General features: G+C 64.1%; 115 protein-coding genes, 1 tRNA gene, 1 other RNA gene and 2 pseudogenes (1 of these 119 only partly in view). 65 read left to right on the top strand and 54 right to left on the bottom strand.

The features are described 5' to 3' along the window. The 3 genes from B7G52_RS02050 to B7G52_RS02040 all read left to right on the top strand — a co-directional run. On the top strand, positions 1-327 hold the end of the coding sequence (locus B7G52_RS02050; protein WP_096695854.1) for an exodeoxyribonuclease V subunit beta. 2,910 nt of this gene lie to the left of the window's left edge; the window shows 327 of its 3,237 coding nt (coding positions 2,911-3,237); the start codon falls outside the window, past its left edge; it ends in the stop codon at positions 325-327. Positions 328-575: 248 nt separating this feature from the next. Further along, positions 576-1,883 carry a TIGR03862 family flavoprotein gene (locus tag B7G52_RS02045; protein ID WP_240523294.1) on the top strand — a complete coding sequence of 436 codons (1,308 nt, stop codon included), beginning with the start codon at positions 576-578 and terminating at the stop codon, positions 1,881-1,883. 73 nt (positions 1,884-1,956) lie between these two features. Beyond that, positions 1,957-2,241, top strand: a complete 285-nt coding sequence (locus B7G52_RS02040; protein ID WP_096695850.1) for a hypothetical protein — start codon at positions 1,957-1,959, stop codon at positions 2,239-2,241. 4 nt (positions 2,242-2,245) lie between these two features. On the opposite strand, the gene B7G52_RS02035 is transcribed toward B7G52_RS02040, so the two are convergent. The 6 genes from B7G52_RS02035 to ffs form a co-directional block, all read right to left on the bottom strand. After that, positions 2,246-2,452, bottom strand: coding sequence for a hypothetical protein (locus B7G52_RS02035; RefSeq protein WP_096695848.1), 207 nt, complete (start codon positions 2,450-2,452; stop codon positions 2,246-2,248). 168 nt (positions 2,453-2,620) lie between these two features. Beyond that, entirely contained in the window at positions 2,621-4,021 is a 1,401-nt protein-coding gene (locus tag B7G52_RS02030) for a glycosyltransferase family 2 protein (protein WP_096696059.1), read from the bottom strand. A 4-nt stretch (positions 4,022-4,025) separates the two neighbouring features. Further along, positions 4,026-5,096, bottom strand: coding sequence for a HEAT repeat domain-containing protein (locus tag B7G52_RS02025; RefSeq protein ID WP_141397370.1), 1,071 nt, complete (start codon positions 5,094-5,096; stop codon positions 4,026-4,028). Then, positions 5,077-5,853, bottom strand: a complete 777-nt coding sequence (locus tag B7G52_RS02020) for a YaiO family outer membrane beta-barrel protein (protein WP_096695844.1) — start codon at positions 5,851-5,853, stop codon at positions 5,077-5,079. The genes B7G52_RS02025 and B7G52_RS02020 overlap by 20 nt, the downstream gene beginning before the upstream one ends. Before the next feature lie 7 nt (positions 5,854-5,860). Continuing rightward, positions 5,861-6,256 (bottom strand): response regulator transcription factor, encoded by a 396-nt coding sequence (locus tag B7G52_RS02015; protein WP_096695843.1) that lies wholly within the window; start codon positions 6,254-6,256, stop codon positions 5,861-5,863. A 90-nt stretch (positions 6,257-6,346) separates the two neighbouring features. Beyond that, positions 6,347-6,443: signal recognition particle sRNA small type (gene ffs, locus B7G52_RS02010), an RNA gene on the bottom strand. Between the two features lie 87 nt (positions 6,444-6,530). On the opposite strand from ffs, the gene B7G52_RS02005 reads away from it, so the two are divergent. The 10 genes from B7G52_RS02005 (at position 6,531) to B7G52_RS01960 (ending at position 16,087) form a co-directional block, all read left to right on the top strand. Beyond that, on the top strand, positions 6,531-8,522 hold the full coding sequence (locus B7G52_RS02005; RefSeq protein WP_096695842.1) for a beta-propeller domain-containing protein: 1,992 nt from the start codon (positions 6,531-6,533) through the stop codon (positions 8,520-8,522). A gap of 30 nt (positions 8,523-8,552) precedes the next feature. After that, positions 8,553-10,454: a DNA polymerase III subunit gamma/tau gene (gene dnaX / locus B7G52_RS02000; RefSeq protein WP_096695840.1), complete on the top strand. Its 1,902-nt coding sequence runs from the start codon at positions 8,553-8,555 to the stop codon at positions 10,452-10,454. A gap of 29 nt (positions 10,455-10,483) precedes the next feature. Then, positions 10,484-10,816, top strand: coding sequence for a YbaB/EbfC family nucleoid-associated protein (locus B7G52_RS01995; protein ID WP_096662652.1), 333 nt, complete (start codon positions 10,484-10,486; stop codon positions 10,814-10,816). A gap of 120 nt (positions 10,817-10,936) precedes the next feature. Further along, entirely contained in the window at positions 10,937-11,563 is a 627-nt protein-coding gene (gene recR / locus B7G52_RS01990) for a recombination mediator RecR (protein ID WP_096695838.1), read from the top strand. An 88-nt stretch (positions 11,564-11,651) separates the two neighbouring features. Next, a complete protein-coding gene (locus B7G52_RS01985) occupies positions 11,652-12,065 on the top strand; it encodes an MAPEG family protein (protein WP_096695836.1) in 414 nt (137 codons plus the stop codon). Positions 12,066-12,183: 118 nt separating this feature from the next. After that, on the top strand, positions 12,184-13,230 hold the full coding sequence (locus B7G52_RS01980) for an ABC transporter substrate-binding protein (RefSeq protein ID WP_096695834.1): 1,047 nt from the start codon (positions 12,184-12,186) through the stop codon (positions 13,228-13,230). Between the two features lie 174 nt (positions 13,231-13,404). After that, a complete protein-coding gene (locus B7G52_RS01975) occupies positions 13,405-14,241 on the top strand; it encodes an ABC transporter ATP-binding protein (RefSeq protein ID WP_096695833.1) in 837 nt (278 codons plus the stop codon). 5 nt (positions 14,242-14,246) lie between these two features. Beyond that, positions 14,247-15,086: an ABC transporter permease gene (locus B7G52_RS01970; protein WP_096695831.1), complete on the top strand. Its 840-nt coding sequence runs from the start codon at positions 14,247-14,249 to the stop codon at positions 15,084-15,086. After that, positions 15,086-15,805 carry a glutathione S-transferase family protein gene (locus B7G52_RS01965; protein ID WP_096695829.1) on the top strand — a complete coding sequence of 240 codons (720 nt, stop codon included), beginning with the start codon at positions 15,086-15,088 and terminating at the stop codon, positions 15,803-15,805. Before B7G52_RS01970 ends, B7G52_RS01965 begins: the two co-directional genes overlap by 1 nt. Positions 15,806-15,934: 129 nt before the next feature. Beyond that, positions 15,935-16,087: a DUF3096 domain-containing protein gene (locus tag B7G52_RS01960; RefSeq protein ID WP_096662638.1), complete on the top strand. Its 153-nt coding sequence runs from the start codon at positions 15,935-15,937 to the stop codon at positions 16,085-16,087. A 31-nt stretch (positions 16,088-16,118) separates the two neighbouring features. On the opposite strand, the gene B7G52_RS01955 is transcribed toward B7G52_RS01960, so the two are convergent. From B7G52_RS01955 to gloB, 3 genes are all read right to left on the bottom strand, one after another. Further along, a complete protein-coding gene (locus B7G52_RS01955; protein WP_096695827.1) occupies positions 16,119-16,979 on the bottom strand; it encodes a restriction endonuclease in 861 nt (286 codons plus the stop codon). A gap of 83 nt (positions 16,980-17,062) precedes the next feature. Next, a complete protein-coding gene (locus B7G52_RS01950; protein WP_240523286.1) occupies positions 17,063-18,478 on the bottom strand; it encodes a transglycosylase SLT domain-containing protein in 1,416 nt (471 codons plus the stop codon). Between the two features lie 164 nt (positions 18,479-18,642). Continuing rightward, a complete protein-coding gene (gene gloB, locus B7G52_RS01945; protein ID WP_096695825.1) occupies positions 18,643-19,413 on the bottom strand; it encodes a hydroxyacylglutathione hydrolase in 771 nt (256 codons plus the stop codon). A 12-nt stretch (positions 19,414-19,425) separates the two neighbouring features. On the opposite strand from gloB, the gene B7G52_RS01940 reads away from it, so the two are divergent. The 4 genes from B7G52_RS01940 (at position 19,426) to B7G52_RS01925 (ending at position 25,474) form a co-directional block, all read left to right on the top strand. After that, positions 19,426-20,253 carry a class I SAM-dependent methyltransferase gene (locus B7G52_RS01940; protein WP_096695824.1) on the top strand — a complete coding sequence of 276 codons (828 nt, stop codon included), beginning with the start codon at positions 19,426-19,428 and terminating at the stop codon, positions 20,251-20,253. Between the two features lie 46 nt (positions 20,254-20,299). Then, the gene (rnhA, locus tag B7G52_RS01935) at positions 20,300-20,773 is read left to right on the top strand and encodes a ribonuclease HI (protein WP_096695822.1); all 474 of its coding nucleotides are present in this window, start codon (positions 20,300-20,302) and stop codon (positions 20,771-20,773) included. Between the two features lie 154 nt (positions 20,774-20,927). Then, a complete protein-coding gene (locus B7G52_RS01930; protein ID WP_096695820.1) occupies positions 20,928-22,271 on the top strand; it encodes an efflux RND transporter periplasmic adaptor subunit in 1,344 nt (447 codons plus the stop codon). A gap of 32 nt (positions 22,272-22,303) precedes the next feature. Then, positions 22,304-25,474, top strand: coding sequence for an efflux RND transporter permease subunit (locus B7G52_RS01925; RefSeq protein ID WP_096695818.1), 3,171 nt, complete (start codon positions 22,304-22,306; stop codon positions 25,472-25,474). Between the two features lie 146 nt (positions 25,475-25,620). On the opposite strand, the gene B7G52_RS01920 is transcribed toward B7G52_RS01925, so the two are convergent. After that, positions 25,621-26,067, bottom strand: coding sequence for a YeeE/YedE thiosulfate transporter family protein (locus tag B7G52_RS01920; RefSeq protein ID WP_256387711.1), 447 nt, complete (start codon positions 26,065-26,067; stop codon positions 25,621-25,623). Beyond that, positions 26,054-26,513 (bottom strand): annotated as a pseudogene (locus B7G52_RS01915) (IS5 family transposase); the annotation flags it as partial. The gene B7G52_RS01920 and the pseudogene B7G52_RS01915, both read right to left, overlap by 14 nt. 201 nt (positions 26,514-26,714) lie before the next feature. Here B7G52_RS01915 and B7G52_RS01910 point away from each other — a divergent pair. The 5 genes from B7G52_RS01910 to B7G52_RS01890 are packed head-to-tail and all read left to right on the top strand — an operon-like array spanning position 26,715 to position 29,831. Further along, a complete protein-coding gene (locus B7G52_RS01910; RefSeq protein ID WP_240523285.1) occupies positions 26,715-27,248 on the top strand; it encodes a YeeE/YedE thiosulfate transporter family protein in 534 nt (177 codons plus the stop codon). Then, a complete protein-coding gene (locus B7G52_RS01905; RefSeq protein WP_205853015.1) occupies positions 27,245-27,823 on the top strand; it encodes a YeeE/YedE thiosulfate transporter family protein in 579 nt (192 codons plus the stop codon). The genes B7G52_RS01910 and B7G52_RS01905 overlap by 4 nt, the downstream gene beginning before the upstream one ends. A gap of 36 nt (positions 27,824-27,859) precedes the next feature. Beyond that, a complete protein-coding gene (locus B7G52_RS01900; RefSeq protein ID WP_096695812.1) occupies positions 27,860-28,165 on the top strand; it encodes a hypothetical protein in 306 nt (101 codons plus the stop codon). A 14-nt stretch (positions 28,166-28,179) separates the two neighbouring features. Then, positions 28,180-28,833, top strand: a complete 654-nt coding sequence (locus tag B7G52_RS01895) for a hypothetical protein (protein ID WP_371328986.1) — start codon at positions 28,180-28,182, stop codon at positions 28,831-28,833. Positions 28,834-28,844: 11 nt separating this feature from the next. Next, entirely contained in the window at positions 28,845-29,831 is a 987-nt protein-coding gene (locus B7G52_RS01890; RefSeq protein ID WP_096695808.1) for a sulfurtransferase, read from the top strand. A gap of 79 nt (positions 29,832-29,910) precedes the next feature. Here the strand turns inward: B7G52_RS01890 and glp are convergent, their stop codons facing one another. The 3 genes from glp to moaA all read right to left on the bottom strand — a co-directional run bounded on the left by glp (position 29,911) and on the right by moaA (position 33,237). Further along, positions 29,911-31,245: a gephyrin-like molybdotransferase Glp gene (gene glp / locus B7G52_RS01885; protein WP_096695806.1), complete on the bottom strand. Its 1,335-nt coding sequence runs from the start codon at positions 31,243-31,245 to the stop codon at positions 29,911-29,913. Next, the gene (mobA, locus tag B7G52_RS01880; protein ID WP_096695805.1) at positions 31,242-31,874 is read right to left on the bottom strand and encodes a molybdenum cofactor guanylyltransferase MobA; all 633 of its coding nucleotides are present in this window, start codon (positions 31,872-31,874) and stop codon (positions 31,242-31,244) included. The genes glp and mobA overlap by 4 nt, the downstream gene beginning before the upstream one ends. A 232-nt stretch (positions 31,875-32,106) precedes the next feature. Further along, positions 32,107-33,237, bottom strand: a complete 1,131-nt coding sequence (gene moaA / locus B7G52_RS01875) for a GTP 3',8-cyclase MoaA (protein ID WP_096695804.1) — start codon at positions 33,235-33,237, stop codon at positions 32,107-32,109. Between the two features lie 187 nt (positions 33,238-33,424). Between moaA and B7G52_RS01870 the strand changes: the two genes are divergently transcribed. The 3 genes from B7G52_RS01870 to B7G52_RS01860 are packed head-to-tail and all read left to right on the top strand — an operon-like array spanning position 33,425 to position 35,930. Then, positions 33,425-34,135 carry a hypothetical protein gene (locus B7G52_RS01870; protein WP_096695803.1) on the top strand — a complete coding sequence of 237 codons (711 nt, stop codon included), beginning with the start codon at positions 33,425-33,427 and terminating at the stop codon, positions 34,133-34,135. Then, positions 34,132-35,340: a M48 family metallopeptidase gene (locus B7G52_RS01865; protein WP_205853014.1), complete on the top strand. Its 1,209-nt coding sequence runs from the start codon at positions 34,132-34,134 to the stop codon at positions 35,338-35,340. The genes B7G52_RS01870 and B7G52_RS01865 overlap by 4 nt, the downstream gene beginning before the upstream one ends. Further along, complete coding sequence (locus B7G52_RS01860; protein WP_096695801.1) at positions 35,337-35,930, top strand: hypothetical protein; 594 nt, start codon at positions 35,337-35,339, stop codon at positions 35,928-35,930. Before B7G52_RS01865 ends, B7G52_RS01860 begins: the two co-directional genes overlap by 4 nt. 45 nt (positions 35,931-35,975) lie before the next feature. On the opposite strand, the gene B7G52_RS01855 is transcribed toward B7G52_RS01860, so the two are convergent. The 3 genes from B7G52_RS01855 to B7G52_RS01845 all read right to left on the bottom strand — a co-directional run bounded on the left by B7G52_RS01855 (position 35,976) and on the right by B7G52_RS01845 (position 39,216). Then, on the bottom strand, positions 35,976-36,749 hold the full coding sequence (locus B7G52_RS01855) for an SDR family oxidoreductase (protein WP_096695799.1): 774 nt from the start codon (positions 36,747-36,749) through the stop codon (positions 35,976-35,978). Between the two features lie 92 nt (positions 36,750-36,841). Next, positions 36,842-38,275, bottom strand: coding sequence for an aldehyde dehydrogenase family protein (locus B7G52_RS01850; protein ID WP_096695797.1), 1,434 nt, complete (start codon positions 38,273-38,275; stop codon positions 36,842-36,844). A 122-nt stretch (positions 38,276-38,397) separates the two neighbouring features. Next, entirely contained in the window at positions 38,398-39,216 is an 819-nt protein-coding gene (locus B7G52_RS01845) for a metal-dependent hydrolase (protein WP_096695795.1), read from the bottom strand. Between the two features lie 120 nt (positions 39,217-39,336). Here B7G52_RS01845 and B7G52_RS01840 point away from each other — a divergent pair, with 120 nt between their 5' ends. Continuing rightward, positions 39,337-39,951: a TetR/AcrR family transcriptional regulator gene (locus tag B7G52_RS01840; RefSeq protein ID WP_205853013.1), complete on the top strand. Its 615-nt coding sequence runs from the start codon at positions 39,337-39,339 to the stop codon at positions 39,949-39,951. A gap of 62 nt (positions 39,952-40,013) precedes the next feature. On the opposite strand, the gene B7G52_RS01835 is transcribed toward B7G52_RS01840, so the two are convergent. Continuing rightward, positions 40,014-42,233 carry a sodium-translocating pyrophosphatase gene (locus tag B7G52_RS01835; protein ID WP_096695793.1) on the bottom strand — a complete coding sequence of 740 codons (2,220 nt, stop codon included), beginning with the start codon at positions 42,231-42,233 and terminating at the stop codon, positions 40,014-40,016. Positions 42,234-42,465: 232 nt separating this feature from the next. On the opposite strand from B7G52_RS01835, the gene ppa reads away from it, so the two are divergent. Continuing rightward, positions 42,466-43,011 carry an inorganic diphosphatase gene (gene ppa, locus B7G52_RS01830; RefSeq protein WP_096695791.1) on the top strand — a complete coding sequence of 182 codons (546 nt, stop codon included), beginning with the start codon at positions 42,466-42,468 and terminating at the stop codon, positions 43,009-43,011. A 110-nt stretch (positions 43,012-43,121) separates the two neighbouring features. Here ppa and B7G52_RS01825 read toward each other — a convergent pair whose 3' ends face one another. Beyond that, positions 43,122-43,970, bottom strand: coding sequence for an alpha/beta hydrolase (locus B7G52_RS01825; protein ID WP_371328985.1), 849 nt, complete (start codon positions 43,968-43,970; stop codon positions 43,122-43,124). A 280-nt stretch (positions 43,971-44,250) separates the two neighbouring features. On the opposite strand from B7G52_RS01825, the gene B7G52_RS01820 reads away from it, so the two are divergent. Next, positions 44,251-44,934, top strand: coding sequence for a hypothetical protein (locus B7G52_RS01820; RefSeq protein ID WP_096695789.1), 684 nt, complete (start codon positions 44,251-44,253; stop codon positions 44,932-44,934). A gap of 120 nt (positions 44,935-45,054) precedes the next feature. Then, positions 45,055-47,001 (top strand): MASE3 domain-containing protein, encoded by a 1,947-nt coding sequence (locus B7G52_RS01815; RefSeq protein ID WP_141397367.1) that lies wholly within the window; start codon positions 45,055-45,057, stop codon positions 46,999-47,001. Positions 47,002-47,014: 13 nt separating this feature from the next. Here the strand turns inward: B7G52_RS01815 and B7G52_RS01810 are convergent, their stop codons facing one another. Next, the gene (locus B7G52_RS01810; RefSeq protein WP_096695785.1) at positions 47,015-47,395 is read right to left on the bottom strand and encodes a hypothetical protein; all 381 of its coding nucleotides are present in this window, start codon (positions 47,393-47,395) and stop codon (positions 47,015-47,017) included. 273 nt (positions 47,396-47,668) lie between these two features. Here B7G52_RS01810 and B7G52_RS01805 point away from each other — a divergent pair, with 273 nt between their 5' ends. Continuing rightward, entirely contained in the window at positions 47,669-48,046 is a 378-nt protein-coding gene (locus tag B7G52_RS01805) for a DNA replication initiation control protein YabA (protein ID WP_141397366.1), read from the top strand. 11 nt (positions 48,047-48,057) lie between these two features. Here the strand turns inward: B7G52_RS01805 and B7G52_RS01800 are convergent, their stop codons facing one another. The 3 genes from B7G52_RS01800 to B7G52_RS01790 all read right to left on the bottom strand — a co-directional run bounded on the left by B7G52_RS01800 (position 48,058) and on the right by B7G52_RS01790 (position 50,658). Further along, positions 48,058-48,387 (bottom strand): hypothetical protein, encoded by a 330-nt coding sequence (locus tag B7G52_RS01800; RefSeq protein WP_096695782.1) that lies wholly within the window; start codon positions 48,385-48,387, stop codon positions 48,058-48,060. Further along, the gene (locus B7G52_RS01795) at positions 48,384-49,166 is read right to left on the bottom strand and encodes a hypothetical protein (RefSeq protein ID WP_096696049.1); all 783 of its coding nucleotides are present in this window, start codon (positions 49,164-49,166) and stop codon (positions 48,384-48,386) included. Before B7G52_RS01795 ends, B7G52_RS01800 begins: the two co-directional genes overlap by 4 nt. Positions 49,167-49,281: 115 nt before the next feature. Further along, positions 49,282-50,658: a GNAT family N-acetyltransferase gene (locus B7G52_RS01790; protein WP_096695781.1), complete on the bottom strand. Its 1,377-nt coding sequence runs from the start codon at positions 50,656-50,658 to the stop codon at positions 49,282-49,284. Here B7G52_RS01790 and B7G52_RS01785 point away from each other — a divergent pair. Beyond that, positions 50,657-52,345, top strand: a complete 1,689-nt coding sequence (locus B7G52_RS01785) for an NAD+ synthase (protein WP_096695780.1) — start codon at positions 50,657-50,659, stop codon at positions 52,343-52,345. The two genes, B7G52_RS01790 and B7G52_RS01785, sit on opposite strands and share 2 nt — an antisense overlap. A 157-nt stretch (positions 52,346-52,502) precedes the next feature. Continuing rightward, positions 52,503-52,841 carry a P-II family nitrogen regulator gene (locus B7G52_RS01780; protein WP_096665314.1) on the top strand — a complete coding sequence of 113 codons (339 nt, stop codon included), beginning with the start codon at positions 52,503-52,505 and terminating at the stop codon, positions 52,839-52,841. 136 nt (positions 52,842-52,977) lie between these two features. Here the strand turns inward: B7G52_RS01780 and B7G52_RS01775 are convergent, their stop codons facing one another. From B7G52_RS01775 to B7G52_RS23515, 7 genes are all read right to left on the bottom strand, one after another. Next, complete coding sequence (locus B7G52_RS01775; protein WP_096695779.1) at positions 52,978-53,565, bottom strand: TIGR00730 family Rossman fold protein; 588 nt, start codon at positions 53,563-53,565, stop codon at positions 52,978-52,980. Next, entirely contained in the window at positions 53,562-54,002 is a 441-nt protein-coding gene (locus B7G52_RS01770) for a diacylglycerol kinase (RefSeq protein WP_096696047.1), read from the bottom strand. The genes B7G52_RS01775 and B7G52_RS01770 overlap by 4 nt, the downstream gene beginning before the upstream one ends. A 68-nt stretch (positions 54,003-54,070) precedes the next feature. Next, entirely contained in the window at positions 54,071-54,541 is a 471-nt protein-coding gene (locus tag B7G52_RS01765) for an RDD family protein (RefSeq protein ID WP_096695778.1), read from the bottom strand. A 154-nt stretch (positions 54,542-54,695) separates the two neighbouring features. Then, positions 54,696-55,430 (bottom strand): DUF3106 domain-containing protein, encoded by a 735-nt coding sequence (locus tag B7G52_RS01760; RefSeq protein ID WP_096695777.1) that lies wholly within the window; start codon positions 55,428-55,430, stop codon positions 54,696-54,698. A gap of 39 nt (positions 55,431-55,469) precedes the next feature. Further along, on the bottom strand, positions 55,470-55,898 hold the full coding sequence (locus tag B7G52_RS01755) for a DUF3619 family protein (protein ID WP_096695775.1): 429 nt from the start codon (positions 55,896-55,898) through the stop codon (positions 55,470-55,472). Then, positions 55,895-56,461, bottom strand: coding sequence for an RNA polymerase sigma factor (locus B7G52_RS01750; RefSeq protein ID WP_096665297.1), 567 nt, complete (start codon positions 56,459-56,461; stop codon positions 55,895-55,897). Before B7G52_RS01750 ends, B7G52_RS01755 begins: the two co-directional genes overlap by 4 nt. Positions 56,462-56,491: 30 nt before the next feature. Further along, on the bottom strand, positions 56,492-56,644 hold the full coding sequence (locus B7G52_RS23515; RefSeq protein WP_170954655.1) for a hypothetical protein: 153 nt from the start codon (positions 56,642-56,644) through the stop codon (positions 56,492-56,494). 117 nt (positions 56,645-56,761) lie between these two features. Here B7G52_RS23515 and B7G52_RS01745 point away from each other — a divergent pair, with 117 nt between their 5' ends. The 6 genes from B7G52_RS01745 (at position 56,762) to pbpG (ending at position 64,299) form a co-directional block, all read left to right on the top strand. Continuing rightward, the gene (locus tag B7G52_RS01745) at positions 56,762-58,546 is read left to right on the top strand and encodes an acetolactate synthase 3 catalytic subunit (RefSeq protein WP_096695773.1); all 1,785 of its coding nucleotides are present in this window, start codon (positions 56,762-56,764) and stop codon (positions 58,544-58,546) included. Between the two features lie 104 nt (positions 58,547-58,650). After that, positions 58,651-59,142 carry an acetolactate synthase small subunit gene (ilvN, locus tag B7G52_RS01740; protein ID WP_096665291.1) on the top strand — a complete coding sequence of 164 codons (492 nt, stop codon included), beginning with the start codon at positions 58,651-58,653 and terminating at the stop codon, positions 59,140-59,142. A 140-nt stretch (positions 59,143-59,282) separates the two neighbouring features. Next, complete coding sequence (ilvC, locus tag B7G52_RS01735) at positions 59,283-60,299, top strand: ketol-acid reductoisomerase (RefSeq protein WP_096695771.1); 1,017 nt, start codon at positions 59,283-59,285, stop codon at positions 60,297-60,299. Positions 60,300-60,474: 175 nt separating this feature from the next. Further along, positions 60,475-61,287, top strand: a complete 813-nt coding sequence (pssA, locus tag B7G52_RS01730) for a CDP-diacylglycerol--serine O-phosphatidyltransferase (protein WP_096695769.1) — start codon at positions 60,475-60,477, stop codon at positions 61,285-61,287. 217 nt (positions 61,288-61,504) lie between these two features. Next, the gene (locus B7G52_RS01725) at positions 61,505-63,043 is read left to right on the top strand and encodes a 2-isopropylmalate synthase (protein ID WP_096695767.1); all 1,539 of its coding nucleotides are present in this window, start codon (positions 61,505-61,507) and stop codon (positions 63,041-63,043) included. 194 nt (positions 63,044-63,237) lie between these two features. Next, positions 63,238-64,299, top strand: coding sequence for a D-alanyl-D-alanine endopeptidase (pbpG, locus tag B7G52_RS01720; protein WP_096695765.1), 1,062 nt, complete (start codon positions 63,238-63,240; stop codon positions 64,297-64,299). A 97-nt stretch (positions 64,300-64,396) separates the two neighbouring features. Here the strand turns inward: pbpG and B7G52_RS01715 are convergent, their stop codons facing one another. The 4 genes from B7G52_RS01715 to B7G52_RS01700 all read right to left on the bottom strand — a co-directional run bounded on the left by B7G52_RS01715 (position 64,397) and on the right by B7G52_RS01700 (position 67,031). Beyond that, the gene (locus tag B7G52_RS01715) at positions 64,397-65,188 is read right to left on the bottom strand and encodes an IclR family transcriptional regulator (protein ID WP_096695763.1); all 792 of its coding nucleotides are present in this window, start codon (positions 65,186-65,188) and stop codon (positions 64,397-64,399) included. 102 nt (positions 65,189-65,290) lie between these two features. Next, positions 65,291-66,052: an arginyltransferase gene (locus B7G52_RS01710; protein ID WP_096695760.1), complete on the bottom strand. Its 762-nt coding sequence runs from the start codon at positions 66,050-66,052 to the stop codon at positions 65,291-65,293. Continuing rightward, the gene (aat, locus tag B7G52_RS01705) at positions 66,049-66,822 is read right to left on the bottom strand and encodes a leucyl/phenylalanyl-tRNA--protein transferase (RefSeq protein WP_096695758.1); all 774 of its coding nucleotides are present in this window, start codon (positions 66,820-66,822) and stop codon (positions 66,049-66,051) included. Before aat ends, B7G52_RS01710 begins: the two co-directional genes overlap by 4 nt. Positions 66,823-66,955: 133 nt before the next feature. After that, a tRNA-Asn gene (locus tag B7G52_RS01700) sits at positions 66,956-67,031 on the bottom strand. A 166-nt stretch (positions 67,032-67,197) separates the two neighbouring features. On the opposite strand from B7G52_RS01700, the gene thiD reads away from it, so the two are divergent. Then, positions 67,198-68,061: a bifunctional hydroxymethylpyrimidine kinase/phosphomethylpyrimidine kinase gene (gene thiD / locus B7G52_RS01695; protein WP_096695757.1), complete on the top strand. Its 864-nt coding sequence runs from the start codon at positions 67,198-67,200 to the stop codon at positions 68,059-68,061. Positions 68,062-68,143: 82 nt separating this feature from the next. Here the strand turns inward: thiD and B7G52_RS01690 are convergent, their stop codons facing one another. The 8 genes from B7G52_RS01690 to B7G52_RS01655 all read right to left on the bottom strand — a co-directional run bounded on the left by B7G52_RS01690 (position 68,144) and on the right by B7G52_RS01655 (position 76,002). After that, the gene (locus tag B7G52_RS01690; protein WP_096695756.1) at positions 68,144-69,244 is read right to left on the bottom strand and encodes an NAD(P)/FAD-dependent oxidoreductase; all 1,101 of its coding nucleotides are present in this window, start codon (positions 69,242-69,244) and stop codon (positions 68,144-68,146) included. A gap of 67 nt (positions 69,245-69,311) precedes the next feature. Next, a complete protein-coding gene (fdxA, locus tag B7G52_RS01685) occupies positions 69,312-69,641 on the bottom strand; it encodes a ferredoxin FdxA (protein WP_096695755.1) in 330 nt (109 codons plus the stop codon). Positions 69,642-69,731: 90 nt separating this feature from the next. Continuing rightward, positions 69,732-71,045, bottom strand: coding sequence for a sulfate adenylyltransferase subunit 1 (locus B7G52_RS01680; protein WP_096695754.1), 1,314 nt, complete (start codon positions 71,043-71,045; stop codon positions 69,732-69,734). Beyond that, complete coding sequence (gene cysD, locus B7G52_RS01675; protein ID WP_096695752.1) at positions 71,045-71,977, bottom strand: sulfate adenylyltransferase subunit CysD; 933 nt, start codon at positions 71,975-71,977, stop codon at positions 71,045-71,047. Before cysD ends, B7G52_RS01680 begins: the two co-directional genes overlap by 1 nt. Next, entirely contained in the window at positions 71,974-72,945 is a 972-nt protein-coding gene (locus B7G52_RS01670; protein WP_096695750.1) for a phosphoadenylyl-sulfate reductase, read from the bottom strand. Before B7G52_RS01670 ends, cysD begins: the two co-directional genes overlap by 4 nt. 2 nt (positions 72,946-72,947) lie before the next feature. Next, on the bottom strand, positions 72,948-73,343 hold the full coding sequence (locus tag B7G52_RS01665) for a DUF934 domain-containing protein (RefSeq protein ID WP_096695748.1): 396 nt from the start codon (positions 73,341-73,343) through the stop codon (positions 72,948-72,950). Between the two features lie 9 nt (positions 73,344-73,352). Next, positions 73,353-75,173 carry a nitrite/sulfite reductase gene (locus tag B7G52_RS01660; RefSeq protein ID WP_096695746.1) on the bottom strand — a complete coding sequence of 607 codons (1,821 nt, stop codon included), beginning with the start codon at positions 75,171-75,173 and terminating at the stop codon, positions 73,353-73,355. 37 nt (positions 75,174-75,210) lie between these two features. After that, positions 75,211-76,002, bottom strand: coding sequence for a sulfite exporter TauE/SafE family protein (locus B7G52_RS01655; RefSeq protein WP_096695744.1), 792 nt, complete (start codon positions 76,000-76,002; stop codon positions 75,211-75,213). Positions 76,003-76,203: 201 nt separating this feature from the next. Here B7G52_RS01655 and B7G52_RS01650 point away from each other — a divergent pair, with 201 nt between their 5' ends. Next, positions 76,204-77,025 carry a response regulator gene (locus B7G52_RS01650; RefSeq protein WP_096695742.1) on the top strand — a complete coding sequence of 274 codons (822 nt, stop codon included), beginning with the start codon at positions 76,204-76,206 and terminating at the stop codon, positions 77,023-77,025. Positions 77,026-77,067: 42 nt separating this feature from the next. Here B7G52_RS01650 and mnmC read toward each other — a convergent pair whose 3' ends face one another. Together mnmC and B7G52_RS01640 are read right to left on the bottom strand one after the other, a co-directional pair. Next, positions 77,068-78,963 carry an FAD-dependent 5-carboxymethylaminomethyl-2-thiouridine(34) oxidoreductase MnmC gene (gene mnmC / locus B7G52_RS01645; RefSeq protein WP_096695740.1) on the bottom strand — a complete coding sequence of 632 codons (1,896 nt, stop codon included), beginning with the start codon at positions 78,961-78,963 and terminating at the stop codon, positions 77,068-77,070. Between the two features lie 27 nt (positions 78,964-78,990). Next, a complete protein-coding gene (locus B7G52_RS01640) occupies positions 78,991-79,266 on the bottom strand; it encodes an oxidative damage protection protein (RefSeq protein WP_096695738.1) in 276 nt (91 codons plus the stop codon). A 144-nt stretch (positions 79,267-79,410) separates the two neighbouring features. On the opposite strand from B7G52_RS01640, the gene B7G52_RS01635 reads away from it, so the two are divergent. The 8 genes from B7G52_RS01635 (at position 79,411) to alkB (ending at position 84,592) form a co-directional block, all read left to right on the top strand. Continuing rightward, positions 79,411-80,451, top strand: a complete 1,041-nt coding sequence (locus B7G52_RS01635; RefSeq protein ID WP_170954654.1) for a sulfate ABC transporter substrate-binding protein — start codon at positions 79,411-79,413, stop codon at positions 80,449-80,451. 101 nt (positions 80,452-80,552) lie between these two features. Continuing rightward, on the top strand, positions 80,553-81,167 hold the full coding sequence (locus B7G52_RS01630; RefSeq protein WP_096695734.1) for a class I SAM-dependent methyltransferase: 615 nt from the start codon (positions 80,553-80,555) through the stop codon (positions 81,165-81,167). Between the two features lie 185 nt (positions 81,168-81,352). Beyond that, positions 81,353-81,706 (top strand): hypothetical protein, encoded by a 354-nt coding sequence (locus tag B7G52_RS01625; protein WP_096695732.1) that lies wholly within the window; start codon positions 81,353-81,355, stop codon positions 81,704-81,706. Further along, positions 81,693-81,926: a hypothetical protein gene (locus B7G52_RS01620; RefSeq protein WP_096665230.1), complete on the top strand. Its 234-nt coding sequence runs from the start codon at positions 81,693-81,695 to the stop codon at positions 81,924-81,926. The genes B7G52_RS01625 and B7G52_RS01620 overlap by 14 nt, the downstream gene beginning before the upstream one ends. Positions 81,927-81,949: 23 nt before the next feature. Then, a complete protein-coding gene (gene trxC, locus B7G52_RS01615; RefSeq protein ID WP_096695730.1) occupies positions 81,950-82,387 on the top strand; it encodes a thioredoxin TrxC in 438 nt (145 codons plus the stop codon). A gap of 193 nt (positions 82,388-82,580) precedes the next feature. Then, positions 82,581-83,045 carry a hypothetical protein gene (locus tag B7G52_RS01610; protein WP_096695728.1) on the top strand — a complete coding sequence of 155 codons (465 nt, stop codon included), beginning with the start codon at positions 82,581-82,583 and terminating at the stop codon, positions 83,043-83,045. Positions 83,046-83,202: 157 nt separating this feature from the next. Next, positions 83,203-83,916: a 2OG-Fe(II) oxygenase gene (locus B7G52_RS01605; protein WP_096695726.1), complete on the top strand. Its 714-nt coding sequence runs from the start codon at positions 83,203-83,205 to the stop codon at positions 83,914-83,916. Between the two features lie 25 nt (positions 83,917-83,941). Next, complete coding sequence (gene alkB / locus B7G52_RS01600) at positions 83,942-84,592, top strand: DNA oxidative demethylase AlkB (RefSeq protein WP_096695724.1); 651 nt, start codon at positions 83,942-83,944, stop codon at positions 84,590-84,592. 173 nt (positions 84,593-84,765) lie between these two features. Here the strand turns inward: alkB and B7G52_RS23195 are convergent, their stop codons facing one another. Next, positions 84,766-85,023 carry a hypothetical protein gene (locus B7G52_RS23195; RefSeq protein WP_141397365.1) on the bottom strand — a complete coding sequence of 86 codons (258 nt, stop codon included), beginning with the start codon at positions 85,021-85,023 and terminating at the stop codon, positions 84,766-84,768. Positions 85,024-85,213: 190 nt separating this feature from the next. Between B7G52_RS23195 and B7G52_RS01595 the strand changes: the two genes are divergently transcribed. After that, positions 85,214-85,747 carry a BON domain-containing protein gene (locus B7G52_RS01595; RefSeq protein WP_096695723.1) on the top strand — a complete coding sequence of 178 codons (534 nt, stop codon included), beginning with the start codon at positions 85,214-85,216 and terminating at the stop codon, positions 85,745-85,747. Here the strand turns inward: B7G52_RS01595 and B7G52_RS01590 are convergent. Both B7G52_RS01590 and B7G52_RS01585 read right to left on the bottom strand, forming a co-directional pair. Continuing rightward, positions 85,734-86,054 (bottom strand): antibiotic biosynthesis monooxygenase, encoded by a 321-nt coding sequence (locus tag B7G52_RS01590; RefSeq protein WP_096695722.1) that lies wholly within the window; start codon positions 86,052-86,054, stop codon positions 85,734-85,736. The two genes, B7G52_RS01595 and B7G52_RS01590, sit on opposite strands and share 14 nt — an antisense overlap. A 52-nt stretch (positions 86,055-86,106) precedes the next feature. Beyond that, on the bottom strand, positions 86,107-86,700 hold the full coding sequence (locus tag B7G52_RS01585; RefSeq protein ID WP_096695721.1) for a hypothetical protein: 594 nt from the start codon (positions 86,698-86,700) through the stop codon (positions 86,107-86,109). A gap of 192 nt (positions 86,701-86,892) precedes the next feature. On the opposite strand from B7G52_RS01585, the gene B7G52_RS01580 reads away from it, so the two are divergent. Further along, positions 86,893-87,447: an NADPH-dependent FMN reductase gene (locus tag B7G52_RS01580; RefSeq protein ID WP_096695720.1), complete on the top strand. Its 555-nt coding sequence runs from the start codon at positions 86,893-86,895 to the stop codon at positions 87,445-87,447. A 3-nt stretch (positions 87,448-87,450) separates the two neighbouring features. Next, on the top strand, positions 87,451-88,857 hold the full coding sequence (locus B7G52_RS01575) for an APC family permease (RefSeq protein ID WP_096695718.1): 1,407 nt from the start codon (positions 87,451-87,453) through the stop codon (positions 88,855-88,857). Positions 88,858-88,872: 15 nt separating this feature from the next. Here the strand turns inward: B7G52_RS01575 and B7G52_RS01570 are convergent, their stop codons facing one another. Next, positions 88,873-89,520: an FMN-dependent NADH-azoreductase gene (locus B7G52_RS01570; RefSeq protein WP_096695716.1), complete on the bottom strand. Its 648-nt coding sequence runs from the start codon at positions 89,518-89,520 to the stop codon at positions 88,873-88,875. A 230-nt stretch (positions 89,521-89,750) separates the two neighbouring features. Here B7G52_RS01570 and B7G52_RS01565 point away from each other — a divergent pair, with 230 nt between their 5' ends. From B7G52_RS01565 to B7G52_RS01525, 9 genes are all read left to right on the top strand, one after another. Next, on the top strand, positions 89,751-90,656 hold the full coding sequence (locus tag B7G52_RS01565; RefSeq protein ID WP_096695714.1) for a LysR family transcriptional regulator: 906 nt from the start codon (positions 89,751-89,753) through the stop codon (positions 90,654-90,656). Positions 90,657-90,970: 314 nt separating this feature from the next. Then, positions 90,971-91,579 carry an alpha/beta hydrolase gene (locus B7G52_RS01560; protein ID WP_096695712.1) on the top strand — a complete coding sequence of 203 codons (609 nt, stop codon included), beginning with the start codon at positions 90,971-90,973 and terminating at the stop codon, positions 91,577-91,579. Continuing rightward, positions 91,576-92,580 (top strand): sulfate ABC transporter substrate-binding protein, encoded by a 1,005-nt coding sequence (locus B7G52_RS01555; protein ID WP_096695710.1) that lies wholly within the window; start codon positions 91,576-91,578, stop codon positions 92,578-92,580. Before B7G52_RS01560 ends, B7G52_RS01555 begins: the two co-directional genes overlap by 4 nt. 3 nt (positions 92,581-92,583) lie before the next feature. Beyond that, positions 92,584-93,462 (top strand): sulfate ABC transporter permease subunit CysT, encoded by an 879-nt coding sequence (cysT, locus tag B7G52_RS01550; protein WP_096695708.1) that lies wholly within the window; start codon positions 92,584-92,586, stop codon positions 93,460-93,462. Next, entirely contained in the window at positions 93,459-94,448 is a 990-nt protein-coding gene (gene cysW, locus B7G52_RS01545; protein WP_240523283.1) for a sulfate ABC transporter permease subunit CysW, read from the top strand. The genes cysT and cysW overlap by 4 nt, the downstream gene beginning before the upstream one ends. A gap of 75 nt (positions 94,449-94,523) precedes the next feature. Then, a complete protein-coding gene (locus tag B7G52_RS01540; protein ID WP_096695706.1) occupies positions 94,524-95,609 on the top strand; it encodes a sulfate/molybdate ABC transporter ATP-binding protein in 1,086 nt (361 codons plus the stop codon). A gap of 49 nt (positions 95,610-95,658) precedes the next feature. After that, a complete protein-coding gene (locus B7G52_RS01535; RefSeq protein WP_096695704.1) occupies positions 95,659-95,937 on the top strand; it encodes a type II toxin-antitoxin system ParD family antitoxin in 279 nt (92 codons plus the stop codon). After that, entirely contained in the window at positions 95,937-96,251 is a 315-nt protein-coding gene (locus B7G52_RS01530; RefSeq protein ID WP_096695703.1) for a type II toxin-antitoxin system RelE/ParE family toxin, read from the top strand. Before B7G52_RS01535 ends, B7G52_RS01530 begins: the two co-directional genes overlap by 1 nt. A 170-nt stretch (positions 96,252-96,421) precedes the next feature. Next, on the top strand, positions 96,422-96,943 hold the full coding sequence (locus B7G52_RS01525; RefSeq protein ID WP_096695701.1) for a disulfide bond formation protein B: 522 nt from the start codon (positions 96,422-96,424) through the stop codon (positions 96,941-96,943). A gap of 9 nt (positions 96,944-96,952) precedes the next feature. On the opposite strand, the gene B7G52_RS01520 is transcribed toward B7G52_RS01525, so the two are convergent. Continuing rightward, positions 96,953-97,369 carry a hypothetical protein gene (locus B7G52_RS01520; protein ID WP_141397364.1) on the bottom strand — a complete coding sequence of 139 codons (417 nt, stop codon included), beginning with the start codon at positions 97,367-97,369 and terminating at the stop codon, positions 96,953-96,955. Positions 97,370-97,457: 88 nt separating this feature from the next. Between B7G52_RS01520 and imuA the strand changes: the two genes are divergently transcribed. The 3 genes from imuA to B7G52_RS01505 all read left to right on the top strand — a co-directional run bounded on the left by imuA (position 97,458) and on the right by B7G52_RS01505 (position 103,256). Beyond that, positions 97,458-98,306 (top strand): translesion DNA synthesis-associated protein ImuA, encoded by an 849-nt coding sequence (gene imuA, locus B7G52_RS01515; RefSeq protein WP_240523282.1) that lies wholly within the window; start codon positions 97,458-97,460, stop codon positions 98,304-98,306. Then, positions 98,260-99,702 (top strand): DNA polymerase Y family protein, encoded by a 1,443-nt coding sequence (locus tag B7G52_RS01510; protein WP_240523281.1) that lies wholly within the window; start codon positions 98,260-98,262, stop codon positions 99,700-99,702. The genes imuA and B7G52_RS01510 overlap by 47 nt, the downstream gene beginning before the upstream one ends. 272 nt (positions 99,703-99,974) lie before the next feature. Then, on the top strand, positions 99,975-103,256 hold the full coding sequence (locus B7G52_RS01505) for an error-prone DNA polymerase (RefSeq protein ID WP_096695697.1): 3,282 nt from the start codon (positions 99,975-99,977) through the stop codon (positions 103,254-103,256). Between the two features lie 18 nt (positions 103,257-103,274). Here B7G52_RS01505 and B7G52_RS01500 read toward each other — a convergent pair whose 3' ends face one another. The 4 genes and pseudogenes from B7G52_RS01500 to B7G52_RS23930 form a co-directional block, all read right to left on the bottom strand. Then, positions 103,275-104,630: an erythromycin esterase family protein gene (locus B7G52_RS01500; RefSeq protein ID WP_096695695.1), complete on the bottom strand. Its 1,356-nt coding sequence runs from the start codon at positions 104,628-104,630 to the stop codon at positions 103,275-103,277. Between the two features lie 20 nt (positions 104,631-104,650). After that, entirely contained in the window at positions 104,651-105,313 is a 663-nt protein-coding gene (locus tag B7G52_RS01495; protein WP_096695693.1) for a phosphoribosyltransferase, read from the bottom strand. After that, on the bottom strand, positions 105,288-106,004 hold the full coding sequence (locus B7G52_RS01490) for a dienelactone hydrolase family protein (protein ID WP_096696040.1): 717 nt from the start codon (positions 106,002-106,004) through the stop codon (positions 105,288-105,290). Before B7G52_RS01490 ends, B7G52_RS01495 begins: the two co-directional genes overlap by 26 nt. A gap of 290 nt (positions 106,005-106,294) precedes the next feature. After that, positions 106,295-106,525 (bottom strand): annotated as a pseudogene (locus B7G52_RS23930) (DUF1272 domain-containing protein); the annotation flags it as partial. A 167-nt stretch (positions 106,526-106,692) separates the two neighbouring features. Here B7G52_RS23930 and B7G52_RS01480 point away from each other — a divergent pair. Then, positions 106,693-107,358 (top strand): DsbA family oxidoreductase, encoded by a 666-nt coding sequence (locus tag B7G52_RS01480; RefSeq protein ID WP_096696038.1) that lies wholly within the window; start codon positions 106,693-106,695, stop codon positions 107,356-107,358. Between the two features lie 7 nt (positions 107,359-107,365). Here the strand turns inward: B7G52_RS01480 and B7G52_RS01475 are convergent, their stop codons facing one another. Continuing rightward, entirely contained in the window at positions 107,366-107,803 is a 438-nt protein-coding gene (locus B7G52_RS01475; protein WP_096695689.1) for an OsmC family protein, read from the bottom strand. A 661-nt stretch (positions 107,804-108,464) separates the two neighbouring features. Between B7G52_RS01475 and B7G52_RS01470 the strand changes: the two genes are divergently transcribed. Then, complete coding sequence (locus B7G52_RS01470) at positions 108,465-108,935, top strand: toll/interleukin-1 receptor domain-containing protein (RefSeq protein WP_240523280.1); 471 nt, start codon at positions 108,465-108,467, stop codon at positions 108,933-108,935. Positions 108,936-109,146 lie beyond the last annotated feature (211 nt).

Below are 109,146 nucleotides of genomic sequence, written 5' to 3'. Positions count from 1 at the left end.
ATGGCGCAGCGCATTCTGCAGGGCGAGGGCGCCTGGGCCTGGGATGCCGCGGTGGTGGCCTGGCAGGGCAACGAGGTCGAGCTGGTGTACCAGGGCCAGACCCTGAGGCTGGACCGGCTGGTGCAGCGCAGGGATGCCGGTCATGCCGGCCACTGGTGGGTGCTTGACTACAAGTCCCCCAGCGCGCCGCAGGAGCAGCCGGCGCTGCTGGCCCAGATGCAGACCTACCGCGCGGCGGTGCAGGCGATGTATGGCGGGCAGACGGTCAAGGCAGCTTTTCTGACGGCCCAAGGCCGCCTGGTGGCGCTTTCCGGCGAACTGCAATAATCAGGGCATCAGCGAATCGGCCTGGCGCCGGCACCTTTGCCGGGTTTCAGGTCTTTTTGCATTGCAGCCCTTGAGGGACGGGCGCTGCCAGCTATAAAAAACAAAGCAAACCGGCCGCGCCGGGAGGCCCTGCTTCCTGTGCCTTTTCACATTGCCATCACGTGCAGACGGACATTTCCTTGAACGATTCAACTTCTCCTGCCCAGCCACGGCGTGTGGCCATCATCGGCGGCGGCCCCGCCGGCCTCATGGCCGCCGAGGTGCTGGCCGGTGCCGGCGCGGCCCTGTCCGTGCAGGTGTACGACGCCATGCCTTCGGTGGGCCGCAAGTTTCTGCTGGCCGGCAAGGGCGGGCTGAACCTCACCCATTCCGAAGCCGCCGAACCTTTTCTCAGCCGTTACGGCGAGCGCAGCGCCCAGCTGCAGCCGCTGCTGGCCGCCTTCGGGCCTGCCGAGCTGCGCGCCTGGGCCCAGGCCCTGGGGGTGGAGACCTTTGTCGGCAGCTCGGGCCGCGTGTTTCCCCAGGACATGAAGGCCGCGCCGCTGCTGCGCGCCTGGCTGCAGCGCCTGCGCGCCGCGGGCGTGAAGTTTTCCATGCGGCACCGCTGGCTGGGCTGGACCGACGACGGTTCGCTGACGTTTTCAACACCCGGCGGCCCGGTGCAGGTGCAGGCCGACGCCGTGGTGCTGGCCCTGGGCGGCGGCAGCTGGGCGCGGCTCGGTTCGGACGGCGCCTGGGTGCCGCTGCTGGCCGCCCGCGGCGTGGCGGTGGTGCCGCTGCAGCCCTCGAACTGCGGCTTTGACGTGGCCGCGCGGCCCGACAGCCCGGCGCAGCTGGCCGAGGCCGTGGCGGATGCCGGCGAAACCCGGCGTGAGTTCTTCAAGGAGCTGATCGGCCAGAGCCCGGCGCGCCAGGCCGGCTGGACCGAACATTTCTCCAGCCGTTTTGCCGGCCAGCCCTTCAAGTCGGTCGCCATCCATTTGACCGATTCGCACGGCCGCAGCTTCCACCGCAAGGGCGAATTCGTGGCCACCGCCACTGGCGTCGAAGGCAGCCTGATCTACGCCGCCTCCCCTCTGCTGCGCGATGAAATTGCACTGAAGGGCAGCGCGACTTTCCTGCTGGACCTGCTGCCCGACAAGTCGCCCGAGCAGGTGCTGGTCGAAGTGCGGCATCCGCGCGGCTCGCGTTCGCTGTCCAGCCACCTCAAAAGCCGGCTGAATCTCGACGGCATCAAGGCCGCGATGTTGTACGAGCTGCTGGGCAAGGACGCCATCAGCGACCCGGTGCAACTGGCCCATGCGATCAAGGCCCTGCCGGTCAGGCTGGTGGCGGCCCGGCCCATCGACGAAGCGATCAGCAGCGCCGGCGGCGTGCGCTTTGACGCCATGGATGGCCAGCTGCACCTGCAGACGCTGCAGGGCGTGGCGCAGCCGGTGTTTTGCGCCGGTGAAATGCTCGACTGGGAAGCGCCTACCGGCGGCTACCTGCTGAGCGCCTGTTTTGCCAGCGGCCGCGTGGCCGGGCAGGGCGTTTTAAGCCATTTCGGGTTATAGCCCTTACCATGCGGACGAAGACAGCTATTGATTTGATAGCGTATCCAGTGTTTATTTTTGAAGAGGTGTTGCCATGATCGTGCGTTTCCACATTGACCTGATGGAACAGGACCAGTACGAATACCGCGTCAGCTACGAAGGCGAGGACCTCTACAGTGACGCCGGGCTGGACGGCATCGAGGCCTGCATCGTGGCCGCCACCGAAGGGCTGGGGCAGGACGCCATCGCTGCCGAAGTGGCCTACAAGGGCATCATCAGCGGCACTTACGCGCTGGCTTCCTTGGCGCTGGTGTCGGCGCAGATTGCCGAACATGCGCTGCAGACCACGGCGGCGATTGAAGAGGTTCTGGAGGGCTGATCGCCTAGATCACGCCCTCGCGCCGCTCGAAGTAGTTGCTCCAGGCGTTCAGCCGTTCCGACTCGACATGCAGCCGCAGGAAGTCGTCCGGCCCCACCTTCGACAACTCGTAGATGGCCTCCAGCCGTTGTGACTCCGCCTTGATCAGCCGGCCCAGTGCTTTCAGGTAGCGGGCCAGTTCCTCGTGGGTTGGTTTTTCAAATGTTTCCATGCAGAAAATTCTAGGGAAAAGTCTGCGATGGAGAAAGCCCAAAACGGCAGGCAGGCACCGCATCCGTTTGTAGGAATTTGGCTAGGCGTCTGATTTGTGTGAATTTTTTCCGCCAAACGAGGCGCTGCCCGGTATGGTTTTCGCGCCGCAGGCCCTGGTGCGTGCAGGTTATAGCGGTGTTTGTGGCTGGCCCAGGCCCTTGCGTTTCATCTCGCCCCATTTTGCTTCGCGTTGTGCCGCCCAACGGTACAACCCCAGCAGCCGCCACCACGAGTTGAGCTGGCGGTAACCGAAATTCTCAAGGACCACCACCAGCGCAAGCACGGCGAGCTGGCGGAATTTCGGGTACATGCGAAACGAAATTTCTTCCAGCAACAGTCCGGACACCGACAGCAGGATGCCCAGCCCGATGGCCATGAACAGGAACACGGAAAACGCCTGCCAGGAGACCAGCCCAAAGGCGTAGGCGTAGAGCATGAAGAGGTAGCCCCCCAGCTCGACCAGCGGGCCCAGCCATTCAAACAGGATCATGAAGGGAAAAGCCAGCCAGCCGGGCGTTCCGCCGTTGCGGCTGAACATCAGCCCCCAATTGCTGGTCAGGCTTTCGGACAGGCCGCGTTGCCAGCGTACCCGCTGGTTCTTCAATGTTTTCCGGTCTTCGGGGGCCTCGGTCCAGCACACCGGTTCGGGCACGAACTCGATCCGGTAGGGCTTTCCCTGCTGACGCAGCATGCGGTGCATGCGGACCACCAGTTCCATGTCTTCCCCAATGGTGTTCGCGCGGTAGCCGCCAACGGCAATCACGACATCGGTCCTGAAAAGCCCAAAAGCCCCCGAGATGATCAGCATCGCGTTGAGCCTGGACCAGCCCAGTCGGCCGAACAGAAAAGCCCGCAGATACTCCACCACCTGAAAAAGGGCCCAGATGTTGGTGGGCAAGCCGACCTTGGTCAGGAATCCGTCGATCACTTCGCAACCATTGGCCACCCGGACCGTTCCTCCGGTGGCCACCGTGTCAGGGTGCATCAAAAAGGGCTTGGCAACGCGCTGCAGGCTGTCCCGTGACAGGATGGAGTCGGCATCGACACCGCAGAACAGGGGGTGGTGCGCGGCGTTGATGCCGGCGTTCAGCGAGTCCGCCTTGCCGCCGTTTTCCTTGTCAATCACGCGCAGGTTGGGGTAGGTCATCGAACGGTAGATGCCGCGCACCGGCTTGGTGGCCAGACCGTCGCGCGGCGCCTCGGGGAAGGGGAGAAGCGAAAACTCCCGCTTGAGCACCTCTAGGGTGTTGTCCCGGGAGCCGTCGTTGATGACAACGACCTCGAAATCGGAATAGCTGAGCTGGAACATGGAACGAACCGAGGCGGTGATGGTCGCCTCTTCGTTGTAGGCGGGCACAAGAAGGCTGATGCCCGGCTCCAGACCGGTGAATACCTGGGGCAGTGCGTCCAACAACTTTTCCTGGTTGTTGCGATGGAGCGCAAAGACCGACAGGAGATTGAGTGCCAGGTAACTCCCGTTGAGCAGGATGAAGTAGCCAAGGATGAGCCAGGTGATCAATTCGGTCATGGTGTCACACCGCCCCGGGCTCTGCGCCGGCGCCATGCTCGGCCAGCACGTGGTCGAGCATGTCTCTCACCGGCGCCTCCGTGGCCTGGCTGCGCAGCTGGTTGAGTTTTTGGGTGCCATAAAAAGGCATGTCGGCCAGAGCCTGCGCTGCACGGTAGCGCACCCACCACTGCGTATCCTGCAGCAGTGATTGCAGGGGGACCAGGTCTTCGGCGTCGCCGAACTGGCCAAGAAACCGGGCTGACTCGACCCGCACCCTCCAGTCGGGGTGGTGCAGGAAACCACGCGCAGCCGGCAGCAGTGTCGGACCCGAGGCCATGTGCAGCGCAGCGACCAGCGTGTCTATCGAGGGGGCATGGGTCAGGATGTACTGCATGGACGGCAGGGGCAGTTGCAGGTGCAGCGCATCGGCCAGTTGAAGCGCTCGCGCCCAGTGCTGTGTGTCAATGGTGAGGATATTCTTGGAAAGATGGAGCCAGAATGCCTGGTTGGCCTCACCCAGGAAATTGGCGATTTGCGCGACATCCCAATCACGCCGCCTGAGGATCAGGGGCAGGAGAAGTTCGGTACCTCGCAAGGGGTCAATCTTGATCAGCGCCCCCGCCGCGTGGATGGACGCGAGGCTGTCCGCGCCTGTGGCCTGCTGGGCGAGCTCATCCCATGCGGAGGCCTCGCGAAGATGGCCCAGCGTCAACAGGGCCAGCAGGCGCTCCGCCCGATCGCCTTTCCTGAGCAGGGTACGCACGGCTTCATCGCAGTGGAGTTGACGCGCCAGTGCATTGAGCCGGTCGCCAGCCGGTCCCCTCAGGGATTCCTGCAGGTAGTTCCACAATTTCAGGAAATACAGAAGGTCACGTTTGTGCAGCGCGGCAGGAATGTGCGGGGTACCGTCGCTGACCACCTCCAGCAGGACAGGGCGCCAGACGGCAATGAATGCAGTTTCACGTTGCGCGCTTCTGCGCAGGCTCAGTCGCAGGCTCACGATCACCAGGACCAGCAGCGCCGTCAGTCCGATGGCGGAAATACCGACTCCGAAGGCAAACTTCAGGTAAGGGTCAGAAAGCGTATTCAGCACCAATGCGCACGCTGTTTCTGTTGTAGAAAGTCCCTTGTCGGGTGTGGGTCAGGGCATAGTTCACGGCCCATTGCCGGGTCAGCCAATGGCGGCCCCACCAGGCCGTTGACCTGACGTCGGCCAGCACCACCAGGCCGGGTGCCAGGGTAGTGGCCTCTTTCCCCTTGCTGAAGATCAAACCAGTGAAGCTGGCGTCGCCGTAATAGTAGGAGGTCCGCAACTCGGTGCTGCTGGAGCTGACGCCAGACGCCCGCACGGGCTTCCAGGCGAAAGAGGCGCTGAAAGAGGAAAAATAGTGCTCCAGCATCAGGGTGGCCTGATCCACATGGGTGGTGTCATAACGCCGGTTGCTCAGCCCGCCATGCATCAGCCAGGCGGGTGCAAACTCGTATTGCAGCGCACCTTCCAGGCCCTGCCTGGGCAGCACCCGATGCGTCGGGCTGAGACTGCCTCCCACGGTGGCCGTCAGCCGGTCCGACAAAGGCGTGGTCAGCTGGCCACTGATTTCGTGGTCGTCCAGCCCAAAGCGGCTGGTCTGCCTGAGGCCGAGGGATCTGACGCTGCGTTTTTCGGGCTGGCTGGTCAGGCGCAGCGATGTCTCGCGCCAGTCCGGGCTGCCGTTGCTCAGGCTGCTGGTTTCCGCACCCAGCTCAACCTGCATGGTGGGGCTGCCAGGGGCCGCTGCATCCGCCCATACCGGGCTGGCCAGGACGTGGGCCAGAACAACGCTGGAAATTCGGAGGGTTGTATTTCTCATCAACGGGTCATGCCCTGCGCGAGGAGAAGCGCTTGATGCGGGCGAGAAGTTCAGCGGGCTGGAACGGCTTGACAATATAGTCGCTGGCACCTGCGTCGAGTGCCCGGACGATATCCTTCTCCTGAGTCTTGGCCGTCAGCATGATGACCGGGACAATCTTCCAGGCGGGTTGGGCACGCAGGATGGTGACCAGTGCAAAGCCGTCGAAGAAGGGCAGCATGACATCCAGCAGGACAATGGCTGGCGGCGGGTTCTGCTCGATGAACGCCTTGGCCTCCCGCCCATCGCGCGCCAGATGCACCACGAAGCGCTCTCGCTCAAGGATGAATTTGAGCAACTGGGCGATGTGCTCGTCATCTTCTACCACCAGGGCAGACACGGTCGGGTGGTCGGGTGATGTCATGGCATTGATGCGAGTCGGTCCAGGCTGGATTCCATGGCGGCTATCGCGCAAGTCCTGATCCAGGCTCTCAGGCCACGTTGAGTTGAATAAGGTGACGAGCCTCGACCCCGGCACTGGCTCCGCAGTTAGGGCTGCTTGGTTCCCCATCTGACCCGGTTGGCCGCTTCACCATGCGGGAAGGCCCGTCACTCACTATTTTATGCGAGGCGCGGCGCCTCCGGCCCGAATATCATCGAATAGCTTAAAAATAGTCTGGCCTTTCAAGGAAAAATACATGTCCTGGTTGCTGAAGGCCCTCGCGGGTGTGGCGATGTGTGGTGCTGGGCTTGTTGCGCAGGCGCAGGGTGAGGCCTTCACCCCGGCCAAAAACCTCACAGCCTTTGCCGACGAGGCTGCGTTGCAGGCCTGGTTCGAACCCTTTGTGGCGGAGCGCCGGCGCCGCGAGGAAGAACGCCGCAGGCAGGAAGAGGAACGCCGGCTGCGCCAGGAAGAAGTCCGGAAAAAATGGGAGGCCGAGAACCCGGGCAAGACCTGGGCCTCCCGGCCGAACCCTCCCGCCCCGACCGCCATGGCCGCGCCCGCACCGGCGCCTGCCGCGGCCGCCGCCAGCGAGTCCATCACCAACAACCAGACGGCCGGCGTGGATGAGGGCGGTATTGTCAAGGTGCATGGCAAACACCTGGTCATCCTGCGCAGGGGGCGATTGTTCACGGTCGACGTGGAGCGCTACCAGCTGCTGCCGGTGTCGTCCATCAACGCCTACGCGCCGGATGTGAATCCGTCGGGCGCCTGGTATGACGAGATGATGGTGTCCGGCAACACGGTGGCCGTGATCGGCTACAGCTATGCGCGCGGCGGGACGGAGCTTGGCCTGTTCAACATCGATGACGCGGGCAAGCTCAGCTACCGCGCCACCTGGCATCTGCGCTCCAGCGACTATTACTCCTCGCGCAACTACGCCAGCCGCCTGATTGGCAGCGAGCTCATCCTGTACACCCCCATCCCTCTGAACGTCTGGCATGCCGATCCGGTGGCACGCCTGCCCGCTACGCGGCACTGGCAGCCGGGCGCGACACCCGCTGACTTCAAACGCATAGCCGACGCGACACGTATTTACCGCACGGACGAGCCGCTGAACCCGCAGGAAGGCATCACCCTGCACACCATCGTGCGCTGCGACCTGGCCCGGCCTGAACTGGATTGCCGGTCCAGCGCCGTGCTGGGACCGGCCGGTCGGGTGTTTTATGTCTCGAGCCGGGCGGTGTATGTGTGGACCACGCGCAACCAGCGCGACGCCGCCAGCGGGCGTGTCGCATCGCATTCGGCGGTGTTTCGCCTGCCGCTCGACGGCGCGGCGCCCAGCATGCTCAAAACGCAGGGCAGCCCGATCGACCAGATGTCGTTTCTGGAGGGCGACGACGGTTACCTGAACGTGCTGCTGCGCGCCAACGGCAACGGAGACGGCATGTGGCGCGGCGAAGGCAGCGGCGGCAACCTGTCCCTGCTGCGTGTGCCGGTGCGTGATTTTGGCGATGGCCAGACCCGTGCCGGCGAGCAGGCCTACACACGTTTGCCGGCCGCCGGGGACGGCAGCCTGCAGAACCGTTTTGTCGGCCAGCGCCTGCTGTACGGTGCGGGCAGTGGCTGGCGCCGGCCCGCGCCGGGCACGCTGGGCCAGTTGCAGGTGGTGCATGTGGCCGACCGCGCCAGAACCGAAACACTGACGCTGCCGCACGGCGTGGACCGCATCGAGGCGCTGGGCGCCGACGCGATTGCGGTGGGCACGGACGGGCAGGATCTGCATTTTTCCAGCGTGCAGCTGGCACCCCGGGCCCGCGTGGCCGGGCGTTATGTGCAGGCGCATGCCGCGCAGGGCGAGACGCGCAGCCACGGGTTTTTCTACAAGCCCGATGACGCCACCTCCGGGGTGGTGGGCCTGCCGGTGCGCGGTGCGGGGCAGGGCGGCTACCGCCAGCTGTGGGACGAGCCCGCCGGCATGCTGTACCTGCGCAACAGCAGCCTGAAGCTGTCCGGCATCGGCAGCCTCGCGTCGCGGCCGGGTGTCGGCAGGGACGACGGCTGCCGCGCCTCCTGCACCGACTGGTATGGCAATGCCCGCCCGATTTTTCTGCGCAACCGGGTCTTTGCCTTGCTGGGTTATGAACTGGTGGAAGGCCGGATATTGACGGCCCCCGGCAGCGCCGGGCGCCTGGTGGAGACGCGGCGCATCAGTTTTGCGCCGGGTTCGGCCGATTACCAGCGCTGAGGGGCTCTGGCGCAACCGTAGAATCAGGGAATGTCCTACCTCGTCCTTGCTCGCAAATACCGCCCCCGGAATTTTTCTGAAATGGTCGGGCAGTCGCATGTGGTGCAGGCGCTCAGCAACGCACTGGTCACGCAGCGGCTGCACCATGCCTACCTGTTCACCGGCACGCGCGGCGTGGGCAAGACCACGATCTCGCGCATCCTCGCCAAATCGCTCAATTGCCTGGGTGTGGACGGGCAGGGCGGCATCACCGCCACGCCGTGTGGCGTCTGCCAGGCCTGCACCGACATCGACAGCGGCCGTTTTGTCGATTACACCGAGCTCGACGCGGCCTCCAACCGCGGGGTTGACGAGATTGCCCAGTTGCTCGAACAGGCGGTCTACAAGCCGGTGGTGGGGCGCTTCAAGGTCTTCATGATCGACGAGGTGCACATGCTGACGAACACGGCCTTCAACGCCATGCTCAAGACGCTGGAAGAGCCGCCCGAGTACCTCAAGTTCGTGCTGGCCACGACGGACCCGCAGAAAGTGCCGGCCACGGTGCTGTCGCGCTGCCTGCAGTTCAACCTGCGGCCGATGGCGCCGGAAACCATTCTGGAGCACCTGGTGCAGGTGCTGCGGGCCGAAAACATCGAGTCGGAACCGCAGGCCCTGCGCCTGCTGGCACGCGCCGCACGCGGCTCCATGCGCGACGCGCTGTCGCTGACCGATCAGGCGATTGCCTTCGGCTCGGGCCAGCTGCAGGAAGCCAGCGTGCGCCAGATGCTGGGCAGCGTGGACCGCAGCTATGTGTTCCAGCTGCTCGATGCGCTGGCGCGCGGCGACGGCAAAAGTGTGGTCGAGACCTCCGAAGTGCTGCGCCTGAACGGCCTGAGCGCCGCCTCCACGCTCGAGGAAATGGCCACCGTGCTGCAGCGCATGGCGGTGCTGCAGGCGGTGCCCGGCATGGATGCGGGGGACGACGATGCCGACCCCGAGGTCGCCGCCACGGCGCGCCTGGCGCAAACCATGCCGGCCGACGAGACGCAGCTGCTGTACAGCCTGTGCCTGCATGGCCGCGCCGAGCTGGGGCTGGCACCCGACGACTACGCGGCGCTGACCATGGTGCTGCTGCGTCTGCTGGCCTTCAAACCCCCGGGTGCGACGACGAAGACGACGGCGGCCGCCGCACAGGGGGGCGCCGTCGAGCCCCCAAAAAAGCCGCAGCCTGAGAGTGTGCCGGCCACCGCCGTGGCCGCCCGTCCCGTCGCGGCGTCTGTCGCGCCCCCGGCGCCGGTTCGCCCCCCGGTGGCCGCACCGCCGGCTCGCCAAAACCTGGAGGAAAATCGGCCTTCTGCCCTTGTGCAGCGGGCGCCACCCGCTCCTGATTTTGTAGCATCGAGGGAGCCCTTGCCATGGGAAGACGCCTTGCCCATTCCGGCTTCGGCCTTGCCTGCGGCGCCGGCACCGGCCCCATCGCCTGCGCCAACTGCAGCCCCTGTGTTGCCCCCTGCCGCAGCCCTGGTCACGAACAGCCCGCTCGGCGACGTCTGGACGGCGCTGGTCAACCGCATGGTGGCTGCCGAAACGATAGGTGCGCTGGCGCGCGAACTGGCGCTGCAGTCCGAGCTGCGCACGCAGGCCGACGGGGTCTGGACCCTGCGCGTGGAGCGCGAGTCGCTGAACCAGGCCGCCGCGCGTGAAAAACTCCAGCTGGCCCTGCAGGCCGCGCTGCCCGACAGCGGCCAGGCGCCGACCCTCGTGGTCGAACTCGGCCCGGTCGGCGACTCGCCGGCCCGGCGCAATGCCGCCGCCGCGCAGGAGCGGCAACGCCTGGCCGAGGAAACCATTCACAACGACCCGTTTGTGCAGGACATGATGCGCGACTGGGGTGCCAGAATTGTGCCGGGCAGCATCAAACCGCTCGCCCCGGTGGCGGGCAAGCCGATATGATTGCTACCAAGTTTTAAAGGAAAAAAGACATGTTCAACAAAGGACAACTCGCCGGCCTGATGAAGCAGGCGCAGGCCATGCAGGACAACCTGAAAAAGGCCCAGGACGAGCTGGCGTTCATTGAAGTCACGGCGGAGTCCGGCAACGGCATGGTCAAGGTCACCATGACCTGCAAGCACGACGTCAAGCGTGTCGAGATCGACCCCAGCCTGCTGACCGACGACAAGGACATGCTCGAAGACCTGGTGGCGGCTGCCTTCAACGCCGCCGTGCGCAAGGCCGAAGACCTGAGCCAGGAAAAAATGGGCAAGCTCACAGCTGGGATGCCCGGTCTCCCTGGTGGGATGAAACTGCCCTTCTAGCTTTGGTCTTCGCATTCACAAGCAGGGGCCGCGGGTCCGGCTCTGCCGGCCCGCAGGCGCAGCGCCCCCTCGGGGGGCAGAGAGCTACACGCAGTGAGCGAACGTGGGGGCTCACAATACATGGCTGATTCCAACGCCCTCGAGGGCCTGACCCAGGCGCTTCGGCGCCTGCCGGGTGTGGGCGCGAAGTCGGCCGCGCGCATGGCGTTTCATCTGCTGCAGCATGACAAGCCCGGTGCCCTTCAGATTGCACGGGCGCTCGAACATGCGGTGCAAAGCGTCAAACACTGCGCGCTGTGCAACACGCTGACAGAGCTCGACATCTGCAGCACCTGCGCCAACCCGGCGCGCGACCGCGGCAAGCTGTGTGTGGTGGAAACCCCGGCCGACCAGGCGGCGCTGGAGCGCACGCTGGCCTACCGCGGCCTGTACTTTGTGCTGATGGGCAAGCTCAGCCCGCTCGACGGCATCGGCCCGCACGACATCGGCCTGCAAAAGCTGTTCGATCGCGTGTTGCCCAGAGACGCGCAGGGTGATCCTCCCGCTGCCGCGGAACGCGAGGTGCAGGAAGTCATCCTGGCCACCAACTTCACCGCCGAGGGCGAGGCCACCGCGCATGTGATTGCGCAGGCGCTCAAAAGCCGCGGCGTGCAGGTCACCCGCCTGGCGCGGGGGGTGCCGGTGGGCAGCGAGCTCGAGTACGTGGACCTCGGCACGATTGCCCATGCGCTGGTGGATCGCCGCTAGCGCGGCTGCGCCCCCTTTCAATCGCTACTGTTTTTATAGCTGACTGCGCCCACCCCTCCATGACTGCAAGCCAGAAAGGCACTTCACCATGACTTACGCACGTTTCACCGTGGCCTACTGGTGCCTGCTGGCCGCCGCCTTGTTGCCGATCGCCTGCGCGGCGCTGGCCAAGTGGGGCACGATGACGACCCCGGTGAACAGGGGCGGCTTCGACAACCACAACCCGCGTGCCTGGCTGGCGCGCCAGACCGACTGGCGCGCGCGTGCCAACCATGCACAAGCCAACACGTTCGAAGCCTTGCCTTTCTTCTTTGCCGCCGTGATCATTGCGCACCAGCTGCAGGCGTCGCAGGTGCGGCTCGACGTGTTTGCGTTCGTATTTGTCGTGCTGCGCATCGCCTACGTCATGATGTACGTGGCCGACATGGCCAAAAGCCGCAGCGTGATCTGGTTCCTCGCGCTGCTGGTCAACATCGGCATTCTTTTTCTGGGCTATCGGTAACGTCTGGTAACCAGAAACCGTTCCGTACAAACCCGCACGGGATGATACCGATGCGGTTTTTTTGCGCGCTGGCTAAGCTCTTTCCGAAGCCAAAAAAATCAGAGAGAGAACACGCCCCATGAACCATCTCACCGTCAACCGCAGGACTTTCGCCAGTGCGGCCGCACTCGGTGCCGCCTCCCTGGCCTTTCCGGTCCTGCGCGCGCAAGGCAAGCTGGAGAAAACAAAAATCGCGCTGGCTGTTGGCGGCAAGGCTGCGTTTTATTACCTGCCGCTGACCATCAGCGAGCAGCTGGGCTACTTCAAGGCTGAAGGCCTGGATGTGGAGATCAGCGACTTTGCCGGCGGTGCACGGGCGCTGCAGGCCGTGGTGGGCGGCTCGGCCGATGTGGTGTCGGGTGCCTACGAGCACACCATCAACCTGCAGTCGAAGAACCAGATGTTCCAGGCCTTTGTGCTGCAGGGCCGGGCGCCGCAGATTGCCTTTGGCGTGTCCACCAAAAACATGCCCAACTACAAGTCGGTGGCCGACCTCAGGGGTAAAAAAATAGGTGTGTCCGCACCGGGCTCGTCCACCAACATGATGGCCAACCTGGTGCTGTCGCGCGTCGGGCTCAAGGCCAGCGATGTGAGTTTCATCGGTGTCGGCACCGCGGCCGGTGCGCTGGCGGCCCTGCGTTCTGGCCAGATCGACGCCATGAGCAATACCGACCCGGTGATGACCATGCTGGAGCAAAAAGGCGAGGTAAAAATCATCTCGGACACGCGCACACTCAAAGGCACGATTGACGTGTTTGGCGGTCCCATGCCAGCGGCCTGCCTGTACGCGCCCCTGGACTTCATCCAGAAAAATCCCAACACCTGCCAGGCGCTGGCCAATGCCATCGTGCATGGCCTGAAGTGGCTGCAAACGGCCGGGCCCGGCGACATCATCAAGACCGTGCCCGACAACTACCTGCTCGGTGACCGCGGGCTGTATCTGGCGTCCTTCAACAAGGTGCGTGACGCGATCGCGCTGGACGGCATCATTCCTGAAGAAGGTGCCAGGACGGCGCTCAGGGCCCTGGCCAGTTTTGACCCCAGCATCAAGGCCGACAGGATTGTTCTGGACAAGACCTACACCAATGAGTTTGCCCGGCGCGCCAAGGACAAATTCAAGGCATAACCAGTAGGCCTCCACGCTTTTTATTTCATGTAATGCGCTGCCCCCGAGGGGGCCGCTGCGCCTGCGGCCCGGCGAAGCCGGTTCCGCGGCCCCGGCTGATATGGAACTCCCACAGCCACTTCACTTGTCGTTCGCCTCTGTCTAAGCAGCCCGGTTCGCGGCGACAATGCCTCCATGACGGACCCAGCCGAAAATCACGCCAGCAATTACGCGCTTGAGCTGCTTGACATCAGTTGCACCTTTCGCTCACCGGGTGACGCGGGGCCGGGATACACCGCTGTCGGCGAAACCACGCTGTGCATACGCGCCGGCGAGTTCGTCTCCGTGGTCGGCCCGACCGGCTGCGGCAAGTCCACCTTGCTCAACATCGGTGCGGGCCTGCTGCCGCCCACCTCCGGCACGGTGAAGGTTTTCGGCCAGCCCCTGGCGGGCATCAACACCCGCGCCGGCTACATGTTCCAGACCGAGGCGCTGATGCCCTGGCGCAGCGCGATCGACAACGTCATGGTCGGCCTGCAATACCGCGGCGTGCCCGATGCCGAGGCGCGTGCGCAGGCACAGGCCTGGCTGGAGCGGGTCGGCCTGAGCGGCTTCGGCGACCGTTATCCGCACCAGCTCTCGGGCGGCATGCGCAAGCGCACCGCGCTGGCGCAGGTGCTGGCGCTGGATCCCGACATCATCCTGATGGACGAGCCTTTTTCGGCGCTCGACATCCAGACCCGCCAGCTCATGGAAAACGAGGTGCTGGACTTGTGGGCGGCCAAAAAGAAGGCGGTGCTGTTCATCACCCACGACCTCGATGAAGCCATTGCCATGAGCGACCGCGTGGTGGTGCTGTCGGCCGGCCCGGCCACGGTTCCCATGGGCGAGTTCGTGATTGACCTGCCGCGCCCGCGCAACGTCGCCGAGGTGCGCACCCAGCCGCGTTTCATCGAGCTGCACACGCAGATCTGGGACGTGCTGCGCGACGAGGTGCTCAAGGGCTACGCTCAGCAGCTCCGCAAGGTCTGAACTGCATGTGGTCCGTTCTCAAACCCTCTCACAAAAACCTGCGTGTTTGGCAAATCGGCATGCTGGTTGTGTTCCTGGGCCTGTGGCAGCTTGCCTCACGTGACCAGCAGTTGGCCTTTTTCCTGGGCGAACCCGTCAAGGTGGCGGGCCGGGTCTGGTCCTGGTTTATGCCTTTTGGCTTCGGCCCCAGCCTGCTGTTCCCCGACGGCCTGCCGGGCAACGCCGATATTTACCTGCACCTGGGCACGACGCTTCTCGAGACCGTGCTGGCCTTCGGCATCGGCACCGTGCTGGGCCTGGCCTGCGGCCTGTGGCTGGCACTGGCGCCCATGGCCAGTGCGATCATGGATCCCTACATCAAGGCTGCCAACTCGATGCCGCGCGTGATCCTCGCGCCGATTTTTGCGATGTGGTTCGGCCTGGGCATCTGGAGCAAGGTGGCGCTGGCGGTCACGCTGGTGTTCTTCATTGTGTTTTTCAATGTCTACCAGGGCGTCAAGGAGGTCAGCCCGGTGGTGCTGGCCAATGCGAGGATGCTGGGCGCGAACCAGCGGCAACTGCTGCGCACCGTTTACCTGCCCAGCGCCACCAGCTGGGTGTTTTCCAGCCTGCACACCTCGGTTGGCCTGGCCTTTGTCGGTGCCGTGGTGGGCGAGTACCTGGGGTCGGCGCGCGGCGTCGGTTACCTGATCCTGCAGGCCGAAGGCACCTTCGACGTCAACACCGTGTTTGCCGGGATCGTGGTGCTGACGGCGTTTGCGCTGGTGCTCGACGGAATCGTCGGCCGCATTGAACGCAAGCTCATGAAGTGGCAACCGCGCACCGGAGAGACGGAGAAACTCTGATGGAACATTTTTCTGCGCCGATACGTCTGTACTCCGGGCCCCTGAGCATGTTCGGAGCCAAGGTGCAGATCGCCGCCCTGGAAAAAGGGCTGGACTTCGAACTGGTCATGGTGCCCTTTGACATGCAGCGCCTGTACCAGCCCAAACATCCCGAGGTGGTGCGCATCAACCCCAGGCAGCAGGTGCCGGTGCTGGTCCATGGGGCGCTGGAGTTGTTCGACTCGACCCAGATTTTTGAATACTTCGAAGAGCTGCAGCCCGAACCCGCACTGTGGCCGGCAGGGGCTGCGGCAAAAGCCCGGGCGCGCCTGTTCGAGCACCAGTCGGACGAGGTCTATTTCCCGCCCGTTGTCCGGCTGATGAGCCTGCAGGATCAGCTGCAGGACCCGGTGGCTGTTGCCGCGCGTGAGACGTCCGCACTTTTTTACCTGAAGATGGACAGCCTGCTGGCCGGCCGCGACTACCTGGCCGGCGCGTATTCCTTTGCAGATATTGCGTTTTACATGGCGCAGTTGTTCGGCGAACGCATGGGTGCCGCGATGGATGGACGCACGCCGCGCCTGCTGGCCTGGCGCGAGCGGCTTTCACGGCGGCCGGCCGTGCGCCAGGTGGCCGGCGCGATGGCGGCCTACCTGCAGTCGCAGGGCCGGCCGCTGCCGGGTTTTCTGGCGGCGATGCTGCCGTCGTCTCCACCAATGGCACCGGTCGAACGGGCCTGATGGTCCTGATTCTTCCATCTGGTCGTTTCGTCCTACATACACGCGGCAGGCCGGTGGCTACATTGGTGCCAGCCACGCCGCCGTGCCTTCAGGCTGGCGGCATCCATTCACTCCCGCAAGGAATCCCCCATGAATCTCCATCTCAGCATCGGCCCCGTCGTCTCCCTGGTTGCAGGCATCCTGATTCTGATCATGCCGCGCCTGCTCAACTTCATCGTTGCGATTTACCTGATCATCATTGGCCTGCTCGGTCTGTTCGGCACCGGTTCGCTCAAGCTCTAGGAGTCTGCGCGGCAGAAGGCGCTTCGGCTCTTCAGCGTTTACCCAGCGCCAGCGCCAGCAGGGCCTGTTGCTGGACCGGGGTACGTCCGGCAATCAGCGTCAGCAGACCGGTGCGGTCCAGCAGGTTGATGCCGTTGTCCTTCGCAAACTTGCGCGCATTCTCGCTGCAGACCGACGACGTCGCGCAGGTGCCGCGCTTGAGCTGGCGCGAGCGCATCAGATCGAGCAGGGGGTGCAGCTCGCGCACGCCGACCGGCTGGCCCGACCACTGCTTGCACCAGGCCACTGCCGCCGGGCTGTCCTTGCCCTGTTGCGCATGGCGCGAGTAAAGCCATAAGGTCACGCCGCCGGCGGTGCCATGCGACTGGCCCCGGATCTCAAAGCCGCCCTGCGCAAACAGCGCTTCACACACCGCGTCAAACTGCTGCGCCGACACCTGGTCAAACAGGGCCGGCGTCCATGAGGGCTGCGCCACAGGCGCCGGCGCTGGCACGCTGCGGGCTGGCTGCGTTGATGGGGCGGGTCTGCCGGCTGTTGCGGCGGCGGGGAAATCAATCAGCTTGTCGAGGGCAAAGGCCGTGCCGGGGGCGACGGCAAGCTTGCCGGGAGCGGGCAGCCGTGGCGGCCCCGCGCCCCTTGCCAGCTTGCTCCAGGGCGGCTCGAACGCCAGCGGGTCCACATACACTTCCGCATGGAGCCGGTCGGTCAGATAACTGCCCACCAGGACGACTCCGAGCAGCAGGGCCGCTGCTCCCGCAGGTAGCAAGGCCCGTTCCTTCAGGGACATCACCAGCAGCGTCATGCCGATGGCGACGGCCAGCAGTCCGATGCCGAAAAAAAAGCGAAAGACCGCGCTGGGCTTGACTGGCGTTCCGGGCTTGCTGACGGCCATGGCGCGTGTGATCCGAGGGGCTACTTGGCCAATGGCTGCAGGCACAGGCGGAAGTGGATCATGGCGCCATTTCCCGAGCGCTCCTAGCGCTTTTTGGTCTTGATCACCGTTTTGCCCGGCGCACGCCTGACCGCCTGGACCCCGGCCTTGCCCGCCTTGGGCCTGGCCGCACTGACGGCCTTGACCGGCAGGAACACCACCACCTGGTGCCCGAGCTTGAAAGCCGCTGAAGTACCGACCTTGTTCCAATCGGCAACGGCCTCCGCGCTCAGGCCGTAGCGCCTGGCAATGCTGGCCACGGTTTCGCCCTTGCGCGCCTTGACGGTGCTCCTGCGCGTGACGATTTCCGGCGCCAGCGTCATCTGCGCGGTGTCGGCGACATGGCTGGTCACGTCGTTGTCCATTTTGGCGCTGCGTGACACCATCAGGGTCGACCCCCCCTTGATCAGCATGCGTGGTGGAATGTTGTTGACACCGCGCAGGTCGGTCTCGCTCATGCCGACGCGCCTGGCGGCGTCGCTGACGCTCAGCGTCGCGGGGGCGGTCCAGGCCGTCCAGCTGGCGTATTGCCCCTGGGAGTAGGCCTCGAAATTGCGCTGGAAGATCTTGGCATTGTCCCAGGGTAGCAGGATGTGGGGCATACCGGCTGCCAGAATCACGGGGCGATGGGCCGATGGGTTGAGGGCCTTGAAGTTGCTGATTTCCACGTCGGCCAGCTTGGCAGCCAGCGCCACATCAATGTCACGGGTGATCTGGACCTGCTGGAAGTAGGGATGGTTTTCAATCAGTGGCAGCTCGGCGCGGAAGTTCTGCGGGTTGGCCACGATGTTCTTGACCGCCTGGAGCTTGGGCACATACAGGCGCGTCTCATCGGGCATGCGCAGGTCCAGGTAGCCGGTGCCCAGGCCATCCTTCTTGTTTCTGGCGATGGCGCGGCCCACACTGCCTTCGCCCCAGTTGTAGGCGGCCAGTGCCAGATGCCAGTCGCCAAACATGCCGTGAAGTTTCTGCAGGTAGTCGAGCGCGGCACGCGTCGAGGCCAACACATCGCGGCGGTCGTCGCGGAAGGCGTTCTGTTTCAGGTCGAAGTACTTGCCGGTGGCCGGCATGAACTGCCACATGCCGGCGGCCTTGGCGCTGGAGACGGCCTGTGGATTGAAGGCGCTTTCAATATAGGGCAGCAGCGCAAGCTCGGTCGGCATGTTGCGGCGCTCAAGCTCTTCGACGATGTGGAACAGGTATTTGCTCGAGCGCTCCGTCATGCGCTGGATGTAGTCCGGCCGGCTGGCATACCACTGCTCGCGGTCGGTCACCAGCTCGCTTTCGAGGTTGGGCATGGCGAAGCCGCGGCGGATGCGCTCCCACAAATCGGCCGGCGGCTGCAGGCTGGCCACGGCGCTGGAGGGGGTCTGCGCCGAATGGATGGGCGACAGGGGGCCGTTGGGGTAGACCGGCTGGGTCGAAGATGGGGAGGTGCTCAGGACCGGATCGCCGGGCATGCCGAGCTTGCTGTTGCTGCTGGCACAGCCGGCGAGCACGACCACGGCGAGGGAGACGGCGAAGGTTCTGAGGGGGGAAAGCAGCCGTGCAAGACGGTCAGGGAAAGCCGGGAAAGAAGCCGGGGAAACGGGGGAGGGTTTGAAAAACGCTGGCTGCGGCTCGGTCATTTGAATTGGTTCTTCCACTGCCTGATGGCGGCAAATACGGTGTTGTCGTCATGCGCCGCCGGATCAAAGCGCCGGGCGGCAGCCATGACCGTGGCCTGTCGGGTACGCAAAAAGGGGTTGATCAGCAACTCCTGGGCAATCGAGGTAGGCAAGGTGGGCTCACCGTCGTCTCTCAAAGCAGCACAGCGTGCATGGTAACCAATCAGCTCGCGGTTGTCAGGTTCCACCGCCAGCGCAAAACGCAGATTGCCCATCGTGTATTCATGCGTGCAGCAGACGCGGGTGTCGCCGGGGAGGGCGGCGAGACGGTCCAGCGAAGCCAGCATCTGCGCCGGTGTGCCCTCGAAAAGACGGCCGCAACCGCCGGAAAACAGCGTGTCGCCGCAAAACAGCAGGGGTCGTCCGTCCACAAGGGGACAGTAAAACGCAATATGGCCGGCGGTGTGGCCCGGCACGTCGATCACGTGGAAATCAAGGTCCAGTGCCCGCACCGTGTCGCCGTCCTGGAGGGGGGTGAAGGGCGGGGGGATGCGCTCGCGGGCCGGGCCGAACACCTTCGCGCCGGTGGCCTCGCGCAGCGCATCGACGCCCCCGGTGTGATCGGGGTGGTGGTGCGTGACTAAAATCGACTCTAATTGCAGTTGCCTGTCCTGCAACATGCAAAGCACCGGCTGCGCGTCGCCCGGATCGACCACGACTGCGCGCCGGCCGTCGTGCAGCAGCCAGAGGTAGTTGTCGTCAAAAGCAGGGATGGGAATCAGGTACATGCAGCGGTCTCGATGGGCTCTCAAATTATAGGTTTCACAAACTGGTTCAAAACCCCGCCCGGCGAGTATTTGCTGGCGTGGGAGCGTGAGCGATTCGACGAGGCCGTGGCCGACATGTTTGGCTACCACGCGTTGCAACTGGGCCTGCCCGAACTCGACGCGCTGCGCAGCAACCGCATGCCGCACAAATGGCTGGCACTGCAGGGCACCGAGTCAGAACTTCTTGCCGGACCCAGCGGAAGCAGTGACGGCAGTCCGATCCCCGCAACTGCGGCAAGTTCCCCGCGTGTGGCCCTGCTGACCCATCCGGCCGCCTTGCCCTTTCCCGAGAACAGCCTGGACCTGGTGCTGTTGCCGCACACGCTGGAACTCAGCAGCGACCCCCATGCCACCTTGCGCGAAGTCGAACGTGTGCTGGTGCCCGAGGGACGCGTGGTGATCAGCGGCCTGAACCCGGCCAGCCTGTGGGGCCTGCGCCAGCGGCGTGCGCACTTTTACCGGCGCCTCGGTTACGGCGAACTTTTTTTGCCCGAAGCCGGCGAGTTCATTGGCTACTGGCGCCTGCGCGACTGGCTGCGCCTGCTCAGTTTTGAGGTCGAGTCCGGCCGGTTCGGCTGCTACCGGCCCGCCGTGAGCCGGCTCGCATCGCTGGAGCGTTTTGCCTGGATGGACAAGGCCGGCGAACGCTGGTGGCCGATTTTCGGTGCGATGTATTTCCTGGTCGCCGTCAAGCGCGTGCGCGGCATGCGCCTGCTCGAACCCAACTGGAAAACGCAGAAGGCCACCGCCCAGGCCCCGGTGGTCATTGCCAACCAGGTGCGCCGCCCGGAATCCTTTTGAGCACTTCCTCTTTTCCCAGAACAACAACCATGGACTTCCCGAACGCATGACCGATCTTCCGCCAACCACAGCACAACATGTGGTGATTTATACCGACGGCGCCTGCAAGGGCAACCCTGGCCCCGGCGGCTGGGGCGCGATGCTGACCAGCGGTGACACGGTCAAGGAGCTGTTTGGCGGCGAGATGGGCACGACCAACAACCGTATGGAGATGACGGCGGTCATCGAAGCGCTGGCCGCGCTCAAGCGTCCCTGCCGCGTCACGCTGTACCTGGACAGTGAATACGTGCGCAAGGGCATCACCGAATGGATCAGCGGCTGGAAAGCACGCGGCTGGCGCACCGCCGCCAAACAGCCGGTGAAAAACATCGATCTCTGGCAAAAACTCGACAACCTGATCAGCAGCAGCGGCCACACCATCGAGTGGCGCTGGGTCAAGGGCCATGCCGGCGATCCGGGCAACGAACGCGCCGATGCCCTGGCCAACAAGGGTGTGGTTCTGGCGCTGTCCAGGGGCTGACCCTGCCGGCGGCGGCGGTTGGCGGTGTCAATGTAAAGCCGGCGTAAATCTGGCCCCGATTTTGCTCGGGATTTCACCCCGGTGACGCAGGTGGCGCAACCTGCTGTTACATTGATCCATTGTCAAAGTTTTGACCTCAATCAACCGTTCCCCCATGGCCTCAAAAGCAATTTATTCTGTCGTCGCGGTGCTCGGCATTGCCGGCCTGTCCGGTGCCGCATGGTGGTACCAGAACAAGGCCAGCGGCCCGGCCAAGGCTGCGTCGGCGGGGCCGTCTCAGCCGGCAGCCGGGGCGCGACCGACGGTTGAAGCCGCCAGGGTGAAAGTCGTGAAACTCGTGGATGACGCCCAGGCCGTCGGCAGCCTGCGTTCACGCCGCAGCGTGGTGCTCCGCCCCGAGGTCAGCGGCCGCATCACCCAGCTCAATTTCACCGACGGCCAGCGCGTGCGCAAGGGGCAGGTGCTGGTGCAGTTTGACGACCAGTTGCCGCTGGCGCAGGTGCAGCAAAGCCAGGCCGAGTTGTCGATCGCCCAGGCCAACCAGAAGCGCAACCAGGAACTGGTCGCGCAGAACTTTGTCAGCCAGCGCTCCCTCGATGAAAGCGCGGCCAATCTGCAGGTGGCGCAGGCCAGGCTGTCGCTGGCCAGGGCCACCGCGGCCAGGCTGAAAATCGTCGCACCCTTCGACGGCATTGCCGGCATCCGCCTGGTCAATCCCGGGGACTACCTCAAGGACGGGGCCGACATTGTCAATATTGAAGACATCGACGCCGTGTTTGTCGACTTCCGCCTGCCCGAGCGCTTTCAGAACAAGCTCAAGCGCGGCCAGACCGCCGTGGTGGACATGGATGCGCTGCCGGGCCGCAAATACACGGCGGTGGTGCAGGCGATCGATCCGCTGATCGACGCCAACGGGCGCTCGGTGGCGGTGCGGGCCTGCATTGACAACCGTCAGCTGCAGTTGCGCCCCGGCATGTTTGCCCGTGTCAACGCGGTGTTCGGCGAGCGGGACAACGCCAGGGTCATTCCGGAAGAGGCGCTGGTGCCGCAGGGGGACAGGCAGTTTGTCATCAAGCTCGTACCGGGGCCGGAAGCACAGACCTGGATTGCCCGGCGGGTGGCGGTGCAGGTGGGGATCCGGTGGCCTGGCCAGGCGGAAATCACCAGTGGGCTGGAGTCTGGCGACATGGTGGTCACCACCGGCCAGCAACGCCTTCAGCGCGACGGCATGACCGTGCGGGTGGTGGATCTGAGCCCGCCCGCTGCCGCACGGCCGGCCGATGGTGCGTCTGCCGCCGCGCCGGTGGCGGCGGCGCCCGAGGCTGCAAGTGCGCTGGCGGAAAAACCCATGGGTGGCGCCAATCCCTGCCTGGTAGGCATGCGTGAGGCGGGTCCCGCGCCTGCGGTGTCCGGAGCGACACGCGGCAGTGCTCCGGCACCGGCTCCGACCGAAGCCATGCCTGAAGCCCGGGCCCGGGCGACACGCAAGCCGGCCTGAGCACCAAGCCATCCCCTGACTGGACCCCTCTGATGCAACTGGCTGAAGTCTCGATACGCCGCCCGGTGTTTGCCACCGTGCTGTCCCTGCTGATCGTGCTGATCGGTGTGGTCAGTTTCCAGCGCCTGACGGTGCGCGAGTACCCGAAGATCGATGAGCCGGTGGTGACGGTCAGCGTGCGTTACCCCGGTGCCTCGGCCGAGGTGATCGAGTCTCAGGTGACCAAGCCGCTCGAGGACTCGATCGCCGGCATCGACGCGGTGGATGTGCTGACCTCGATCAGCCGCGCCGACCAGAGCCAGATTTCCGTGCGGTTCCGGCTCGAGAAAGACGCCGACGCCGCGGCCGCCGAGGTGCGCGACCGCACCTCGCGCGTGCGCAACAGGTTGCCGCAATCGATTGAGGAGCCGGTGATTGCCAAGGTCGAGGCCGATGCGTTTCCCGTGATCTGGCTGGCCTTCACCAGCGACAGCCTGACTCGGCTGCAGATCAACGACCTAGTCAACCGCATCGTCAAGCCGCGCCTGCAAACCGTGACCGGCGTGGCCGATGTGCGCATCTTCGGTGAACGCAAATACGCGATGCGTGTCTGGCTCGATCCCCGGAAAATGGCAGCCTACCGCCTCACGACGCAGGACATCGAGGACGCCATACGCCGCAGCAACCTGGAGGTTCCCGCCGGCCGCATTGAATCGCAGCAACGCGAGTTCAGCGTGACGTCCGAGACCGGCCTGGTGCGTCCCGAGCAGTTCGGGGAGGTGGTGATCCGCAGTGTCAACGGCTTCCCGGTCAAGGTGCGCGATGTGGCGCGTGTCGAGGAAGGGGCCGCCGATGAGCGCAGCGGCGTGCGTCTCAATGGCCGGGCGGCCATCGGGGCTGGCGTGATCCGCCAGGCCACGGCCAACCCGCTGGAGCTGTCGCAGGGCGTGCGCAACATGATTCCGCAGCTCAAGGCCGACCTGCCGCCGGAAGTCAACATCGACATCGCCAACGACAACTCGGTGTTCATCGACCGTTCGGTCAGGAACGTCTACCAGACCATTGCCGAAGCGGTGGCGCTGGTGGCGCTCGTGATTTTTGTGTTCCTGCGCACCTTCCGCGCGTCCATCATTCCCATCATCACCATCCCGGTGAGCCTGATCGGCACCTTTGCGCTGATGGCGTTGGCGGGCTTCACCATCAATACCCTGACCCTGCTGGCGCTGGTGCTGGCCATCGGGCTGGTGGTGGACGATGCCATCGTGATGCTGGAAAACATTTTCCGCCACATCGAAGAAGGGCTGGATCCGTTTTCGGCGGCCATCAAGGGCGCGCGGGAAATCGGTTTTGCCGTGATCACCATGACGGCGACGCTGGTGGCCGTTTACGCGCCTCTGGCCTTCACCCCGGGGCGGACCGGCCGGCTGTTTGTCGAGTTTGCGCTGGCGCTGGCCGGCGCGGTGGTCGTGTCGGGCTTTGTGGCGCTGACCCTGACGCCCATGCTGTGCGCCAAGCTGCTCAAACACAACCCGACACCGAATGTCTTTGATCGCGGCATGGAGCGCTTCCTCAACGCGGTCTCCGACCGCTACGCCAGTGCGCTGCGCTGGGTGCTCACCCGGCGTTACCAGCCGGTGCCCGGTCCGGCTGCAGCGGGCGGGAAGGTCAGGGCGTTGGTGCTGCAGGCGCGCTGGATCGTGGTGGGTGTCATGCTGGCCAGTGCGCTGGCCATCCTGCTGATCTTTCCAACCATGAAGCAGGAGCTGTCGCCGCTGGAAGACCGGGGCACCATCCTGGCCACTATCAATGCGCCCGACGGCGCCACGCTGGACTACACCAACCGTTATGCGCAGGCGCTGGAAAAAATGGGCCAGCCCTACAAGGAGTTCGACCGGATTTTTGCCAGCATCGGCAACCCCACCGTGTCGCAGGCCAGCGTCATCTACCGCACGGTGGACTGGGATGAGCGCAAGCGCAGCACGCTGGAGATGGCGCGCGAACTGCAGCCCAAGTTCGCCAGCCTGCCGGGCGTCACTGCGTTTCCGATCACGCCGCCCTCGCTGGGTCAGGGTTTTCGCGAGCGACCGCTCAATTTTGTGATCCAGACCTCGGACAGCTACGAAAACCTGGACCGGGTGGTGGAGCAGATACTCGCGGAGGTCGCCAAAAACCCGGGCATCCAGTCGCCGGTGTCGGACCTGCGCCTGAACAAGCCCGAGTTGCGCATCGACGTCAACCGCGACAAGGCCGCCGACCTGGGCGTCAGCGTGGAAGTGGTGGCCAAGGCGATTGAAACCATGCTGGGCGGGCGCAACGTGACGCGTTACAAACGCGACGCCGAGCAGTACGACGTGATCGTGCAGACCGAGGCCAGCGGCCGCAGCACGCCGGAAGACATCGAGGGCATTTATGTGCGCGGCCGCAGCGACGCGATGATTCCGCTGTCCAGCCTGGTCACGGTGCGCGAGGCGGTGTCGCCGCGCGAACTCAACCACTTCGGCCAGCGGCGGGCTGCCTCCATCACGGCCAACCTGGCCCCCGATTATTCGCTGGGCCAGGCGCTGACCTTCATGAACGAGACCTCGGCCAAGGTGCTCAAGCCCGGCTACAGCACCGACCTGAACGGCACTTCGCGCGAGTTCAGGAATTCCCAGGGTGCCTTGGCCATTGTGTTTGTGCTGGCGCTGGTCTTCATTTTCCTGGTGCTGGCCGCGCAGTTTGAAAGTTTCATCGACCCGCTGGTGATCATGCTGTCGGTGCCGCTGTCGATGATTGGTGCGCTGGTGGCGCTCAAGCTGTCAGGCGGCTCCCTCAACGTCTATTCGCAGATCGGGCTGATCACGCTGGTCGGTCTGATCACCAAACACGGCATCCTGATCGTCGAGTTCACGAACCAGCTGCGCGGGCAGGGCATGGACATGCTGGAGGCGCTGGTCAAGGCGTCCGCGCAGCGCCTGCGCCCCATCCTGATGACCACCGGCGCCATGGTGCTGGGTGCCTTGCCGCTGGCGCTGGCCACCGGTGCCGGCGCCGAAAGCCGCATCCAGATCGGCTGGGTGATTGTGGGTGGCATGTCGCTGGGCACGCTGCTCACCGTGTTCGTGGTGCCGACCATGTACGCGCTGTTCGCCCGCAAGAAAATCCCGGGCGCCAACAAGGCCGAGGCCAAAGAGGTGCCCGCGGGGACGCAAATTGCGGGTAAATCAAATCTGCATCAAGTTTGATGCCATGGCCTGCGGGTAAACACGCGCAGCTTGCTGTCGCTTCATGGCGCCGTCATGGCGGGGCGCGCCATGAGTTGCCCGACCGGTTTACCGTCAAGCAGGCGGTCCGTCAGGCCTGCTCCCGACCACATGCCGACCAACGCGAGTCAGGCCGTCAAGGCGAAGATGGCTCCGCCAGTGATTCCCGCACCTACGGCGCAGCCACCCGCCAGCATGGAGCCAAAGCCCATGAGAATGGCTCCTGCGATGTAGCGCGGCATGCCGTCGCCGTTGGCGAATCCTTCGAGCTTGAGGTCCTTGCCGATCCAGGCGCCGATGAATGAGCCCAGGAATACGCCGGGCAGCAGACCAAAGTCAAACCCGATGGCCGGGGCAGGCGAAGACAGCACCCGCATCAACCATTTCGCGGAAGGACCGCTGAAGGTCAGGCCCTGGACCTGAACCACCTGAAGAGAGTTGGCCGACACGAGGTGGGTATAGCCCCAGCCCACTGCAATCATCAGACCCGTGCCGATGCCGCCCACCCATTGCCATTGGCCGGCAGAATCAGCGGGCGACTGGCGCAGCCCCGGGTCATGATCCTGCCGGCGCATCATGCGCCTGGCCCAGCGACAGCGAGAACGTCAAACGTCACGGCCGTTCGAGCATCCGCGGCAACCATATGAACCTTGGTGGTCCAGCCGCCTCGGGACTTGCCAATGGATTGCGGACCTTTTTTTTAACGCACCCGTGCCATCCGGATGCACTTTCACGATGGTGCTGTCCCGCGACACGGCTTCGATCTTGATGCGCACGACATGGGCCTGTTGTAGCCCTGCGAACACCCGGTCCAGCACACCGCTTTTGGGCCAGCGGCTCATGCGCGTATAGATCGTGTGCCAGTAGCCGAAGCGCTTGGGCAATCCACGCCACTTGCCCCCATGCTTGGTGACATACAGGATTGCGTGTTTAACACATTCAGATTCGGCAAGCTGACGTTGCCCCGCTGAAGGGGCAGGCAATGCTCGGTCTGAGCGAATTGGGCTGGTGTGAACTCCATGCGTGACAGTGTTCCGCACCAGCAAGGCGAAATTATCAACACACCTTTGTTCGGTTTCACACCTTTATTCAGTTTTCACTTATATTAGCAATGAGTTTGAGCGTGTGAAGCTCAATTGAACTTGATCTTTCTCAAGCTTTGGCTACAGTGCAGCCAGCGCCTCAGATCGGTAATCAGGAATAAATATAGGAGGAATAATCAATGCAAATCATGAACGAATGTGAACTCCCCCAGCGGCCCTACTGGCCGGCCTGGGCCGCAGGGCTGGCACTCGGGGTTGTGCTGCTGATGACTTTTGTCCTGACCGGGCATGGCTTGGGGGCAACTGGTTTCACGACGCGGCTGAGCGCTTGGCTGGGCGATGCTGTCGTGCCTGGCTGGACGCAGGCCAACGATTACCTGGGCCCCATGCTGGAAGGAGGCCCGGTGCTGTCATCCTGGATCACATGGCAGATGCTGGGGGTGTTCATCGGCGCGCTGGTTTCCGCGGTTCTGGCCGGACGTGTGGCCTTGCGGATCGAGGGTGCCGGTTCTTCGGGACGAAGCGGACGCCTGTTCAAGGCACTGGCGGGCGGCATTCTCGCCGGTTTCGGTGCGCGCATTGCGGCCGGGTGCACCAGTGGGTTGGGCTTGTCCGGCTCGGCTGTGCTGGGGGTGGCAGGGTTTGTATTTCTTGGTGCATTTTTTGTGACCGGTCTGATTGTCTCGCGCCTGACCGGTGGAGGTGTGAAATGAATGCTCTGATGGCCGCAAGTGGTCCCCTGGTGGGCGTGTTGCTTGGCTTTGGTTTTGGGTTTGTGCTGGAGCGTGCCGGTTTTGGAAGCGGCTGCAAGCTGACGGCGCAATTTCGCCTGACCGACTGGTCCGTGTTCAAGGTCATGTTCACCGCCATTGTTTTTGCGGCGGTCGGCATTTACCTGCTCGAGCTGGCTGGCTGGGTAGAGGCTGCTTCCATCTATGTTCCGGCTCCCTACCTGTGGGCTGTTGCTGCAGGTGGCGCATTGATCGGCGCGGGTTTTGCCGTGGGCGGCTATTGCCCGGGCACCTCGGCGGTGGGGGTGATGACGGGCCGGATCGATGCCCTGGTGTTTTTTGGGGGAATTCTGATCGGCACGTTTGCGTTCGCCAGCCTGTTTCCATGGCTGGACCCGCTCACCACCGCCGGTGAATTGACCAAGGGCGATCGCCTGCCGGAGGCGCTGGGGGTTCCAGAATGGCTGGTGCTGGCGGTTCTGGTGGCTGCTGCGGTCGGCGTATTTTTTCTCGGTGGCTGGTTTGAGCGCCGGGCGCGGCAACGCGGCGCGGCCTGACCCCACGTCACGCCATTGTTTTTTTCAAGGAGTTTGATGATGAAAAGTTCTCGCGCCAATCTGGGCTCGCTGGTGTCGGCCCTGGCCATGACCCTGCTGACCGTGCCGGTGGCTCCGGCTGCACTGGCGGCGGCCGACGCGCCTGCCAGGGCGGCTTCCGCGCCCTGTGCCGCTGCCAATCCCTGTGCCGCCAAAAAGCGCGCAGGCAAGGCGGACAACCCCTGCGCCGGCAACCCGTGTGCGGCCAAGCGCAGGCGTGCCAACAAGGATGATGCCAACCCGTGCGCTGGCAGCAGCCGCAGGAAGAGCAGTGCCAACCCCTGCGCTGGAACAAGCAAATAATCAGCCAGGCCGGCATGCGAGCAGGGGACGTCAGGCGGGAAGCGGCCCGGTCCGCTTTGGTCCGCCAGTTGGATCTGGCACGCCGGGGTCGTTCCATCCTGCACCCTTTCATTGGGCGTAGCCAGCGCTTTGAAGCCTGGCGGCACTACCCTGTCAACGACGCCATGGATGACACCGGGCGCTGGCAGTTTTACTACCATGCGCATGACGACAGTCGGGAAGGTGGCGCCCGTCATCCCCAGGAGCATGGGCACATTCACCTGTTCCGGCGCGATCCGCAAGGGCAGCTTTCGCATCTGGCCGGACTGTCACTCGATGCCCGTGGCACGCCCCTGACCTGGTTTGCCACCAACCAGTGGGTCACCGGCGAGCGCTGGATGGCTGCGCGCCAGCTGGCGCAAGGCCTGAGCGACCTGCAGTTGCGTCTGCGCGGCCCGCTGGCCGGGGTGGCGCTTTGGCTGGCCGACATGGTGCGGGTCTATGCAGCCCCCTTGCACGACATGCTGCTGGCCCGTGATGAAGGCCTTGTCAGGCATTGCGCGCATCAGCAGGTCAGCCGAAAGGCTGCCTGGGATGACCGGCAGATCGCCGTATGGAGTTCGTTTCCCATTGACTGGCCGCAGGATGCAGTCGAGCTGCAAGGCCAGATTTCAAGTCAACACAACTGAAGGAGATCAAGATGAAAACGCAAATTCGTTACCTGGCGGGCCTGGCCCTGCTCGGGCTGGCCCCATGGAGCTGGGCCCTGCAGGTTCCCGGCCCGGTGGTCGATGGCGAGTGGCTGGCCAAGAACAAGGCGGAAGTCACGGTGCTCGATGTGCGTCCGAGCCAGAAATCCTTCACGCTCGCGCCGCAGTTCGAGACCGACAAGAAGACCGGCAAAAAATTCCTGGTCGAACTGGGCGGCCACATTGCGGATGCCACGCCGGTGGACAACAAGAAAGTGCGTGTGAATCGCGTGATCGGCGGCAACAAGCTCAGCGCCATGATTCCCGAGCGCGCCGATTTCGAGAAGCTGGCGCGCCAGTGGGGCGTGCAGGCCGGCCGGCCCATCGTCATCGTCGCCGCCGGCATGGAACCGGTGGACTTCAACGACGCCGCGCGCCTGTACTGGCAGTTCAAGGTCTACGGTGAAGACAACGTGGCTATCGCGAACGGCGGCATGGCCGCCTGGCTGGCCGAAGGCCGCGAGGTCAGCATTGCGCCGGCCAAGGTGAGTGAAGGCAACTGGGCCGCCAGGGCCGACCGTACGGCCGAACTCTCGGCCAGCTCCGAAGACGTCGAAAAAGCCATGAACACCAAGGCGACGCAATTGGTCGATGCGCGCAATGCGTCCATGTACCTGGGGTTGAGTAAAAGCAGCAGCGTCAGTGCCTATGGTCACGTTCCGGGCGCGAAGAATGTGTCGTTTGAGCTGCTGACCACCGAAGGTGGCGATGCCACTCGCGTGCTGGCCAGGGACACCTACCGGGATGTCTTCACGATGAGCGGCGTTGATCCGCAGGCGCCTGTCATTGCCTACTGCAATACCGGCAATCTGGCATCCAGTACCTGGTTCGTGCTGTCTGAAGTTCTGGGTAACAAGCAGGCCAGGCTGTATGACGGCTCCATGCACCAGTGGACCCTGGAAAAGCGGGCGTTGCAGTCGGTCGCACGGGCTCAGTAAAGACAAGAGGGACAGGGCGGGTCTCTCAAGCCCCGGGGCCGGATGCGAATGGCGCGTCCCCCGCTTGACGCCGTTCGGATTAGATCGCGCCCTCGAACATCATCACGTCGACGTCCTCACCCACGGCCACGCTGCCCTGCGCATGGTGCAGCACGATCAGGCCATTGGCCTGGGCCATGGAACTGAGCACACCCGAGCCCTGGTTGCCGGTCGTCTTGACCTGCAGGGAACCGTCGGCGGCGGTGGACACCCAGCCGCGCTGGTACTCGGTGCGGCCCGGTTTCTTGCGCATGGGCTCCAGGCTGCGGGCCCTGAGCAGCGGAGCGGCCGGGGCCGTGCTGCCCATCATCTGCAACAGGGCCGGACGCACAAAAGCCAGAAAGGTGACCATCACCGCGACCGGGTTGCCGGGTAGGCCAAACAGGATGGCGCCATTCGGATTGCTATTGTTTTGGGAGCTGCTTGCGCCCGCATCCATTGGGCTGGAGGCTGATTTTGCTTGAGAGATTCGGCCCACCGCCATGGGCCGCCCGGGGCGCATGGCAATTTTCCAGAAGGCCACGTCGCCGAGTTTTTTCATCATGGCCTTGGTGTAGTCGGCCTCGCCGACACTGACACCGCCGGAAGTGATGATGGCATCGGCCTGCGCCGCGGCGCGTGTGAAGGCCGCTTCCAGCAGGGCCGGGTCGTCGCGCACCACGCCCATGTCGATCACCTCGCAGCCCAGCCGCCTGAGCATGCCGAACACCGTGTAGCGGTTGCTGTCGTAGACCGCACCTTCGCGCGGCGCCTCGCCCAGCGACAGGATTTCATCGCCGGTGGAAAAGTAGGCCACGCGCAGGGCCCGCCGGGTGGCCACGGTTTTCAAGCCCAAAGAGGCCACCAGCCCAAGGCGGGCGGGTGTCAGAAGCTCACCTTTTGATAGCGCCGGCCGGCCCTGCATGAGGTCTTCGCCACGCAGGCGGCGGTTGTCGCCGGGGCTCAGCAGTTGCGCGGGCAGGGTGATGCTGTCGCCCTGAACGCTGGCAAATTCCTGCGGCACCACGGTGTCCAGCCCGGCCGGCATGATGGCACCGGTCATGATCTTCACGCACTCGCCGGCCCCGACCGTGCCCTGCCAGGCTTTGCCGGCCAGCGCCGTGCCCACGACTTTCAGGGGCAGTGCCGTTCCCGCTGCAAGCTGGGCGCCAGCGAAGGCATAGCCATCCATGGCCGAGTTGTCGTGGGGCGGCACGTCAAACGGCGACACCACGTCTGCCGCCAGCACGCGTCCCAGCGCCTCGAACAGCGGCAGTTCCACGACGTCCTGCACCGGTTCCACCAGCCGGGACAAAAACCGCAGCACATCCGCGGCGGACAGGGCCTGCGGATCGTAGCCCTGCAGTTCGGCGGCGATCTGGGCGATGGACTTCACGGGCGCAGGGCTTCGAGCTGGTGCAACTCGGCCAGCGTGTTGGCGTTGAAGAAAGCGCGCGGGTCGTCGCCCGGCAGGTTGAAGGGCACGAGCACGGTTTTGTGCTGCGCCGTCCACGCATCGATCTTGCGGCCGCCGCTGGTGGTGAACAGCATCAGGCTTTCCAGCAGGCGGGTGCGCAGCAGGCAGAAGACCGGCTGCGCGCGCAACTGGCCGTCTTCTTCGGGGGCGGCCACCACGGCGATATCGGCATCTTCGCGCACCATCGCCTCGGCAAGGCGGGCGACCAGCTCTTCGCTGAACAGCGGGGTGTCGCAGGGCACGGTCACCAGGTAGGGCGTCTCGCAGCGCTCCAGCCCGGTCAGAAAGCCGGCCAGCGGGCCCGAAAACTCGCCGAGCCCGGCCGCATCGGGCCAGACCGGCACGCCAAACGATTCGTAGGCCGCGAGGTTGCGGTTGGCATTGACCATCACCTCGCCGACCTGCGGCGACAGCCGCAGCAGGGTGTGCAGGGCCAGCGGCACGCCATTGAAGCTTTGCAGGCCCTTGTCGGCGCCGCCCATGCGTGAGCCGCGTCCGCCGGCAAGGATGATGCCGGTGATTTCTGCGCCGTCTATCGTGTCAATCATGTGGTTCCAATCTTCATAGCGAGCAGTTCAATAACCACGGATATCCCTTGCCAGCCGGGGCCGCGGAACCGGCTTTGCCGGGCCGCAGGCGCAGCGTCCCCGAGGGGCTGGAGCCTGCGGCTCCAAACCTGCCTGCGCAGGTTTGGACAGGCGACAGAGGCGAAGCGTCCCCGCGAGCCGCGGCCTGCAAGGCCTCGTGCAGTACACGAAGTGACAAACGTGGGGGCCATGTCTAGCCGCCTATGTAACTCATCTCAACGCGCTTGTTTCCGTCGGCGCCCGGCACGGCCACATCCGGCGGCAGCGCGGCGCGCAGTTCCGAATACCGGTCGTCGCGGCGCTGCCAGATGTGGGCGACGGCGCCAGAGATCTGCTCGTCCGAATAGTTGCTGTCGCGCAGCAGGGCGCGCAGGTCGTGGCCCTGGTGGGCGAACAGGCATAAAAACAGCTTGCCCTCCGTGGACAGGCGTGCCCGGTTGCAGTCGCCGCAAAAGGCCTTGGTCACGCTGCTGATCACGCCGATTTCGCCGCCGCCGTCGGCATAACGCCAGCGTTCGGCCGTTTCCCCCAGGTAGTTGGGATCGATGGCGTCGAGCGCAAACTCCTGCTGCAGGCGCTGGATGACCTCGGCCGAGGGCATCACCTCGTCCATGCGCCAGCCGTTGGTGGCGCCGACGTCCATGTATTCGATAAAGCGCAGCACCACGCCCGTGTTGCGGAAGTGCCTGGCCATGGGCAGGATCTCGGCATCGTTGGTGCCGCGTTTGACCACCATGTTGACCTTGATGGGCGCCAGGCCAACCTTGTGCGCGACCTCAATGCCCCTGAGCACGTCGGCGACCGGAAAATCCACGTCGTTCATGCGCCGGAACACCGCGTCGTCCAGCCCGTCCAGGCTCACGGTGACGCGCTGCAGGCCGGCGTCCTTCAGGGCCTGGGCCTTTTTGACCAGCAGCGAGCCGTTGGTCGTCAGGGTGATGTCCAGCGGCTTGCCCTGCGGCGTCTGGAGCCGGGCCAGCATCTCGATCAGCACTTCCAGGTGCTTGCGCAACAGGGGTTCGCCGCCGGTCAGCCGGATTTTTTCGACGCCGTGCGCGACGAAAATTTTCGTCAGGCGCGTGATCTCTTCAAAACTGAGCAGCGAAGTCTGCGGCAAAAACGCATAGTCCTTGTTGAAGACTTCGCTGGGCATGCAGTAGCTGCAGCGGAAGTTGCAGCGGTCGGTCACGCTGATGCGCAGGTCGTGCAAGGGCCGGGCCAGCGTGTCGGCCAGCAGGCCGGTGGGCGCCTGCAGCTGCGCAGGGATGTGCGGCACGCGCGCGGCGTAGCGGATGTCTGCGATGGGAATGATTTTGTCGGTCATGTGGGTGCCTTGGGGGAGAATTTACTCCATAGACCCTGAGGCAGGGTATCTCCCGGGACTTTGACCCTTGAAACAACCGGCTTGCCTGCCCCGGCACGGCGGGAACCATCGACGTCCAGGGGACGTAAGTAGAAAGTTGACGTAGATGCTTCTCCTATAATTTCGCAACAAAAAATGGAGGGGAACCATGATTGCTTCATCGGCCCGCACAGCGCTTCGCCTGCTGCTTGTTTTTTTCCTCGGGCTTGGCGCACTGGCCCATGCCCAGGACTCCAGAAACCTGGCGCCCGGATTCACCCAACGGACGGCAGCATCGAAGCTGCTGATCCTGCCGGTCGACATGGAGCTCTACTCCATCAGTGCCGGGGGCGTTCAGGAGCCCAAGGCCGACTGGACCGAGTCCGCCGTCAAAAACTTCAAGACCGGGCTCGACGGCCGCAAGACACTGCTGGGCGCGAACATTGTCCAGCTTGAAGAAAAAGACCTGGATGAACTGGCCGAAATCAATGCCCTGCACGGCGCGGTGGCGCAGTCTGTTTTTCTTCATCACATGCTGGGCGTTGCCAAGCTGCCGACCAAGGCGGGCGTGCTGGACTGGTCCATGGGCGACTCGGTGAAGCTGCTCAAGGACAAGACGGGGGCAGACTATGCGCTTTTCACCTGGATACGCGACAGCTACGCCAGCTCGGAGCGCAAGGCCGCCATCGTGATGATGGCCTTGCTCGGCGTTGGCATTGCCGGCGGCGCCCAGGTCGGTTATGCCTCGCTGGTGGACCTGAACAACGGGCGCATTGTCTGGTTCAACGATTTGCGGCGGGCCAGCGGGGACCTGCGCGAGCCGGAGTCGGCACAGGAAACCGTTGAAACCCTGCTCAAGGGATTTCCGGCGGCCAGATGACGGCGCCGCCCTTCACCCGACGTGGCCTGCTGCGCTCGGCTTGTCGGCACTGCCTGGGTTTTGCCGGGCTGGCCTCCAGCCTGCCTTTGCTTGCCCAGGACAAGGTCGCCGCAGCAACCCCCAGTGCCGGCCTGGCTGCCATGCCGCAGCGTTTGACGCGACCGGCGCTTGACAGCGAGGAGGGCGGGCTCTGGGGCCTGATGGACCGCGAAGAAGCCCGCTTGCGCCGAAGCCCTTTTGTGATGCGCGATGCCGCGCTGGGAAAATATGTCCAGGACGTGGTCTGCCGCCTGACCCAGGACCATTGCGCTGACATTCGTATCCACCTGGTGCGCACGCCGCTGTTCAATGCCAGCATGGCGCCCAACGGCATGATGCAGGTCTGGAGTGGCCTGTTGCTGCGCGTGGAAAACGAAGCGCAGCTCGCGGCTGTGCTGGGCCATGAGCTGGGTCACTACCTGGAGCGGCACACGCTGGAGCGCTTGCGCGACGCCAAGAGCAAGGCGGCCTTTGCCCAGTTCGTTGGCCTGTTCGGCCTGGTGGGCGCGATCGGCCAGCTCGGCGTGCTGGCCAGCATGTTTTCATTTTCACGCGAACAGGAAAGCAGCGCCGACCGCATCGGCATGCGACTGATGCAGGGCGCCGGGTACGACGGCAAACAGGCGGCGCAGGTGTGGGACAACCTGCTGGGAGAGCTCAGGATCAAGGGCGGCGACAGGGTCGGATTGCAAAGCCCCATGATGGCCACCCATCCGCCGGTTGAAACCCGGCGCGACGACCTGCTCAAGCTGGCAGGCAGCATGCCGGGCAACACCGGAGGCCCGGAATTCAGGCAGGCCATGGCGCCGCACCGCCTGGGCTGGATCCACGACGAAATCAAGCGCGGCCAGTTCGAGGAAAGCCTGGTGCTGTTTGATCGCCTGATCAACCAGGACAAGGCCGATGCGCAGCTGTTGTATGCGCGTGGCGAGGTCTACCGCCTGCGCGCCGGAAAAGACGACCAGCAGCATGCGCTGGAGAGCCTGACGGGGGCAACCACGCAGGCGAACCCGCCAGCCGAAGCATTTCGTGCCCTGGGCCTGGTGCACAAGCAGCGAGCCGACAACGATTCGGCTTTTCAATCCTTCGAAAAATACCTGGCGGCGGCGCCCGATGCGCCGGATGCCGGGCTGATCAGAAACTACATCGCGGAACTCAAACCATGAAAAAAATACTTGCCCTGTTGCTGGTCTCGCTGCTCGCTGCGTGTACCTCCATCGTCAAGGTCGAAGGTGACCAGGTCATCAACAACCGCATGGCCGTCAAGCTCACCGATGCCTGGAACAAGGTGGACCTGCCGGGCAACAAGCAACCCTTTGATGTGTGGACCCAGGAAGGCCTGACGATTGACCACCTGCGTTTCTGGGCAGCGGTTGGCAACAACCAGGAAATGATGAAGCGCCCGCCGGGTGCCAGCGTGCCGCAAGGCGGAAAGGCCGCCCGCTTGCCGACCTATGTGGCCGGCATGCAGTCCGACCAGCTGGTCAGCCTGTTCGAGAACCTGTATGCCGCTGACGGATCCATCGTCACGATGAACAAGGTCGAGCCGGCCGTGTTTGCCGGCGAGAAGGGTGTGCGTTTCGAGTTTGCCGTCACCCGCAAGAGCGATGATGTGCAACTGCGTGGCGTCGGCTGGGTGGCGGTGAAGAAAAACGAGCTGTTTGCCGCGACTTTTGTCGCGCCGCGGCTGTCCTTTTTCCCGCGCCTGCTGCCCAAGGCTGAAAGTGTCGTGAAAACGGCGCAGATCAAGGGCTGATCCGGCCGAACACCGGCAGCACCTGTCTGCCGGGCCATGGACGGGTCAGACGCAGCGCCCGCCGTCCACCTCGAGACACACACCGCTGATGAAAGCCGCTTCGTCGCTGGCCAGGTAGAGCGCGGCGTTGGCCACGTCGAGCGCTGTCGAAAAACGTCCGAGCGGAATGCTGGACAGGAATTTGGCGCGGCGCGCTTCGCCTTCGGGGCCGGTGACCGTGCCGCCGGCAAACTGGGTGGACAGCGCGGTGTCGGGGTTGAACACCGGGTTGATGCAGTTCACGCGGATGTTGTCCGGGCCGAGTTCGGCGGCCAGCGACTTCGAGGTCGTGATGACGGCACCCTTCGAGCCGTTGTACCAGGTCAGGCCGGGGCGCGGGCGCACGCCGGCGGTGGACGCGATGTTGATGAAGCTGCCGCTGCCCTGCGCGCGGAACACCGGCGTGGCGTGGATGGTCGAGAGGTAAATGCTTTTGACGTTGATCGCGTAGCAGCGGTCGAATTCTTCCTCGGTGGTTTCCAGCGCGGGCTGGTTGCGGTGCGTCCAGCCAGCGTTGTTGACCATCACGTCGAGCTTGCCGTAACGCTGCACGGCCGCAGCCACCAGCGCCTTGACCTCGGCGGTTTTGGTCACGTCGGCCGCAAAGAAGGAGGCGGTGCCGCCGGCTTTCACGATGTCGGCCACAACTTTTTCGCCAAGGACGGTGTTGATGTCGTTGACGATGACTTTCGCGCCTTCAGCGGCCAGGCGTTTGGCAATGCCTTCGCCGATGCCGCCGCCCGAGCCTGTGACGATGATGGATTTGTCCTGGAGTCGCATGGTGTTTCCTTGGGTGCTATAAAAGTTATAGCTGCTAGCGCCCGAATGGAAAGGGCTGCAGCCTGTTTTTTCTTGAAAAATGAAGGGCGGGTTCAGCCGTGCCGGATGGCGACGGTCTTCAGCGTGGTGAAGCCGTACAGCGCTTCAAAGCCTTTTTCGCGCCCGTAACCCGACGACTTGACGCCGCCGAAGGGCAACTCCACGCCGCCGCCGGCGCCGTAGTTGTTGATGAAGACCTGGCCGCTCTGGACACGTTTGGCCATGCGGAACTGGCGGCCGCCGTCGCGGGTCCAGATGCCGGCCACCAGGCCGAACTGCGTGGCGTTGGCGAGTTCGATCGCGTGGTCCTCGCCCTCGAAACTCATGGCGCAGAGCACCGGGCCGAACACTTCTTCCTGCGCCAGGCGGTGCATCACCGGCACGTCGCGCAGCAAGGTGGGCGCCTGGTAAAAGCCGGTGTCCGGCGCTTCGTCGACGATCTGGCCTTGCGCCACCATGGGGATGCCGGCGACCTGCGCATCGCTCAGAAAGTCCCAGACGCGCTGCTGCTGGGTCTGGCGGATCAGCGGTCCCACGTCCAGGTCCATCGTGGCGGGACCGACGCGCAGCTTCTCGAAGGCCTGGCCCAGGCGCTCCAGCAGCGGTTCATAAATCTGTTGATCCACCAGCAGGCGCGAGCCGGCCGAGCAGGTCTGGCCGGCGTTTTGCACGATGGCGTTGACGAGCGCCGGAATGGCTTGCTCCAGGTCGGCGTCGGCAAAAACGATTTGCGGGCTTTTGCCGCCCAGCTCCAGCGTCACCGGGCAATGGCGCTCGGCCGCCACCTGCTGGATCAGGGTGCCCACCGTCGGGCTGCCGGTGAAGCTGATGTGGTGGATGCCCTTGTGGCGGGCCAGGGCGTCGCCGACCTCGTGGCCGTAACCGGTCACGAGGTTGATGGCACCGGCCGGAAAACCGACCTCGGCGGCGAGCTGCGCCACGCGGATCAGCGACAGGCAGGCGTCTTCGGCGGGCTTGACCACGCAGACGTTGCCGGCGGCCAATGCGCCGCCGACGCTGCGGCCGAAAATCTGCATCGGGTAGTTCCACGGAATGATGTGGCCGGTCACGCCGTGCGGCTCGCGCCAGGTCATCACGCTGTAGCCGTCCAGGTAGGGCAGGGTCTCGCCGTGCAGCTTGTCGCAGGCGCCGGCGTAAAACTCGAAATAACGCACCAGCGCGGCCGCATCAGCCCTGGCCTGCTTGGTGGGTTTGCCGCAGTCGCGCTGCTCGATCAGGGCCAGCTCCTCGGCATGTTCGGCCACCTTGCGCGACAGCGCCATCAGCAGGCGACCACGCTCGGCGGCACTGACCTTGTGCCAGACGGTGTGCAGGCAGTCGTGCGCCGCCTGAACCGCCGTGTCAATGTCCTGCGCGTTGCTGCGCTGGATGTCTTCGAAAACCTGTCCGTCGGACGGGTCGATCACAGGAATGGTTTTACCCGAGGCGGAGCGGACCGGTGCGTTGGCGATGTAATTGAGTTGCATGCATATGATTTTCCGCGAAAACGCAGGGTTCGCAAAAAATCCGGCCGGATCGGGCCGCCGCCCCTTTTTCAGGAGGGGGATACGCTATGAAATGAATAGCAGCCGAGCCAGTCGGCTCGAGACTATGCCCCGACGGGGGTGTAGGCGCTGGTGTTGCTGGCCAGCCAGCGCGCCGACAGGTCGCTGCTCTGCTGGTTGGGGTGAAAGTCCGTACGCAGATACTCGCGCCAGGGTTTGAAGGTCTGGCGGATCAGTCCGCGCTGACCGAACAGGTAGCTGGCGGCGCTTTTCCAGGTGCGCCACTTCCACAAGGTACCGTCGTGATACAGGTTGTTGACGGTCTGGCGCAGGGTGTCGGTCAAAAACACAAAAGTGATGCGGCGGAACCACTTGATGCGCCATTCCTGGCTACCACCGAGCGCGACATACAGGTCAAAGGCGGTGTTCTTGTGCTCCGACTCTTCGGCACTGTGCCACAGCCACATGGTTTTCAGGCGCGGCTCGCAGCCGTCAAGCAGGTCATGGTTGCGCAGCATCCACTCCGCAAAAATCGCGGTGAAGTGTTCATTGGCCGCAGTAATGGCCAGCGCGTGGCGCGGGTTGGTGCCGGCCAGCAGCTGCATGTTTTTTTCAGCACGCGGCGCCCAGTCGTTGACCAGGCCCTGTTTTTCCAGATGGCTGTTGAAGAGGCTGTGAACGCGGCGATGCGTGGCCTCCTGCCCGATAAACCCCTGGACCTCGGCCTTGTACTGGTCCTGCAAGGGAGGCGGCAGGGCTTTCAGGCCGTTGCGCACCGAATCAATGAAGAACTGTTCGCCGACCGGAAAACTCATGGACAGTGCGTTGAAAAAAGCCGTGCGAAATGCATCGCCGGCACACCAGTGCCTCGGCAGGGGCGTCTCAAGGTCAATCAGCAGGCGGCGTACAACCAGTTCACTCATGTTTTCTCCCATGGAAATAATTTGGTACCCGCGGGTACCAGTAAGGGAAACTATAGGGTGACGCTGTGGTACTGTCAAGTACCGTCATGGTTTTAACTTTGCATTGAGGATGGCTGACCCATGTATTCCGAGGACATCTCCGCCGCCAGCATGGAAACGGCCAGGGCCTACCGTTCGCGCCTGCTCGAAGGCATGGCGCACAGCGTGGCGCTCAAGGGTTACGCCGACACGACGGTGGCCGATATCGTGCGCGAGGCGGGCGTGTCCAAACGCACGTTTTACGAGTGTTTTGCCACCAAGAAGGATTGCCTGATCGCGCTTTATGTGGCGGCCAGTCATGGCGGGCTCAAGGTGCTCAAAGGTGCCATTGACCCCGGCCGCGACTGGAAGACCCAGGTCGAGCACGCGATGGGCGCGTACCTGGCCTGTCTGGCCGGCAACCCGGCGCTGCTGCGCACGCTGTTCATCGACATCCTCAGCCTGGGCCCCGAGGGCCTGCAGGTGCGGCGCCAGATGAACCAGGAAATGGCCGACTTTGTGGTCCAGGTGGTCAACGCCGGCCATCCGCAAACGCCGCAGGACGATGCGCTGACCGCGACCCTGGCCATGGCCGTCATCGGTGGCATCAACGAATTGGTGTTGCAGGCCATCGAAAACAACCGAACGGCCGATTTGCAGGCGCTGACCGGCCCGTGCAGTGCGCTGGTGCGCGCTGTGCTGGCCGTACCGCGCTGAAGACACAAAAAAGCCCGCCGAAGCGGGCCGAAGTAAAGCGTGGCTTTTTCTTCTTTTTTCTTTTATTTCGCTGGCGTCGGCGTGGCCGCGGCACCCGGTGCCTGGGTAGGCGCGGGAGCGGGCATGCCGGGCGCGGTGGGCGTGACCGCCGGGGCGGCCGGCGCGCTCACTGCCGCTGGAGCGGCCACCGGGGTGGCCGGCGCTGCATTGGCGTTGCCGCCATGGAACTTCATCATCAGCGGCACAATCAGCAGCGCCACGATATTGATGATCTTGATCAGCGGGTTGATGGCCGGGCCGGCGGTGTCCTTGTAGGGGTCGCCCACGGTGTCGCCGGTCACGGCGGCCTTGTGGGTCTCGGAGCCCTTGCCGCCATGGTTGCCGTCTTCAATGTATTTCTTGGCGTTGTCCCAGGCACCGCCGCCGGTACACATGGAGATTGCCACGAACAGGCCGGTCACGATGGTGCCCATCAGCAGGCCGCCCAGCGCGGCGGGGCCCAGCAGCAGGCCGACCAGAATCGGCACCACCACCGGCAGCAGCGACGGGATCATCATTTCCTTGATGGCGGCCGTCGTCAGCATGTCCACCGCCTTGCCGTATTCGGGCTTGGCCGTGCCTTCCATGATGCCCTTGATCTCGCGGAACTGGCGGCGTACCTCGACCACCACCGCGCCGGCGGCGCGGCCCACGGCTTCCATGGCCATGGCACCGAACAGGTAGGGAATCAGCCCGCCGATGAACAAGCCGATGATCACCATCGGGTCGCTCAGGTCAAAGCTGATGGCCTTGCCGTAGGCTTCGAGTTTGTGCGTGTAGTCGGCAAACAGCACCAGTGCGGCCAGGCCGGCGGAGCCGATGGCGTAACCCTTGGTCACGGCCTTGGTGGTGTTGCCCACCGCGTCCAGCGGGTCGGTAACGGCTCGCACTTCGGGTGGCATGTCCGCCATTTCGGCAATGCCGCCGGCGTTGTCGGTGATCGGGCCGTAGGCGTCCAGTGCCACCACGATGCCGGCCATGCTCAGCATGGAGGTCGCGGCAATCGCAATGCCGTACAGGCCGGCCAGCTGGAACGAGACCCAGATCGCGATGCAGACACAGATCACGGGCCAGGCGGTCGAACGCATGGACACGCCGAGGCCGGCAATGATGTTGGTGCCGTGGCCGGTGGTGGAGGCTTGCGCAATATGGCGCACCGGGGCGTACTGCGTGCCGGTGTAGTACTCGGTGATCCAGACCAGCGCGCCGGTCAGCACCAGGCCCACGGCGCAGGCGCCGAACAGGGCCATCTGCGTGCCTGCTGCCTTGATGGCGTTGTCGGGCATCAGCCAGGTGGTCACAAAGTAGAAGGCGATCAGCGACAGGCCGCCGGCAACCGCCAGGCCCTTGTACAGCGCCGGCATCACGTTGGTCATGCCGGGCGAGGCCTTGACAAAGAAGCAGCCGATGATGGACGCGATGATGGACACCGCACCGAGCGCCAGCGGATAAACCACCGCGCTGGTACCGGCGTTGGTGACGAGCAGGGCGCCCAGCACCATGGTGGCGATCAGCGTCACCGCGTAGGTTTCAAACAGGTCGGCGGCCATGCCGGCGCAGTCGCCCACGTTGTCGCCGACGTTGTCGGCGATCACCGCCGGGTTGCGCGGATCGTCCTCCGGGATGCCGGCCTCGACCTTGCCCACCAAGTCGGCGCCGACGTCAGCGCCCTTGGTGAAAATGCCGCCGCCCAGGCGGGCGAAGATGGAAATCAGCGAGGAGCCAAAGGCAAAACCGATCAGCGGATTGAGCAGGTTGGCCAGGTTGGCACTGGGCGTGTAGTTGCCGTTGCCCACCAGAAACCAGTAGAAGGCCGTAACGCCCAGCAGGCCCAGGCCAACCACCAGCATGCCGGTGATCGCGCCGCCGCGGAAGGCGACATCAAGGGCGGGGCCAATGCCGCGGGTGGCCGCCTGTGCGGTGCGCACGTTGGCACGCACCGAGACGTTCATGCCGATGAAGCCGCAAGCGCCCGAAAGCACGGCGCCGACTACAAAACCGATGGCGCTGGGCACATCGAGAAAGATGCCAATCAGGATGGCCAGCACGACGCCGACGATGGCAATGGTTTTGTATTGGCGCGCCAGGTAGGCGGCGGCGCCGGTTTGAATCGCGGCTGCAATTTCCTGCATGCGCGCGTTGCCTGCGTCCTGGGAAAGAATCCAGCTGCGGGCCCAGAAGCCGTAAGCCACGGCGGCCAGTCCGCAGACGAGCGTAAGAATAAGCGCTGAGTTGCCTGTCATAGAGAGATCTCCTACGTTGTTTTTCGCTTGGAGGAGGCGCCACGCTAGCGGTGCCTCCGCTGCGTTGCTTCCTCGTTGCTCGTGTCCGACGTAGAGACAAGACGATTGGCCAACCTTTGAAATTTAACGCCAAAACGTGACAAGTTCGCGAAGCGTCAGGTCCGAATCAGTAAAATGAGGGTAAATACTGACTGAGCCATCCACCTTTTCATTACTTCAACACAAAGAGACCATGTCCCTCGATAAAGTTACCCCCGGTAAAAACGCTCCCGACGCTTTCAACGTGATCATCGAAATCCCGATGAATGCCGACCCGGTCAAGTACGAGGTGGACAAGGAGTCCGGTGCGATTTTTGTGGACCGCTTCATGAGCACGTCCATGCATTACCCGACCAACTACGGCTATGTGCCCAAGACCCTCAGCGGCGACGGCGATCCGGTCGATGTGCTGGTGATCACGCCGGTGCCCCTGATCCCCGGGGTGGTGGTGACCTGCCGCGCGATTGGCATCCTGAAAATGACCGACGAGGCCGGCGAAGACGGCAAGGTGCTGGCCGTGCCCGTGGACAAGAAGTGCTCGCTGTACACCCAGTGGCAAAAGCCCGAGGACATGAACCCGCTGCGCCTGAAAACCATCGCCCACTTCTTTGAGCACTACAAGGACCTCGAAGATGGCAAGTGGGTCAAGATCCAGGGCTGGGAAGGTCCGGACGCGGCACGCAAGGAAATCACCGACGGCATTGCCAACTACCAGAAAGAGCAATCCAGCGCCGCCTGATTTTCAAGCACTTTAGGCCTCCAGCCCTTGTCATTCAAGCGCGATTAGCTATCAAAAACAGAGCGCCTGCAGTTCACGCTGCAGGCGCTCTTTTTTTTTATGGGCAGCGTTCAGGCTGCGCGGGCCGGGTCCGGAAAAATCAGCCCGTGCCAGAACGTGCCCTTGCGCTCAAACGCTTGCCAGCCGCCTTCGGGTTGCGCCAGCCGGTCGGCCACGGCCCACCAGGCGCTCGGGTTCAGGCCCAGGCCGACGTGGCTGGCCACCACCTCGACGTTTTCTGTCTGCAGGTTGTCCGGCGACGGTTTCTGGATGCTGCCTTGCCAGGCCACGATGCCGTCGCTGCGTGAGTAAATGCTGGTGGTGGGCACTGGCGGCGCGGCGGGCAGGTCGTAGTTCTCGGTTTCACGCGCCACCTTGCGCCCGCTGGCCAGCTCGTAGATGCGCCAGGCGTTGGTGGAGCGGTGCGAGCCGGAAAACGGCGTGCCCAGCGTGATCACGCTGCGCACCATGTGCGGCAGCTCCTTGGCCAGTTCGCGCGCGTACACCCCGCCCAGGCTCCAGCCGATCAGGCTGACCTTGCCGCCGCTGCCTTCGAACGCGCGCCGCACCTGGGCGCGTGCCGCCTCCAGCACGCCGGCGCGCGGACCGAAGTTGAAGCCCTGTTCCCAGCCGCTGGTCTGGTAGCCCAGCGAATCGAGGTAGCGGCGCAGCGGCATGGTCGAACCGTCGCTGGCCGACAGGCCGGGAAACACCACCACGCTGTGCTGGTCGCCTTTGGGGGCGCGGGCCAGCAGGGGCCACGCGGGCAGCAGCGCGCCAAACTCCCAGAAGGCGCGAAACTCCAGCGCCAGCAGCCAGGCGCTGGGCGCAGGGCCGTCATGCGGGCTTTGCTGCGCTTGTTCGGGTTGGCTTTTTCGCACGGGAGACAGGGGTGAGTGTGGCGTCATGGGGCGGGTCATTGGTTTTGGAGGTGTTGTTCCTGACCGCTCCAGTATTGGGGCGGCGGGCTGGCTTCACAGAGGGAGACTTCCCTAAAGTCGTCTCCTGCGTGACAAGGGGGCAAAGGGAGACGGGGGCGGTGGGGCTGGGATTTTCACCGGCGCGGCAGCCTTGAAGCGACTCTTGAGCCTGCTTGAGCGTGCCCGTTATTGTCGGGTCCGGGAGCCCGGGGTGCCTGGCCTGCCGGATGCGGCCCATAATTGAATTTCATTCGCAGCGTCCGCAAGAAAGTCCGAAACCATGCCAACCCACATTCGCCTTCCCGGTGCCGCCTTGCTCATCGTGGTTGTGGCGGCGCTGATGGCCTGGGCCGGCTGGCACTTCTATCCTGCAACAACGACCCGCATCGAAACCACGGTGGTGGCGCCCGAGGTGCCGGTGGTCATCCGCACCGAGGGCGGTTTGCTGGAGGTGGCCACCGTGATCGCGCAGGAGCGTTTCACCCGGTCGGACACCCGGGAGTTCTGGGGCATTCACCTTGGTACGACGGTGTCGCACATCCAGGCACCCGTGCATTACCGTTACCACATCGCGCTCGCCAAAGAGTGGCATGTGGTGATCCGCGGCAAGACCTGTATTGTCCAGGCGCCCGCCATCAAGCCCAGCCTGCCCGTGGCCTTCGACACCTCGGCCATGCAGATGTACACCCACAACGGCTGGGCGCGCCTGAACAAGCAGGACAATCTGGCGGCACTGGCGCGGTCGATGACGCCCGAGCTGGAAAAACGTGCGCTGTCGGCAGGCTACCAGCAACTGGTGGTCGAGCCGGCGCGCCAGACGGTCCGGGAGTTTGTCATGCAGTGGCTGATCAAGGAGCAGAAGTGGTCACGCGAACCGGGCTACACCGTGGAGGTGTTGTTCCCCGGGGAAGTTCTGCGGGCAGGGCCGCCGGCCAGTTCGGCGGTGCAGAACAGCCCGCTGTGATGCCGGGAGCCGTGTCGTGCACGGTTTTCATTGCTTCGCCCGCAGCCCGAAAGATGGTCTGCCGTGCCTTAAACTGACGCTTCTTACTGTAAAAAGGCGTGGTTGCATGGAGTCTGGTTCTTGATCACTGTCCACGCTCAATACCGTCGGCCATTGATGCTGGTTTCCGGCGTGTGGCTGGTCAACGCCGCGGTGCATCTTGCATTTGTGCTGGTCCCCTCGCTGCATTTTGAGCTGCCGGCCGCAGTCCACACGAATTTGCACACCCTGTTCGAGACGGTGTCCATCATTGTCTCCATGCTGGTGTTTTCCGCTGGCTGGGTCACCTTTTCGCGGGAGGGCCGCAGCAATGTGGCGCTGCTTTGTACCGTCTTCTTCGGCGTGGCCATTCTTGATTTTGTCCACCTGCTGTCCTACGACGGCATGCCGGCGTTCCTCATCCCGGCCAAAGACGGCAAGGCAATCTCGTTTTTCCTGGCGGCCCGCCTGATGGTGGCCGGCGCCTTGCTGGCGATTGCGTTCCAGCCCTGGAACCGCCGCATCGAAAACAAGGAGCGTCACTGGCTGCTCGGCCTGAGCCTGATTTTTGCGCTGGGGGTCTCGGTCTACGGGCTGGTCGAGCCGGCCATCATGACCTGGTTTTTTGTGCCCGGTTCGGGGCTCACGCGTACCAAGATAGCGGTGGAATACCTGGTCATCGTTCTTAATCTCGCGGCGGCCGCCGGCTTCTACCTGCGCATGCGCGAGCCGCAGCCCTATCCGCTGGTTCCGCTTTTTGCCGCCGCCTGCCTGATGGCCCTGTCGGAGCTGTGTTTTACCCTGTATTCGACCTTCCACGACCAGTACTTGATCTTGGGCCATGTCATCAAGGTGGAGGCCTATCTCTTTATTTTCCGGGCCATCTTCGTCGAGTTCATGGAGGGGCCTTACCGGCAACTGGAAAGTGCACGTGCAGATCTGGTGGAAAGCGAGGAAAAGTACCGGCTGCTGTTTGAAAACAGCCCGGATGCCTACCTGATGGCCAACGCGGACGGCTCCTTCCACACCGCGAATCCGGCAGCCTCCGCCATGTTAGGCATCGCACTGCAGGACCTGTGGCGGATTGGGCGCAACGATGTGACCCGCGATCCCCGGCTGGCAGGCTTCCTGGAGGAGCGCGCCAGGACCGGCTTTGTCCGGGGGGAGCTGATTCTGCGGCGTGCAGACGGGAGCACTTTTCTGGCTGAGCTTTCTTCCACCACGTACACGGACAGCCGGCACCGGCAGATGAGCAGCACCTTTGTTCGCGACATCACCGAGAGAAAAAAGGCGGAAGAAGAAATCCTCAACCTCAACGCGACGCTGGAGCAGCGCGTGCGTGATCGCACGGCAGAACTTCAGGCGGCCAACGAGGACCTCGAACATTTCTCGCACGTGATGGCGCATGACCTGCGCTCTCCGCTGGTGGCGATCGAGGGCTTCGCCGATCTGCTCAAGCGCAATGGCGGCGCGTCCATGGACGACAAGCAGAAGCACTACCTGAACCGCATCCAGGCCGGCGTGGACCGCATGGCGGACATGATCGATGCACTCCTCGAACTCGCCCACGTGTCCCGTGCGCCCATGAAAATGCAGACCCTGGACCTGTCCGCGATCGCCGACAAGGCGTTGTCAGCCTGCCGGCAGCGCGACCCCCAGCGCAGGGTCCAGGCCGTGGTTGAAAGTTCGCTGGTCGGGCAAGGGGATGCGCGGCTGATTGCCACCGTCATGGCGAACCTGATTGGCAGCGCATGGAAACACACCGTCCGTAATCCGGAGGCTGAAATCGTCGTCGGCATGGCGCCATCGGCACAAGGGCAGGCGGTTTACTTTGTCAGGGACAACGGCTCCGGAGTTAAATCCAGGGCTGCCGGGACGGTGCCGGACGAGTGCGAGACGCCGCAGGGGCCGACAGAGCTGCCACGTGCGGACGTTGTGCTGGCCAGTGTGCGCCGGATCATCGGCCGCCACGGAGGCACGGTGTGGGCTGAGTCGGCGCCCGGACAGGGCGTGATTTTCCGCTTTACGCTGGAGCCGGCGCCAGTGTGAGTGTGAGTGTGTTCTAGTCTTCGAACAGGTACTCGACCTCGCCCAGCCAGCGTTTTTCAATGAGGGCTAGGCTGGCCCGCTTGCCGGCCTGCACCTTGCGACCCACGGAACTGCGAAAGGCGGCGCCCGGGGTTTCTTCCAGCCACCGGTCGGCCGTGTCGTCCGGAAATTCCAGCCTGAGCTTTTCTCCGACCTCGATGCCGCTGTCGCAGCCGTGCCTGAATGCCAGCAGCAGAGACATGGCCAGGCGATGGCGGCCAGCTGCACAGTGAAACACGCCAATCATCCTGTCGTACACGAAAGGCAGGCTGAGGTCGGCAAGGTGCAGTGGCTGGGGCTCCTGGGCGCTGGCCTCGACCAGCATCTGCCATTGTTGCGGCGTGAAATGGATCATGTCTATTTTCTTGGGCAGAGGTATCGCGGCTTCGCAGGAACAGGCCTCACTTGGATGACGATGTCTCAGTGTAGGGGGTGCCAGGTTTTGTCCCGGGCGAACAGGCCTTATGGCGACTTGTACGTGGGGCGTTATTGACATGGACCCTCGGTGGCGTTTCCCGCCATGTTAGGGTGAACGCCTGATGTTCGCACGCTGCCGCTTCCCGGTGCCGGCGGTCAGTGTGAAAAATTCCCGAAAGGTGGCTTTATGGCGATAGGTTGGTGGACTGTGTTGCAAAGTGTCCCGTGGGCCGAGGTGGTGAGCAACGCCCCCAAGGTTGCTGCGGGCGCGAAAAAATTGTGGAATGCGGTGGGCAGGAAACCTTCGGCCGGCGCGCAGGTCGCCGATGCCACTCAGGCGGCGCTGTCGCCAGAGGCGCGGGCCATCACCGCCCTGACTGCGCATGTCAGTGAGCTGGAAACGGCGACCAAAGAACTGCAGGAACAGATGCTCGCGTCTTCGGAGCTGATCAAGGCGCTGGCCGAGCAGAACACGCAACTCATTTTGCGCATCGAGACGCAGCGGCGCCGCATGGCATGGTTGGCGGCCGCGCTGGTGCTGGTCGGCGTGGCGGCGCTGGCCAGCCTGGTCCTGCTGCTTGTGCGCTGAAGGCGGTGGACCTACAGCGGAACGATTTCAAAGCGGGCATCGCCCATGTCCCGGCTCAAAGGGCGAAATGCCGCGAGGATCGCGTCTGCCTCGGCGTTCTCCCACAGCGCGATGACCTGCTCCTCGGCTTCCGACGCCCGCTCGTCCAGCGGCAAGTCTTCGTTGAGCGATTGCACCAGCATGTAGGCCTGCAGGGACGGCAACACCTGGTCGGGGCCGCCCAGGGAAAATTCAAGCGACATGCGAAAACGCAGCTCCGCCGCAGCGCGTTCGTCGGGGCCGAGGCTGGGGCACTCGACGAGCTTGACCTGGTAATGGCCGGTGCCGGCTTGCTTTTTCATGCGGGTTCTTTCTCTGGAGGGTGGGTGTCGGCATCGCCCAGCAGGCCCTGTTCGTCATCGCGCAGACCGGCGACGGGCGTGGCCTTGGCCAGCGCGACCCACACGCCGAAAGGCAGGGTCTGGCGGGGCCGCCGCGGCGCGGCGCGGGCCACCACCAGCCGTTGTCCTTCGACCTGCATCACGCCGCATTCCGGCGGAACTTCGTCGGGGGCGGCGATGGGCCGGCCTTTGGCGTCGCAGCCCAGCACGTACCAGCACTCACCGCCCAAATCGAGGTAGGCGCCGCGTTTTTCGGGCCGACGCAGGTCACCCAGCAGGTCGGAGCGCTTCACCTTGATCTCGTGAACAACGGGTTCGACATAGGCTTCTACCGAGGTATTGCGGATTGAAAACACGTCGGGCCGCACCATGCACCAGCGTGCGGCGGCGCCGTCGGCCAGTGGCGGCAGCTGCGCGCGCAGGCTCAACGCCCGCCAGGTGATGCGGCCCGCGCGCACCATGTCGCAGGCCACGCGTTCGACCAGCGCCTCGTGTGCCGACAGGGCCTCGCGGTTGCGCACCAGCGTTGCGGCCAGGCAGCTGACGCCGGCATCGGTGACACGCAGGGTTTCATGGCCTGACGGGCCGGCGACACGTTGCAGCAGGCCAGCGGCGAGCAACTCGATTTCCAGCAGGTCTTGGCAGGGCCAGCCGATGGAGCGGTAGATCTCGCGCAGGCGGCGCGCATGGGCGCGGCCCAGCGTGGCGGGGCCGGGGGCATCGGTGGTGGCATCAAGCATGAAAAAAAAGGGGTGAAGCAGGGTTTCAGAAAAAGCTTGAATCAACTGTCCTTATACGCCAAATTGGCCTCCAGCCCAATCGGGACGAGCGCAGATAGCTATGAATACTGTAGCGTCACAAGGGGGCATGGCCGCCGGGCTCCGCCTGCCGGAACGGGTTGCGCCGCTCCAGTTCTTCCATGTAGCCGGCCATGCCTTCGCCCTCGCGTTCCAGGAAGCGCTCCACCGCATCGGCAAAGGCCGGGTGTGCCAGCCAGTGGGCACTGGTGGTCTTGACCGGCAGCAGGGCGCGCGCCATTTTGTGCTCGCCCTGGGCGCCGCCTTCGAAGCGCTGGTAGCCGTGTTCCATGCACCATTGCAGCGGCTGGTAATAACAGGCCTCGAAGTGCAGGCAGTCGACGCGTTCCAGCGCACCCCAGTAGCGGCCATACGCAACCCGGGACGGTGTGATGGAACCAAATTGGCCTTCGGCCTTTGTACCACCTGCGCTGACAGCTATCAAACTAGTAGCGATGGGGCGGCCGTCCCGCTCTGCCACAAACAGCAGCCAGTTCTCCGGCATGGTGCCCTGCATGCGCTGGAAAAAGTCGCGGCTCAGGTAGGGTGCGTTGCCGTGCTCGTAGTAGGTGCGCTCGTAGCAGCGGTAGAAAAAGTCCCAGTCGGCAGCGCTGATGTCTTTGCCCAGCGACCAGCGGAAGCGCACGCCGGCGTCAAGCACCTTGCGCCGCTCCTGGCGGATTTTCTTGCGCTTTTCCTGGCTCAGCGACATCAGGAAGTCGTCGAAGTCGCGAAAGGGGCGGGTGTTGCCGAGGCGAGGTGCACCGTCTTCACCAACCGGGGCCGCGGAACCGGCTTTGCCGGGCCGCAGGCGCAGCGCCCCCTCGGGGGGCAGCGCAGTACACGAAGTGACAAGCGTGGGGGCACTATTCGTCCAATGGAATTGCACGTTGTGGCGGAGCATCAGCCCGGCTTCCTCGCAGGCGGCGACGTCCGCGTCACTGGCAAACAGCAGGTGCAGCGAGGACAACCCTTCTTCGGCGCACCAGGCCAGTAGCGCCTTCACCAGCAACGTGCGGGTGACGGCATCATGCGCCAGCAACCGCGGGCCGGGTACGGGCGTGAAGGGCGGCGCCACCAGGGCCTTGGGGTAGTAGGGCAAGCCATGCTGGTGATAGGCATTGGCCCAGGCGTGGTCGAACACGTATTCGCCGTAGGAGTGGTCTTTCAGGTACAGCGGGCAGGCGCCGACCAGCTGCGTGCCCCGGGACAGCGTGACAAAACGCGCGGTCCAGCCGGTTTGCGCGGTGGCGCTGCCGCTTTCCAGCATGGCGGCGAGGTACTCGTGGCGCATGAAGGGGTTCAGGCTGCCGTCACCCGGCTGGGCCGCGAGCAGGGCGTTCCAGTCGGCGGCCGGGACCTGCAGCGGCGAATCCAGCACGCGGATGACATAATCGTTTTCAGTCACAGCATCAACCGGTTTTTCTTTTTTCATGACTCTCAAAATCTGCGTTGCCCAATTGAACTACTGCGTTGGCGACATGCCGGGCAACGCGCAAAAAATCATTGACGCCGCCCGTCTGGCCTATGCCGACGGTGTGCGCCTGCTGCTCACACCCGAGATGGCGATATGCGGCTACGCCGCCGAAGACCTGTTTTTGCGCCGCTCTTTCATCCAGGCCTGTGATGATGCCGTGAATCTGGTGGCCCGGGAACTGGCCGGGTTAAAAGGGCTGACGGTGGTGGTGGGCACGCCGACCCATGGGGACAGTGGCCGCGGCCTGCGCACCAAAAGTGTATCGGTGCACCAGCGCCACAACGCGGCCCGGGTGCTGCGCGAAGGCGTGGTGATCCACACCTATGCCAAGCGCGAGCTGCCCAACTACCAGGTGTTCGACGAGCGCCGGTATTTCACGCCGGGGCAGGGCGTCTGCGTGTTCGAAGCCGGCGAGGGCGCCGACGCGGTCCGGGTCGGCCTGCTGATCTGCGAGGACGCCTGGTTCGAGGAGCCCGCGCGGCTGGCCAAAGAGGCGGGCGCCGAGCTGCTGGCCGTCATCAACGCCTCGCCTTTCCATGTGGGCAAGGGCGGCGAACGCGAACGCATGATGCGTGAGCGCGTGCTGGCCACCGGCCTGCCCATGGTGTACGCCCACCTGGTGGGCGGGCAGGACGAAATTGTTTTCGAGGGGCACTCCTTTGCCCTGCAGGCCGACGGCGCGCTGGCCGGCCGGGCCGAAAGTTTCAGGGAAAATCTGTTCCCGGTCCAGGCGGAACGTGCGCCAGGCGCTATTTATTTGATAGCGAGCGAGGTGCCGCTACGCAGCGCCGAAGCGGATTTGTGGGACGCGCTGGTGCTGGGTGTGCGCGATTACCTCGGTAAAAACGGCTTTCCCGGCGCCATCCTGGGCCTGTCCGGCGGCATCGACTCGGCGCTGGTGCTGGCGATTGCGGTGGACGCGCTGGGCGCTGACAAGGTGCGCACGGTGATGATGCCGTCGCCCTACACGGCCGACATCTCCTGGATAGACGCACGCGACATGGCCGCGCGTTTGAAGGTGCGTTACGACGAGATTTCCATCATCCCCGAGTTTGAAGCCTTCAAGGCCTCGCTGGCAGGTGAATTCAGGGGCCTGCCCGAAGACACCACCGAGGAAAACATCCAGGCGCGCATCCGCGGCGTGTTCCTGATGGCGTTGTCCAACAAGTTCGGCGCGATCGTGCTGACCACCGGCAACAAGAGCGAAATGGCGACCGGTTACTGCACGCTGTACGGCGACATGGCCGGTGGCTTTGCCGTCATCAAGGACCTGCTGAAAACCACGGTGTTCCGGCTGGCGCAGTGGCGCAACGAGAACGACCCCTACGGCACCGGCAGCAACCCGATTCCCGAGCGCATCATCACGCGCCCGCCCAGCGCCGAACTGCGCGCCGACCAGACCGACCAGGACAGCCTGCCGCCTTACGAGGTGCTCGACGCGATCCTGCAGCGCTACATGGAAAACGACGAGAGCATAGCGGCCATTGTGGCGGAAGGTTTTGACCGTGTCGTGGTCGAACGTGTGACCCGGCTCATCAAAATCAATGAGTACAAGCGCCGCCAGGCGCCGATAGGCATCCGGGTTACCCACCGGAGCTTCGGCAAGGATTGGCGCTATCCTGTCACCAATAAATTTCATGCATGAAGACACGGCCCCCACGCTTGTCGCTTCGCGTACTGCGCTGCCCCCCGGGGGGGCGCTGCGCCTGCGGCCCGGCGGAGCCGGTTCCGCGGCCCCGGCTGGTATGGAGTCGCCGGCCTTCCAAAAGCTTTTGCCAATTTAAAACCAACGGAGATATTCAGTGAAACAAATTACCGCCGTCCTCAAACCCTTCAAGCTCGAAGAAGTCCGTGAAGCCCTGGCTGAATGCGGTGTGACCGGTCTGACCGTCACGGAAGTCAAGGGTTTCGGCCGGCAGAAAGGCCACACCGAGCTGTACCGTGGCGCCGAGTACGTGGTCGACTTCCTGCCCAAGGTCAAGGTCGAGGTGGTGGTGAAAACGGAGGATGTGGATCGTTGCGTGGACGCCATCGTGCGCGCCGCCCGCACCGGCAAGATCGGTGACGGCAAGATTTTCATCACCAGCGTCGAGCGTGTGGTGCGCATCCGTACCGGCGAAGAGGACGAAGCGGCGGTCTGATGCGCCCCCACGCTTTTCACTTCGTGTAATACGCTGCCCCCGAGGGGGCCGCTGCGCCTGCGGGCCGGCGAAGCCGGACCCGCGGCCCCGGCTGGTAAAGAGATAGCCTCTCCCACGGAGGCCTGAGGCGAGAGCCTTAAATCTGGTCCAGGCGCAGCACGTCGGGCGCCACGCCCGCTGACTGCACCAGCTGCTGCAGCAACTGTTCAGCATCACTGGCGACATGAATCAGGTCCATTTGCCAGTCGTTCATGAAACCGCTGGTCACCGAGGTGGCCAAAAACGCCAGCAGGTGGTCGTAATAACCGTTCAGGTTCAGCAGGCCGACCGGTTTGGCATGGTAGCCGAGCTGGCGCCAGGTCCACACTTCAAAAAACTCTTCCAGCGTGCCGATGCCGCCGGGCAATGACAGGAAGGCGTCGGCGTGTTCGGCCATGATGCGCTTGCGTTCGTGCATGGTGTCCACGATGTGCAGCTCGGTGCAGCCCGTGTGCGCCCATTCCTTCTCCACCAGCGCCTTCGGGATGACGCCGACGACGCGGCCGCCGGCGGCCAGGGTGGCGTCAGCGACGATGCCCATCAGCCCGTTGCGCCCGCCGCCATACACCAGCTGGCCGCCATGTTGGCCGATCCACTGGCCAACCTGGCGCGCGGTTTCGGAAAATCCGGGCTCTGCGCCCGGTCGTGAGCCGCAATAAACGCAGACGGAAAAAGCCGGCTTCATGCGAGAAACCTGTGGAACAGCGCCATGACCCAGATGCCCGCGCACAGCAGCAGGCTCAGCAGCACGGCGGCACTGCCCATGTCCTTGGCACGTTTGGACAGGTCGTGCCACTCCGGGCCGATGCGGTCGATCGCGGTTTCTATGCCGGTGTTGAGCAGTTCGATGATCATCACCAGGATCACCGAACCGGCCAGCAAGGCGGTTTCAACCCAGCTGCGGCCCAGCCAGACGGCGGCGGGAAGCAACACCAGTGCGGCGATGGCTTCCTGGCGAAACGCCGTTTCCTGCCATCCGGCCCGCAAGCCCGCCACCGAATAGCCGAACGCATGCCACACGCGGTTCAGGCCTTTGCGGTCTTTCTGGGGATTGGCGGGCGGGGTGGCCGCCGGGTAGCCCTGAAGCGCAGGGGGAGAGACGGTGGAAACGTGTTCAGGCATGGGCTGATTGTCGCGCAGCTCTGTGACGGTGTGGTGCGGCCCTGGCATGGCGAAGACGCCGCGAGGCTTCAGGCGGCCTGGGCAGGCGCGCCGGCGGGGAGGCTGGATACCAGCCGGGTGCCGGCCAGCGCATCGTGCCAGAACTGCCGATCCGGATGAAAGCGCGACAGGATCGCCCAGATGGCGATCCATCCGCCCGCCAGCACGAGCGCCTGCCGCACGTCCAGCCCGAGCAGCCAGCTCACGGCCAGCGGCGGCAAAAACCAGAGCCAGCTCAGGGTGTAGCGCAGGAAGGCGCGCTTCTGGCTGACGGCTTGGCCCTGCAGGTCGGTCAGGCGGATGTTCCAGGTCTTCATGGCCAGGGTCTGGCCTTTGGCCCAGAACCAGACGAAGTAGATGCCGAACACGACAAACAGGAAGGCCTGCTGGGCGTTGCGGTTGTCCATGGCGTTGCGCGTCTGGCTCAGGGTGCTGAACAGGTAGTCGGCAATGAAGACCACGCCGAACATCAGCATGCCCTCATACAGCCAGCAGGCCATGCGCCGGCGCAGGGAGGGGGTGGGAAGGCGGTTGGCTTGTAGGGCTGTCAATTTGGTCGCGTTCAGGTCAGATCGGTTAAATGCGCCCGGAGGAACCGCAGCCAGACCCGCATGCGGATCGTGTCAGGCCGGCACGGGGACCGCGCCTTGCTGCCTACGGTTTTGCCGGTGCCGCGCCGGGCGTGGCAACCGGCGCGGTGGCTGACCGCACGTCCGGCTGTCCGGCCGGGGGCGGCGTCACCGCGATTTTAGTCGCTGGTTTGCCCTTTGGCTTGTCGGCACGCGAAGGCACCGTCGCCAGCTTTTGCGCCGCAACTGGTTTGGCTGCAGGGGCCGCGCCCACCGGTTTGGGGGGGGCCTTGGCGGCCAGTTTGCGCTTTTCCTCGTCGCTGAGGGCCTGGTAGGCCTGCCACTTGGCTTGTTTCTCTTCGGCCGTGAGCTCTTTGGACAGCTCTTTGGTTTTTGCAAAATTCAGCCGCGCCTGGGCGCGTTGCTGCGGGCTGAGTGCCACCCACTCCTTCATGCGCCCCTGCATCTTGACCTGCTCTTCGGTGGAAAGTGCCGGATAACTTTTGGTCATTTGCAGCCATTTGCGCTTATGCGTCTGGCTCAGCGTGTTCCAGGTGGGCGCCAGCGGCTTGAGGATCTCGCGTTCCACCGGACTCAATTCGGCCCAGAGCGGACTGGAAAAAGCGGCCTGGGCGACCACAGTTTTGGCCGGCAAGGCTGGCGCTGCTGCGGGGACGGGCGTCTGGGCGCGGGCGCCGGTCGCCCAAACACCCAGGAACAGGCAGAGCAGCCCCACCCATACCGGCAACGCCTGGGCAGGGATCGACGTGCCGTGGACGGAGTGCAGGCGCGCAGGATGGCGGGACAGGGTCACAGGCATCGATGTAAACGTATTTCTGCGCAAGGGCCAACCCGGCCCCTAGCGGCTGACCTTGAGGAACTGCACAAATCCGGGGTCGGAAAAGGCGTCGGGCGGCAGGTCGTCGGTCAGCAAGGCGGAGTCGACCTCGGCCAGTTCCTGGACGAAGCTGTCGGTTTGCAGGGAGTTGATCGCCAGCAGGCCGACGACCAGGGCGATCAGGGGCAAAACCGATCCGATCCGGTACCACAGGCCGAACCTCTCGCCGGATCCCCAGGTCAGCACCGAACCTGTGCCGCTTGCTGCGGTGACGGAGGCGGTTTGAACCCTGGCCACCTTGCGGGCAGCCACGGCCTGCGCACGGGCGGCCCGCAGGCGCTCGGAAATGTCGTATGGCAGGTCCGCCGCGCCTGCGGACAGGTGGGAAGAGGTTTTCAGGCCATAACGGTCCTGCAGGATCTCGGTGCGGTTTTGCAGTGAATGGTTCATAGTTTTATTCCCTTGGCGGCCAAAGCCTTGCTGAGTGCGTGGACGGCCCTCGAGCAATGCGTTTTCACACTGCCCTCGGAGCAACCCATGGCGGCAGCTGTTTCAGCAACATCCATTTCCTCCCAATAACGCATCAGAAAGGCTTCTCGTTGACGGCCCGGCAGTTCCTTGATCTCGACCTCGATTTGTCGCAAGATTTGCGCCCGTTCGGTCGCATCCTGGGCGCTTTCTGTTCCCTCAGAGTTGGTTGAGGTCTCTAAAGTTTCAAGCAGATCGAAATCGCCATCGTCCCCGGCAGATTCAAAGTCGCTCATGTTGGAAAACAGGGCGTTGCGCGTCTTGCGGCGTCGGAACCAGTCCAGCGTGGTGTTGGACAGGATGCGCTGGAACAGCATGGGCAATTCGGCCGCGGGCTTGTCACCGTAATGCTGGGCCAGCTTCATCATGCTGTCCTGAACGATGTCGAGCGCCGCCTCGTCGTCGCGGACATGGTAGACGCTGCGCTTGAAAGCGCGCTTTTCAACGTTTTTCAGGAAATCGGAGAGTTCTTGTTCAGTTGCCAAGGGGATGCATCCCGATTTGTCCCAGCGTCATCATTGTTGTGTTTTTCGGACGCGGCGAAGCGTCCAAAGCTGCAAAATTATCGCATCAGGCATGGCGCCGGCCGGACTTTTTTGCATTCCCTGTTGGCCACGCGCCGCCTGATGCCATAATATGAACTGCAATTCAAACAGCAAACGGGTCATGACCCGGCGGGATATGTTTCCGCCCATGGTTTTGGCCTCAAGTCTCGACGCTACTCCACAAGAGTGGGCGAAGAGGCACCCAAGGTATTTCGTTAGAGAAATTCACAAAGGTTCATCATGGAAATCTCAAAGGCCGAACTCGCGTCGGCATCAGCGGCGGCAGCTTCTGCCCCCTCAACTCCGCAAGAACTCCGCGGCGCGGAAATCCTCATCAAGGCCCTGCAGGCCGAAGGCGTCAAGCATGTCTGGGGTTATCCCGGCGGCGCTGTCCTGCATATCTACGACGCTTTTTACAAGCAGGACACCATCCAGCACGTCCTAGTGCGCCACGAGCAGGCGGCTGTTCATGCGGCCGACGGTTATGCCCGCGCCACCGGCGAAGTGGGCGTGGCACTGGTCACTTCCGGCCCCGGTGTGACCAATGCCGTCACCGGCATTGCGACGGCCTACATGGACAGCATCCCGATGGTGATCATCACCGGCCAGGTGCCCACACACGCCATTGGCCTGGATGCCTTCCAGGAGTGCGACACGGTCGGCATCACGCGGCCCATCGTCAAGCACAACTTCCTGGTCAAGGACGTGCGGCAGATGGCCGAGACCCTGAAAAAGGCTTTCCACATCGCACGCAGCGGCCGGCCTGGTCCGGTGGTGGTGGACATCCCCAAGGACGTTTCGTTCAACAAGACGCCCTACACCGGTTACCCGCAGACGGTCGAAATGCGTTCCTACAACCCGGTGCGCAAGGGCCACGGCGGGCAGATCCGCAAGGCGCTGCAGTTGCTGATGGCGGCCAAGCGCCCTTACATCTACACCGGCGGCGGCGTGTTGCTGAGCAATGCCTCGCAGGAGCTGCGCACGCTGGTGGACATGCTGGGTTATCCCTGCACCAACACGCTGATGGGTCTGGGCGCCTACCCGGCCAGCGACAAGAAATTTCTCGGCATGCTGGGCATGCACGGCACCATCGAAGCCAACAACGCGATGCAGCACTGCGATGTGCTGCTGGCCGTCGGCGCGCGTTTTGACGACCGCGTTATCGGCAACCCGAAACACTTTGCGCAGAACGAACGCAAGATCATCCACATCGACATCGACCCGTCGAGTATTTCCAAACGTGTCAAGGTGGACATCCCCATCGTCGGCGACGTCAAGGATGTGCTGACCGAACTGATCGCGATGATCAGGGAATCCGGTCTCAAGCCCGACGACAACGCCCTGGGCGGCTGGTGGGAAACCATTGAAGGCTGGCGCAAGCGCGACTGCATGAAATACAGCCTGGGCAAGGGCGATGTGATCAAGCCGCAGTACGTGGTTGAAACCCTGTGGAACATGACCAAGGACGCCGACACCTACATCACGTCCGATGTCGGCCAGCACCAGATGTGGGCGGCGCAGTACTACAAGTTCGACGAGCCGCGCCGCTGGATCAACTCCGGCGGTCTGGGCACCATGGGTGTGGGCATACCTTACGCCATGGGCATCAAGCTGGCACGGCCCGACAGCGAGGTCTATTGCATCACCGGCGAAGGCTCGGTGCAGATGTGCATCCAGGAGCTGTCGACCTGCCTGCAGTACAACACGCCGATCAAGATCGTCTCGCTGAACAACCGCTACCTGGGCATGGTGCGCCAGTGGCAGGAAGTGGAGTACGCCGGCCGCTACAGCAGCAGCTACATGGACGCGCTGCCCAATTTCGTGAAGCTGGCCGAGGCCTATGGCCACGTCGGCATGCTGATCGAAAAACCGCAGGACGTCGAGCCCGCGCTGCGCGAGGCGCGCAAGCTCAAGGACCGCACCGTGTTCATGGACTTCCGCACCGATCCCACCGAGAACGTGTTCCCGATGGTGCAGGCTGGCAAGGGCATCACTGAAATGCTGCTCGGGTCCGAGGACCTGTAAGCGGGCGTACACCATTTTTTCAACCGTCACCTGACGAATCTATTGCCTGCCGAGCCCGCGCATTACCGTGCGCGGGGGAGGGCAGCGAAAAGAGGAATCTTCACATGAAACACATCATTGCAGTTTTGCTGGAAAACGAGCCGGGCGCTCTTTCCCGCGTGGTCGGCCTTTTCTCGGCACGCGGCTACAACATCGAAAGCCTGACGGTGGCGCCGACCGAAGACGCCAGCCTGTCGCGCATGACCATCCAGACCACCGGTTCCGACGACGTGATCGAGCAGATCACCAAGCACCTGAACCGGCTCATTGAGGTCGTCAAGGTGGTGGACCTGACCGAGGGTTCCTACACCGAGCGCGAGCTCATGATGGTCAAGGTGCGTGCCGTCGGCAAGGAGCGCGAAGAGATGAAGCGCATGGCTGATATATTCCGCGGTCGGATCATCGATGTCACCGAAAAGAGCTACACGATCGAGCTGACCGGTGACCAGTCCAAGAACGACGCCTTCCTGGAGGCGATTGACCGCAGCGCGATCCTGGAAACCGTACGTACCGGTTCCAGCGGAATTGGCCGCGGCGAGAGAATTCTGAGAGTCTGATTTTCAGTGGTCCGTGCGCGCGTTTCGACAGGCTCAACGCGAACGGATTTTGACAGTGGCGATATGCGTTGACCGTTCGCCCTGAGCCTGTCGATGGGCATTTTCGCCAGAACCTGCAGACAATTTCTTCGGAGAGAAAAATGAAAGTTTATTACGACAAAGACTGCGACCTGAGCCTGATCAAGGGCAAGACCGTCGCCATCATCGGTTACGGCAGCCAGGGCCATGCCCACGCGCAGAACCTGAACGACAGCGGCGTCAAGGTCGTGGTCGGCCTGCGCAAGGGCGGCGCTTCGTGGCCCAAGGTCGAAAAGGCCGGTCTCAAGGTCGCTGAAGTGGCCGATGCCGTCAAGGCGGCCGATGTCGTGATGATTCTGCTGCCTGATGAGCAGATCGGCTCGGTCTACGCCAACGACGTGGCCCCCAACATCAAGCAGGGCGCCTCGCTGGTGTTTGCCCACGGCTTCAACGTGCACTACGGTGCCGTGATTCCGCGCGCCGACCTCGACGTCTGGATGGTGGCGCCCAAGGCCCCCGGCCACACCGTGCGCAACACCTACACCCAGGGTGGCGGCGTGCCCCACCTGGTGGCCGTCCACCAGGACAAGAGCGGCAAGGCCCGTGACCTGGCCCTGAGCTACGCCATGGCCAACGGCGGCGGCAAGGCCGGCATCATCGAAACCAACTTCCGCGAAGAAACCGAGACCGACCTGTTCGGCGAGCAGGCCGTGTTGTGCGGCGGCACCGTCGAGCTGATCAAGGCTGGTTTTGAGACGCTGGTGGAAGCCGGCTACGCGCCGGAAATGGCCTACTTCGAGTGCCTGCACGAGCTCAAGCTGATTGTTGACCTGATTTATGAAGGCGGCATCGCCAACATGAACTACTCGATCTCCAACAACGCCGAATACGGTGAGTACGTGACCGGCCCGAACATCGTGACCTCGGCCACGAAAGACGCCATGCGCAAGTGCCTGAAGGACATCCAGACCGGTGAATACGCAAAAAGCTTCCTGCTCGAGAACCGTGTGGGTGCGCCCACGCTGCTGAGCCGCCGCCGCCTGAACGCCGAGCACCAGATCGAAATCGTGGGCGAGAAACTGCGCGCCATGATGCCCTGGATCGCGAAGAACAAGCTGGTCGACCAGACCCGCAACTGATACCCGGCGGGGCTTACCGGCCCCGTTAGGTCCAGTCCTCAAGCCGCGCAAGACATTTGCGCGGCTTTTTTTTCATTTGTGGTGGTCTCTGTTTGGTATCCTCGGAGCATGAATCATTCACTATCGGCGCAGCACGGTTGGCGCGAAAACGGTCCTGACACCAGGAGTACCCAGCATGCATGACGGTCACGATGCCGTGCAGGAGTCCGATGAGCTCGTTCCGCGCAAGCGGCGCAAGGGCATTTACATCCTGCCCAACCTGTTCACGCTGGCAGCGCTGTTTGGCGGTTTTTACGCCATCGTGATGGCCATGAATGGCCGCTTCGATCAAGCGGCGATTGGCGTCTTCTGCGCGATGGTGCTCGACAGCCTGGACGGCCGCGTGGCGCGCATGACCAACACCCAGAGCGCATTTGGCGAGCAGATGGACTCGCTGTCCGACATGGTGTCCTTTGGCGCAGCACCTGCGCTGATCGCCTATGTGTGGGCCTTGACCAGCCTGGGCCGCTGGGGCTGGATTGCGGCTTTTGTGTACTGCGCCTGCGCCGCGCTGCGGCTGGCCCGCTTCAATGTCAACACGGCGGTGGTCGACAAGCGTTTCTTCCAGGGCCTGCCTTCACCGGCGGCGGCCGCGCTGGTAGCGGGCTTCATCTGGCTGATGACCGAAGCCGGCGTGCGCGGCGAAGAGGTTCGCTGGCTCATGTTTGGGTTGACGCTTTATTCTGGCCTGACCATGGTCACCAACGTGCCGTTTTACAGTTTCAAGGACGTGAGTCTCAAGCGCAGCGTTCCCTTTGTGGTCATTGTGCTGATTGCCCTGGGCATTGCCGTGATCAACATCGATCCGCCCACCGTCATGTTCGGCCTGTTTGTCATCTACGGCTTTTCCGGCTACGTGCTGTACGGCTGGCGCAAGGCCAAGGGGCAGCAGACCAGCGTGATCTCGACCTCGACCGACGAGCCGGATGAACGCGGTCTGCACAAGTAGGCGCCGTTCCATTCCCTCCGGCCAGGACCCGGCCACAATTTGTGGTACATTGATTTCCATGAAACGAATTTCGCTTGCACTATCGCTACTGCGCCGACACGGGCACAGACGATAGCGCACGCGCGCGATTCCAAACGGCCCGTATGCAAACGCAGCGGGCCGTTTTGTTTTGGGCTGCGTTTTTTGATTATCAGATCGACCTCTCAGGAGAACAAGCATGGCAGATAAATTGATCATTTTCGACACCACCTTGCGTGATGGTGAGCAGTCGCCCGGTGCCTCGATGACGCGCGATGAAAAGCTGCGCATTGCCCGCCAGCTCGAACGCCTGCGGGTCGATGTGATCGAGGCCGGCTTTGCCGCCAGCTCCAATGGCGATTTCGAGGCGGTGCAGGCGATTGCCAACGCCATCAAGGACTCCACCATCTGTTCGCTCTCGCGCGCCAACGACCGGGACATTTCCCGCGCGGCCGAGGCGCTCAAGGGGGCCAACAACGCCCGCATCCACACCTTCATTGCCACCAGTGCCCTGCACATGGAAAAGAAGCTGCGCATGAGTCCGGAGCAGGTGCTGGAGCAGGCCAAACTCTCGGTGCGTTTTGCGCGCAACCTGGTGGCCGATGTCGAGTTCAGCCCGGAAGACGGCTACCGCAGCGATGTCGACTTCCTGTGCCGCGTCATCGAGGCCGTGATCGCCGAAGGTGCAACCACGATCAACGTGCCCGACACGGTCGGCTACGCCGTCCCAGAGCTCTATGGCAACTTCATCAAGACCCTGCGCGAACGCATCCCCAACAGTGACAAGGCCATCTGGTCGGTGCATTGCCACAACGACCTCGGCATGGCGGTGGCCAATTCGCTGGCGGGCGTGAAGATTGGCGGTGCGCGCCAGGTCGAGTGCACGATCAACGGCCTGGGCGAGCGTGCCGGCAACTGCTCGCTCGAAGAGATCGTCATGGCCGTGCGTACACGCAAGGACTACTTCAACCTGGAGATGAACATTGATCCGGTGCATATCGTGGCGGCCAGCCGCATGGTGAGCCAGACCACCGGCTTTGTGGTGCAGCCCAACAAGGCCGTGGTCGGGGCCAATGCCTTTGCCCATGCTTCCGGCATCCATCAGGACGGCATGCTCAAGGCACGCGAGACCTACGAGATCATGCGTGCCGAAGACGTGGGCTGGAGCTCCAACAAGATGGTGTTGGGCAAGCTCAGCGGGCGCAATGCCTTCAAGCAGCGCCTGCAGGACCTGGGCATCCAGATGGAAAGTGAAGCCGATACCAACGCCGCCTTTGCGCGGTTCAAGGAACTGGCCGACGGCAAAAGCGAGATTTTTGACGAGGACATCCTGGCGCTGGTCAGCGACGAAAGCGTGACCCACGAGAAAGAGCAATACGGTTTTGTTTCACTGTCCCAGCACAGCGAAACCGGCGAGCGCCCGCAGGCGACGGTGGTTTTCACCGTTGACGGCAAGGAAGTCCGCGGCGAATCGGACGGCAACGGCCCCGTGGACGCCTCCCTCAAAGCCATTGAAACCCACGTCAAAAGCGGGGCAGAGATGGTGCTTTATTCCGTGAACGCGATCAGCGGATCCACCGAGAGCCAGGGCGAAGTCACGGTGCGCCTGCAAAACAGCGGCCGTGTCGTCAACGGTGTCGGGGCCGATCCGGACATCGTGGTCGCTTCGGCCAAGGCTTATTTGAGCGCCTTGAGCAAGTTACAAAGTAAAGCTGACCGGGTCGCCGCCCAAGGTTGAAGCCTGAAGGTTTGAAAAAACCTTTTACATTCAACAGTTTAGTAAGTTTTTGTGGTTTTTGGCAGGTTCAAAAGCCGTATTGAGGATGTCTTCACTGTTGCGTTTAGGAAAGTCACGCAAGCTTTTGATATTGCGTGACTTTTTCTATTTGTATACACTGCGGTTTCGTATTAATCGCATCTGGAGACGAATCAATGTCCATCACGCTGAATTCGATTTTCAAACAGACCTTACAGGTCGTTGGAATTCTTACCTTTTCGGCGGCCTTGATTTCGCCTGCGGCAGACGCCGCGACGGCGAAGCGCCAGATCGTTAAAAAGTCACACGCTGCCAAGACAGTGTCGAAAACGGTGATTTCCAGCCGGAAAAGCGCCCGTTTTGTCTCCAAATCCCCGCGCAAGTCCGTGGTGATCGTGGCCTCGCCGCCCCGGCTGTCCTTTGGCCAGCTGGCCGGCCTGCACGGTGCACAAGACCCGCTTGACCTGAAGTCCAGCGTGGCCCTGGTGATCGACCAGGACACCCGGGAAGTGCTGTTCAGCAAAAACGACCATGCGGTGCTCCCGATTGCCTCGCTGACCAAGCTGATGACGGGCGTGATCATCAGCGGCGCGCACTTGCCGATGGACGAAACCATCACCATCACCCAGGACGATGTCGACACCGAAAAGGGCAGCAGCTCCCGCCTGCGCGTGGGTGCCAGCCTGACACGTGGCGAACTGCTGCATCTGGCACTGATGTCCAGCGAAAACCGCGCCGCGCATGCGCTTGGCCGCACTTACCCGGGTGGCATGCCCACTTTCGTCGGCCTGATGAACGCCAAGGCCAAGATGCTCGGCATGAAAGACACCCGTTATGTGGAGCCCACAGGTTTGTCCAGCCAGAACCAGTCCAGCGCTCAGGACCTGGCGACGCTGGTCAACGCGGCCCATGGCGATCCTGTCCTGCGCGAGTTGTCTACCTCGACCGGCCACCAGGTCGCCGTCGGCCGCCAGACCCTGCAGTACAACAACACCAACCGTCTCGTGAAAAATCCGGAGTGGGAAATCGGCCTGCAAAAAACCGGCTACATCTCCGAAGCCGGTCAGTGCCTCGTCATGCAGACAAAAATCGCAGGGCGCAAGCTGATCATGGTTTTTCTTGATTCGGCCGGCAAATTGAGCCGCCTCGGTGACGCAGAGCGGGTCCGCCGCTGGGTGGAGTCGCAACCGGTCGGCGCCCCGAAAATCAGCGCAAGCACCCAGCCCAACAACGGCTGAGGCTTGCATTCCCACTGGCCGTAAACCGGCCGGTCGGCTGGATTGCTATTAAAAAAGTAGCTGCCAGCGCAACAGGGACAGGGGCTAAAGCCCGTTTTTACTTGAAATTGTTGGTCTTGTAACCCAGCGCCTTCGAGATCTCGCTCGCGGTGGATTGCAGCTTGGGCAGCCAGTTTTCATCCAGCCGGTCGGCCGGTGCAGAGATCGACAGTCCCGCCACCAGCTTGCTCTGGTCGTCGTAAATGCCGGCGGCCATGCAGCGCACCCCCAGCTCGAGTTCCTCGTTGTCACGGGCAATGCCGTACTGGCGTGCCTTGGACAGTTCGCGCTCCAGAACGGGAAGCTGGGTGATGCTGTTTTTGGTCTGGCCCGGCAAGCCGGTGCGGGTGGCATAACTGCGCAAGCGCTGGGGATCGTCAAACGCCAGAAACAGCTTGCCCACCGAAGTCAGGTGCAGCGGTGCGCGCCCGCCGATGGCGCGTACCACCTGCATGCCGGAGCGTTCGCTGTAGGCGCGTTCGACGTAAATGATTTCATCGCCCTGGCGCATGCTCAGGTTGACGGGTTGCTGGATCAGCCGGTGGAGTTCACGCATGGGGGTCAGTGCCGCGTCCCGCACACTCAGGCGCGCCTTCACCAGGTTGCCGAGTTCCAGCAGGCGCATGCCAAGCCGGTAGCTGCCCGCCACTGGCCGGTCCACAAACCGGCCGGTAGCCAGGTCGTTCAGGATGCGGTGCGCTGTCGAGGGGTGCAGGCCGGATTTCTCGCTGATCTCCTTGAGCGAGACGGCTTCCTCCCGGCCCGCCAGAATCTCCAGCAGGGTGAACATGCGTTCAATGACCTGAACCGTGGGTTTGGCGGGCGGGGCGAGGGAATCTTGCTTTTTCATGGGGGCGACCTTCACCAGATTTTAGCTGGTGAAATCAACGCGCTATGGTTGCCGTCATTTCGTCTTGACCTGCCTCACAGGCGGTGCACTCAGATGGCGCCCTCAGGCGGCGCTGGCCGGCACCGGGGCAGCGGAGTCCACCCAGTGCCCATCGACCAGGATCTGGTTCGGCAGAAACCGGGCCTTGTAACTCATCTTCGGGCTTTCGGCGATCCAGTAGCCGAGGTACACATGGGGCAAGCCCAGTTGCCGCGCCTGTTCAATCTGCCAGAGCACGCTGTAGGTGCCGTAACTTGCGTGCGCGTCGGGCTCGTAAAACGTGTACACCGCCGACACGCCGTCTTCCAGCACGTCGAGGATGGACACCATTTTCAGCGCCCCGGCCTCGCCGTTGGGCAGGGTGTCGCGAAACTCCACCAGGCGCGAGTTGACGCGGCTTTGCAGCAGGAATTGCGTGTACTGGTCGATGCTGTCGTGGTCCATGCCGCCGCCCGCGTGGCGGCCGTTCTGGTAGCGCAGGTAGAGCTGGTAGTGCTCAGGCATGAAGCACAGCTTGAGCACGCGAACCTGCAGCGCCAGGTGCTGCTTGCGGGCACGGCGCTGGCTGCGGTCTGGCAGGAAAGTTGCCATCGGCACGCGCAGGGGCACGCAAGCCTGGCAGCCGTCGCAATAGGGGCGGTAAGTGAACATGCCACTGCGGCGAAAGCCGTTGGTCACCAGCTCCGAGTAGGCGGCGTTGTGAATCAGATGGCTGGGGGTGGCGACCTGCGAGCGGGCCTGCCTGCCTGGCAGATAGCTGCAGGGGTAGGGCGCTGTCGCATAAAACTGCAGCGTCTGGAGGGGCAGGTCTTTGAGGTGCGTCACGTCATCAGGTCGTTCTGCGGTCTGGCCGTCAATAGCTGCTGCCAGTATAGGGCGTCAAATTCCCAGCGGGGCGAAGCCTGGGTTACGAGGGTGGCCACCTGCGCGACAAATTCCGCGCGGGAAATTTCCGCCGCGCCAAGCGAGGCCAGGTGCCGCGTGTTTTGCTGGCAGTCAATCAGGGGCAGGCCCTTGACCCGGCAGAACGCCACCAGCGCCGCCAGGGCCGTCTTGGACGCATCGGTCTGGTGGGCAAACATCGACTCGCCAAACACCATGCCGCCCAGGTTGACGCAATACAGCCCGCCGACGAGCCGGCCGTTCACCCAGGTTTCCACACTGTGCGCGTGGCCGGCGCGGTGCAGGGCGGTGTAGGCCTTAACCATCTCCGGCACGATCCAGGTGCCCGGCTGGCCGTCACGCGGCGTGCTGGCACAGGCGTGGATCACCTGCGCAAAAGCCGTGTCAAAACGGATCTCATGGCCGGCTGCGCCGATGAAATGCAGCAGGCTTTTGCGCAGCGAGCGGTGCAGCTTGAAATTGTCGGTACGCAACACCATGCGCGGGTCGGGGCTCCACCACAGGATGGGCTGGCCGACCCCGAACCACGGAAAGATGCCCAGCGCATAGGCTTGCCGCAAGGTCTCCACATCGAGCGACCGTCCCGCGGCCAGCAGGCCAGGTGCCGGATCGCCCTCCGCCCACGCCGTTTCCACCGGCGGAAAGGGTTCGTCCGCATCCAGCCAGGGCAGGGGGTGGGGTGACTTGCGCATGGCAGGTGGGTGAGGCAAGGGTGTGGTTTTTGCGTGCTGAGCGCATGGGCCGGCGGCGCATGGACAGCACCTGCAAATGGTAACCCCGTCAACGAAAAAAGCCTGGACGTGTGCACGTCCAAGCTTCAAATTATGGCTCCTCAACCTGGGCTCGAACCAGGGACCTACGGATTAACAGTCCGGCGCTCTACCAACTGAGCTATTGAGGAATACAGCCTTAAATTATAGCCTGACTTTTTCGGACTTCCGGCTCAGGATTGAACTTAGGGCCAAGAATTCAGGCGCTGATCCCCGGCGCGCAAGGCGCCAAGCGGCTTCCCCGATAATCCGGCATCGCCTTCGCAGGGCCTGAACCACCGGGAAACACTTTTCTCCATGAACAACGACACTTTTGAATTCGAGTACCCGCGCGTGTTGTCCATTGCGGGTTCGGACAGCGGCGGCGGGGCGGGCATCCAGGCGGACCTGAAGACTTTTGCCGCGCTCGGCTGTTACGGCATGACGGCCATCACCGCGCTGACGGCGCAGAACACCCAGGGCGTGCGGGCCATTCATGGCGTGCCGCCGGCCATGCTGCGCGACCAGATCGATGCGGTGGTCGAGGATATCGGCGTGGATGCCGTGAAGATCGGCATGCTGCATTCCCCCGAGATTGTGCTGGCCGTGGCCGAGGCCATTGACCGCCATGGGCTCGACAAAATCGTGCTCGATCCGGTGATGGTGGCCACCAGCGGCGCGGTGCTGATTGACAATCCGGCCATTGAGGTCCTGGTGCGTGAGCTGTTTCCGCGCGCGGTGCTGGTCACGCCCAACCTGGACGAAGCTGCCCTGCTGGTCGGGCGGCCGCTGAACAATGCAGATGACATGGAAGCGGCGGCTCACGAACTGCTGGGCAAGGGCGCACGCGCGGTGCTGCTCAAGGGCGGGCATTTGCCGGGCGACACGGTGATGGACCTGCTGCTGACGGCAGCGGGCGACAGACACTGGATGTATGCACCGCGCATTCACAGTGCCAACACGCACGGGACGGGCTGCACGCTTTCGTCCGCCATTGCGGCTGGACTGGCATTGGAGCAGCCCTTGCTGCAGGCCGTGGAAATGGCCCGGGCCTATGTGCGTGCGGCACTGCTGGCCGGCGCCAAGGTGAAAACCGGCGCCGGCAGCGGGCCGCTGAACCACGGGCATGCGCCCCTGGCGATGCGGCTCAAGCCCTTGAAGCCGCTCAAGCCGAGGGGCTGAACGACGGCGATGGAACTGCGGTGGGCCCCAGAGAAAAGGCCCGCACATGGCGGGCCTGACGGGGGCGGGTGTTGCCGGGTGTTCAGTCGAAGACGGGCGTCTCCACCCCGAGCACCTTGTGCAGTTTCGGGCTGGTGGTGGTGTATTGCAGGTGAATTTTCTTGTCCGGAAAGATGAAGGGCGCCGCGCCGAAAGCGGCCAGCGCGCATTCATGAAAACCGCTGAGGATCAGCTTTTTCTTGCCGGGGTAGGTGTTGATGTCGCCGACTGCAAAAATGCCGGGCACATTGGTCGAGAATTTTTCGGTGTCGACCTTGAGCTGCTTGCGCTCGATGTCCAGGCCCCACTCGGCAATCGGCCCGAGCTTGGGCGACAGGCCGAAGAAGACCAGCATCACGTCGAGCGGGACCACGCGGGTGATGCCGTCGGAGCCGGTGACCTTGGCACCGGTGAGCTTGCCGCCCTTTTCCTCGTAGCCGGTGACCTGGCCGACAATGAACTGCATCTCGTAGTTGTCGCACAACTCCCTCATCTTCGCCACGCTCGCCGGTGCGGCCTTGAAACCGTCGCGGCGGTGGATCAGGATCACGCTTTCGGCCTTGTTCGGGCCTTCCTTGGCGAAGTTGAGCGCCCAGTCGAGCGCGGAGTCGCCGCCACCGACGATCACCAGGTTTTTACCGGCGAAGTCAGCCGGTGACTTGACGCGGTAAAACAGCTGCGTGTTGTCAAACTTCTCGAGGCCGTCGACTTTCAGCAGGCGCGGCTGGAAAGCCCCCACGCCCGCCGCAATAAAGATGGTTTTCGTCAGGAACTGCGTGCCTTTGGAAGTCTGCACAAAAAAGCGGCCGTCGTCTTGCCTTTCGACAGTGCTGACTTCCTGGCCAAAGTGAAAAGTCGCGCCAAAGGGCTCGATCTGCTTGAGCAGGGAGTCGGTCAGTTCCTTGCCGGTGCACATGGGCACGGCGGGAATGTCGTAAATCGGCTTGTCCGGGTACAGCTCGATGCACTGGCCGCCGGGGTAGGCCAGCGAGTCGATGACATGGGCCTTGATCTCCAGCAGGCCGAGTTCAAACACCTGGAACAGCCCGACCGGGCCCGCGCCGACGATGACTGCATCGGTCTCTATCGGGCCGTCGTGCGCGGCAGCCGTGTTGATCACTTCCTGGTTCAGTTGAGGTTCCATGGGGCTTTTTTCGGGGTTGCAATTTGAAGAGGGCGGGCAGACGCAAAGCCCTGCGATTGGAAGCGCCTCAGCGAATGAGCTGGTCCAGTTTGCTGGTGACGTCTTTCCACTCTTCGGCATCGGGCAAGGCTTCCTTGCGCTTGGTGATGCTTTTCCAGCCCGGCGCGTTGCTCAGCTCGACATTGATCTTGATGAAGTTGACCTGATCGGCCGGCACGTCTTCTTCGGCATAAATGGCATTGACCGGGCACTCCGGGATGCAGACCGCGCAATCGATGCACTCGTCCGGGTCGATCACCAGCATGTTGGGGCCTTCGCGGAAGCAGTCCACGGGACAGACGTCCACACAGTCGGTGTATTTGCAGCGGATGCAGGATTCGGTAACGATGTGAGTCATGTTGTTCTTGCGGGATCGGTGGAAACCCTCAATTTTAAGAGGATTCCGTGAGCAGGGTTAAGTCGGGTGCCAGATCGGGGCTGATCCTGATCAAAGGATCAGCGCGGCGCCCGAGGTCTTGTTCGATGCCGTGTCCACCAGCACCAGCGAGCCCAGGACCCGCGAGCGGGCGTAAGGCAGGGTGGCCAGCGGGGCCTGCAGGCTCAGCTCGATGTGGCCGATGGCGTTGGGCGGCAACTCACTGGCGTCTTCCTCGGCCAGGGTATTGACGTCGAGCTTGTGCACGATGCGTTTGACCTTGGCCTTGACCCAGCGGTGGCCGTGCAGCGCCCAGTAGACACGCCCGGCAACCAGCGGTTCGTCGTCCATCCAGGCGATGGTGACCGACAGCTCGCGCGTGGGCTCAAAGGTGTCGGCAGCCAGCAGCCAGTCGCCGCGCGACACGTCGACTTCCCGGTCCAGCACGATGCCGGCGCTGTGGCCGGCCAGAATGGACTTGGGCTGGCGGGTGTGGTCGAGCACCTGGGCCACCACGGCGGTTTGTCCGCTGGGCAGCACGGTGACGGTCTGGCCCGGCTGCACGCCGCCGGTGGCGACACGGCCCCAGAAGACGCGGCGGCCCTGGGAGGTGTCCGACGAGGACGAGAATTTTTCCACCCACTGCACCGGGAAGGCAAAAGCCTCGGTGCTTTCGGCCGGGGTGGTCGGCAGGTGCTCCAGCAACTGCAGCAGCGACAGGCCTTCGTAGCTGCACCAGCCGGGCATGGCGTCCACCACGTTGTGGCCCTTGAGCGCGGAAATCGGCACGATGGCCCGGACCGGGATCTGCGCAGCCTGAGCGAAGGTCGTCAGCGCCGCGCTGATGTTTTTGAAGGCCAGTGTGGGATCTTCCACGGCGTCGAGCTTGTTGACCGTGAACACAATGGACGGCACACGCAGCAGGTTGACCAGCAGCGCGTGGCGCCGCGTTTGCGGCAGCAGTTCCATGGACGGGGTTGTCCAGTCCAGCTTGGTGGCATCGACCAGCACCACGGCGGCGTCGGCGCTCGACGCGGCGGTGACCATGTTGCGGGTGTACTGCTCGTGGCCGGGCGCGTCGCCGATGATGAACTTGCGGTTTTCGGTAGCGAAGTAGCGGTAGGCCACGTCGATGGTGATGCCCTGCTCGCGTTCGGCGGACAGGCCGTCGGTCAGCAGGGCCAGGTCGGTCTCGCCGCCGCGCTGCACACCGGCCAGGTGGTCCTGCAACACGGCCTTGCTGTCCACCAGCAGGCGGCCGATCAGCGTGCTCTTGCCGTCATCGACCGAACCGCAGGTGATGAACTTCAGCGCGGATTTCAGGTCATTTTGGCCTGTAGCGCCCGTCAGCTCTGCGCTGTCAGCTATCAAATCAGTAGTGCTCATCAGAAGTACCCGTCTTTCTTGCGCTTTTCCATCGAAGCGTCGGAGGTTTTGTCGTCCATGCGTGTGGCGCCGCGCTCGCTCACGTCGGCGGCCAGGGTCTCGATGACGATCTCGGCGGCGGTGGCGGCCGGACTGTCCACCGGGCAGGTGCAGGTGATGTCGCCCACGGTGCGGAAACGCACGGTTTTCTCGACCACTTCCTCGCCCTCGCGCGCCGGTGTGAGTTCGGTCACTGGCACCAGGAGGCCCTTGCGTTCGACGACCTTGCGCTGGTGCGCGTAGTACAGCGAGGGCAGGGCAATGGCTTCACGCTCGATGTATTGCCAGACGTCGAGTTCGGTCCAGTTGGAGATCGGGAACACACGGAAGTGTTCACCGGGCTGCAGCCGGGTGTTGAACAAGGTCCAGAGCTCGGGCCGCTGGGCCTTGGGCTGCCACTGGCCGAAGCTGTCGCGGTGCGAGAAGATGCGCTCCTTGGCGCGGGCTTTTTCTTCGTCGCGGCGCGCACCGCCAATCAGCGCGTCAAAGCGGAATTCGTCAATCGCTTCCAGCAAGGTCACCGACTGGTGCACATTGCGCGACTCGCCGGGATGCGCCAGACGCACCGTGCCGCGTTTCATCGAGTCCTCGACGTTGCGCACGATCAGCTCGGCGCCCAGTTCTTTCGCGCGCAGGTCGCGGAAGTCGGTCACCTCGTGGAAATTGTGGCCCGTGTCTATCATCAGCAGCGGGTAGGGGATGCGGCCCACGCCAAAGGCTTTCTCGGCGCACTTGAGCATGACCAGCGAGTCCTTGCCGCCCGAAAACAGCAGGGCCGGGCGCTCGAAGGCGGCGGCCACTTCGCGCAGGATGAAGATGGTTTCTTCCTCGAGCGCGTCGAGGTGGGAATTGCTCAGTTTGCTGAGCAGTTGGGGTTCGGCGCGTGCGTTCATGCGGGGATCTCTCGAATGGGGATGATGCTGGAAGTACGACCGGAAAGCGGTCTGGACAGCGGTTCAAACGCGGCCGGTTCCTCGGCTTCGTGCGTGCCGTCGGCCGTCACATGCAAGCCACATTCCTTCGCGCTTTCCTGTTGGCTTCGGCCGGGCTCTTTTGAGCCCTTCACGCCGGCGGAGCCGGCATGAGCCTGCGCCGAAACTTCAGCGCTTTCCCTCTCGCTGCGCAAGAGGGACGACGCTGGCGCGTCGTTGGAATGCGGCTCGACATGCAAGCCGCATTCCTTCGCGCTTTCGTTTTCCCACCACCAGCGGCCGGAGCGGAAGTCTTCGCCCAGGGTCACGGCGCGGGTGCAGGGCGCGCAGCCTATGCTGGGGAAAAACTGGTCGTGCAGCGGGTTGAAAGGAATGTTGTGCAGCGCGATGTAGTGCCAGACGTCGCCCCAGGTCCAGTCGGCCAGCGGGTTGATCTTGGCGCGGCCTTCCTGTTCCTCGACGTCATGCACCTCGGCACGGGCGCTGGACTGCTCGCGGCGCAGGCCGGTGATCCAGCCTTTTTTGCCGGCCAGGGCACGCTCCAGCGGCTCCATCTTGCGGATGTGGCAGCAGGCCTTGCGCAATTCCAGGCTCTTGTACATCGCGTCGTTTCCGTTGGCCTGCACAAAGGCGCTTGCCGCCTCCAGGTCAGGACGGTACACATCGACATGGCGCAGGTAGCGTTCCTCGATGCGCGGGATCAGCGCGACGGTTTCGGCATGCAGCATGCCGGTCTCCAGCACAAAGATGCGGCTGTCGATGCCGGCTTCCTCGAGCAGCTGCGTGACCACCATGTCCTCGGCGCCCAAGCTGGAGGCCTGGGTCAGCGGGGAATGTTTTTGCGCCGACGATTGCAGCAGCGCGATGCTGCGCGCGAGTTTCTGCGCGAAGTCGGGCGAGGCCTTGGCGTAGAGCGATATGGCACCCATGGTCAGGCCGCCTCTGCAAAGTGGGGGACGACATGCACCGCGTCGCCCTGGTAGCGGCCCACACCGTAGCCGGGGTAGCTGGCCAGCACGCGTTGGGCCGTGGCCATGTCCTGGTCGGCGCGCAGCACGGCGACGTCAAAGCCGCTGCGCTCCATCTGCGCGAGCTGGTCGGCCAGCACGTCGCCCGTGGCGCGGATCTCGCCCTCAAAGCCGCGCCGGCGGCGCAGTAAAAAGGCCTGGCTGAAGGCGCGGCCGTCGGTGAACTTCGGGAAGTGCAGGTCGATGCGTGTCACGCCCTCCAGCGGTGCCTGCAACGGGTCGGCATCGTTGGCCAGCGCAAGCACCGTGCGGTCTTCGGCGCCTGCCGGGGTGTGGTCGGTCAATGGCAAAAGTTTCATGGGTTCTCCTCAGGCAACCGCAGCGGCGGCGGGTGTGGCTGCAAAACGTGCGCTGTTGGCAGCCAGCTTGAACGGGTCGATGCCGACACGGCGCAAGGTGGCGATAAAGGTTTCGCCGGCTTCGCGCTCGCGCCGGTAGGTGTCGAGCACGGCTTCAATCACTTCAGGCACTTCGGCGGCGGAAAACGAGGGGCCGACGACCTTGCCGGGCACCGGCGCGCCGCTCAGCGTGGAGCCGTCCGAGCCGCCCAGCGTCACCTGGTACCACTCCTTGCCGTCCTTGTCCACGCCCAGGATGCCGATGTGGCCGCTGTGGTGGTGGCCGCAGGAGTTGATGCAGCCGCTGATGTGCAGGTCGATCTCGCCGAGGTCGTGCAGCTCGTCCATGTCCTGGTAGCGCTCGGTGATCGCCTCGGCGATCGGGATCGAGCGTGCATTGGCCAGTGAGCAGAAATCGCCGCCGGGGCAGGCGATCATGTCGGTCAGCAGCCGGATGTTGGGGCGGGCAAAACCGGACTTGCGCGCAGCGCGCCAGAGTTCGGGCAACTCGTCGCAGCGCACCCAGGGCAGCAGCAGGTTCTGGTCGTGCGTGACGCGCACCTCGCCGGCGCTGAAACGGTCGGCCAGGTCGGCCGCCACGTCGAGCTGGTCGGCGGTGGCGTCGCCAGGCGCCTGACCCAGGCGCTTGAAGGACAGGGTCACGGCGCGCAGGTCGGGGTTCTGGTGCGGCGCCACGTTCTGCTTGAGCCAGCGGCCGAACTCGATGTCGTCCTCGGCGGCGGCGCGCAGGATGTTGGCAATCTTCGCATCGGCACTCTTGCGGTCGCACTGGAGCGTGGGTGGCACAAAGGAGGCCGTCACGCGGTCCAGCTCGGCCTGCGTGATGGTGTGCGGGCCGCCGTCGTGCTCCATGATCTGCAGGTACTCGGCTTCCACGTCGTCGATGTACTTCTGGCCCTCGGCTTTCACCAGGATCTTGATGCGCGCCTTGTACATGTTGTCGCGCCGGCCATAACGGTTGTACACGCGCACGATGGCCTCGATGTAATTCATGATCTGGTGCCACGGCAGGAACTCGCGGATCACGCTGGCAATGATGGGCGTGCGACCCATGCCGCCGCCGACCAGCACCTTGAAGCCCAGCTCGCCTTCGGCATTGCGGATCAGGTGCAGGCCCACGTCGTGCCAGGCGGTGGCCGCGCGGTCTTCTTTGGCGCCGCTGATAGCGATCTTGAACTTGCGCGGCAGGAAGGCGAACTCGGGGTGCAGCGTGCTCCACTGGCGCAGGATTTCACCAAAGGGCCGCGGGTCGGCGATCTCGTCGACCGCAATGCCGGCACGTTCGTCGCTGGTGATGTTGCGTATGCAGTTGCCGCTGGTCTGGATGCCGTGCATGCTGACGCTGGCCAGCAGGTCCATCACGTCGGCCGACTTGTCCAGTGGAATCCAGTTGTACTGGATGTTCTGGCGCGTCGTGAAGTGGGCATAACCGGCGGTCAGCTTGGAGGCCACCGACAGGCCGCTTTTGAGGTTGACCGGACCGAGCTTGTCCTGGGCCGCCTGCGCGTCATTGAACAGCGCGGCATTCGGCTGATCATATTCACGGGCGATTTTTGCCAGCACACGCACCTGCGCACTAGAGAGTTCGCCATAAGGCACGGCGACGCGCAGCATGGGCGCATAACGCTGGACATACCAGCCGTTTTGCAGGCGAAGCGGGCGGAAGTCGTCTTCGGCCAGCTGGCCGGACTGCCAGCGGGTCAGCTGGTCGCGGTACTGGCTGGCGCGGGCTTTCACAAACTGGCGGTCAAATTCGGTGTATTGGTACATGGCGGTCAGGGATCAGGTGATTCAGGGGGTCAGATGGTCAGATGGCGATGAGTTTGGCGCCGGCATAAGCCAGCAGCACGGAAAGCAGGGAGCGTATCCAGCGGTCGGGCGTGCTGTTGACCAGGCGCGAGCCGAGCCAGATGCCAGGCAGCGAGCCGGCCAGCAGTTTGGCCAGCAGCAGCCAGTCGACCGAGCCGATGGACGCGTGGCCGAAGCCGGCCACCAGCGTCAGTGGAACCGCATGGGCGATGTCGGCGGCCACGATGCGCGGCAGCGGCAGGGCCGGGTAAAGCAGCATCAGCACAATCACCCCGATGGCGCCGGCGCCCACCGAGGTCAGTGTCACCAGCACACCGATCACGGCGCCAAACAGCACCGGCAGGGCCCAGTGGCGCGGCTGCGTGGCCGCGGCCAGGGCATCCGGGGCGATCTGGCGCGGGGCGGCTTTGCCATAAACGGCCTTGTAGAACGTGGCGCTCGCCGTGAGCAACAGCGCCACACCCAGCGTGGTGGTCATCGCGGCCTGGGCCGCCGGGCTGGCCGGCCCGACGAGATGCAGCACATACAGCGTGGCCAGCGAGGCCGGAATGCTGCCGGCCGCCGTCTGGCCGACAATTTTCCAGTCCACCAGCCGGGCTCGCGCCAGGCCAACCGTGCCGCCCAGCTTGGTGAAGGCGGCAAACAGCAGGTCGGTGCCGATCGCCAGATGCGGCTTGACGCCGAAAAAGAAAATCAGCAAAGGTGTCATGAGCGAGCCCCCGCCCACACCGGTCAGTCCCACCACGAGACCGACGGCAAAACCCGCAAAAACAAAAGCAAAATCATGCATAAGCAGCCGACTTTAGGGTGAGGGCTTATGAAAACAAACTACAGATTTGTTGTTCGCTTATGCGAATAAGCTTATTCGCCAGTGTTCATGCGGCTTTGGGGGTCTGATCACTGAATTCCGTGTCATCGGGACAACGCCATCAGCAAAATTTGGACACAAGCCCCGTATCATCCACGGCAATAACAATGAGGGGGCGGGGCAGTGAAACGGATATTCGTCAAGTTTTTCGGTTTCAGCGGCACCGAGCGCCAGGCACTGGATCTGGTGTTTCGCCTGTCCGAGTCGCGCGATGTGGTGTATTCGGCCTGGACAGCGCAAACCGCGGAGGCGATAGAAGCGCCCGATGTGCTGATCATCGACGGCGACAGCTGGGAGGCGGTGCTGGCATTGGCCAACCCCGCCCACGACGGCATCAAACTCATCTGGATTGGCGATGAGGCGCCCGCCCAGGCCTGGCGCGTGTTTCCGGCGCCGGTCAAATGGTCGGCCGTGCTGGAGGCGATGGACGAGGCCTTCGGGCTCCTGCCGCTGCTTTCTTTACCTGAACCCCAGGCCTCGCTGCCGATGGATCTCGACCTCGCGCACGATGAGGACCTCGATGTGGTGTTCGATGAAGTCGACGCTACCGAACCCCTGCCGCTGGAGCCGGGCGTGTTGCCCTTGGCCGGGCGGCGGGTGCTGGTGGTGGACCCCGGGCGCGATGACCGCCTGTACCTGCGCGCCAAGCTGGCCGCCGCTGGCCTGCACGAGGTGGACGAAGCGGCTACCGGCACCGAGGCCCTGATTCTGCTGAACACCCATGCCTACCTGCTGGCGACGGTGGACCTCGGGCTGACCGACATGGACCCCTGGCAGCTGATCAAGGCGGTGGACAACACCCGGCCGGCCATTGCCCATATGTTTGTCACCGGCACGGCGCCGGCCTGGCAGCAGGGGCTGCGGGCCCGTTTTTCCGGTGCGCAGGTCTACCTGAAAAAACCCTTGCACCCCGGGCAGCTCAAGAAATTGCTACGAAATATATAGCTGCCTGCATATATCTATCAGGGGCTGGGGCCCGAAAAGGCTTCAGATCACGGGGTCCACGGGCGCCACCCGTTGTTTGAGCAGGCTGGCGCGCTGCGGCGCCAGTGCCTGCAACATGCGCTGGTCCACCGGCAAGGGTTCGTCATGCAACCGGGCAGCGAGCAGTTCGCCGCCGAGCACGGCAAACGTCAACCCGCGGGAACCCATGGCCGTGTTCAGCCAGAGCCCGGGTTGCCGCAAGGGATGGACCGGGCCCACCAGCGGCAACCGGTCCGGTGACGCGCATCGCACGCCGGCCCAGGCCCGGGCGCTGCCGTCCTGAAAATCTGCTGCCAGTTGGCGCGCCGTGTGCGGCAGCAGGGTCTGCAGGCGCGCCAGGTTGGCCTGCTGGTCGGCCGGGTCGGGCCGGCTGTCATGGCGGTCGCGCTGAAAACCGGCGCCGGCCATCCACGCCACGCCATCATCGACCGGCACGGCGGGGAGCAAGCTGCCATGGCCGTTGACCGGGAAGGCGGGAAACACGCTGTCGTCGGCAGTGCGCCGCAGGCCCCAGGAGACCTGGCCGCGAATCGCCTGCAGCGGCAGCCCGCCGTCCACCAGCAGCCCGCTGGCATGGGCCGCGGCCAGCACCACAAGATCGGCCCGCGCGATGACCTGCGCCTGGGCGTCGAACACCTGCCATTGGCCGGTGGCGTCGCGTTCCAGCCGCGCTGCCCGCACGCCGCCGCGCCAGGTGATGCCGGGCTGCGCGAGCAGGGCCTGCACCAGCCGGACCGGCTTGATCCAGCCGGCCCGGTGGTGCCAGGTGGCCGCCGAGGCCGGAGCCAGCCCGGCCTGTTCGAGTTGCGCCGCGCTGGCCGGCTCGCTCCAGTCGCGGCCGGCGTCGGGCCAGTCGGCAGGCAGGCCGCCGCTGTCGTCCAGGCGCCGCTCCAGCACGCCGCTGGCCTGCCAGTCGCAGCCTTCCTGCAGCAGCGCCCGGGCCTGTTGCAGCGTGGCGCGCACGCCGCAGCGCGACAGGCGCGACAGCAGGCTGTCGTCGGGCGAGACATGCGGCACCAGCACGCCGGCCGGCAGGCCGGAGGCGCCGCCGGCCGGCGCGTCATGCGCGTCCAGCACCAGGACCTGCCAGCCGCGCCGCGCCAGGCTGGCCGCCGTGGCCGCACCGGCCAGGCCGGCGCCGATGACGACACAGCTCGAGGGCAGCACCGGCGCCACGGGCGCACTGCCGGCCACCTTGCGCGGCACCCAGCGCGGGGCGAACTCGCCCTGCAGGTTGTCGCGTTTGGGCGGCAGGCCCGGGGTTTTGTGCACGACGAAGCCGCACTGGGCCAGACCGTCGAGCACGCTGCGCGCCACCGTCCAGCTGGCGATGCGGGTGCCGCGGCGGCAGCAGCGCGCCACCGCCTTGAGCGTGTGGAGGTCCCAGATACCGGGGTTTTTCGCGGGGCTGAAGCCGTCCAGGTACACCGCGTCGGCGGCCAAAGCCTGCTCGCGCAGCACGGCCTTGGTGTCGCCGATACACAGGGTGAGCAGCACATGGCCGCCCTCGAACACCAGCCGGTGTGCACCGGACAGCAGGCCCCAGCACTGGGCCTGCAGTTGCTCGGCCAAAGGCAGCAGTTCAGGGTGGGCCGCGGCGGCACGCAGGATGTCGGCGGCGCCGGCCGGGTGCGCCTCGGTGGCCACAAAATGCAGCAGCCGCGGGCGCGCGGGGTCGGCCTTCCAGGCCTGCCAGGTCACCAGGAAGTTCAGCCCGAGGCCGAAGCCGGTTTCCAGGATGCACCACTGCGGCTGGCCGGCCCAGGCGGCAGGCAGGCCGCAGCCGTGCAAAAACACCTCGCGCGACTGCGCCAGCCCGCCGAGTTCGCTGCGGTAGCGGTCGCCAAAACGCGGACTGTAAGGCGTGCCGTCGGCCAGCCACTCAATCACTTCAGCCATGGCTGGCGAAGAAAAAACCAGTCAGGTTCAGGATTCCGTGGGTGGAACGTAGCCCTGCACCTTGTCGGCGCCACTGCCGAAAAAGTGGTTTTCCATTTGCCGCGCCAGGTACTGGCGGGCGCGGGCGTCGGCGAGGTTCAGGCGGTTTTCATTGACCAGCATGGTCTGCTGCTTCATCCACTCTGCCCAGGCTTCCTTGCTGACTTCTTCCCACAGGCGTTTGCCCAAGGGACCGGGGTAGGGGGGGAAGTCCAGACCTTCGGCTTCCCGGCCCAGTTTGATGCATTTGACGGTACGTGCCATGGGGATTTCTTTCGTGGAATCTGGTTATAGATGATTTGGATATTAAGAACTAAATTTTTATTCATTCCTGTTTTGGTCTGCCGCTTCCAGAATCCAGCTTCTTACTCAAACCCGCATGCAAATGCACCGGACCAGAAAGCAGACATGACCTTACGCCGTCATTTTATGAATGTTTCCACCCGCCTGGCAGTAGCCGTTGCACTGGCAGGGTCGGCGGGGGCTGCGCTGGCGCAAGCGCCAGCCGCCAAACCCCCCGTGACCCTGCTCAACGTGTCCTACGATCCGACCCGCGAGTTCTACGTGGAATACAACGCCGCCTTCGCCAAATACTGGAAGGCCAGGGCCGGCCAGGACGTGACCATCAAGCAGTCGCACGGCGGTTCGGGCAAGCAGGCGCGCTCCATCATCGACGGGCTGGATGCCGACGTGGCCACGCTGGCGCTGGCCGGCGACACCGATGCGCTGGTCAAGAACGGTGCATGGCTCGCCCCCGACTGGCAGCAGAAGCTGCCGCACAACTCGTCGCCCTACACCTCGACCATCGTGCTGGCCGTGCGCCAGGGCAACCCCAAGGGCATCAAGGACTGGGATGACCTGATCAAGCCCGGCATCAGCGTGATCACGCCCAACCCCAAAACCTCGGGCGGTGCCCGCTGGAACTACCTCGCGGCCTGGGAGTTCGCCAAGCGCAAATACGGCAGCGATGCCAAGGCCAAGGAGTTTGTCGCCAAGCTCTACGGCAACGTGCCGGTGCTCGACACCGGCGCGCGCGGCTCCACCATCACTTTTGCCCAGCGCGCCCAGGGCGATGTGCTGATCGCCTGGGAAAACGAGGCCTACCTGCTTGAAAAAGAATTCGGTGCCAGGTTCGACGTGGTGGCGCCTTCGATCAGCATCCTGGCCGAACCAGCGGTGGCCGTGGTGGACAAAAACGTCGACAGGAAAGGCACACGCGTCGTGGCCGAGGCGTACCTGAAGTACCTGTATTCCGAAGAAGGCCAGGACATCGCCGGCAAGAACTTCTACCGCCCTGCGGTTTCGCAAAAAGCCATCGCCAAATATGCCAAACACTTTCCCAGGCTGAACCTGTTCACCATCGACCAGGCCTTCGGCGGCTGGGCCAAGGCCGACAAGGAACACTTTTCGGACGGGGGGTCCTTTGACCAGATCTACGTCCGCAAGTAAGCATCAACAGTCCCGGGCACTGCCAGGTTTGATGCATGTCAGCCCGCGTTGCTCCGACGTGACTATCATGAACAGATCAGATGCTCACCCGGAGACGTTTCATGGAACCCAAATCGCATTGGGAGCAGGTCTATACCGCCCATGCCGCCGAAGCCGTGAGCTGGTACCAGCCGCACGCCACCTTGTCGCTCGAGCTGATCCTGCGTGTCGCGCCCGACAAGTCGGCGCGCATTGTCGATGTGGGGGGCGGGGCTTCCCGCCTGGTGGACGACCTGCTGAACCACGGCATGACGGATGTGAGCGTGCTGGATATTTCCGGTGCGGCGCTTGATGTGGCGCGCCGCCGGCTCGGTGAGCGGGCAGGGCGGGTGCGCTGGATCGAGGGCGACATCACGACCGTGCCGCTGGAGAAGGCCAGCATCGATGTCTGGCATGACCGGGCTGTTTTCCATTTCCTCACCGATCCGGCGGACCGCGCCGCTTATGTCGCCCAGGTGCGCCGTGCCGTGCGCCCGGGCGGGCATGTCATCGTGGCGGCCTTTGCCCCGGATGGGCCCCTGCAATGCAGCGGCCTGCCCGTGGTGCGGTACGCGCCCGATGCGCTGCATGCCGAGTTTGGCGGCGCTTTTGAACTGCTGGAGCATTTGCAGGAAGACCATCGAACGCCTTCCGGTGCCCTGCAGCATTTCGTTTATTGCCATTGCGTCCTGCATTGACGGGGCCCCAAAAGACGGCCCGGCACGCAACCCGCTGCAGGCATCCTGACGGGAGCAGTTTTTTGAAGCGAAACAAGCCTTCAGCCCTTGTTGGACGGTCGCTGTCAGCTATCAAAAGAATAGTAAGCCGCGGGGTCGGTGCATTCCGGCTTGTTTTTCGGCCAAAAGCCCCCAGTTTTGAAGGCATGAACACGACCCAAACCCCTTCTTTCAGTGCCGACCTGACCGTGACGCACGTGCTGGCTGAGCTGCTTGAGCGGCTGGAGCACAGTACCGTTCCGGTCGGTCCGGAGCAATACCGCTCGGTGGTGACCCATCTGGTGCAGGCGCTGGGCGGCGTAGAGCCCGGTCGCGAATTGGGTGCTTTGCTCGACACCCACCCGGCCGCGGCCGAATTGTACGAAAATGTCTTCTACCAGCATGCGGGCCTGTGCCGCTCGCCGCTGGATCCGGCGCTGGCTGCCGAACGGCAGGCCAGGCAAGCCATAGAGCGCGCAATGCGCCAACCCAACCAAGGAAACACCCATGGCCAGAGCTGATGCCAAAACCACCGTCCTTGCCGACGGACTGCGTTACAAATCCAAGGTGTCGGGCTCCCCGTTTGTCGCGTCCGCTTCTTTCGGTGCTGCCACGATGTCGTGCTTCATGTGCGGCAAACACCGTCCCCGCTCGCAGATGGGCACTCGCAAGGTGCTGGGCAAGTCCCACGCCGTATGCGCACCGTCGTGCAAGGCGCTGGACGAAGCCAACAACAGCTGATTCAGGCCGCCGACGGGGTACAGATGACGGATTCCCTGCACATCGTGTGTCCACACTGCCACACGACCAACCGCGTCAAAAGCGCGGACCTGGCCAAGGCGCCGGACTGCGGCAGCTGCCACAAGGCGCTGTTCACCGGGCAGCCGGTCAACCTCGACGAAGCGGCATTTGACCGCCACATCACGCGCAACCAGATCCCGGTACTGGTCGATTTCTGGGCGCCCTGGTGCGGCCCCTGCCTGCAGATGGCGCCGGCCTATCAACAGGCCGCCGCGCAGCTGGAGCCCGCGGTTCGCGTGGCCAAGGTGGACACCGAGGCCGCCCGCAGTCTGGGCGCACGCTTCAACATCCGTAGCATTCCCACGCTGGCGCTGTTCGTGAACGGCCGCGAGGTTGCGCGCCAGCCCGGTGCCATGGGCGCCGCCGACATCGTGCGCTGGACGCGGTCGCACACCGGCTGAAGCCTGTGCTGCGTGGCCGGGCCTGCGCCTGGCCCTCAACTTGTCCGGCAGCCTGCCGTTAAGCAGGTATGGCTCTGCTGCTTGTCCTTCAAAAAATCACGCTTGTTGTCCCGGCGCATGTCCGCCGGTACGGATGCAGGCGGGGGCACGGGTTGACAGGCCTGCCGCTGGCTGATTTTTCCGGAGAACCGTCATGATTCGCACCAACACCATTGGCCTCAAAGAGGTTTGTCTCACCGCTGTTTCTGCGCTGGACGAGCTGGTGTTTGAGCTCATCTGCGGCAGCCCGCAGAGCTTGTCGCCCATGTTCCTGGACTGGGTGGCCGACGAAGCCACGCCTTTTGTCGAGCGGCAGGTCGCCAGGTCCTTCGCCACGCCGCATTTTGCGGCCAGCCTGCGCATGGGTGACCAGCGCGTGGCCATGGCGCGCTGGGTGCGGCTGTGGGTCGGCCCGCGCATCGTGGCCGGTTTTGAGGAACTGGCTGGCTGCCTGCCGGAGTTTGCGGATAGCCGGCCCGCTGGCCGGCTGCCTGTGCCGGTGGATGCCGCGAGATCCGGCGCCAGCAGGTTCGGCCATCGTTTCCTCGCCATGCTGGGGCTGGCCGGCGCCGGCACCGCCGGCTTGCAGGGCGCCCCCGCCACGCTATCAGTAAAGTAGCTGCTGGCGCCCGTGTTCATTGGGCTGGAAGCCGATTTCATGCATAAAATCGGGGCATCCCCGCCCCCTGTGCTGAATCGGCGCGATGTCCGGTTCCGGCGAGCCTGACGGCGGCCCTTGGCCTACGCTTGGGTTTTCTCCAGGACACTCACCCGCCATGAACACCTTGTTGACGTACCGGCCGGCCGGAACCGGCTGGCCGGCACTGACCGAAGAACTGCAGACGCGCGGCAGCGCCGTGTTGCCGCAGCTGCTGACCCCTGCCCAGTGTGCGGCAACCGCCGGGCTTTACCGGCAAGGCGCGCTGTTTCGCAGCCGCGTCGTGATGGCGCGGCACGGCTTTGGCCAGGGCGAATACCAGTACTTCAGCTACCCGCTGCCGGAGCTGGTTCAGCAATTGCGTAGCGCGCTGTACCCGCGGCTGGTGGACGTGGCCAACCGCTGGAACGAAGCCATGGGCATCGCCGTGCGTTATCCGCCCGACCATGCGCAGTTTCTGGCGCGCTGCCATGCGGCCGGCCAGACGCGGCCGACACCCTTGTTGCTGCAGTACGCAGAAGGCGACTACAACTGCCTGCACCAGGATTTGTATGGTGAACATGTGTTTCCGCTGCAGGTGGCGGTGCTGCTGTCGCGGCCGGGGGATGACTTCACCGGCGGCGAGTTTGTGCTGACCGAGCAGCGCCCGCGCATGCAGTCCCGCCCCGAGGTGGTGCCGCTCAGCCAGGGCGACGCCGTGGTGTTTGCCGTGCACCACCGGCCGGTGCAGGGCTGCAGGGGTTTTTACAGGGTCAACATGCGCCACGGCGTCAGCACGGTACGCTCGGGCCATCGCCACACGCTGGGTGTGATTTTTCATGACGCACAGTAGCGCCTGAATTTACGCAGGAGAACGCTTGACCGCCGATCTTTTTGACGAGTTGCCCGTGGCGGTGTCGCGTGAAACGCTGGCACCCGGTGCCGCGTTGCTGCACGGTTTCGCAGGCGAGGAGGGCGCAGCCCTGCAACAAGCCATCGCCGAGGTCACCCGCCAGTCGCCGTTTCGCCATCTGGTCACGCCGGGGGGCTATACCATGTCGGTGGCCATGAGCAATTGCGGCGCGCTGGGCTGGGTGTCGGACCGCAGCGGCTACCGCTACGACGCGCTGGACCCGCTGTCGGGCCGGCCCTGGCCCGCCATGCCCGCGACTTTGCGGAACCTGGCCGCGCGCGCGGCAGCGCAGGCCGGGTTTCCCCACTTCGAGCCCGACGCCTGCCTTGTCAACCGTTACGAGCCGGGCGCTCGGCTCTCGCTCCACCAGGACCGGGACGAGCAGGATTTCTCCGCCCCCATCGTCTCGGTGTCGCTGGGCCTGCCCGCCGTGTTCCTGTTCGGCACGGCCAGTCGCAAGGACAAGCCGCAGCGCCATCGGCTGCAGCATGGTGATGTGGTGGTCTGGGGCGGGCCGGCGCGGCTGGCCTTTCATGGCGTGGCACCACTGGCCGATGGCGAACACGCGCTGCTGGGCCGCCAGCGCATCAACCTGACGTTTCGCCGCGCGGGTTGAGTTTTACAGGAAAAATCGGGCGCTAGCCCTTATCAAACGGGCGTAATTTGCTATAAAAAACGGAGCAAAGAACGAAGTGTTCAGAGCCTCACCGGCGCATGCGGTAGCCGCGGGCTTTCAGGTGAAAGTGGTCACTGCGTCGGCAAGTGCCCTGTGTTCCGGGAACCGCGAGACTAGAAGTGTTCGCTCCCCAGCACCAGTGGATGGTCCGGCGTGTAGCTGGCGCCCGCCACGATGTGGTCGGCAGCACGGGCGTGAATCATCTCGGCGTCGAGCGCATAGGCTTTTTTCAGCGAGTCCGACCCTTGGGTCGCGTCGAAGTGCTCCTCCATCGCTGCCCGGGAAATTTTGACAGGAATGACTCTGCCAGCGTGTGATATCCCGAAGCTGAGCCAGTCGCCGTGGTCTTCGACTTTTAAAGACGATTCCATGCATCCCTCCTTAAAAAATTCGAGAATAGCGGAGCATCTGCGGGACGTACAGACTGGGAGAAACCACTAAGCCCCCGATTTTTTGACAAGATGTGCAACGGTATTCCGGTTTCCTGGTTTGCCGGACTTGCCGGCCTTTGGCAGGGTCGGATGAAGCACCGGTGCGGTGCGATTTTGACGGGAGGGCAGCATGCACCATCACCATGACCATCAACGTTTCCGATGCATCGTGCTGTGCTGGCCGCTGCATCTGGCGCTGCTTCTGGGGCCGATGCCTTGTCTGGCCCAAGACGCGGCGGAGCGCCGCAACTGGTTCAACGATCCCTTCTTCCAGATCGCCGCCCAGGCGCCACGCTGCCCGGTGCCGCTTGGCCCTGACTTGACCGCAGCAGAGCAGCGTGCCGAAGCGCATGACCGGGCCGAGCGCGGCACCAGTTGTTGGCTGGCCGGCCGATGCGCACGCTCCAACGCCTATGCCTACGACCAGGACATTGCCCGGGCCCTCCAGGCCCGCGTGGGAGCGCTCAAGCCCGTCACCGGCAGCAGCCTGTGGGTGACGGTGCAGCGGCGCATGGTGTTCATTGAGGGCTGTGTCCCCGACCGGCGCCGCGTGGCCGTGCTGCAGGCCTGGGCGAAAGGTGTGCCCGACGTCGAGCAGGTGCTGGTCAATGCGTCGACTGGGCCCAAGGCACCGGCGCCCTACAGGACGCTCACGTCGCCCTGAGTTCCGGCAGCACCGACCACTGCGGCTCTTCAAATTCGCCGATCACCGTGACCTCGCAATGGCGCGCGTGTTTGTCGAGGATGGCGCGCACGGTGGCATCGCGGCGGTCGTCCTTGGCATCGCGGTGCGCCTTGGACTCCCAGGTGGCAATCGCCAGCAGGGTGTCGGGCGAGCCGATCTTGCGGTGCAGGTAAGTGCCGCGCGCGCCCGGCGTGCGCTGGATGATTTCACTGGCGCTGATCCAGGCGGCGGCGTACTCATCCACCGTGTAGCCGGGCTTCATGCGGACTTCGAAAATGAACTTCATGCAACTGTCCTCCGGGAAACGGTGACACGGCCCGGCATGGCGCAGGCCGGCCCTAGTTCTTCATCTCTTTTTCCAGCGCCAGGCGGAACGCCTCGAGCTTGGCATGGTAGTCGGCGGCTTCGCCGTAGGCCAGAAAGCGCTCGTAGCGTGAGTGGGAGCTGAACAGCTGGCGCGCGTGTTTGATGGGGCAGAAATACTGCTCGGTCCGCGCCACGATTTCGGCCGCGTAGGCAATCAACCCGTTGGCGTAGGCGCAGTAGGTGCAGTGAAAACGCTCGAAGGCGTTGAGGTAGGCCAGGTGCCGGCGGTCCAGGGCGAAGTAGTCGGCCCGCGGCACCTTGGCAATCCTGTAGATCGGGAAGCAACTGGCCTGGTACAACGTGACGCAGAGATCAAGCACAGCCAGCGGAACGATCAGGCTGTAGATGATGGGCCCGGTCAGAAAATTTTGCGGGCGGTCCGTCACGATCCAGCGCCACAGGCTGCGTTTCAATTTGCGATGCGTCTCGCGGATCGATCCCTCGAATTCGACCCGTTTGCCCTTGAACTGGTAGAAAAGCTGCGTTTCCTGCTGACGCAGCGCGGAGCGCAGCTCGTCTTCCAGCGTGGTGATCTGGCCGAGCAGCTCTTTGATTTTGGGGTTCAAGGTATTTCCAATATGTGGGTCGGGGGCGCAAGCGGTGATGGCGAACCATTATTGATGTTTTCCCGGGCATAAGGCCATCGCGGTATCCGCTTGCTGTTTTGTCCTCACGCCGCGCAATGTCGGGCCGCCTCGCATAATGGTCCGTCCCCTTCATGGGTCCCGCCAGTCAGACCATTTTTTCAGGAGAACCTCATGGCTCACTACCGCATCGCCGTTGTCGTCGGCAGCATTCGCAAGGATTCATTCAACAAAAAGCTCGCGCTGGCGCTTGAAAAGCTGTTCCCGGCGGATTTCAGTTTCACCCATGTGCGCATCGACGACCTGCCGCCCTACAACCAGGATGACGACGGCAACCCCTCGGCGCAGGTGACGCGCCTGAAGGGCGAGATCACGGCGGCCCAAGGGCTGCTGTTCTTTACGCCTGAATACAACCGTTCGATTCCCGGCGTCCTGAAAAACGCGATTGACCATGCCTCGCGTCCCTACGGGAAAAGCGTGTGGAACGGCAAGCCTGCGGGTGTGCTGGGCGCGTCCGTCGGCCCCATTGGCACGGCGCTGGCGCAGCAGCACCTGCGCAACATCCTGGCCTACCTGAACGTGCCCACCCTGGGCCAGCCCGAAGCGTTTGTCCATGCCAAGGAAGGCCTGTTTGACGAAGGCGGCAACATCGGCGAGGCGAGCCGCAAGTTCCTGCAGGGCTGGGTGGACAGCTATGTGGGTTTTGTGAAAAAGCACGCGGTCGCCTGAGTCATGGCCGCCGCACCTGTTCCCGGCAAACCCGTCACGGGCGGCACTGCGGCCGAGCCTGCCCTGCATCGCGTCATGGGGCCATGGCTGCTGCTGCTTTTTATCGTCGGCGACATTCTTGGCACCGGCATTTATGCGCTGACGGGCCAGGTCGCCAAGCAGGTGGGTGGGGCGGTGTGGCTGCCTTTTCTGGTGGCTTTTGTGGTGGCCCTGATCACCGCCTTCAGCTACCTTGAGCTGGTCACCAAGTACCCCCGGGCTGCCGGTGCGGCGCTGTATGTGCACAAAGCCTTCGGCGTTCATTTCATCACCTTCATCGTGGCGTTTGCTGTGATGTGTTCGGGCATCACCTCGGCGTCCACCGCGTCACGCGCCTTTGCGGCCAACCTGGCCGGCGCCTTCAACCTGGATCTGGGAAGCGGCTTCGGCATAACCGCTGTCGGTCTGGGCTTCATGGCATTGGTGGCGGCGGTGAATTTCCGCGGCGTCGGGGAAAGTGTCAAGGCCAATGTACTGCTGACCTGTGTGGAATTGACCGGCCTCTTGATCATCATCTGCATCGGCGCCTGGGCCATCGGCACGGGGCAGGGCGACGTCTCGCGTGTGATGCAGTTCAAGGCGACGGCCGACGGCGGCAGCGCCTTCTGGTCGGTGATTGCCGGCACCTCGCTGGCTTTTTTTGCGATGGTGGGTTTCGAGGATTCGGTCAACATGGCCGAGGAGAGCAAGGAGCCGTCGCGCATCTTCCCCAAGGTGCTGTTGGCTGGCCTGTTCATCACCGGGCTGGTTTACGTTCTGGTGTCCATCGCGGCGATCACGCTGGTGCCGCCCGAGAAGCTGGCCGAAGGTGAGACCCCGCTGCTGCAGGTGGTGCAGGCAGGCGCGCCGGGCTTTCCTGTCGAGTTGTTCGGTTTTATCACCATGTTTGCCGTGGCCAACAGTGCGCTCATCAACATGCTGATGGCCAGCCGGCTGGTTTACGGCATGAGCCGCGAGGGCGTGTTGCCGGCGGTGCTGGGCAAGGTGCATGCGGCGCGGCGCACGCCCTATGTGGCCATTGCGTTCACGACCTTGTTGGCCTTTGGCCTGATTACTTTTGTCGGCGAGGTGCCGGCCCTTGGCGGCACCACGGCGCTGCTTCTGTTGGTGGTATTCACCATCGTCAATATTGCCGTGCTGGTGCTGCGCAAGGACAAGGTCAGCCACAAGCATTTTCACGCGCCGCTGGTGCTGCCGGTGCTCGGTGCCATGTCCTGCGCCTTTCTGGTGGGGCCATGGACGGGGCGTGACCCGGTGCAGTACAAGATCGCCGCCGTGCTGCTGGTGATCGGCGTGGTCCTGTGGGGCGCAACACTGGCCCTGCAGAAAAAAGGGCGGCACAAGGCCGCCCGTCCTGCGTCAACGGCCTGAAGCCGCTGTGCCCTTTCAGGCTGCCAGTGCGGCCTGCGCTTCGTTGGCGGCAGTGGCTTGCGCCGCGATGTCAGCGGTGGCGGCAGCCAGGGCGGCGGCTTTGGCCGCATCGCCCATGGCCAAGCCTTCGGCGCGCACAAAACGCACGTCGGTGATGCCGAAGAAGCCGAACACGGTCTTCAGGTAGCTTTCCTGGTGCTCCATGGCATTGCCGGCGTCGCTGGTCGAGTACACACCGCCGCGCGCGGACGCCACGATCACGGTCTTGCCGCCGGCCAGGCCGACCGGGCCCTTGTCGGTGTAGGTGAAGGTGCGGCCGACCTGGGCAATGCGGTCAATCCAGGCCTTGAGCTGGGTGGGGATGGAGAAGTTGTACAGCGGTGCGCCAACCACAATCGCGTCGGCGGCGAGGAACTGGGACACCAGCGCTTCGGAAATCGCGTTCTCGCGCTTCTGCGCGTCGCTCAGGTCGCTGCCGGCGGGCATGCGAAAACCCAAGGACTCGGCCGACAGGTGGCTGGGGGTGTCCACGGCCAGGTCGAGGTAGCTGACTTCGGTGGCGGGGTGGCCGGCGCGCCAGGAGGCGACGATCTGGGCGGTCAGCTGGCGCGACACGGAGTTGCCGCCGAGGATGCTGGAGTCGATGTGCAGAAGCTTGGTCATGAGGGGTTCCTTGAAAGGGGATGAATCGGTGGTTGGCCGTATTCACCATGAATCGCAGCCATGGATAGATTGTGCGGATGAATCCATTCATTGATAAGATGGCAAAAATGCGATACATCGTCCTATAAACAGGACAATCGACGCGGCAGACCCCCGATCAGGGGGCCGCCATCCGTGGAGCCGGGCCCAAGCCCGGGGCAACACACCACCAACCAACCGGGGAGCCGCCCATGCAGGATCTGAACGACATGCTGTATTTCGCCGAAGTGGCCGAGCGCGGCGGCTTTGCGGCGGCGGGCCGGGCGCTGGGCCTGCCCAAATCGCGGCTCTCGCGCCGGGTGGCCGAGCTGGAGGCGCAGCTTGGCGTGCGGCTGCTGCAACGCACCACGCGCAAGCTGTCGCTGACCGAGGCGGGCGAGCTCTACCTGCGCCACTGCGTGGCCATGCGCGACGAGGCCCTGGCCGCTGGCGAGGCCGTGGCGCAGATGCAGAGCGAGCCGCGCGGGACGCTGCGCATCAGTTGCCCGGTGACCCTGGCGCAGGGCACGCTGGGCTACCTGATTCCGCAGTTCCTGGCCCAGCACCCGCATGTGAAGCTCGACATGCGGGTGACCAACCGGGTGGTGGACCTGGTGGAGGAGGGCATGGACGTGGCGCTGCGCGTGCGCCCCACGCTGGACGACAGCGGCAGCCTGGTCGTCAAGCAGCTGGGGGCCTCCTGCAGCTATTTGCTGGCCAGCCCCGATCTGCTCAGGCGGCAGGGTGCGCCGGCCACGCCCGACGATCTGAAAAACCTCGACACGGTTGCGATGTCGGCCACCGAGGGGCGCAGCGCCTGGGAGCTGCTGGGCCCGCAGGGGCAGGAGTTTGTGTTGCAGCACCAGCCGCGTTATGTGGCCGATGACCTGCAGACGCTCAAGCTGGCGGTGCTGGCCGGCACCGGCATGAGCTTTTTGCCGGAGATGTTGTGCACGGCCGAGCTGCAGGCCAGGCTGCTGGTGCCGGTGCTGCCCGGCTGGGCCTTGCGGCCGGGCATGGTGCATGCCGTGTTTCCTTCACGCCGGGGCCAGGTGCCGGCCGTGCGCAGTTTTCTGGACTTTCTGGGCGAGCACCTGAAGGCCGAGGAGATGGTTTAGCAGTTAAGTGAGTCGCTCTTGTTTTGATAGCTGCTTGCGCAGGTGGAACAAGGGCTGAGGGCCGATTTGATGCATCGGTCCGGGCAACCGGTAAGAGATGCGGTCCACGCGGAAGGCCATCTCGGGCGGAACGCGAACAGGGCCAAGCTGCATCGGTTATATCGTTATGTGGCATAAATTTAAAACGATATATTCTTTTGAGTTTTAAGCCGGACTCCCCAAAATGCATTTTTGAATATGCATTGACAGGAGTTCTCATGACAACCGCCCAACCCCCCAGCGCCCGGCCTGTCCATTAACGATTGGTCAGGCAAGTGCGTGTCATCATCGTTCCCGGCTGGCGTGACTCCGGCCCCGGCCACTGGCAAAGCCTGTGGGCCGGGCGCTTGGACAACGCCGTGCGCGTGCAGCAGGACGACTGGATCACGCCCAGCCGCCAGGCGTGGGTGGCCTCGATAGCCCGCACCATCCTGCTGCAAAACGAGCCGGTCGTCATCGTGGCGCACAGCCTGGGCTGCATTGCCACCACACACCTGCCGGCCGATGCGGCAGCGCGCATCCAGGGCGCCTTGCTGGTGGCCCCGGCCGACCCGGAGCGCCGCTCCATCCTGAGCGACTTTGCGCCCGTGCCGGCCCGCAAGCTGCCTTACCGCAGCGTGATCGTGGCCAGCAGCAACGACCCGTATTGCCCGGTGCGCCTGGCGGGCGCCTATGCGCGGGCCTGGGGCAGCGAGTTCGTGCGCATCCAGGACGGTGGCCACATCAACATCGAATCGGGCCACGGCGAATGGCCGCTGGGCGCGGCCCTGCTGCAGTCGCTGGCCGTTGACGTGGATGTCGCTTCCCGCCTTCATTCACCTTCTTCCTCTTCTTCCTCTTCTTCTCGCTCTTCTTTTCCCTCCGCTCCTCTGGAAACTGTATGACCACCAAACTCAAACTCAAACTCAAACTCGTTCTTGCTTCCCTCGCCCTGGCCACCGGTGGCCTGGCTTCGGCCCAGACCCTGCTCAACGGCTCGTACGACGTGGCGCGCGAGTTCTACAAGGACTACAACGCGGCCTTCATCGCCCATTACAAGAAGACCACCGGCAAGGACATCAAGGTCGACCAGTCGCACGCCGGCTCCAGCGCGGTGGCGCGCTCCGTGGCCGACGGCCTGGACGCCGACGTGGTGACCATGAACACCACCACCGACATCGAGTTCCTGGCCGACAAGGGCCTGGTGGCCAAGGACTGGACGAAACGGTTCCCCAACGATGCCTCGCCCACCACCTCGACCATGGTGTTTCTGGTGCGCAACGGCAACCCCAAGGGCATCAAGGACTGGGCCGACCTCGTCAAGCCCGGCGTGCAGGTGATCGTCGTCAACCCCAAGACCGGCGGCAACGGCCGCATGGCCTACCTGGCGGCTTGGGGCTCGGTGCGCAAAAACGGCGGCACGGATGCACAGGCTGCGGAGTTTGTCGGCAAGCTCTACAAAAACGTGCCCATCCTGGCCAAGGGCGGCCGCGACGCGACTTCCATCTTCCTGCAGCGCAATACGGGCGATGTGTTGATCACCTTTGAATCCGAAGTGTTGTCGGTCAACCGCGAGTTCGGCGAAGGCAAGGTCGATGCGGTCTACCCTTCGTCCAGCATCGTGGCTGAAAACCCGGTGGCCGTGGTGGAGCGCACCGTGGCCAAGAAGGGCACGGGCGAACTGGCCAAGGCCTACCTGGCCTACCTGTATTCGGACGAAGGCCAGGAGATCGCCGCCAAACATGCGATTCGTCCGCGTTCGCCGGCCGTGCTCAAAAAGTATTCGAACGTCTTCAAGCCGATCCAGCAGTTCACGGTGAAGGACTACTTCGGCTCGCTTGGTGAAGCGCAGAAGGTCCATTTCAACGACGGCGGCCAGTTCGACAAGCTCTACACCGTCAAGTAATCCATGACTGCTGCGACCCTTTCTGCGGCGCCGCTGGCTGCGGCGCCGGTCCGGCGCGCCTCGAAAAAGGTGCTGCCGGGCTTCGGCCTGACCCTGGGCTACACGCTGTTTTACCTCAGCATCATCGTACTGATCCCGCTGTCGGCGCTGCTGTTCAAGACCTTTTCGCTGACCTGGGAGCAGTTCGTGACAGCGGTGACCTCGCCGCGGGTCATGGCCTCTTACCGCCTGACCTTCGGCGCCTCGCTGTTCGCCGCGCTGGTCAACCTGGTGTTCGGCTTGCTCTTGGCCTGGGTGCTGGTGCGCTACAAGTTTCCGGGCAAAAAAATCGTTGATGCGCTGGTGGATCTGCCGTTTGCGCTGCCGACCGCGGTGGCCGGCATCTCGCTGACCGCCATCCTGGCCGGCAACGGCTGGATCGGCCAGTACCTCGAACCGCTGGGCATCAAGCTGGCCTTCACGCCGGCCGGTGTGGTGATTGCGCTGATCTTCATTGGCCTGCCTTTTGTGGTGCGCACGGTGCAGCCGGTATTGGAAGACGCCGAGAAAGAACTCGAAGAAGCCGCGACCTCGCTGGGCGCGACACGCCTGCAGATTTTTACGCGAGTGATTCTTCCGCACATCACGCCGGCGCTGCTGACCGGTTTTGCGATGGCCTTTGCGCGCGCCATCGGTGAATACGGTTCGGTGATTTTTATCGCCGGCAACATGCCCATGATTTCCGAGATCACGCCGCTGATCATCATCGGCAAGCTCGAGCAGTACGACTACGCCGGCGCCACCGCGGTGGCCGTGGTGATGCTGGTGATTTCCTTTGTGCTGCTGCTGGTCATCAACGGCCTGCAGACCTGGCAGCGGCGTAATGCGGGAGCACCCGCATGACTAAACCGACCCCCACGCTCGGCACTGGCGTGTCCTCGCTGCCCCCCGAGGGGGCTGTGCTTGCTCGGGGCGGCCCTTCGCGGCGCACGGTCGGTGCTCGCGCGGGCACCACGGAGTCGCCGTGGGTGCGCTACACCCTGATCACTGTCGCGCTGCTGTTTGTCCTGCTGTTCCTGGTGCTGCCGCTGGCCGCCGTGTTCACCGAAGCCCTGCGCAAGGGCTTTGGCGCCTACCTGGCCGCCTTGAAGGAGCCCGATGCCTGGTCGGCCATTGAACTCACGCTGATTGCCGCGGCGATTGCCGTGCCGCTGAACCTGGTGTTCGGCGTGTCGGCCGCCTGGGCCATCGCCAAGTACGAGTTTCGTGGCAAGTCGTTTTTGACGACGCTGGTAGACCTGCCGTTTTCGGTGTCGCCGGTGGTCGCCGGCCTGATGTATGTGCTGGTCTTCGGCGCCCAGGGCTGGTTCGGCCCCTGGCTGGCGGCCAACGACATCAAGGTGATTTTTGCGGTGCCCGGCATTGTGCTGGCCACGGTGTTCGTGACCTTTCCCTTCATTGCGCGCGAACTGATCCCGCTGATGCAGGCCCAGGGCAGCGACGAGGAGCAGGCCGCCATCGTGCTGGGCGCCACCGGCTGGCAGACCTTCTGGCATGTGACCCTGCCCAACATCAAGTGGGGCCTGCTGTACGGCGTGATTCTGACCAACGCGCGCGCCATGGGCGAGTTCGGCGCGGTGTCAGTGGTGTCCGGTCACATCCGTGGGCAAACCAACACCTTGCCGCTGCATGTGGAAATTCTCTACAACGAGTACCAGTCGGTCGCCGCTTTTGCCGTGGCTTCGCTGCTGGCGCTGCTGGCCCTGGTCACCCTGCTCATCAAGTCGGTGGCCGAGTGGCGTGCCGAGCAGGAGCAAAAAGCCGCGGTGGATCTGCCACCGGAACGGCCCCGACTTGTTCCCTCTCCCTCCGGGAGAGGGCCAGGGTGAGGGCAGCTTCCAAGCTCCGCCAGCGCCGGCCCTCACCCCAACCCTCTCCCCATGGGAGAGGGAGAAAGAAAAATCATGAGTATTGAAATCCGCAACATCAGCAAACACTTCGGCAACTTCCAGGCGCTCAATGACGTGAGCCTGGACATTGCCTCGGGCGAACTGGTCGCCTTGCTCGGCCCCTCGGGCTGCGGCAAGACTACCTTGCTGCGCATCATCGCCGGGCTCGAAACCGCTGACCAGGGCAGCATTTTTTTCAGCGGTGAAGACACGACCGACGTGCATGTGCGCGAGCGCCAGGTCGGTTTTGTGTTCCAGCATTACGCGCTGTTTCGCCACATGACGGTGTTCGAAAACGTCGCCTTCGGCCTGCGCGTCAAGCCGCGGGCCTCTCGCCCCAGCGACGCCGACATCAAGAAAAAGGTGCATGAGCTGCTGGGCCTGGTGCAGCTCGATTGGCTGGCCGATCGTTTTCCGTCGCAGCTCTCGGGCGGGCAGCGCCAGCGGATTGCGCTGGCCCGCGCGCTGGCGGTCGAGCCCAAGGTGTTGCTGCTCGACGAACCTTTCGGCGCGCTTGACGCCAAGGTGCGCAAGGAACTGCGCCGCTGGCTGCGCCGCCTGCACGACGACCTGCATGTCACCAGCATTTTTGTCACGCACGACCAGGAAGAGGCGCTCGAAGTGGCCGACCGCGTGGTGCTGATGAACCAGGGCAAGGTCGAGCAGATCGGTTCGCCGCAGCAGGTCTGGGACCACCCGGCCAGCCCGTTTGTTTATGGCTTTCTCGGCGACGTCAACCTGTTCCACGGCCGCGCGCACGAAGGCAAGATCCAGCTCGAAGGCATGCGCCTGGATTCGCCCGAACACAGCGGCGCGCAAAACGCCAAAGCTTTCGCCTATGTGCGCCCGCACGACTTCGACGTGCAGCGTTATTCGCCGGGTGCCGAAGGCATTGCCGCCCAGCTCAGCCGCGCGATCGTGATCGGCCCCATCGCCCGGCTGGAACTGACACCCTCCGAAGACAGCGACCAGGCCGACCCGCTGATCGAAGTGCAGATTCCCTCACAGCAATACCGCGACATGGGGCTGCGTGAGGGCGAGCTGTTGGTGGTGACGCCGCGCAACGCGCGGGTGTTTGTGGAGGAGGGGGCGAGGATTTGATCATTCTGGAGCAGAAGCGTATGATTTAATCCTACTTCAGGAGTACCTCATGCGCACCACCCAACAGTTGAGCATCACCTTGCCAAATGAGATGGCAAGCCTGGTGAAAGCCAAAGTGGCCGCGGGGACGTATGCCACCGAAAGCGAAGTGATCCGGGACGGCTTGCGCGCCCTCATGGCCCGCGATCACGCTATGGAAAATTGGCTTCGTGGTCAGGTTGGCCCGGCGTACGACACGCTGAAGGCCGATCCGTCAAGAGCTGTCACCGCTGACCAGGTTCGAAAAAGGCTTGCCGCCGAACACAAGAAGACTTCTGCAAAAGCCTGATGCGTTACACCGTCGTTTTTGCGCCGGAAGCCGAAGATCAGATCGCCGAGCTTTACCACTACATCGCGCAAGCTGCCTCCCCGGACATTGCACAGCGCTATACGGAAGCCATCATCACATATTGCGAGGGATTGCATACCTTTCCGCATCGAAGCCATCCCCGCGACGACATACGCCCCGGACTGCGTGTCACCAACTACAAGGGGCGATGTGCCATCGCCTTCGCCGTGACCGGCGAGACAGTATCAATCATCGGTGTGTTTTACGGCGGACAGGATTACGAGACACTGCTGCAGTCTGAGAACGAGGATTAGGTCAGCATCTCAAGCCCGATCATGCAATTTGGATTTTGTTAATCGGGGCGTCAGCTCTGGACCGTTGCTTCACTCTGCTTGCGCATGACGTTTGTTTAAAGGGAACTTATCCCCTTCTAAACTCACGAACCATCGGACAATCCGTACATCGATCGAAAAAAAGGACCGTGATGTTGTTGAGCTATTTCGAAACCGCGCCACACCGTGTGCTGGCCCTGGTCTCTGCCGTCTGTGTCGCCATGCTGGCGTTTGGCTTGTACCTGCAGCATGTCGTCGGCCTGGAGCCTTGTCCCATGTGTATCGTGCAGCGTTATGCGCTGGTGCTGGTGGCGGTGGTGACGGGTGTCACGGCTTTCGCGCGCGGCAAAGGGCTGCTCATGACGGGTTCGGCGGTGACGCTGCTGGTGGCCGGCTTTGGCGCTTTTGTCGCCGCGCGCCAGAGTTTCCTGCAGTGGTACCCGCCCGAAGTTGCTTCGTGCGGGCGTGACTTCTACGGAATGATCGAGACCTTTCCGCTGCAGCGCGTGATCCCGATGATTTTCAGGGGCAGCGGCGACTGCACCAAGATCGACTGGACTTTTCTGGGCCTGTCGATTGCCAACTGGTCGTTTCTCTGTTTTGCCGGCATTGCGCTGCTGATGCTGGCCCTGCTGGTGGTGCAGGGGCGCGGGGCACAAGCCGCGCGCCGCTGATCCGGACGTTCAGTGCGGCAGCGGTGCCACCCGCGCCGGCACCAGCACAATTTCGATGCTTCCGCCGGGGTTGTGGCTCTTGAGCCGTAACTCGTCGTGGCTCAGGGCCAGGATGTCGGTTTTGTACTCCTGCGCTTCCTCGATCATCGTGAGCTTGCCGTTTTGGTAGGTCCAGGCACCGAAGGCGGCCTTGCTGTTGGGCGAGGTGACCACCAGCGTGCCGTCCGACAAAAATGCGTACAGCGTGCCGGGCGCGACCCCGGTGGACAGGCTGACTTCCCACACCTTGTTGATGAAACCCGGCTTCACGTTGGCGGGGTAAGGCCTGGGCGTGTTGGCCAAGTCGACGGGTTCGGGCTCTTTCGAGCAGGCCGCGACCAGCAAAAGCACAGCCAGGCAACAGGCCCGCCGCAGTGAATCTTTCATCGTGCGTGACTCCAAGAGAAAGTCCAAAAGAAAGGATACTCCCCTGAGGCCGGAAAAGGTGTAATACTGTACATATAACCAGTATTCTATGTCTTTTCCCTTCATGAACCCGCTTTCTTCCGTCACGCCCGCATCGCCTTTGCCCGCCGGCCTGGCGCAGCACGCCGACGTCTGGCGCGCCGCCGAGCTGGGCAGCCACAGCCTGCCGGCCCTGGACACCGGCTATGCGCCACTGAACCAGGTGCTGCCCGGCGGCGGCTGGCCGCAGGGCACGCTGGTGGAAATGCTGCAGCCGCAGGCTGGCCTGCACGAGTGGGGTTTGCTGGCGCCGGCGCTGGCCGCCGTGCAGGCCGCGGCGCCCGCCAAACTGGTGGTGCTGGTGGGCGCGCCCTGGTTGCCGTTCGGCCCGGCGCTGGGCGCGCGCCAGCTCAACATGCAGCGCGTGCTCTGTGTGCGCGGCCAGGGGCCGGCGCTGCTGTGGGCCACCCGCGAAGCCCTGCAGTGTGCCGACGTGGCCGCCGTGCTGGCCTGGCTGCCCGATGCGCGCAGTGCCCATTTGCGCCGCCTGCAGATGGCCGCGCATGCGCACAGCCAGTTGTTGTTTGTGTTCCGGCCGCTGCGCGCGCAGCTCGAGTCTTCACCCGCGCCGCTGCGCCTGCTGCTCGAAGGTGCGGCGGCCGAAGAGGGCAACCTGCGGGTGCATGTGCTCAAGCGGCGCGGCCCGCCGCTGGCCGCGCCGCTGCTGCTGGCCACGCGGCCGGCGCGCCTGTCAGCCCTGCTGGTGGCCAGCCGCGAACGCGTGCGCCGCCGCCGCGAGGAAGCCGGTGTCCTGCTGCCCCGGCTGCAGCCGGCCCAGGCGCGTGTGGCTTTTGTACCCGGGGAGGATGCCCATGCCCATGCACTGCTGGATCGCATTGCAAACATCCATCACCACTGAGCCGGGGCCGGCACTGATGGACGAGGCCGCGCTGCAGCGCACCGTGGCCAGCCTGGCGCTGGGCTTCACGCCGCGCGTGGCGCTGGTGGACGAGGCCGTGCTGCTGGACGTGACCGGCAGTCTGCGCCTGTTTGGCGGGCTGGCGCGCCTGATGCAATTGCTGACGCAGAGCGCGCTGGCGTTTTTTGAATCAAAAAACCTTCAAGCCCATATCCGGCGGGCGCAAGGCGCTACATCCTTGATAGCACTGGGGCGCTTGCGCCATGCGGCCGTCAAGCCGGGGCAGGGCCGTACGCGGGTGGCCGACCTGCCCATGCACACCCTCACCGCGGCGCGCCCGCACCTGAGTGTGCTAGAGCGCATCGGCTGCCGCAGCTGGGATGACTTGCTGCGCCTGCCGCGCGACGGCGTGGCCCGGCGTTTCGGCGCGGAACTGCTCGAAGCGCTGGACCGTGCGCGCGGCAGTCTGCCCGACAACCATGAGTGGCTGGTGCTGCCCGAACATTTCGAGGAAAAGCTTGAGCTCAACGCGCTGGTCACGCACGGCCCGGCGCTGATGGCCGGGGCCGAACGCCTGCTGGCCAGCCTGCATGCCTGGCTGCTGGGGCGGCAAAGCGGCATCTGCGCACTCCGGCTCACCTGGTACCTGGACAAGCGCCGCGACGTGGCGCCCACCGGCGAGATGGAAGTGCGCACCGCCCAGCCCACACAGGACCTGCGCCACGTCACGCGCCTGATCGCCGAGCACCTTGCGCAGCAAAAGCTGCCGGCGCCGGTGCATGCCTTGAGCCTGCGCTCGCTGGTCACCGAACAACTGGTGGACGCGGCCGCCGCCACCACCAGCCTGCTGATGGAAGCGCGCCAGCAGGGCGACAGCGCGGTGGAACTGATCGAACGCCTGAGCGCCCGCCTGGGGCCAGCGCAAGTGCAGGCCTGGCAGCCCTGCGCCGACCACCGGCCCGAGCAGATGCAGCGCTGGGTGAGTGCCCAGGGTGCTATTCAATTGATAGCTTCTGGCGACCGCCAGACAAGGGCCAGACGCCAAAAAGGCTTGAAGAAAGTGGAGGAAGGTGAGGCCAGGGTTGACGCCCTCTACCCGACCTGGCTGCTGCCCGAACCGATCCGGCTGGCGGCGGTGGGCGACAGCCCGGTCTACCAGGGGCCGCTGCTGCGGCTGGCGGGCCCGCAGCGGCTGGAGGCCAGCGGCTGGCTGATGACCGGTGACGCGGCCGGCGACGGCACTGGCGTGCGCAGCAAGCCCGCGGCGATCCGCGACTACTTCATCTACCGCAGCCAGCAGGCGGGTTTGCTGTGGGTTTTCAGCGAGCGTTTGCCGGTGCCGCAGCCGGAGCACGCGCAGCGGCGCGCCTGGTACCTGCACGGGTTTTTTGCCTAGGGCCTGTTCACACTATTTATGCAAGATGCGTTGCGAGTCAAAAAGATCATGCGTGAGGCGCAAAATGCAGCCGGGCTGGCGCCCGGCAAGGCTTTGCAACGCTGCGCATGGCCTTTTTGGCCGCAACCCGGAGGGAACGTGGTGAAAACAACGCCACTCGTCGTTGCACTCCTAGCCCAGCCGCCCAGGCTGAGCGTCGTCGCGCGCCTAGATTGGCGCTGTTTTCACCACGTTCGCACTCGTATAAATAGTGTGAACAGGCCCTAGACGTCATGTTCAGCGGACCGCTTCCCGACTATGCCGAGCTGCATGTACTGAGCAACTTCAGCTTCCAGCGCGGCGCCTCACATGCCGAAGAGCTGGTCGAGCGGGCCGCCGGCCTGGGTTACCGCGCGCTGGCCATCACCGACGAATGTTCGGTGGCCGGGGTGGTGCGTGCCCATGTGGCGGCCAAAAAACACGGGCTCCAGCTGCTGCCCGGGGCCGAATTTTGGGTAGAGGCCGGCCATCCGTTCCGACTGGTGGTGCTGCCGCACAACGCGGCCGGCTGGGGCAACCTGTGCGAGTTCATCACCGCGGCCAAGCAAGCCGGTGACCTGCTCGACAAAGGCAGCTACCGCGTGGCGCTGGGCGACAGCGATTTTTCGCTGCTGGCTGATTGCGAAGTGTTGCTCGCGCCCTTGCCGGACGCTATCGATACCGAAGCGCTTGGCGCCCATGCCGCCTGGGCTGCAGGCCTGTTTGGCATGCAGGCCTGGCTGGCCGTCGAGCTGCTGCAGGGCCTGGACGACGCGCTGCGCCTGCAGCAGCTGCAAACGGTGGCGCAGCGCACCGGCATCCGCCTGGTGGCGGCCGGCGGGGTGCGCATGCATGTGCGCTCGCGCAAGCCGCTGCACGACGTGATGACGGCCATCCGCCTGGGCAAGACCGTGTATGAATGCGGCTTTGCCCTGCAGGCCAATGCCGAAGCGCATTTGCGCCCGCGCATGCGCCTGGCCGACCTTTACCCGGCCGGGCTGCTGCGCGCCACGCTGGCGGTGGCGGCGCGCTGCAGCTTCAGCCTGGACGAGATCCGCAACCTGTACCGCTACCCGCTGGGCGACATGGTGCCCGAAGCGGAAACGCCCGCACAGTGCCTGCGCCGGCTGACGGCCGAAGGCGCGCGCGAGCGTTACCCCGGCGGCGTGCCGGAAAAGATCCAGACGCAGATTGACTACGAACTGGCCCTGATCGAGGAACTCGGCTACGAGATGTACTTCATCACCGTGCACGACATCGTGCGTTTTGCCCGGCAGCAGGACATCCTGTGCCAGGGGCGCGGCTCGGCCGCCAACTCGGCCGTCTGTTTTTGTCTCGGCGTGACGGCCGTCAACCCGGCGGAAAGCCAGCTGCTGTTCGAGCGTTTCATCAGCCGCGAACGGCGTGAGCCGCCCGACATCGATGTGGACTTCGAACACCAGCGGCGTGAGGAAGTCATCCAGTACATCTACGGCAAATACGGCCACGACCGGGCCGCGATTGCCGCCACCGTGATCAGCTACCGGCCGCGCAGCGCCATCCGCGACGTGGGCAAGGCGCTGGGTGTGGCGCCCGAGCTGGTCGAGCAGCTGGCCAAAGAGCATTTCTGGTTTGACGGCAGCGAGGCGCTGGAGAAAAAACTCGCCGAAGCCGGCTTGCAGCAGGACCCCGGGCCGGTGCTGCAGTGGCTGGACCTGTCGGTGCAGCTGATCGGTTTTCCGCGCCACCTGAGCCAGCATGTGGGCGGCTTTGTGCTGACCCAGGGCAAACTCACACGCCTGGTGCCGGTGCAGCCGGCGTCCATGGAAGATCGCCGCATCATCCAGTGGGACAAGGACGACCTCGACGCCATGGGCCTGCTCAAGGTCGATGTGCTGGCGCTGGGCATGCTGTCGGCCATCAGGCGCTGCCTGCACCTGGTGGACCAGCTGCGCGGCAGCCAGCTGCAGATGCACCAGATTGCCGGCGACGACAAGCCCACCTACGACATGATCTGCGCGGCCGACACGGTGGGCGTGTTCCAGATCGAGAGCCGCGCGCAGATGTCCATGCTGCCGCGCCTGCAGCCGCGCAACTACTACGACCTGGTGGTGGAGGTGGCCATCGTGCGGCCCGGACCTATCCAGGGCGGCATGGTGCACCCCTACCTCAAGAGCCGCGAAATTGTCCGTAACGGCGGCGAGATCGAATTCAAATACCCGGAGCTGAAAGAGGCGCTGGGCCGAACGCTGGGCGTGCCGATTTTCCAGGAGCAGGTCATGCAGATCGCCATGATCGCCGCCAAATTCACGGCCGACGAGGCCGACGATTTGCGCCGCTCCATGGCGGCCTGGAAACGCAAAGGCGGGGTCGAGCGTTTTCACGACCGCCTGGTCAACGCGATGACGGCCCGCGGGTATGACGCCACCTTTTCGGAAAACATCTTCAGCCAGATCCGAGGTTTTGGCGAGTACGGCTTTCCGGAAAGCCATGCCGCCAGTTTTGCCAAGCTGGTCTATGTGAGCTGCTGGCTCAAGTGCCACGAGCCCGCGTGTTTTCTGGCGGCGCTGGTCAACTCCCAGCCCATGGGGTTTTATGCGCCGTCACAGCTGGTGCAGGACGCGCGCCGGCACGGGGTGGAGGTGCGCGCGGTGGACGTGACCTGCAGCGCGTGGGATTGCACGCTGGAAGAACCTTCCGTTTGCGCTGAGGCTGAAACCGTTCGCCCTGAGCCTGTCGAAGGGTTCTTCGATGCGGCGGACAGGCTTCGACCCTTCGACAAGCTCAGGACAGGCCAAGCTCAGCCCGAACGGAGCAAAAAACAACCCGCCGTGCGCCTGGGCCTGCGCCTGGTGGCGGGCCTGCCGGAAGCGGCGGCGCTGCGCATCACGCAAGCCCGCGCGCAAGCGCCTTTCAGCTCGACCGAAGACCTGGTCTCGCGCGCGCAGCTCGGCACGCGCGAGATCAACGCGCTGGCCGCCGCCGATGCGCTGCGGCCCCTGGCCGGCCACCGGCGCCAGCAGGTCTGGGAAGCCTCGGCCATCCAGCCCGCGCCCGCCTTGCTCAAGGCCGTGCCCACGCATGAAACCCCCCTGGTTTTGCCGGAGACACCCGAAGGCGAAAACATCCTGTTCGACTACCAGGCCACCGGCCTCACGCTGCGCCGCCACCCGCTGGCCCTGCTGCGGCCGCGCTTGGCCAGGCGCGGCCTGCTGAGCGCCGGCGAGCTCAATGCCTTGCCCAACGGCCGGGAGGTGGCGGCCTGCGGCATCGTCACGGTGCGCCAGCAGCCGCAAACCGCCAAGGGCACCATCTTCGTGACGCTGGAAGACGAGACCGGCCCGGTCAACGTGATTGTCTGGAAATCACTGCGCGACACCCAGCGCCACGAGGTGCTGCATGCACGCCTGCTGGCGGTGTACGGCGTCTGGCAGCGCAGCGAGGAAAACGACACCCGCGAAGGTTACGGCGCCGTGCGCAACCTGGTGGCGCACCGGCTCGAGGACCTGACGCCGCTGCTCGGTCGGCTGGGCACCTCCAGCCGCGACTTCCATTAAAGAAAGGCCAAAAAAAACCTACATACCCGACGGGAAGGTCTCGGGTGCCTCGCCGGTATGCCACACCGGGCCGCGGTCCAGCGGCTCCAGCGCATGGGTTTCGTCGATGTGGATCAGCGCGTCGAACTGCTGGCTCAGGTGGGTGTGGAAGTAGTGGCTCTGGCGCTCGGTCTCGGGCCGGTAGATCACGCCGATGGCGCGCTGCAGCCGCTGCGGTTCCGCGATTTCGCCCAGCGCGGCGTTGTCGCGCAGGTTCAGCCAGAAACGGCTGGTTTCGGTCTGGTGGAGCAGCGCCTCCCAGCTGCCGGGCAGGCCGGCGCGCACTCGCTTGTGCTGCGGCGGTTCGTCCCAGTTCGACGCGGCCGTCACCGAACCGTGGTGGGTGCTGAAGCCCACCAGCACGGCGTCGCCGTCATGGCGATCGCGCACGAGCTGGCCCACGTTCCATTCCCCGCGGTCGCCCATTTCGGTGGCTGCTGCGTCGCCGAGGTGCGAGTTGTGTGCCCAGACGGCCATGCGTGGCGGCACGCCGTCGGCGCCCAGGTGGCGGTCCAGCGCCTGCAGCGTTTCTTCCATGTGGCTGTCGCGCAGATTCCACGACGACACGCGCCCGCGGAACATGGTGCGGTAATACTCCTCGGCGTTGCGCACCAGGCGCGCGTTCTGCTGGACGTAAAACATCTCGTCGCGCTCCAGCCCGGGCGTGGTCGGCAGCTCGCCGAAGCGCCGGGTCATGGCGCGCAGTTGCTGCACCACATCGTCTTCGCAGCTGGGCGCCAGGCCGAAACTGGCGGCGTAACCGTAAGCCTGGCTGTCTTCGGCCGCGTGGTCGAAACAGGCATACCGGTCGCGCGCCCGTTCTGCCGCCGGCGGGTCGGTGCGGTCCAGGTAGGCCAGCACCTCCTGGATGGATGTGAACAGGCTGTACAGGTCCATGCCGTAGAAGCCGACCTGGCTGGCGGCGCTGCGGCCAGCGTTGTGCTCGCGCAGCCACTCGACGAAGTCGCGCACCACGGTGTTGCGCCACATCCAGGCGGGAAAACGTTCAAACCCCGACAGGGCGTCCCCGGCATGGCGGTCGTCGGACAGGCCGCGCACATAACGGTTGACGCGCCAGGCGTCGGGCCAGTCGGCCTCCACCGCGATGGCGGTGAAGCCTTTTTCGGTGATCAGGCGTTTCGTGATGTTGACGCGCTCCTGGTAGAACTCGCGCGTGCCGTGGGAGGCTTCGCCGAGCAGGACAAAACGCGCCGGACCGATCAGCCGCAGCAAGCCGTCGTAATCGTGCGCGCTGCCGGTCAGGGGGTGCAGGTGCTGCCGCAGGCCCTCCAGCAGGGCCGTGTTGGTGTGCAGGGTGGAATGCTGCGTGGTCATGGCAGGGTCCTCGTGGGGTGTCAGGGGGACGGCGCGTGCTCACGGGCGTCTTCAAGCAGCGCGCGCACTTCGTCGTCGCTGGTCTGCGGAAACTGCCGGTACCACAGGCCGACGGCGCGAAACGGTTCGGGCGTGGCGACGCAGACCACTTCATCGGCCAGGGACTGCAGCGCCTGGCAGCTATCCGCGGCGCCCACCGGCACGGCCATCACCAGGTGGGCCGGCTGCTGCTGGCGTATGCCCAGCAGCGCGGCGTGCATGGTTGCGCCGGTGGCCAGCCCGTCGTCAACAACGATCACCGTGCGGCCGTGCAGATCGGGTGCCGGGCCCTGGCCGCGGTAGAGCCGCTCGCGCCGCTGCAGCTCGGGCTGCTCGCGCGCCACCGCGGCGGCCACCTCTTCGGGCGTGACGTGCATGCCCGGCATCGGGTTCATCACGCGCACGCCGCCGCTGGCAATGGCCCCCATGGCGTATTCCTCGTGGCCCGGAAAACCGAGCTTGCGCACCACAAACACGTCGAGCGGTGCCTTCAGCGCGCGCGCCACCTCGTAAGCCACGGGCACGCCGCCGCGCGGCAGGGCCAGCACCAGCAGGTCGGGGCGGCCGCGGTAGTGCGCCAGCGCGTCTGCCAGCACGCGGCCCGCCTCGCGGCGGTCCTCATAGGGAAGGCGTGTGTCTCTCATGGTGAACCCCCGTGTTTTTGGCGGGAGCCAGGTAGGCGCTGAACCAGTCGGTCGCCAGATCGGCCACCTGCTCCAAGGTGCCGCGTTCCTCGAACAGGTGGGTGGCGCCCGACACAATGGCCAGCCGTTTTTCGCAGTGCAAATGGGCGTAGGCCTGCTCGTTGAGCGCGATCACCTCTTCGTCATCACCGCCCACGATCAGCAGCGTGGGCGCTGTGACCGCCGCCAGCGCCACCGGGCCGGCCAAGTCGGGGCGGCCGCCGCGCGAGACCACGGCGGCAATGCGTTTGCCGAGCAGCGCCGCGGCAATCAGCGCCGCCGCGCTGCCGGTGCTGGCGCCGAAATAGCCGATGGGGGCGTGTTGCAGGTCCGGCTGCGCCGCCACCCAGTCGGTGACCTGCTGCATGCGCCTGGTCAGCAGGGCGATGTCGAAACGGTGTTCGCGGGTGTGGGTGTCGACCTGTTCTTCCTGCACGGTGAGCAGGTCGAACAGCAGGGTGGCAATGCCCGCCTGCTGGAGTTTCTGCGCCACCTGGCGGTTGCGGGCGCTGTGCCGGCCGCTGCCGCTGCCATGGGCAAACACCACCAGGCCTTTGGCCCCGGTCGGCAGGACCAGGTCGCCGTACAGCCAGGTTTCTCCGCAGGGAATACGGACTTCGCGGCTCGCCGGGGCAGAGGTGGGACGGTTCATGGACATCTCCGTTTGAGATGCCCACCATAGTCCTGCGCGGCGCGGCCTGCCATCAGACAAGTCCTATTTGACGGTCAGACGGGCCTGGCCGTGCCAGCTGCTTGATGTAGAGCAAAAACAGGTGCCAGCCCAAGCAGGACGTGCGCAAGCAGCTATGAAATCAGGAGCCGCTGGTGCGGCGGCAGCGAGCCCTCGACGCGGGGAACCCCACCGCGCGACGACACAACAGAGGAAACGGAAGAAACAGAGGAAAGGAAAGGCGGGCTGCTGTTCATCCCGTGGCCAGTTTGTCCGCCGGGTTTGAAGACCCGCTCGGTCGAGGCCGGGTAGCGGGCCAGCTTGTCCGCCGGCCGGCGCGGCCGCACGACGAGTTCACCGCCGCAGTTGGGGCAGATGCCCTGGAGCTTGCTGGCGGCGCAATCGCTGCAGAAGGTGCATTCGAAGGTGCAGATGCGGGCGTCAAGGGACTCGTTGGGCAGGTCCTTGTTGCAGCACTCGCAGTTGGGGCGGAGTTGGAGCATGGTGTGTCCTGATGTAAACCGGGTGGAAAGGGTTTGGCTCTTCCTGTGCATTCTGGGGTAGTTTTCCGCCAGAGGGGTGTCCTCCGGCTGGCCCGCCAGCCTGCGGGGTTGCTCGATAGACACTACCATTGGCCCTGATTTCCTACTCCTCTTTCAAGGACACACGCATGACCACGCCGGCACCGATCCAAATGAAAATCGACTTCGTCTCCGACGTGTCCTGCCCCTGGTGCGTGATCGGCCTCAAGTCGCTCGAAGACGCGCTGGGCCGGGTTTCTGGCGAGGTCCAGGCCGAGTTGCACTTCCAGCCTTTCGAGCTGAACCCGCGGATGCCGGCCGAAGGCCAGGACATCGGCGAACACCTGGCTGAAAAATACGGCTCCACACCCGAGCAGTCGCAGCGCAACCGCGAGATGATCCGCGCGCGCGGGCAGGACGTGGGTTTTACCTTCAGCATGGACAAACGCAGCCGCATCTACAACACCTTCGACGCCCACCGCCTGCTGCACTGGGCCGAGGAAGAAGGAGAAGGGCGCCAGCGGGCGCTCAAGGAGGCGCTGTTCAAGGCCTATTTCACCGACGGCGCAAGCCCGGGCTCGCACGAGGTGCTGGCGCGCGTGGCCGGCGAGGTCGGCCTGGACATCACGCGTACAAAGGCCATTCTGGCCTCGGACGAGTACGCCGACGCCGTGCGCGAACGCGAGCAGTTTTACCTGCAGCAGGGCATTCACGCGGTGCCGGCCGTCATCATCAACGACAAACACCTGATCTCGGGTGGGCAGCCGGCCGAGGTGTTCGAGCAGGCCTTGCGGCAGATCGCCGCCGCAGGCTAAACGTCGATCACGGCTTGAAGGTTGCCTTCAGCGTGATCTCGGGCACGCTGGCAAGTGCCTTGGACAGCGGGCAGCCGCGTTTGGCGGCCTCGGCGATCTGCTGGAATTGGTCCGGGGCCATGCCCGGTACCTTCGCGTCCAGTGTCAGCGTAATGCGGTCGATCACAAAACCGTCGCCTTCCGGCACCAGCCGGACTTTGGCTTGGGTGTCGACCTGCTCGGTGGCAAATCCCGCCTTGTCGCAGGCAAACGAAAAGGCCATGGTGAAACAGGCGGCATGCGCCGCGCCCAGCAGCTCTTCAGGGTTGGTGCCTGTGCGGTCGTCCTCAAAACGGCTGCCAAAACCGTAGGGATAGGCTTTCAGCGCGGCGGTTTCGGTGCTGATCTGGCCCTGACCCTGTTTGCCTTGGCCTTCCCAATGCACGCTGGCGGTTTTTTCGGTCATGGTGTGTCCTTTGGATGATGTGTTGGATGGCGAACCACGCTGTGCGTGGCCACCTGTCCACTGTGCCCAGCCGGACGCGGGCAAGGCGTGAGACATCATCGCCAATGGGAGCTGGCCTTCTCCTACGCTGAAGCAACTGTGTGGCGTCGTGCGCTGCGCTTTGCGCGCTCTGACTCCTTTTTCGGGCCGTTCGCCTCGACGCTCTGGCAGCTACTGAGCCGTACAGATCAAGCTTCTACGGTGTATATCGAGAAGCAAATGAGCACGCTGAGACATGTGGAATGCTAAACAATCCTCCCATGTTCGGAGGGCTTTTTTCGTTCAGCCTCATCTATTCAGAGGAGGCGCAACGTAACAAAAAAGCTTACCGTGCTACGGGTCAAGACACCATCGTCACCCACACAGCAAGGAACCTTCAATGGCTAGATGCACAGCACCAACATATGGTCATCGCACAGCGAGCGGTCGAGCAGACTGCCCAGCATGCGGAGGTGGCGGCTATAACCGCTACGGCGGCTACGGTTCCGGGTCGTACCCGTCCTACGGGAGCAGCGGGGGTGGCTATGGCAGCAGCGGTGGCAGCGGTAGTGGCAGGTCCAGCGGCAGTCCGAGGCCGCGCTGGTCGAGACCGGGTTCGTCCGTGTCATACACGTCTGACCAAGTGCAGTCACTCACCCCGATCCGCGAAGCCGTTGAGGCACGAGCAGCGGCGCAACCTGACCTTCGTGACGTCTTCCTGTGCCACGCGTGGGACGACCGGCAGGGGCCAGCCAAAGAGCTGCACGATTTGCTCGAGGCCGCTGGTGTCAAAGTTTGGTTCAGCGAGAAGGACCTGGGCCTCGGCGTGCCGATGATGCGCGCCATTGACAAGGGCTTAGCCAATTCGCGAATAGGGCTTGTGCTTGTAACTCCTGCGTTGCTGAACCGCCTCCCAAAAGAGGGCGTAGCCGATAAAGAGCTTTCGGCACTTCTGGCTGGTAACCGGCTAGTTCCAATCGTGCACAACACCACATATGTAGCTCTACGAGATATCAGCCCCATGCTAGCCTCCCGAACCGGCTTGGACACCACAGAAGATTCAATGGCGGTGGTCGCAGCAAAAATCGCAGAGCTGGTAGCGGTCGCGCTATAGCTCGATTCCATGAGATTCAATACTTAACAGGCGGATAAACGAACAATGCTTTCTTTCTTTAATGGCTCGTCCGGGGAATCTGTGGGTAGTTTCTGAGGGTTTGGGGATAACGACATGGATTTTCCAGTGGGTTAGATATCCCGCCCGCCGTGGACAAGGCACCTGCCTACAGACGAGCCTGGGTACAGCGGCTCGGCGGTGCGTGACTTGC

This window comes from Polaromonas sp. AER18D-145 (assembly GCF_002379095.1).
Lineage (GTDB): Bacteria > Pseudomonadota > Gammaproteobacteria > Burkholderiales > Burkholderiaceae_C > Polaromonas.
Note: the sequence above shows the minus strand (reverse complement) of the source record. Positions and strands in the feature narration are given on the sequence as shown.

Excerpts from the sequence above, each read along its gene's own strand:
- pbpG (WP_096695765.1), top strand. The coding sequence starts at position 63,238 with ATGTCCATCACGCTGAATTCGATTTTCAAACAGACCTTACAGGTCGTT.
- B7G52_RS01580 (WP_096695720.1), top strand. The coding sequence starts at position 86,893 with ATGGCTCACTACCGCATCGCCGTTGTCGTCGGCAGCATTCGCAAGGAT.
- B7G52_RS01510 (WP_240523281.1), top strand. The coding sequence starts at position 98,260 with ATGCCCATGCACTGCTGGATCGCATTGCAAACATCCATCACCACTGAG.
- B7G52_RS01985 (WP_096695836.1), top strand. The coding sequence starts at position 11,652 with ATGACTTACGCACGTTTCACCGTGGCCTACTGGTGCCTGCTGGCCGCC.
- B7G52_RS01975 (WP_096695833.1), top strand. The coding sequence starts at position 13,405 with ATGACGGACCCAGCCGAAAATCACGCCAGCAATTACGCGCTTGAGCTG.
- B7G52_RS01640 (WP_096695738.1), bottom strand. The coding sequence starts at position 79,266 with ATGGCACGTACCGTCAAATGCATCAAACTGGGCCGGGAAGCCGAAGGT.
- B7G52_RS01495 (WP_096695693.1), bottom strand. The coding sequence starts at position 105,313 with ATGAGAGACACACGCCTTCCCTATGAGGACCGCCGCGAGGCGGGCCGC.
- B7G52_RS01595 (WP_096695723.1), top strand. The coding sequence starts at position 85,214 with ATGCACCATCACCATGACCATCAACGTTTCCGATGCATCGTGCTGTGC.
- B7G52_RS01980 (WP_096695834.1), top strand. The coding sequence starts at position 12,184 with ATGAACCATCTCACCGTCAACCGCAGGACTTTCGCCAGTGCGGCCGCA.
- B7G52_RS01575 (WP_096695718.1), top strand. The coding sequence starts at position 87,451 with ATGGCCGCCGCACCTGTTCCCGGCAAACCCGTCACGGGCGGCACTGCG.
- trxC (WP_096695730.1), top strand. The coding sequence starts at position 81,950 with ATGACGGATTCCCTGCACATCGTGTGTCCACACTGCCACACGACCAAC.
- ilvN (WP_096665291.1), top strand. The coding sequence starts at position 58,651 with ATGAAACACATCATTGCAGTTTTGCTGGAAAACGAGCCGGGCGCTCTT.
- B7G52_RS01770 (WP_096696047.1), bottom strand. The coding sequence starts at position 54,002 with ATGCCTGAACACGTTTCCACCGTCTCTCCCCCTGCGCTTCAGGGCTAC.
- imuA (WP_240523282.1), top strand. The coding sequence starts at position 97,458 with ATGTCTTTTCCCTTCATGAACCCGCTTTCTTCCGTCACGCCCGCATCG.
- B7G52_RS01635 (WP_170954654.1), top strand. The coding sequence starts at position 79,411 with ATGACCTTACGCCGTCATTTTATGAATGTTTCCACCCGCCTGGCAGTA.
- B7G52_RS01905 (WP_205853015.1), top strand. The coding sequence starts at position 27,245 with ATGAATGCTCTGATGGCCGCAAGTGGTCCCCTGGTGGGCGTGTTGCTT.
- gloB (WP_096695825.1), bottom strand. The coding sequence starts at position 19,413 with ATGTACCTGATTCCCATCCCTGCTTTTGACGACAACTACCTCTGGCTG.
- moaA (WP_096695804.1), bottom strand. The coding sequence starts at position 33,237 with ATGACCGACAAAATCATTCCCATCGCAGACATCCGCTACGCCGCGCGC.
- B7G52_RS01715 (WP_096695763.1), bottom strand. The coding sequence starts at position 65,188 with ATGAAAAAGCAAGATTCCCTCGCCCCGCCCGCCAAACCCACGGTTCAG.
- B7G52_RS01725 (WP_096695767.1), top strand. The coding sequence starts at position 61,505 with ATGGCAGATAAATTGATCATTTTCGACACCACCTTGCGTGATGGTGAG.
- B7G52_RS01520 (WP_141397364.1), bottom strand. The coding sequence starts at position 97,369 with ATGAAAGATTCACTGCGGCGGGCCTGTTGCCTGGCTGTGCTTTTGCTG.
- B7G52_RS01895 (WP_371328986.1), top strand. The coding sequence starts at position 28,180 with ATGCGAGCAGGGGACGTCAGGCGGGAAGCGGCCCGGTCCGCTTTGGTC.
- B7G52_RS01670 (WP_096695750.1), bottom strand. The coding sequence starts at position 72,945 with ATGGGTGCCATATCGCTCTACGCCAAGGCCTCGCCCGACTTCGCGCAG.
- B7G52_RS01940 (WP_096695824.1), top strand. The coding sequence starts at position 19,426 with ATGGGCTCTCAAATTATAGGTTTCACAAACTGGTTCAAAACCCCGCCC.
- B7G52_RS01900 (WP_096695812.1), top strand. The coding sequence starts at position 27,860 with ATGATGAAAAGTTCTCGCGCCAATCTGGGCTCGCTGGTGTCGGCCCTG.
- B7G52_RS01690 (WP_096695756.1), bottom strand. The coding sequence starts at position 69,244 with ATGGAACCTCAACTGAACCAGGAAGTGATCAACACGGCTGCCGCGCAC.
- B7G52_RS01960 (WP_096662638.1), top strand. The coding sequence starts at position 15,935 with ATGAATCTCCATCTCAGCATCGGCCCCGTCGTCTCCCTGGTTGCAGGC.
- B7G52_RS01570 (WP_096695716.1), bottom strand. The coding sequence starts at position 89,520 with ATGACCAAGCTTCTGCACATCGACTCCAGCATCCTCGGCGGCAACTCC.
- B7G52_RS01535 (WP_096695704.1), top strand. The coding sequence starts at position 95,659 with ATGCGCACCACCCAACAGTTGAGCATCACCTTGCCAAATGAGATGGCA.
- B7G52_RS02040 (WP_096695850.1), top strand. The coding sequence starts at position 1,957 with ATGATCGTGCGTTTCCACATTGACCTGATGGAACAGGACCAGTACGAA.
- B7G52_RS01765 (WP_096695778.1), bottom strand. The coding sequence starts at position 54,541 with ATGGCCTGCTGGCTGTATGAGGGCATGCTGATGTTCGGCGTGGTCTTC.
- B7G52_RS01490 (WP_096696040.1), bottom strand. The coding sequence starts at position 106,004 with ATGAACCGTCCCACCTCTGCCCCGGCGAGCCGCGAAGTCCGTATTCCC.
- B7G52_RS01820 (WP_096695789.1), top strand. The coding sequence starts at position 44,251 with ATGCCAACCCACATTCGCCTTCCCGGTGCCGCCTTGCTCATCGTGGTT.
- B7G52_RS01755 (WP_096695775.1), bottom strand. The coding sequence starts at position 55,898 with ATGAACCATTCACTGCAAAACCGCACCGAGATCCTGCAGGACCGTTAT.
- B7G52_RS01540 (WP_096695706.1), top strand. The coding sequence starts at position 94,524 with ATGAGTATTGAAATCCGCAACATCAGCAAACACTTCGGCAACTTCCAG.
- fdxA (WP_096695755.1), bottom strand. The coding sequence starts at position 69,641 with ATGACTCACATCGTTACCGAATCCTGCATCCGCTGCAAATACACCGAC.
- B7G52_RS01655 (WP_096695744.1), bottom strand. The coding sequence starts at position 76,002 with ATGCATGATTTTGCTTTTGTTTTTGCGGGTTTTGCCGTCGGTCTCGTG.
- B7G52_RS01630 (WP_096695734.1), top strand. The coding sequence starts at position 80,553 with ATGGAACCCAAATCGCATTGGGAGCAGGTCTATACCGCCCATGCCGCC.
- B7G52_RS02005 (WP_096695842.1), top strand. The coding sequence starts at position 6,531 with ATGTCCTGGTTGCTGAAGGCCCTCGCGGGTGTGGCGATGTGTGGTGCT.
- B7G52_RS01860 (WP_096695801.1), top strand. The coding sequence starts at position 35,337 with ATGAAAAAAATACTTGCCCTGTTGCTGGTCTCGCTGCTCGCTGCGTGT.
- rnhA (WP_096695822.1), top strand. The coding sequence starts at position 20,300 with ATGACCGATCTTCCGCCAACCACAGCACAACATGTGGTGATTTATACC.
- B7G52_RS01665 (WP_096695748.1), bottom strand. The coding sequence starts at position 73,343 with ATGAAACTTTTGCCATTGACCGACCACACCCCGGCAGGCGCCGAAGAC.
- B7G52_RS01865 (WP_205853014.1), top strand. The coding sequence starts at position 34,132 with ATGACGGCGCCGCCCTTCACCCGACGTGGCCTGCTGCGCTCGGCTTGT.
- B7G52_RS01840 (WP_205853013.1), top strand. The coding sequence starts at position 39,337 with ATGTATTCCGAGGACATCTCCGCCGCCAGCATGGAAACGGCCAGGGCC.
- B7G52_RS01955 (WP_096695827.1), bottom strand. The coding sequence starts at position 16,979 with ATGGCCGTCAGCAAGCCCGGAACGCCAGTCAAGCCCAGCGCGGTCTTT.
- recR (WP_096695838.1), top strand. The coding sequence starts at position 10,937 with ATGGCTGATTCCAACGCCCTCGAGGGCCTGACCCAGGCGCTTCGGCGC.
- B7G52_RS23195 (WP_141397365.1), bottom strand. The coding sequence starts at position 85,023 with ATGGAATCGTCTTTAAAAGTCGAAGACCACGGCGACTGGCTCAGCTTC.
- B7G52_RS02035 (WP_096695848.1), bottom strand. The coding sequence starts at position 2,452 with ATGGAAACATTTGAAAAACCAACCCACGAGGAACTGGCCCGCTACCTG.
- B7G52_RS01505 (WP_096695697.1), top strand. The coding sequence starts at position 99,975 with ATGTTCAGCGGACCGCTTCCCGACTATGCCGAGCTGCATGTACTGAGC.
- cysD (WP_096695752.1), bottom strand. The coding sequence starts at position 71,977 with ATGAACGCACGCGCCGAACCCCAACTGCTCAGCAAACTGAGCAATTCC.
- B7G52_RS01835 (WP_096695793.1), bottom strand. The coding sequence starts at position 42,233 with ATGACAGGCAACTCAGCGCTTATTCTTACGCTCGTCTGCGGACTGGCC.
- B7G52_RS01475 (WP_096695689.1), bottom strand. The coding sequence starts at position 107,803 with ATGACCGAAAAAACCGCCAGCGTGCATTGGGAAGGCCAAGGCAAACAG.
- thiD (WP_096695757.1), top strand. The coding sequence starts at position 67,198 with ATGAACAACGACACTTTTGAATTCGAGTACCCGCGCGTGTTGTCCATT.
- B7G52_RS02020 (WP_096695844.1), bottom strand. The coding sequence starts at position 5,853 with ATGAGAAATACAACCCTCCGAATTTCCAGCGTTGTTCTGGCCCACGTC.
- B7G52_RS01795 (WP_096696049.1), bottom strand. The coding sequence starts at position 49,166 with ATGCTTGATGCCACCACCGATGCCCCCGGCCCCGCCACGCTGGGCCGC.
- B7G52_RS01870 (WP_096695803.1), top strand. The coding sequence starts at position 33,425 with ATGATTGCTTCATCGGCCCGCACAGCGCTTCGCCTGCTGCTTGTTTTT.
- B7G52_RS01785 (WP_096695780.1), top strand. The coding sequence starts at position 50,657 with ATGACTCTCAAAATCTGCGTTGCCCAATTGAACTACTGCGTTGGCGAC.
- B7G52_RS01555 (WP_096695710.1), top strand. The coding sequence starts at position 91,576 with ATGACCACCAAACTCAAACTCAAACTCAAACTCGTTCTTGCTTCCCTC.
- B7G52_RS01530 (WP_096695703.1), top strand. The coding sequence starts at position 95,937 with ATGCGTTACACCGTCGTTTTTGCGCCGGAAGCCGAAGATCAGATCGCC.
- pssA (WP_096695769.1), top strand. The coding sequence starts at position 60,475 with ATGCATGACGGTCACGATGCCGTGCAGGAGTCCGATGAGCTCGTTCCG.
- mnmC (WP_096695740.1), bottom strand. The coding sequence starts at position 78,963 with ATGGCTGAAGTGATTGAGTGGCTGGCCGACGGCACGCCTTACAGTCCG.
- B7G52_RS01660 (WP_096695746.1), bottom strand. The coding sequence starts at position 75,173 with ATGTACCAATACACCGAATTTGACCGCCAGTTTGTGAAAGCCCGCGCC.
- ilvC (WP_096695771.1), top strand. The coding sequence starts at position 59,283 with ATGAAAGTTTATTACGACAAAGACTGCGACCTGAGCCTGATCAAGGGC.
- B7G52_RS02030 (WP_096696059.1), bottom strand. The coding sequence starts at position 4,021 with ATGACCGAATTGATCACCTGGCTCATCCTTGGCTACTTCATCCTGCTC.
- B7G52_RS01965 (WP_096695829.1), top strand. The coding sequence starts at position 15,086 with ATGGAACATTTTTCTGCGCCGATACGTCTGTACTCCGGGCCCCTGAGC.
- B7G52_RS01480 (WP_096696038.1), top strand. The coding sequence starts at position 106,693 with ATGACCACGCCGGCACCGATCCAAATGAAAATCGACTTCGTCTCCGAC.
- aat (WP_096695758.1), bottom strand. The coding sequence starts at position 66,822 with ATGCGCAAGTCACCCCACCCCCTGCCCTGGCTGGATGCGGACGAACCC.
- B7G52_RS01565 (WP_096695714.1), top strand. The coding sequence starts at position 89,751 with ATGCAGGATCTGAACGACATGCTGTATTTCGCCGAAGTGGCCGAGCGC.
- B7G52_RS02045 (WP_240523294.1), top strand. The coding sequence starts at position 576 with ATGGCCGCCGAGGTGCTGGCCGGTGCCGGCGCGGCCCTGTCCGTGCAG.
- B7G52_RS23515 (WP_170954655.1), bottom strand. The coding sequence starts at position 56,644 with ATGACCCGTTTGCTGTTTGAATTGCAGTTCATATTATGGCATCAGGCG.
- B7G52_RS01620 (WP_096665230.1), top strand. The coding sequence starts at position 81,693 with ATGGCCAGAGCTGATGCCAAAACCACCGTCCTTGCCGACGGACTGCGT.
- B7G52_RS01625 (WP_096695732.1), top strand. The coding sequence starts at position 81,353 with ATGAACACGACCCAAACCCCTTCTTTCAGTGCCGACCTGACCGTGACG.
- B7G52_RS01680 (WP_096695754.1), bottom strand. The coding sequence starts at position 71,045 with ATGAGCACTACTGATTTGATAGCTGACAGCGCAGAGCTGACGGGCGCT.
- B7G52_RS01995 (WP_096662652.1), top strand. The coding sequence starts at position 10,484 with ATGTTCAACAAAGGACAACTCGCCGGCCTGATGAAGCAGGCGCAGGCC.
- cysT (WP_096695708.1), top strand. The coding sequence starts at position 92,584 with ATGACTGCTGCGACCCTTTCTGCGGCGCCGCTGGCTGCGGCGCCGGTC.
- B7G52_RS01930 (WP_096695820.1), top strand. The coding sequence starts at position 20,928 with ATGGCCTCAAAAGCAATTTATTCTGTCGTCGCGGTGCTCGGCATTGCC.
- mobA (WP_096695805.1), bottom strand. The coding sequence starts at position 31,874 with ATGATTGACACGATAGACGGCGCAGAAATCACCGGCATCATCCTTGCC.
- B7G52_RS01825 (WP_371328985.1), bottom strand. The coding sequence starts at position 43,970 with ATGACCCGCCCCATGACGCCACACTCACCCCTGTCTCCCGTGCGAAAA.
- B7G52_RS01910 (WP_240523285.1), top strand. The coding sequence starts at position 26,715 with ATGCAAATCATGAACGAATGTGAACTCCCCCAGCGGCCCTACTGGCCG.
- B7G52_RS01920 (WP_256387711.1), bottom strand. The coding sequence starts at position 26,067 with ATGCGCCGGCAGGATCATGACCCGGGGCTGCGCCAGTCGCCCGCTGAT.
- B7G52_RS01610 (WP_096695728.1), top strand. The coding sequence starts at position 82,581 with ATGATTCGCACCAACACCATTGGCCTCAAAGAGGTTTGTCTCACCGCT.
- B7G52_RS01525 (WP_096695701.1), top strand. The coding sequence starts at position 96,422 with ATGTTGTTGAGCTATTTCGAAACCGCGCCACACCGTGTGCTGGCCCTG.
- B7G52_RS01950 (WP_240523286.1), bottom strand. The coding sequence starts at position 18,478 with ATGCCCGGCGATCCGGTCCTGAGCACCTCCCCATCTTCGACCCAGCCG.
- B7G52_RS01590 (WP_096695722.1), bottom strand. The coding sequence starts at position 86,054 with ATGAAGTTCATTTTCGAAGTCCGCATGAAGCCCGGCTACACGGTGGAT.
- B7G52_RS01760 (WP_096695777.1), bottom strand. The coding sequence starts at position 55,430 with ATGCCTGTGACCCTGTCCCGCCATCCTGCGCGCCTGCACTCCGTCCAC.
- B7G52_RS01605 (WP_096695726.1), top strand. The coding sequence starts at position 83,203 with ATGAACACCTTGTTGACGTACCGGCCGGCCGGAACCGGCTGGCCGGCA.
- B7G52_RS01925 (WP_096695818.1), top strand. The coding sequence starts at position 22,304 with ATGCAACTGGCTGAAGTCTCGATACGCCGCCCGGTGTTTGCCACCGTG.
- B7G52_RS01890 (WP_096695808.1), top strand. The coding sequence starts at position 28,845 with ATGAAAACGCAAATTCGTTACCTGGCGGGCCTGGCCCTGCTCGGGCTG.
- B7G52_RS01800 (WP_096695782.1), bottom strand. The coding sequence starts at position 48,387 with ATGAAAAAGCAAGCCGGCACCGGCCATTACCAGGTCAAGCTCGTCGAG.
- B7G52_RS01810 (WP_096695785.1), bottom strand. The coding sequence starts at position 47,395 with ATGATCCATTTCACGCCGCAACAATGGCAGATGCTGGTCGAGGCCAGC.
- B7G52_RS01855 (WP_096695799.1), bottom strand. The coding sequence starts at position 36,749 with ATGCGACTCCAGGACAAATCCATCATCGTCACAGGCTCGGGCGGCGGC.
- B7G52_RS01845 (WP_096695795.1), bottom strand. The coding sequence starts at position 39,216 with ATGAGTGAACTGGTTGTACGCCGCCTGCTGATTGACCTTGAGACGCCC.
- B7G52_RS01500 (WP_096695695.1), bottom strand. The coding sequence starts at position 104,630 with ATGACCACGCAGCATTCCACCCTGCACACCAACACGGCCCTGCTGGAG.
- cysW (WP_240523283.1), top strand. The coding sequence starts at position 93,459 with ATGACTAAACCGACCCCCACGCTCGGCACTGGCGTGTCCTCGCTGCCC.
- ppa (WP_096695791.1), top strand. The coding sequence starts at position 42,466 with ATGTCCCTCGATAAAGTTACCCCCGGTAAAAACGCTCCCGACGCTTTC.
- B7G52_RS01970 (WP_096695831.1), top strand. The coding sequence starts at position 14,247 with ATGTGGTCCGTTCTCAAACCCTCTCACAAAAACCTGCGTGTTTGGCAA.
- B7G52_RS01745 (WP_096695773.1), top strand. The coding sequence starts at position 56,762 with ATGGAAATCTCAAAGGCCGAACTCGCGTCGGCATCAGCGGCGGCAGCT.
- B7G52_RS01790 (WP_096695781.1), bottom strand. The coding sequence starts at position 50,658 with ATGAAAAAAGAAAAACCGGTTGATGCTGTGACTGAAAACGATTATGTC.
- B7G52_RS01850 (WP_096695797.1), bottom strand. The coding sequence starts at position 38,275 with ATGCAACTCAATTACATCGCCAACGCACCGGTCCGCTCCGCCTCGGGT.
- B7G52_RS02015 (WP_096695843.1), bottom strand. The coding sequence starts at position 6,256 with ATGACATCACCCGACCACCCGACCGTGTCTGCCCTGGTGGTAGAAGAT.
- B7G52_RS01775 (WP_096695779.1), bottom strand. The coding sequence starts at position 53,565 with ATGAAGCCGGCTTTTTCCGTCTGCGTTTATTGCGGCTCACGACCGGGC.
- dnaX (WP_096695840.1), top strand. The coding sequence starts at position 8,553 with ATGTCCTACCTCGTCCTTGCTCGCAAATACCGCCCCCGGAATTTTTCT.